The following is a 114,887-nucleotide window of genomic DNA, read 5'->3' as shown; positions in this document are numbered from 1 at the left end:
GTCGTCCAACGTCAGCGAGTCGTCGTCCCCGGGAAGATCGGGCGCCACCGACTCCCACCCGCGCGCCCGCAACTCCGCCTCGACCGCGTGCCAGTACCAGCCCCCGTCACCGGCGCCGTGGATGAGGACGAACATGCTCACCGGTTCAGTCCCACGACCGCAAGGGTACGGACAACGCGGTCGGAAAAGCCGCAACTGCCCCGGCCGGGACCCTGGATCGGCTTCCGCGTGAAGGCGAGCTGATCACTGCGAGGGTCGCCGAGGTGGATCTCCGGCGTCGGCGCGTGCTGCTGGGCCGGGTCCTCACGCGCGTGTGAGGACGTACGCGTAGGCGACCCCCTGGTACGGGAGGCTGCTGGGGCTGCTGGTCGGCGTGGTGACGCGGGAGGTGTCGCGATGGCCGGCCCCGCCCCTCCCGGGCCCCGCTCGTCAGCCCCGGTGCGGTGCGTCTGGGCTGCCGAGGAGTCTGTCCACGAGGAGGCGGGGGTAGCCCGTGGCCGGCAGGGGGATGCCGAAGATCGCCCGGATGTAGAAGGGGGCGACCAGCTGATCGAGGATGTCCTCCAGGGGCGGCGGGGTCTCACCCCGGGCCGCGGCCCGATCGCGGATCTGCTCGATGGAGCGGATGCGGTGCCGGAAGTGCTGGGCGCGTTCGGCCCGGGCCTGGGTGGTCCTCGGCATGGACAGGGCGGCGGCGCGTACGAGGGCGCGGCCCTCGGGCGTACCCATGCTGATCACGGTGGCTTCGGCCCAGGCGATGAGGTCACCGCGCAGGCTTCCGGTGTCGTGCAGGGGCCAGTCGCGCTCCAGGCGGGTGGCGACGGTGTCCCCGAGCAGCGCGTCGAGGCTTCCCCAACGCCGGTAGACGCTCGTGTGGTTGACGCCCGCGCGCTGCGCGATCGCGGGGATGGTGAGGTCCTCGCCCTCCGGGTCCGAGAGGAGGTCGACGACCGCTTGGTGGACGGCGGTGCGGACCTGCTCGGGACTCCTGCGGATCCGCGCGGCCGGCTGTTGCTTCCCAGTCACACCACCATCATAAGCACAGATATTTGCTTACGGCCGAGCGAGGCCCTACAGTCGTCGGCGTAAGCACAAATCTGTGCTTGTGGAGCCGGTGGGAGGAAACTGCCATGCATCAGCTGCTGTTCCCGAACAACACCCAGTTCTGGTACGAGACCCTGCGCTCGCTGAGTCACATCGCCTACGGCGGCGCCGACTTCGGCGAGGTCGTCTCCACCGCGTCCCGGATCACCGAGGGCGACTACGGCAGCTGGTACACGGAGTGGTTCGCCACCGCCTGCCGGGTGTCGGCGGAGGCCGAGAAGGCCCTGGCGGCCGGTCACCGGGTCAGCGCCCGCGACGGGTTCCTGCGCGCTTCGAACTACTACCGTTCGGCGGAGTTCTTCCTGCACGGCAAGGACTGCGACCCGCGCCACGACCACGCGTACGACCGCTCCGTGGAGTGCTTCCGGGCCGCCGCCGCGCTCTACCGCACCCCGCGCATCGAGCCGGTCGAGATCCCGTACGAGGACACCACCCTGCCCGGATACCTCTACCGGGCCGACGGCACCGGCACCGGCACCGGCACCGGCACCGGCACCGGCACCGGCGCCGCCGCCGGCGCCCCCCGCCCGACGCTGATCATGCACAACGGCTTCGACGGTACCGCGGAGGAGATGCACTTCTTCGGCGCGATGGCCGCCGTCGAACGGGGCTACACCGTCCTCGTCTTCGACGGCCCCGGCATGCCCGGCCCGCGCCACCACCAGGGCCTGGTCTTCCGGCCCGACTGGGAGAACGTCATCACCCCCGTCATCGACTTCGCAGAGACGCTCCCGGAGGTCGACAGCAGCCGCATCGCCCTGCTCGGCCTGAGCATGGGAGGAGTGCTGGCCCCGCGGGCCGCCGCGTACGAGCACCGGCTGGCCGCGCTGATCGCCGTCGACGGCCTCTACGACCTCGGGCAGGTGTCCGTCCGTGCCATCGGCGGCGACCGCGCGGAGGCCGAACGCCTCCTGCGGGCGAAGACCGCCCCGGAACTCGACGCCGCCCTCGAACGGATCATGGCCGAGGACCCGATCGCCCGCTGGGCACTCCACCACGGCATGTACGTCATGGGCGTCGACACCCCCCGCGCCTTCTGCGCCTCCTACCTCGACTACACGCTCGCCGACGGGATCGCCGAACAGATCCAGTGCCCCACCCTCGTCTGCGAGGCCGCGGAGGACGAGTTCTTCCAGGGTCAGCCCGAGCAGCTCTACGCACACCTCACCTGCCCCAGGACCCTCATGCTCTTCACCGCCGAGGAAGGCGCGGGCGCCCACTGCCACGCGGGCGCCATACGCCACGCCACAGCCCGCATCTACGACTGGCTCGACGACACCCTCACCGACCCCGCCGCCGGCACCCGCCCCTGAGTGCGGCAGCGGCCGGTGCGGGCGGCCCGGCCGCGACAGCCGCGTCGCGGCCCCGGCGGGCTCCCTGCGCCCACACCGGACCACCCTCGCGGACACCGCGGCACGGTGCCCTGCGCCGCGGACGCGGTCGGCTCGTGAGCGCCGCGGTCACCGTGTGTGGTGGGGGGTTCCAGCCACTCGGCGGGGGTGTCTCCGACGATCGTCGGATGGCCCGCGGAGGACATGGGCTTCCAGGCTGGTGGCATGACAGAGCGTGTGCAGGAGCCGGGGCGCTCTGGGGAGTTCCTCGGCACGGCGCTCGTGGCGAGCGGCCGCTGCCTCGCTGTCACGGCCCGGTTCGGACCGAAGCCCGCCGCTGCTGACGCGCTGCGCGGGAGACCACGTACGAAAGGAATCCTGTGAACCCCGCATCCGCCCCGGAGGCGACGGGTGGCGAGTCCCTGCGCGTCCGCGAGACGCTCAAGGCGCTGTACGGGTACGTCCGCCCGCACCGGTGGGCCGTCGTACTCGGTCTGCTGTTGGCGTTGGTGGGGGCGGCCGGGGGGCTGCTCCAGCCGCTGGCCACGAAGGCGCTGGTCGACCGGCTCTCGTCCGGTGGCACGCTCGCCGCCGTCCTGCTGGCCCTGACCGTGCTGGTGTTGCTGAGCACGGTGGCCGAGGCGTTCGGCGCCTATGTGCTGGAGCGGACGGCCGAGTCGGTCGTCCTGGCCGCCCGCCGCAGCCTGATCGGCCGGCTGCTGCGGCTGCGGCTCTCGGCGGTGGACCGGATGCAGCCGGGTGATCTGATGTCTCGGGTGACCTCGGACACCACGCTGCTGCGGGCGGTCAGCACCCAGGCGGTGGTCAACGCCGCGACCGGCGCGCTCACGTTGGTCGCGGCGGTCGTGGTGATGGCCTTCCTCGATGTCGTCCTGCTCGGCGTCACGCTCGGTGTTGTCGTGGTCGTCGGCGCGGGCGCCGCCTTGGTGCTGCCGAAGATCGGGCAGGCCGCCGACCGCTCCCAGGCGGCGGTCGCGGAGATGTCCACCGGCCTGGAGCGGGTCTTCGGCGCGTTCCGCACGGTGAAGGCGTCCGGCGCCGAGCAGCGGGAGACCGCCCGCGTCGAGGCGTCGGCCCGGCGGGCGTGGCGGCACGGCGTGCACGGCGCGAAGTGGGAGGCCCTGCTGGGAACGGCGGACAACCTCGCCGTCGAGCTGGCGTTCCTCGCGGTGCTCGCGGCCGGTGGGGCGCGGGTGGCGTCGGGGGACATCCCCGTCTCCACGCTCATCGCCTTTCTGCTGTACCTGTTCTACCTGACCGAGCCGGTGTACAAGCTGGTCGAGGCCGCCTCCGCGTACCAGGAGGGCGCGGCCGCGATCTCCCGCATCAAGGAGGCGGACGGCCTGGCGGTGGAGCCGCCGGCCGAACGGGAGCCGGTGCGGCCCGAGCTGACGGCAACCGTACGGCGCCCGGCGCCGGTCCGCTTCGAGGACGTGTCCTTCCGCTACGGGCCCGGGCTGCCGTACATCCACCAGAAGGTGGATTTCGAGGTGCCGGGCGCAGGGATGACGGCCTTCGTGGGCCCCTCGGGCGCGGGCAAGTCGACGGTCTTCTCGCTCATCGAGCGGTTCTACGAGACGACCGGCGGGCGCATCCTGGTCGACGGCCGGGACATTCGGCAGTGGCCGCTGTCCGAGCTGCGGTCCGCCATCGGGTACGTCGAGCAGGACGCTCCGGTGCTGGCCGGCACCCTGCGGGAGAACCTGGTCTTCAGTGCGCCCGGCGCGACGGACGACGACATCCGCGCCGTCCTCGCCCGGACCCGCCTCGACACCCTCGTCGAGCGTCTCCCGCACGGCCTGGACACCCCGGTCGGGCACCGCGGATCGAAGCTGTCCGGCGGCGAACGCCAGCGCGTTGCGATCGCCCGCGCGCTGCTGCGCAAGCCCAGGCTGCTTCTCCTGGACGAGGCGACCTCGCAGCTCGACGCCGTCAACGAGCTGGCGCTGCGGGAGGTCATCGCCGAGACGGCGCGCGAGACCACCGTCCTGGTGGTGGCCCACCGCCTGTCCACGGTGACGGACGCCGACCGCATCGTCCTCATGGACGCCGGCACGGTCCGCGCGATCGGCACCCACGAGGAGTTGGCGGCCAGGGACGAGCTGTACGCACAGCTCGCCACGACCCGGCTCCTGACCCCGGCGGGGCGCCCCGCCGGGTGAGAGGAGCGCCCCGGCGCTGCCCCCCCGCCGCACGGCGGGGGGCAGCGCTTCCGGGCCGCGGGCGGCACCGGACTGCGGTCGGATACGGCGGACTGCGCGCGGCGTGAGGCCCGGGCCGGCGTCGCATCACCAGGCGCTCTGCTCCTCGGCGCGCCGGCCGCCACCGGACACGCTCGGCGCGGCCGGGGTGCGACCTGGCCGGTCCGGCTGTTCAGCGGATCTTCTCCGGGCCGGCTGCGGAGGCGGAGCCGGGGGCGGTGAGCAGGTGGGCGAGGGGAGTGGAGGCGAGGCCGTGGAGCAGGACGCTGGCGAGCACCGTGATGGTCATGGCGTACAGGGCGGTGTCCGCGGCGGGGCCGTCGGGGAGGGCGTTGAAGGCGAGCAGGCCGAACACGATCGACGTGGTGCCGCGCGGGCCGAGGGCTCCGATCAAGAACCGTTCCCGCCGGGTGAAGTCCGAGCCGAGGAAGGCCAGCAGGACCGGTGCGATGCGTACGACGGTGAGCGCGGCGAGGCAGAGCAGCACGGTCGGTGCGTGGAGGCCGTCGCTCAGGGCGAGCACGGCGGCGTTTCCGAAGAAGAACCACATGCACATGGTCATGAGGGAGCTGGTGTCCTCGACGAGACGGAAGTCCGTGGGGTCGGGGACATGGCCTTCGTGTCGCCGGGCCGGGGTCTGGCGGACGTACCGGAAGGCGATGCCGCAGACGAACGCGGCGACGAAGCCGTTGCCGCCGGCCGCCACCGTCACGGTGTAGACGAGCAGCGGTGTGACCAGGACGAGGACGCGGCGGGACTGTCCGGTCATCCACTGCCGGCGATCGGCCGTGATCATCAGCCATGCGAGCAGGGAACCGAGGGCCAGACCCACGACCAGGGCCTTCGCGGCGAACGGAACGGCCGTGCCCAGTGCCTGCAGCGGGGTGTGCGCCTGTGAGGTGGAGCCCGCCAGGATGAGGGCGAAGAGGAAGACGGGCGAGATGATGCCGTCGTTGTAGCCGCTCTCCACGTTGAGGACGTCGCGGACGCGTGCCGCGATGCGGGTGTCCCGTACCAGGGTCTCGGCCGGGGCGAAGTCGGTGGGGACGATGATGCACGCGATGATCAGGAGGATCACCGCGGGCAGGTCGGGGAGCAGCAGCGTGCCGAGCAGGACGACGGCGGCCAGGCTCAGGGGCAGCGCCACCAGCAGGGTGCGGGCGGCTGCGCCGGGGTGGTTGCCGAAGAGCCGGCCGCCCGGCAGTTCGGTGGCGTCGACGAACAGCAGGACGGCCAGGATGACCTCGGCCACGTGCTGGGCGATCTCGGAGTTGAGCGTGACTGCGATCTGGCTGTGGGTGAACACCCCGGTGAAGACGCCCGCGAGGACCAGCACCACGGGGGCTCTGACGTGCCCTCGCTCAAGCCTTCGGGCGCAGAGCGCCCATCCGGCGGTCACGGCGGTGATCACGATGAGGACGAAGGTCATGTGGATTCCGGTTCCGGGGCGACAACACGTAGCGGAGGGGCCGGTCCCTGCCGCGCGAGGAGCCCGCACCCACGGGGTTCGTGGGCCCGCGCGGCGCCGCCGATTCCGACCCTGAAGATCCAGCGTCGGTGGCCGGTGGCGTCCGGGCCTCCTGGCCGAGCTGCCCGAGGCCTGTTTCAGCCGTTCGGCGGGGCGCCGGACCGGACGGTGGATGTGAGCGGCCCGCGAGGGCCGGCGGAGCCGGGGCGGGCGGCCGTGGAAGGCCACCCGCCCCGGCCCGGCCTCATCGGATGTACTTCGCCGGTCTGGTGGCGGCGTTGAGCAGGTGCTCCAGTGGTCCGCGGCGGAAGAAGCGGGACCAGATCGCGGCGAACACGATCGCCCCGAGGATGAACATGAGCACGGGGATCCAGGAGGTCTGGGTGCTTTCGCCGGCCGAGACGCCCAGTGCGGACTGTGCCAGGAAGTGGCCGACGTAGGCCGTCAGGGACATGGCGCCCACCGCGATGACGGGCTTGGCCAGCCGGCGCAGGCGCGGCAGGCGGTCCATGAGCACCGTCGCGCCGACGATCACGAGGATGGCGACGCCCACGCTGCCGACGATGTCGAAGGTGGTGCCGCTGTGCGGCCCGGCGGACAGCAGTTCCGAGGCAGCCCGCCGAGGAGCCTCGAAGGGTCCGCCGCCGAAGGACGCCGCCTTGTCGAACGAGGCGGACGACTTCCCGTCCTCCGCCATGCTGCGCAGCGCGTCCTTGCCCGCCAGCAGCAGGGACAGTCCGTACGCGGCGACCGTGAGGGCGGCACCGAGGGCCGCCAGGCGGCGCTGGACGGAGACGGACGACAGGTCGAGGCGGGCCAGCGCCATGCCGGCGACGACGAACGCCGTCCAGGTGATCGCCGGGTAGAAGCCGGTGAGCAGCAGGTCGAGCACGCCCACCTCGCTGAGCTTCTTGAGCGGGTCGTGGGCGTCGATGGTCTGCCGGACGGACTCGCCGAGCCGGGAGTTCAGGAAGAACGCCAGCTGGGGGGAGACGAGCGCGAGCCCGGCCGCGGTGATCGCCAGGGTCTTGGCGGACAGGCGCAGCAGGGGGAGGGCGAGGAGGAAGTAGACGCCGTAGAAGCCGAGGATGATCACTCCTCCGTACTCCATCGCCAGGACGGTGCCCAGTGCCAGCAGGACGACGGCGCGGATCGCGATCCGGGCCTTCGCCTGCCGGCCGGCCAGGCCGGTCTTCGGCTCGCGGCGGCCGGCGATCAGCATCAGCGAGAACCCGGCGAGGGTGGCGAACAGGACCGACGAGTGTCCGTCGGCCAGGTACCGGACCCAGGTCCCGGCGCCGTGCGTGGACGAGAGCACCGGGCCGATGTGGACGACGTACATGCCGAACACCGCCAGCGCGCGGGCCAGGTCCACTCCGATGAGGCGTCCCGTCGAGGGGCTGCCCGAAGGTTTTCCGGCGGAGCCGGGCGAAGCTGCGGGCGGGGGAGACGCGGTCTCCCGCAGAGCTGACGTCGCCTGCGGCGGCTGTGTCTGTGTCATGCGGACAATCTCCCGGTGCCGTGCCGGGGCGGACCATCCGGCAGGTTTCGGTGGCACCCCCGCCGACCGGCCGGTCCCACCCCGCCGACCGGCGGGCGGGGCGCGGACGGGTCGGATGTCGCGGCAGAGGGCCGGCAGCAGGGCGGCCTTCGGGTCAGAGGCGGACACCGAAGTCCTGGACGATGCCGGCGAGGCCGGAGGCATGGCCCCGGCCGACGGCGCGGAACTTCCACTCCGCGCCGCTGCGGTAGAGCTCCCCGAAGACCATCGCGGTCTCGGCGGTGGCGTCTTCGCCGAGGCTGTAGCGGACGATCTCGACGCCGTCGGCCGGGTTCAGCACCCGGATGTAGGCGTCGCGCACCTGACCGAGGTGGTGCGCACGGGCGTCGTCGTCATGGACGGAGACCGGAAAGACGATCTTCGCCACGCAGGCGGGTACAGCGGCGAGGTTCACCTCGATGACCTCGTCGTCGCCCGCACCTTCGCCGGTGAGGCTGCCACCGGCGTGCTCGACCGACCCGTCCGGGCTCGTGGGGTTGTTGTAGAAGACGAAGAACGCGTTGGAGGCGACCTTGCCGCGCTTGCCGCACAGCAGCGCGCTCGCGTCCAGGTCGTAGCCGGCGCCGGTGGCGGCCCCCACGTCCCAGCCCAGGCCGATCCGGACCGCCGTGAGGCCCGGAGCCTCCTTGCTCAGCGAGACGTCGCCGCCCTTCGACAGCGAAACACTCATGAGGATTTCCCCCGGCTCGGGTGCGCTGGTGGCCCCCTCGGGCTCCTTGCCGCTGCCCCTGGCCCACGCACGGCCACGGCCACGACCGGCGGGCAGCGGATCATCCGTCCGTCGGAAAGGCCGGCGCTCCGGGGATCCCGGCCCGCACCTCCCCAGCCTCGCCGGCGCTTCGGGCCCGGCGCCATCCGCCGAGCCGCGTCCGTACGCCCGCCGACCGGCCGGAGAGCACCCCCCGAACGGCCGGAGCGGACCCGCCGGGTGTCCACATCCCGGGGGTGAGCACGCCACCACGTACCCTGCCGGACGTACGGTCGAGGTCAGGCGAACCCGTACAAGCACGCGAAGCACCCCGGCGGGTCGCAGAGCAGCTGGACAGAGCAGATGAGAGCGTGAGGCGGAGCGCCGGTGATCCGGGTAGTGGTGGTGGACGACGAAGCCCTGGTGCGGTCCGGCTTCCAGATGATCCTGAACGCGTCCGACGGCATCGAGGTCGTGGCGACCGCCGAGGGCGCCCGGGCGGCAGACGTGATCCGACGCGACCGGCCGGACGTCGTGCTCCTGGACATCCGCATGCCGGACGTGGACGGCCTGACCGTCCTGCGGCAGATCCGGGAACTTCCCGAACCGCCGTACGTGGCCATGCTGACCACCTTCGACACCGACGAGTACATCCTCACCGCACTGCGCTCGGGGGCCTCCGGCTTCCTCCTCAAGGACACCGAGCCCGAACAACTCGCCCAACTGGTCCGCACCCTGGCCGCGGGTGGAGTGGTGATGTCACCGAAGGCCTCACGCGCGCTGCTCCGCAGCCACCCGGGGGCCGGAGCACCTCAGGACGCGGACGCAGCGCGCGTCGGCTTGCTCAGCGACCGGGAACGCGACGTCCTCACCCTGATCGCGGAAGGACTCTCCAACGCCGACATCGGCACCCGCATCCACCTGAGCCAGGGCACCGTCAAGGACCACGTCAGCTCGATCCTGACCAAGCTGCGGGTCACCAGCCGCGTCCAGGCCGCACTCCTCGCCGAGCGCGCCGGACTGCTCACGCGCACCGACGAGGGCCCGACCCGGGACAACGGACGATGAGTACGGGCCGGGCACCGTGGCGGCGCCTGCCGCCCTGGGCCGTCGACACAGGCCTCGTGGCACTGGCCGCGCTCGACGCATGGATCAACCTCCTGGACGAGGGCACCCCTGTGATGTGGGCCTGCGCCGCCATGGGCTCGACCGGACTGTTCCTGCGCAGACGCCTACCGCTGCCCGTCTTCCTGCTGACCCTGCCCATGACCCTGTTCATGGACGTCGCGGTCGCCCCCATCGCCGCCCTGTACACACTGGCCGCGTCCACCCGCGACCGCCGGCTGCTCGCCGGCTGCGCGCTGCTGAACGCCGCCGCGGGCACCCTCGCATGGCCGCTGTCCGACCCGTTCGACGGCGACCGGACCTGGACCCTCGTCCAGTTCGTCTACACGCTGGCCACGGCCGTCGCACCCGTCCTGTTCGGCCAGCTCGTCCAGGCCAGGCACGACGTGGCCCGGCAGCTCGTCGAAGTCGAAGAGGCCAGGGAACACGAACGCGCCCTGTACGCGCAGACCGTCCTCGCCCGCGAACGCGCCCAACTGGCCCGCGAGATGCACGACGTGGTCTCCCACCAGGTCAGCCTGATCGCCGTACAGGCCGGCGCCCTGCAGATGGCCGCCAAGGACCCCGACGCCCGCGAGGCCGCCCGCACCATCCGCACCCTCAGCGCGAACACCCTCGACGAACTCCGCCACATGGTCACCCTGCTCCGCGCCTCCGGCGGCAAGGCGACCGAGCTCACCCCCCAGCCCACCCTTGCCGACCTCCAGCAGCTCATCGCCAACAGCGGCATCGAGAGCACTCTGACCGGAGAGCTGCCGGCCGACATCAGCACCACCGCCCAGCGCACCGTCTACCGCACGGTCCAGGAAGCCCTCACCAACGTGCGCAAGCACGCCCCGGGTGCACGCGCCGACGTGCACCTGTGGCATGACGCCCACCACTTCGGCGTGACCGTCACCAACACCGCCCCCACTCGTCCGACCGTTGCCCTCCCCAGCGCCCGCCACGGACTCGTCGGCCTGAGGGAACGCGCCGAACTGCTCGACGGCACCCTCATCGCCGAACCCACCCCACAAGGCGGATACAAGATCGAACTACGGGCCCCCGCACGTCCCTCCTGACAGCGAGCCGGCCGGGCTCTCGCGGGATGTGACTCAGGTCACACGGGGTTCCTGTCAGGAATCGGGGCGCTGCTCCGCTCAAGTCAGCGGAAGCACGCCAACCGACGGGAGCACCTGATGAAGCACCGCATCGTCGTCCTCGGAGCCGGGTACGCAGGGGCCTACGTGGCCGGGACCCTGGCGCGCCGGCTGGCCCCGGCGGACACCGAGATCACCGTGGTCAACGCAGAACCGGACTTCGTCCAGCGGATGCGGCTGCACCAGCTCGCGGCCGGGCAGGAGGTCGAGGCACCGCGGCTCGCCGACGTCTTCGCCGGCACGGCGATACGGCTGCGTCTCGCCCGCGTCACCGCCGTCGACCCCGACCGCCGCGTCGTCACCGTGGCCGACTCCGACGGCGGGGGTGAGCTCGGCTACGACACCCTGATGTACGCGCTGGGCAGCCGCGGCGCCGACCGCGGCGTCCCCGGCGCAGCCGCGCACGCCTTCGACATCGCGGCCCGGCCTTCGGCGCTGCGCCTGCGGGAGCGCCTGGACGGCCTGGAGGGGCGCGGCGAGGGCGGCCGGGTGCTGGTCGTCGGCGATGGGCTGACCGGCATCGAGACCGCCACCGAGATCGCCGAATCCCGGCCCGGCCTGTCGGTGACGCTGATCGCCCGTGGTGAGCTGGGCGCCGCACTCTCGGCCGGGGCCCGCGCCCATCTGCGGGAGGCGTGCACCCGGCTGGGCGTCACGGTCCTGGAACACACCAGTGTCGAAGCCGTCGAAGCCACGCGGGTGCTCTGCGCCGACGGCTCCTTCCTGGCGTCCGACGCCACCGTGTGGGCGGCCGGGTTCGTGGTCGACGCCCTCGCCGCCGCGAGCGGCCTCCAGGTCACCGACGACGGCCGGATCACCGTCGACCGCACCATGCGGTCGGTCTCCCACCCCGACGTCTACGCCGTCGGTGACAGCGCCCACGCCCTCGGCGACAACGGCCGGCCGCTGCCGATGTCCTGCGCATCGGCCGGCTACACCGGACGGCAGGCCGTGGACGCGGTCGTGGGGCGTCTGACCGGCCGGGGGATCCGGCACAGCAAACTGGAGTACGTGGGCAACCACATCAGCCTCGGGCGCTGCGACGGCATCCTGCAGATGGTCGACGAGGAAGGGCGGGCGAAGCCGAGGTTCCTGGGCGGCCGGACGGCGGCGCGGATCAAGAACGGCATCGTCGGGACGGCGCTGTGGGCCACCTCGCACCCCACCTTCGGCCTGCCCAGGCGCAAGCACCGCCTGACGGCCACGCAGAACGCGCCTGCCGGGAAGGCCGCCGAACAGGCCGCCGAAAAGGCCGCTGCGAAGGCCGTCGGGTAGCCGCGCAGTCCACCGCCCGCCACCGCCCCGCACCGCCCGCCACCGCCGCGCCACCGCAGCACTCGCGTCCGCCGTCACCGGCGGGGCCGGGCGCGGGGCCGGGCACGGAGTCGGTTTCGACAGCGCCGAGTGCTGCCGTGTGGACCCCGACCGGGCCTCCGGCAGCCCGGCGATCCGTGCCCGCCTGCCGCAACGCCGCACTCAAGAGCGGGAGTTGGCCGGGGGAGAGTCCTTCCGTTGCACGGTTTAGGGTGGTCCGCATGGACAGCACCGCCACTGATCGATTCGACACCGACCGGTTCGAGGCCGGGCGGAGCCGACTTGCCTCCCTGGCGTACCGGCTGCTGGGCTCCGCCGCCGATGCCGAAGACGCCGTGCAGGATGCGTTCTTGCACTGGCAGGCCGCGGACCGCCGGGCGATCAGGGTGCCGGAGGCATGGCTGACCAAGGTCGTCACCAACCTGTGCCTGGACCGGCTCCGCTCGGCACAGGCCCGCCGCGAACGCACCGCCGGCGCCTGGCTGCCCGAGCCGCTGCTCGACGGCGACCCGATGCTCGGCCCGGCCGACACCTTCGAGCAGCGCGAATCGGTCTCCCTCGCCGTGCTGACGCTCATGGAGCGCCTGTCCCCCCACGAGCGGGCCGTGTACGTCCTGCGCGAAGCGTTCTCCTACAGCCACGCCGAGATCGCCGAGATCCTCGACATCAGCGAGTCCGCGAGCCAGCAGCACCTCCACCGGGCCCGGCGCCGCATCACCGCCGCCCGCCGCGGCGGCGGCGAAGCCGACCCGGCAGCCGCCCGCCGGATCATCGAGGAGTTCCTCGCCGCCGCCTCCTCCGGGCGTACCGAACGGCTGGTGGCGCTGCTCACCGAAGACGCGAGCGCGGTTTCCGACGGCGCCGGCGGCCTGGCCGAGAAGCTGCTGCGGTGGGACACGCCCCGGCGCGTCGCCGCAGTCGTACGGGCCGGCTTCAAGCCCACCCCCGCGAAGCGGCGCCTTGCCGGCGGCACGCCCACGCTCCACTACGCGGTCGTCAACGGCGCTCCGGCCGTCCTCTTCGCGCTGGGCGACCGGGTCATCGGGTCGGTGACCTTCGACCTCGCGGACGGCAGGATCGCGGCCGTACGCGGCATCGCCGCCCCCGCCCGCATCGCCCGCCTCGCCGAAGCCTGGCAGCAGAACGGACAGGACGCACCGCCGATCGCCCAGTGGTGAGCGCCTCGGGTGACGGCTCCTTGCGACCCGCCCCTTCACGTGGTCACGGGTGTCAGGGTGCCGTTGGGGCCGCAGCGGACGGTCCAGGGGGTCCGGGAAGGGATGCCGTTCTCGTGGATGCGGATGTCCACCTGGTGGGCGGGGCGGTTGCCGGGGACGTGGGCGTGGGCGGCGGTGCAGGCGAGTTGGGCGACGGCTGTGATGTCGAGGTCGCCGCTGCTGACGGTGCGGGGGACGTGGATGTCGACGGCGCCCTGGGCAGGGGTGGCGGCCAGGCCGCCCGCCATGGGAGGGACCTGGGTGGTCAGGCCCCGTTCGCGTTCGGCGGCGGTGGGACCTTCCAGGAGGAGGTCGAGTGCTTGCTGCGGGCTCAGCGGGCGGTCCGTGGGCCGGTTGACCGCCCGCAGGCCGTAGGGCCCGGCGAAGTAGAGCTGGACGCTGCGGGCTGCGGTGCCCGGCTGCTGGATGCCGGAGGCCGGAGCTCCGGCAGGGGTGGGGCCGATCGGGCTGATGCCGCAGCCGGTGGCGGCCAGGGCGGTGAGGCCCAGGGCGAGTGCGAGGGCGGCTCGGGCGCGGCCGGCGGCGCGGGGGCCGTGGTGCGGGGTCATCGGGGTTCCGGCGGGGTGGGATCGAGCGGGAGGGCGAGGGTGAAGACGGCTCCGGCGCCGGCGGCATTGGCGGCGGTCAGGGTGCCGTCGTGCAGGAGCGCGTTCTCCTGGGCGAGGGAGAGGCCGAGGCCGCTGCCTTCGGAACGGGTGCGGGCGGTGTCGGCCTTGTAGAAGCGGTCGAAGACGTGCGGCAGGGCGTCGGCGGGGATGCCCGGTCCGTGGTCGGTGACGGTGAGGACCGCTCGGTCGCCTTCGGCCCGGGCGCGGACGACGACCGGGGGCCGGCCGTGGCGCAGGGCGTTGCCGACGAGGTTGGCGAGGACGACGTCGATGCGGCGGGGGTCGGCGTTCACGGGCACGGGTCCGGCGAGGTCGGTGGTCACCCGGCCGTCGGCGTCCCAGCCGCGCAGGCGGAGGGTTTTGGCGACCAGGGTGCGCAGGTCGACGTGCTCGGCGAGCAGGGGCGCGGTCCTGGCGTCGAAGCGGGAGACCTCCATGAGGTCCTCGACCATGCGCGCGAGGGTGCGGGTCTCGTCGGCGATGAGGCGGACGGCGTCGGCCGTGTCCGGCGGCAGGGTCCCGGAGGCGGCGTCCTCGTCCAGGACCTCGGTGACCGCGGTCATCGCGGCGAGCGGGGTGCGCAGTTCGTGGGAGACGTCCGCGGCGAAGCGGCGCGCGCCGGCCTCCAGCCGGCGCAGCTGTGCGTCGTCCCGTTGCAGGGCCGCGGCCATGGTGTTGAAGGTACGGGTGAGGTCGGCGAGTTCGTCGTGGCCTTCGGCCGTGAGCCGGGTGCCGAGTTCACCGGCGGCGATGCGTTCGGCGCCGTCGTGGAGGCGGCGTACGGGACGCAGCACGCGCCGGGCGGCGAACAGGGCGGGTACGAGGGCGAGCGCGAGGGCGGGAACCGAGCCGATCCGGGCCGCGGTGAGCAGGGCGGAGATGTCCGCCTGGTCGCCGTCGAGCGGGAAGGAGGCGTAGACGGTGAGCCCGGAAGGCCCCGGCGCGCTGCCGGAGCGGTCGGGAGCGGGGGCGTAGGAGACGGGCATGGCGATCACGAGCCAGGGGCGGCCCGCGTACGCGATGCGCTGGTACGCGGCCCCGGCCTGGCCCCGCACCTCCTGGCGGAGCTCGCGCGGGACCGGCGGCGTACCGGCGGAGGCGGAGACCAGGGGGCTGTCCTGGTACGCGGCGGCGGTGTGCCAGTCGTGGGCGCCTCCGGCCCGGTCCAGCTGGAGGGAGAGGTCGCGCAGGTCTTCCGTACGGGGTGGGAAGGGCAGGCCGGGCGCGAGGGAGTCGAGCTGGGCGCGGAGGTCGGCGACGGCCGCCTCCCGGGTGCGGTCCAGGATCGCGGAGCGGGCCTGCAGGAAGGTGAGCCCGGCGGTGAGCAGGGAACCGAAGGCCACCGCGAGCAGGAAGGCGACCACGAGGCGCACCCTCAGTCCGCGGGGGATGCGGACGCGGGACGGAAGGGACGCCAGGGACCGGAGCGGCCGGAGCGGCCGGAGCCGCCGGAGCGGGCGCAGGGGGCTGAGCGGCCACGGCGGCCGGAGCGACCGGAGGCTCATGTGAGGGGCCCGAAGCGGTAGCCGAAGCCGCGCACGGTCTGGACGTACACGGGTGCCTGAGGCGCGTCCTCGATCTTGGCGCGCAGGCGCATCACGCAGGCGTCGACCAGGCGGGCGTCACCGTAGAACGAATGCTCCCAGACCTGCTCCAGGAGCTGGGGGCGGCTGTAGACCTGCCCGGGGGCGGCGGAGAGGAACAGCAGGAGCTTGAGTTCGGAAGGGGCGAGGGGGAGTTCGGTCCCGTTCTTGGACACGATCAGGGCCGTGCGGTCGATCGTCAGGGCGCCGTGGATTTCGGGGCCGGCGGGGGCGGACGGTCCGCTCTCGCCTTCCTGGTCCTGGGCCGGGGCCGTGCGGCGCAGGACGGCTTTGATGCGTGCTTCCAGGATCTCGCCGCTCGCCGGTTTGACGATGTAGTCGTCGGCGCCCGCCTCCAGTCCGACGACCGTGTCGATGTCGTCGCCGCGGGCGGACAGGATGATGATCGGGACCTGCTTGCTCTCGCGGATGCGCCGGCACACCTCCAGTCCGCTCATGCCGGGCAGCATGAGGTCGAGCAGGACGAGGTCGGGCCGGTGGCGCTCCAGGGCCAGCAGCCCGGTCTCGCCGCTGGCCGCGACCTCCACCTCGTGCCCGCGGCGCTTGAGCGCCAGGGTGACACCCCTCTGGACGGCGAGGTCGTCTTCGATCAGCAGGATTCGTGGCATGGCGGGGGTACTCGTCTCCGGTGCTGCCGGGTGGGGTGACCGCGGTGGGTTGGGTGGCCGCGGCGGGCATGGTGGGCGCGGTGCGCGTGGCGGGTGGTGTGGGTGCGACCAGGATGCTCGAAGCGTATGACGCCTGGTTCCGCTTTTCGTGATGAAACGATGACGGCCTGCCGTTCTCGCCGCTCGGACCGGTTCCGTGGAGGGCATGAACGATGCACAGCACCACAGGACCGGCCCCCCGGCGGCGCCCGGCAGGACGGCGCAGGGCCCGCCGGCCCGGAAGAACGGCTCCGTACGCCTGGCCGCCGTGGTCGCCGCCGGTCTGGCACTGACCGGGGCGGCTGCCTTCACGCTGCTCGGTGGCGGAGACCGGGCAGGACGCCCGGCGGGCGGAGCGGTCGGGGAACGAGCCGGGGCGGCGCCCGACGCAGTGCTGCCCCGGCCGCGCGTGGACACGGCCATCGTCCGTGAGTCCGAGGACCCGGGGAAGACCGTCAACCTCACCCTCGACGACGGACCGGACCCGCGCTGGACCCCGCAGGCTCTCGACCTCCTGCGCCGGCACCGGGCCAAGGCCGTGTTCTGCGTGACGGGTCCCCACGCCGCGGCCCACCCCGCTCTCGTACGGCGGATCGTCGACGAGGGGCACCGGTTGTGCGATCACTCCGTCAGCCACGACACCGCCATGGACCGGAAGCCGCTCTCCTACCAGGAGAAGGAAATCGTCGATGCCAAACGGATGATCGACACGGCGTCCGGGGGCGCACGCATCTGGTACTACCGGGCCCCCGGCGGAGCCTTCACCCCCGAGAGCCGCCGGATCGCCGCCGCCCACGGCATGCGCAGCCTGGGCTGGAACGTAGACCCGAGCGACTACGAGCAACCCGGCACCGACCGGATCGTCCGGGCCGTCCAGGCGCAGCTCGCCAAGGGGCCGACCGTCCTCCTGCACGACGGCGGAGGCAACCGCGCCCAGTCGATCCAGGCCCTGGAACGGCTCCTGCCCTGGTTCACCGAACAGGGCTACGCCTTCAGCTTCCCGAAGGCCGGCTGACCGTCCCCCTGGCATGTTTCGACCGCCGGCCCGCGCCCGGCGGCCTCCGTGAGGAGGACGTACGCCGCTCGTGCCGGTCGCTTCCCCGCTTCGTGACGAAGCGATGACGGACACCCCACCCCCCTCACCGAAAGGCTCCGCTGGAGACATGAAGAACAACCACGCCGCCGACCGATCCGACCGCCGCGGCCGCCGCACCCTCGCACTCGCCCTCGCGGCCACCGCGGCCGCCCTCGCCCTCACCGCCTGCCAGGGGACTTCCGACAGCTCACAGGGCACTTCCGGCACCGGCGCCCCCCAGCCCAAGGCCGCCGCCCAGGAAGCCAAGCCGCGCAAGCTGCTGTGGATGGGCGACTCCATAGGCGAGGCCCAAGCCCCCGCCCTCGGTGCCGCCGTCAAGGCCGGCGGGGCCGAGTTCGCCTCGATGGCAGCGGCCGGCGGCGGCACGGTCGTCGGCGAGATGGCCGCCCCCACCTGGGACGAACTGCCCAAGAAGCTCGCCGCGTTCAAGCCGGACGTCGTCGCCTACCAGATCACCACCTACGACTGGGGCCCCGCCGACGCACAGCGCGCAGCCTACGAGCGCCTGGCCAAGACCGTGAACGACGCCGGCGCGGACCTGCTCATCGTCTCCGCGCCGCCGTTCACGATCGACGACTTCTACAAGGAGCACGAGGCCGCGATCAAGGCGGCCCCGCAGTCGGCCCGCGAGGTCGCCGCCAAGCACCCGGGAAGCGTCCGCTTCCTCGACGCCTCCGCCCTCTGGGGCACGGACGCCACCGCCGCCAAGGCGCAGCGCAGCAAGGACGGCATCCACTCCTGCCAGCAGGGATCGGCGGCCTTCGCCGCCTGGTTCGGCAAGGAACTGAACCAGCAGTACGCCTTCACCCCCGCCGCACCGCAGCAGTGGGCCAACGGGTCATGGACCGGCGACAAGGTCTACACGCGGCTCGGCTGCGCGTAGCACCGGCCCACTTCCCGCCCCCCCTTTCCACCCGTCGGCGAGGCGGCTCGGCCCCGTGGTCCGAGCCGCCTCGCGGCCCAGGAGAACTCCGTTGTCCACCCACACGCACACCGTCACCTCCACCGCCACCCCGCCCCGCAAGCACCACATAGCCGCCCTGGACGGCCTCCGCGGACTGGCCGTCCTCGGTGTCCTGCTCTTCCACGCCGATCACTTCGGCGGCGGCTTCCTCGGTGTCGACCTCTTCTTCGTCCTCTCCGGCTTCCTCATCACGGGCCGGCTCCTCAAGGAAGCCCGCACCGGGAACGGCCGTATCGACCTCATCGCCTTCTGGGGACGGCGCGCCCGGCGCCTGCTGCCCGCCCTCGCCGTCGCAACCGCCGGCACCCTGCTGCTCGTATGGGCGTTCGGCACCCCGCCGGTCCTGCGCCACGCCCTGGACGACGCCCCCTGGGTCGTGGCCAACCTCGCCAACTGGCACTACATCGCCGACCAGGCCGGCTACTGGCAGTCGTCCGACACCCAGGTCTTCGCCCACCTGTGGAGCATCGCCGTCGAGGAGCAGTTCTACCTCCTCTGGCCGCTCCTGATCGCCCTGATCACCCTGCTCGCCCGCGGCGGGAAGCCCGGCTCAGGCGACCGCCGGGTCGCGATCGCCGCCGCGACCGGCGCCCTCCTCTCCCTCGCCCTCATGGTCGCGCTCGTCGATCCGGTCGAGACGACCCGCGTGTACGAAGGGACCGACACCCGCGCCTTCTCCCTGCTCCTCGGATCCCTGATGGCCACCGAACAGGCCTCCCGGCTCCTCGGCCGCCTGGGCGAGCGCGCCGCCACCCGGTGGACCCTCGCCCTGGCGGCAGCGGTGGCCGCGTACTGGATCACCGCCGACGGACAGTCCACACCCGGTCTCTTCCACGGCGGACTCTTCCTCCACGCGCTCGCCGCAGCCCTCCTCGTCGCCCTCGTGGCCCGCTGCCCCCGCACCCCCCTCGCCCGCGCCCTCGGCACGCCCCCGCTGCGGCGCCTGGGCACCCTCTCCTACAGCCTCTACCTCTGGCACTGGCCGATCTACGTCCTGCTGGACGAGGACCTGCTCGGCCTCACGGGATGGCCACGCACCGCCGTCCTCCTCGCCGTCTCCCTGACCGCCGCCCGGCTTTCCCAAGCCCTCGTCGAAGACCCCGTACGCTTCCGGGCACGCTGGGCGCACGGCCGGACCGGGGCAGCCGCCCTCGGCCTCACCCTCGCCGCCCTCGCCGGCCTCCTTGCCCTCATCCCGCCGCCCCAACCCGGCACCGGCTCCGTGGACATCACCCGCCTCGGCGCCGGTACGGACACACCCGTGCGCCCGTCGTCGGAGTGACGGCAGGGTGCTTCGCCCGGGTGTCGGACGTCGGACGCAGGACGTCGGAAGTCGGCGCGGGCGGCAGGCCGCGGGCGTGCGCGGCATGACTAGGGTGGCCCCATGTCTGACACGTTGAGTTCCACACGGGCTGCTGCCGCTCTGCGCACCTCGGCGCGGGTGTCGGCCCAGATGCTGGTGGTCCTGGTCACGGCGGCCGCGGCCCTGTGGGTGCTGGGCCTGATGTGGTCGGTCGTCTGGCCCCTCATAGTCGCACTCCTCCTCACCACTCTGACCTGGCCGCTGGCCGCGTTCCTGCGCCGGCAGGGATGGGCGCCCACGCTGGCCGCCTCCGTGGTGACCGTGCTGTTCCTGCTCGTGGCCGCGGGCATCGTCGCGCTCATCGCCGTGCCCGTGGCCTCGCAGTCGGGCGACCTCGTCGCGGGCGTGACCGAGGGCCTGCAGCGGTTGCGCGAGTGGGCGGCCGGCCCGCCCCTGAACATCGGCGACGAGCAGATCGCCGGCGCCTTCGACACGGCCACGGACCGCCTCCAGAACAGCGTCGGCAGCGCGGTGTCCACCGTGGCCACGGGCGTGGGGACCGTCTTCAACGGCCTGGTGACGGCCGTCCTGGCGCTCTTCCTGATGTTCTTCTTCCTCAAGGACGGCCCGCGCTTCCTGCCGTGGCTCACCCGCCAGCTCCCCGGCCGCCTCGCCACCGACGTCCCGGTCGTGGCCCGGCGCGGCTGGGAGACCCTCGGCTCGTTCGTCCGCTCCCAGGCCTTCGTCGGCCTCCTCGACGCCGTCTTCATCGGCCTGGGGCTGTGGATCGTGGGCGTGCCCCTGGTCCTGCCGCTGGCCGTGCTGACCTTCGTCTCCGCGTTCGTGCCGATCGTGGGAGCCCTGTTCGCCGGTCTGGTCGCGGTCCTCATCGCGCTGGTGTCGAACGGCCTGACGGACGCACTGATCGTGCTGGCCGTCATCGTGGTCGTGCAGCAGCTCGAAGGAAACGTCTTCCAGCCCATGATCCAGAGCCGCGGCCTGGGCCTCCACGCCGCCGTGATCCTGCTGGCCGTCACCCTGGGCGGCAGCCTGGCCGGCGTCGTCGGCAGCCTCCTGGCGGTCCCCGCGGCCGCCCTGATCGCCGTCCTCTGGAACTACCTGCGCGACCAACTCGGCGACCCGCCCCACGCCCCCGAGCCGGCGGTCGGGGCCGACGACGCGGTGCCCCCCGCCGCGCCCGCCGCACCGTAGGCGGCGGGCGGCGGGGGACGGGCGGCGGGCGGCGGCGGACGGGGCGGTGATCCTCGCCGCCCCGCGCCCGTCAGGCGTCGAGCACGAGGTCGGAGGTGGGGACGGACTGGCAGGTGAGGACCTCGGCGGGCGGCAGGCCCTCGGAAGGGGTGACCAGATGCGCGGCGGTGCCCTCGACGACGGTGCAGGCGCAGCTCTCGCACTGGCCGAGGCGGCAGCCGCCGGCCATCGTGATTCCGGAGGCTTCGGCGAGCTCCAGGAGGGTGCCGTCCTGCCGGCGCCAGGTGGCGGTGCGGCCCGAGCGGGCGAAGGTCACCGTGAAGGCGGCGTCCTCGGGCAGGTCGACCTCGGTGCGGGCGGGCCGGAACCTCTCGGTGAAGATCTCGAAGCGCGGCACCCCGCGGCGTACCAGCCCGTCGGTGAGCGTGTCCAGCATGGGTTCGGGCCCGCAGAGGTAGAAGCGGGCGCGGAGCCGGATCAGCCGGGGGTCGATGTCCTCGGCGGTGAGGTGCCCGGTGCGCGCACCGGCGCCGCGCAGGCCCGACTCCCTCGGCCCGGGGGCGGAGTAGTGGTCGACGATGCGCAACGACGGGACGAGGGCGGCCAGTTCGCGCAGGCGGTCCCTGAACGGATGGTCCGCGGGGCTGCGGTTGCCGTGGTGGAGGACCACCTCGGGGACGGATCCTCCGGTGGCCGCGAGGGTCTCCAGGTATCCGAGGAAGGGCGTCACCCCGATCCCGCCCGCGAGCAGCACGACCGGGCGGTCCCCGTGGGCGGGGATCCGGAAGGTGCCGGCGGGGGCGGTGAGGTGGAGGCGGTCGCCGGTGCGCAGCCGTTCGTGGACACGGGTGGAGAAGGCCCCGCCGGGCACCTGGCGCACGGCCAGCTCGTAGGCGGTCCGGTGCTGCTGGACGGCGGCTCCGGTGAGGGAGTAGCTGCGCCCCTGCGCCGCCGCCCGCGGTGCCGTGCCGGGGGGTTCGCCGTACACGGTCACGTGCTGGCCGGGCAGGTGGTCGGGCAGCGGGCCGCCGTCGCAGGGCTCCAGGCGCAGGGTGCGGACCCCGGGGCCGGCGGTGGCCAGGGAGGTCACGGTGAAGGGACGGGTGCCGGTCCAGGTCCCGTCGGCGGGCGCGGGCCGGATCTCGCACGGGGTGGACCGCAGGGGTACGGAGCCGCTGACCGGATCGCTGTCGCGGTGGTCGACGAGCCGGTTGATGTTGCTGCCGTCGGGGCTCGTGGGGTCGCTGCCGGGCAGTGCCAGGTCCTCCGCCCCCTCCCACCAGCCGTACTCGGCGACGAGGACCCCCGGGTGCAGGGAGTCGTCGAAGCGGGCGCGCAGGCGCACCGAGCCGAGCCGGGTGGACAGGACGGTCCACCGGCCCTCCTCGATCCCGCGGGCGGCCGCCGTACGGGGGTGCAGGTCCACGCAGGGGTCGGCGGCCCGGCGGCGCAGCGAGCCGATCGAGCGGTGCTGGCTGTGCACGAAGGACCCGTGCTTGGCGCAGGTCAGCACCAGCGGGTACGCGGCGCTGGTGGACGCCGGATCGCGGTGCTCGGGGACGGGCGGATAGCCGTGCTCCAGGAGCCTTTCCGAGTACAGCTCGACCCGCCGGGTGGGGGTGCGGAAGCCCTGCACCGTGCCCTCGGCGCCGGGGGAGGCGTACGCGCGGTGGGCGGGTGCGCGCGGGACGCGCACGGGGCCGGGACGCCCGCGGAGTTCGGCGACGGTCAGCCCCAGCGGTTCGAGCTGCCAGTTCCACGCGGCCTCGATGTCCCCGCCGAAGAACTCCCCGCCCAGGCCGAGGCGGCAGGCGAGGTCGAACACGACCTCCGTGTCGCTGCGCGAGGCGCCCCGCGGCTCGACCATCCGGGGGCGGAGCTGGACGTGCTCCTGGGCGCGGTGGTCGATCTCGAACCCGAAGCGCAGGGCCTCGTGCTCGTAGGCGCTGCTGACGGGCAGCACGATGTCCGCGCTGGCGCTGGTGGGGTTGGGGAACAGGTCGAGGTGGACCTGGAACTCGAGAGCGCGCAGGGCGCGTGCGGTGCGGTCGGAGTCGGGCTGGGCGAGCACCAGGTTCGAGCCGAAGCCGACGAGGGCGCGGACCGGGTAGGGCCGGCCGCTCTCGATGGCGGTGCACAGGTCGGCGGAATTGACGTAACCGGAGGCGGGCGGCCCCAGGGGGTGCTTGTCGAGCCCCAGGGCCTTGGCCCGCTGCCCCGGGCTCAGCAGCGCGGGCGCGGTGGCCGGGCGGTACGGCGGCGCAGGGACGACGTGGTTGCCGCCGGGCGAGTCGTAGGAGCCCGTGAGCGCGTAGAGGGTGGCCAGGGCGCGTTCGGTCTGGGTGGCGTTGGCGCTCTGACCGACCCCCGTCCACCCGTAGTACGTGACGGACCGCGCGGCGGCGATCCGGGCGGCGAGCGCGCGGATCTCCCGCTCGGCCACCCACGTGACCGCCGCCGCCCGGGCCGGCGGCCAGGCCGCGCACGCGGCGGCGTACTGCTCGAAGGCGGGTACGCACTCCACCCGCGCGCCGCCGCGCAGCGTGACGGTACGGCTGCCGCGCAGGGCGAACCGCTCGGGCCGGACGGCGGCCCGCCGGGTGTCGTGGGCCTCGGGGCGCCCGGTCTCGTCGTCGAAGACGACGAACCCGCCCGGGGGGTGCTCCCCGGCCAGCTCCCGGGAGCGGAGGAAGCGCCCGGTGTCGCCGCGCACCAGCAGGGGGCCGTTGGTCCAGGACCGGACGAACCCTTCGTCGTACCCGCCCTCCTCGATCAGCAGGTGGGCCAGGCACAGGGCGAGCGCGGCGTCGGTGCCGGGGCGCACCCGCAGCCAGTGGTCGGCGCGCAGGGCGCTGGTGGACCGGCGCGGGTCGACCACGGCCAGCTCCGTCCCGCCGGCCTGGGCCGCCGACAGTGCCGCCGACTGGGAGAGCCAGGTCTTGGCCGGGTTGAAGCCCCACAGCAGGGCCAGCTCGGCACGTGCGTAGTCGGGCGGCGGGAGCGGGGTGCCGAAGGTGAAGGTGTGCGCGACGTCCTTGTGCCAGTTGCAGATCTCGGCGCTGTAGACGGTGTTCGGGCTGCCGAAGAGCCGGACGAAGCGCTCGATCCACTCGGTGGCGTCGGAGACCATCGTCCCGGACGGGGTCGCCACGCCGAACGCCACGGCCTCCGGCCCGCTCTCCCGGGCGATCGCGGCGAGCCGTCCGGCGATCTCGTCCATCGCCTCGTCCCACGAGATCTCCACCCAGCCCGGATCGGGGTCCGACTTGGGGTTCGTACGCCGCAACGGGACGGTCAGCCGCCCGGCGCCGTGGGCGATCTCCGGGGCGGCACGCCCCTTGGGGCACATCGCCGCCCCGGTCGGGTGGTCGGGGTCGGGACGTACTGCGGTGAGGCGCCCGCCGTCCACGGTGTAGATCGCGCCGCACCGGGACTTGCAGAGCGTGCAGTACCCGCGCATTTCCTCGGCCATCGTCCCGACCTCCACTCGCTCGCGCCCCGGCCGCCGTCCTCCCTCCATTGCACATCCGCCCGCCCGGACCTCCGGGGGGCAGAAGTCCCCTGTTCCGAGCCGTAGGTCACTTTCCCGACGGCTGCGATCGGCGGGCCCGCCGCCGAGGTGCGCGGGCCGGGCCGGGGCCGGCGACATCCTGATCCCGGCGCTGTCCTTCGCCCAGGGCGCCGGGCCCAGGCAGCCGGGCGCCGTCCCCGCCGGACCCACGGGGTCCCCTCCCCCGGCGAAGTGGACGAACAGGGGGCGCGGCGGGCTCACTTGGCCGAGCGAGCCCCGAGATCCGCGGCCAGCGCCGCATAGATGTACTCGCTGCCCCAGCGGTCCCCGTCGAGGTCGTTCTCGACCAAGTGCGCCTCCCGGCGCATCCCTAGGCGCTCGCAGACCCGCACGGACCCGGTGTTCTCCACATCCAGCCGTGCGTAGATCCGGTGCACGCCCAGCGTGTCGAAGGCGAACCCGGCCAGCGCCGCGGCCGCCTCGGTCGCGTAGCCCTGCCCCTGATGACCCGGGGCGATGGTCCAGCCGATCTCGGCCTGGGCGGCGCGGGCACCGGCCAGGGCGAGGCTCACCTCGCCGAGGACGCCGGGCTCCTCGCGCCGGCAGACAGCGAGCGCCAGCTTGTCCCCGTCGGCCCGCCAGGCCGTCTGCGCCGCGCGCTCGGCGGCCACCTGCTCGCTGCGCTCCCGCGTGTGCACCGGCCGGTACAGGTAGCGCGCCACGCTCGGCAGGCTCTGGTACGCGTACAGCTCGTCGGCGTCGCCGGGAGTGAACAGACGCAGCGACAACCGCGCCGTGGTCAACGGCAGCAGCGGGGCGACATCCATGCGGACCTCCGGGATGCGGAAGTGGATCGAGTTGCGGACCGATGTTCGCATCACGACTGCCCGGCATCCACGCATTTTCAAGGGCGTTCCGCCACGGTGCCGGCGCAGCCGTCCGCGTGGCGCGGGCCCGTACCGGTCGGCGCGCCGCCGTCAGGGCCCTTCCGGTGGTCAGTACGCGTTGCGTCTGCGCAGCCGGATCGGGCGGCCGTCCGGGTCCACCAGGAGCCGGTAGACGGGCATGGCCAGCGCGCGTACCGGCGCCGACATCCGGGGCGGGTGGTACGCCCGCAGCCGACCGGGCGGCCGCGGCCCGCGGCCGCCGCCCTCGTGCCAGGCGTCCAGGGCGGCCGCGCACTGCGCGAACGCGTCGAACGCCGTCACCGGATCGCACAGGTCCTCCGGCGCGAACCGCGAACCCGGCAGCCCGGCGTCCAGGTGCTCGCCGCACAGCCCGAGCCGCAGTTCCCGGGCGAACCGGCGGGCCCCGTCGCCCAGTCCGCCCGGATCGCGCGGCGCCCGCCCGTCGGCACACTCGTCCAGGACGGCGCAGTTCAGCTCCGAATCGTGCGTCCAGGACCGGAGGTTGATGTTGTCGGAGCCCACGGTCGCCCACACGTCGTCGATCACGCACACCTTCGCGTGCACGTACACCGGCGTCCCGGCGTGGTTCTCCACCCCGTACACGGCCACCCGGTCCCCGCCCGCCCGGCGCAGCCGCTCCAGCGCCGTGACCCGCCCCACGTGGTTCATCGGCAGCATCAGCCGGCCGTCCTGGTCGGGATGGACGGGGATGACGGCGATCAGGCGCAGGCCCGGGTGCGCGTGCAGGGCCCGCGCGAAGGACTCCACCACGTTCGGCGACCACAGGTACTGGTCCTCCAGGTAGATCAGCGCCCGCGCCCGGCGCAGCGCCTTGAGGTAGCTGCGGGCGATGCTGCGCTCGCCGTCGGGCGCGAAGGGGTAGCCGCGCAGCAGCCGGTTGGGGTACGTGCGCAGCACCTGCACGGTGTGGGTGCCGCACGGCGGCGGGTCGGGCAGCTGCGGCGGGATGGGGTCCGCCTCGGTGTCCTCGTGGTGCAGCAGCTCGCGCAGCCGCACCAGCGGACTGCGGCTGAGCGGCGCCGGGTCCTCCCACCGCTCCCGGAAAACGGCCTCGACGTCTCCCACGGCGGGACCGCGCACGGCCAGCTGCACGTCGTGCCAGGGCGGCCGCGGCCCGTACGCGGACGCGAACGGCAGCGGCTGCGGGTCGCCGCGGTGGGCGGCGTCGTCCCTGCGGCTGTGGCACAGATCGATGCCGCCCACGTACGCGACGTCGCACTCGGGGCGCCCGGGGTGGCGCAGCACGACGAGTTTCTGGTGGTGCGAGCCGCCGGGGCGGACCCGCATGTCGAGGAGGCACTCGGCACCGGCTTGCGCCAGTTCCTCGCCCAGATGGCGGTTCTCGCGCTCGCTGAAGCGGAAGCCGTCGAGATGGGAGCGCCAGACGAGTCCCTTCACCACCACCCCCCGGGCGGCCGCCGCGCCGAAGACCCGGCCCACCTCGGTCCCGGGCCCGTCGAGCCGCTCGTCCGGATCCCCGCGCCAGTCGGTGAACAGCAGCAGGTCCCCGGCCCGCTGCGCGCGCACCGCCCGCAGCAGCTCGGCGAAGTAGACCGTGCCGTGCACCAGCGGCCGGACGTCGTTGCCTTCGGTCCAGGCCGTACCGCCGGGGTGGCGCCGCAGCAGTCGGGTCGCGTCGTTGCCCCGTTCACCGGCGGTGAGCATCCAGTCGCTGTTCTCCACCGTGTTCTCCATGGTCCGGCCCCCGTGCGGCCGCTACCCGCCCCGGCCGGACCCGACACGCGCCCTCCCCCGGTGCCGGCGGGGGCTCGGGTTCCGGCTCCGGCTCCGGCTACCGCCCCCGTCCCTGGCCCCGACCAGCCTGACCAGCCCGACCAGCCCGACCAGCCCGACCAGCCCGACCAGCCCGACCAGCCCGAACGGCTCGCGGCCCGGCCGGATCCCCGGTGCCGGGGCGGGCCGACTCGCCGGTCGCGCGCCACGCCTCCGCGAACAGTTCGCGGGCGGGCACCGTGGGCAGCAGCCGCAGGAGGGGGAGCTGCGGCTCGGTGCCTCCCGCCGCGGCCCCGTGGAGGTCGAGTTTGTGGGTTTCCAGCGGGAGGTGCGGTGCCTTGAGATCGGTCCACGGCCCGGGTATGAAGGCCGTCCGGCCCGCACGGGCCCGCCGTCCGGTATCCACCGCGCCCGCCCGTGCCAGTTCCTCCTGGGCCGCCTTGTGGCGGGCCGGGGACCAGCCGTTCCAGCGGCGCACGTTCCGGTCGGTGGGCCGGGCCAGGGCAAGCAGTTGCAGGTACAGGGCGGCCGCGTCGCCGCCCACCCCCAGCGCGGCCCCGGCTTCCGCCACGAGCTGCGGGGCGCCGAGGGCCGGGTTGAGCTCGTACCCGCCCGGCGGGACCGGGGTGTCGGCGGCGCGGGCGAGCATCCGCGTGAGGCCCGCGCCGCATGCCGTCTCGATCCGGCGGACCGCGGCCGCGAGCCCGGGCAGCCCCAGGGAGGCGGTCAGGTGTTCGACCCGCCCGGCGAGGGCGGGGTCGGCGAGGGCGGCCGGGCGCAGGAACACGTCACCCGCGGGCGCCGAGACCACGAACAGGCCGTCGTCGTGCGCGGTCGAGACCTCCGTGTCCTCCCGGTACAGGGGCCGCGGACAGGGCAGCACGACGCCCCCGTACGGGCCGAACGCACGATCCCCGGCGACGGCCCGGCCCAGCGCCGGGTGGCGGCCGAGCGGGACGAGGGTCCGCGGGTCCTCCATCCGCGCCCGCAGCGCGGCGTACACCGCCGGAGCGCCGGCCGCGGCCGGATCGCCGACCGGGAGCTCGGTCAGCGCCCACGCCACCACGGACGCCGGGACCGCGTGCACGGGATGGTGTACGAACACCGGCCGGCCGGGGCTGCCGTCGGCCTCGGCGTGGTGGAGGGCCAGCCCGCCGTTGGGCGAGCCGACCAGCACCCCCGCCGCGCCGGGTACGAACCGGCCGGCGCCCTCCGGGCCGCCGGTCAGGGCGAGCGCCCAGCCCGACGCCAGGCCGAGATCGGCCTCCAGCGCGGCCGCGAGGTCCTCGTCCACGTACTCGGTGGCACCCAGCAGCCCCGCCCACACCTCCGCCATCCGCTCGGCGGCCGCGGTCATGCCGTCCGGCTCCCACAGCTCCGCGGGGTCCTCCGGGACGCCCGCGGAGAGCACCGCCCGGCAGCCGGTGTCGCCGAGGCGGTGGCGCAGCCCGTCGTACTCCTGGACCACCGCCTTGTTCGCCTTGTACGGGGCCGCGCGCAGCGCCTTGAGGTGCTCGTCGTGGTTGCTGCGCTGCGGCAGCCCGCCGAGGACGAGCGCGGCGATCAGCCGCCGGACACCGGTACGCCGAGCGAAGGCCTCCACCGCCTCGGGCGGCGGCGCGAGGGGTCCGCGGCGCGAGACCAGGTCCAGCAGCCGCGGCAGCCGCGCCGCGTCGTCCCGCTCGATGCTCCGCACCGCCCCCTCGCCCCCGGCCTCCGCCGCCCGTGCAGCGCCGGCAGCGGCGCCGCCCCCGGTTCCGCCGCTCGCCGCGCTGCCGCTCGCCGCGCTGCCGCCCGTAGCCCCGCCGCCCAGCTCCTCCGCAGCCCGTACGGCCCACCCGCCCGCAGGTCCGCCGCCGCGCCGCTCCGTGCACCACCGGCTGCCGCGCGCGGCGAACGGCTGGCCCGCCCAGGTCTCCAGCAGGGCTCCGAGCGCGGTGCGGTCCTCCTCGGATGTCGTGGCCACGGCGGCCCGCCACGCCACCGCGTCGATGGAGCCGAGCAGAGCCGTCCACGGCGCCGGAGCCGCCGGCAGGGCCAGTTGCCTGGTCTCGTCGTCGATCTCGCCGTGCAGGTGCCGCCCCTCGGCCGCGACGGCGGTCAGGGTCGCCGGATGGCCTCCGGGCACGTACGCGCCGTACGGACGGATCTGCGGCAGCAGCCCGCCGAGGGCGGGGGCGAGCGCGGAGTCCGGGACGGGGGAGGGGAGTTCGACGGCGGGCCCCGCGCGCATGATGCCCACGCGGCGGGACAGCTCCCGGCGCCGCCGCAGGATGTCCGCGGCCAGCAGCGCCGCCCGTACGACCCCGTCCGCCACCCGCGGTTCGGACACCCCGGGCAGCAGCCGGGAGATGCGCTCCCGCAGCGCGCCGCGGTCGCCGGCCGCCTCGGTGGCGGCGTCGAGGAGGGCGCGCACGGCGTCCGCCCCGAGGGCACGCAGCGCCGCGGAGGAGGCGGGGTCCCGCGGGGCCAGGAAGTGCCAGAACGCGGGCGGCGGGAACGTGCCCACGGCGTGGCCCGAGCGCCGGCTGCGCCCACCGTCCCCGCCGGGGAAGCCGCTCGCCTCCCACAGCAGGGAGTTGTCCTCGGCGGCATGGCAGCGGATCGCCGTCTCGCCCGCCAGGACCGCGTCCTCGCCGCCCGCGGGCATCCGGATGACACCCCAGGGCCGGCGGCCCGGGCGGCGGCTGCGGTAGCCGGCGCGGCGGCCGTCGATGCCCTCCAGCAGGAACTCGGTCGGCGAGGGGCCCGCGTACGGGGTGCGGTGGAGCACCCGGCAGCCGGTGAGCACGCCGTCCTGGCCCAGCGGGGAGGCGGGGGCGTCCGGCGGGAGCGCGGCGAGCGTCAGCTGGTCCCCGAACAGGGCCGTCCCGGGCGGCGGTTCGCTCGCGTGGAACGCGGGAACGGAGGGCTCGGGGGCACGCTCCCCGGTCCTCGGATCCACGCGGGCCCAGCCCTTGAGCCCCGCGAAGACCCTGGAACTCCAGACGGCGGTGCCGTCGCTCATCTGGAGGTCGTGGTGGTCCACGCCCTCCCGGCCGCCGGGCCGCAGGACGCGCTCCCCGTCGTGGCGGCCGCCGCCGTCCCCGGTCTCGAACTGGTAGCCCAGACCGCCCTGGATGCTGCCGCCGTACGGGCGCAGGCCGAAGGTGCGGTCGGGTACGAACACCTCCTCGGGGCGGTCCGACCAGAACGAGGGTCCGGTGAAGGAGTCGCCGGGGTCGGTGGACCAGCTGACCAGGAACCGGCCGCCCGCGTAGTGCACGACGTGGTGGTCGGCGTCCTCGGGCAGGGCGAAACCCGCGGTGGCGCGGACCGAACCCGGTGCCACGGCCACCGCCTTCGTACGCCCGTAGACGGTCAGCACGGGCCAGGTGCACGTCACCCCGGCCACCTCCTCGGGCGCCAGCGCGGCGACCGCCTCCTCCAGGGCGGGCCAGCCCAGTTCCTCCGGAAGGCCCGCCCGCAGCGCCCGGGCGAGCGGCCCGGCCCCGTCGAGGGCGGCGAGCGCCTCGTCGATGCCGTCGAGGGCGGTGGCGGTGGGCCGGTCGAGCAGCCCGGCCAGCTCCTCCACCGCCTCGTCGGCGGCGCCCAGTCCACCGCCCGCCAGGGCCGCGAGCAGGCTCTCGATGCGGGACTGCACCTCGGCGGCGATGCCCGGGTTCTGCGGCAGCCGGGTGATCGCGGTGCCGCCGCCGCGCAGCCCGGCGTGCACGGTGCCCTCCAGCCGCGGCCCGAACACCGGGTCCGCGGCCAGGGCCTTCAGGTCGCGGCGGGAACTCTCGCCCCAGAAGGTCAGCCGGATGGTCTCGCCCGGGTCCGCGACCGCGATCCCCTCGGCGAGGCAGAGGTCGAGCAGGTCCGCGTCGAGGCCGGGCCAGCGGCGGCGGTCCTCGTGCAGCACGACCGGGGTGCCGGCGGCGCGCAGCCGGGGCGCGAACCGGCCGACCAGGTCGAACAGTTCCTCCGGCATGGGCTGCCGCACCACCCCGCCGTACGCGACCGGGCGGTGCGAGTAGGCCCAGGTGTACCGGCCGAGCCAGGCGGCGGTGCCGCCCTCCGGCGCGATGCGGCCGGCGGCGACCGCGTCGGCGGCCCCGGAGCGCAGCAGCACCCGCAGCCAGGCGGCCGCGTCGTTCCTCGACTCGGGGAAGACCTCGAGGAGCGCGGCCAGCACCCCGTCGTCCTGCCGGTGCTCGGCGAGCAGGACGGCCACCGCGTCGAGCAGGGAGTCCGGTACGGCCTTCCCGCGCGCCGCGCCGACCGCCCGGGCCAGCACCCCGGCGACGGCGCCGTCCCCCAGCCCGGCTGCGTGCGCCGCGGCACGCAGCCGGCGGGCCAGATCGGCCGGGAGCCCACCCGGCGAGGCCGCCCACGCGGCCAGGACCCGTACGTACTCCTCGTACGCGTCGGCCGGCTCCGAGACGGCGGCCAGCCACGCCTGATGCCCGCTCAGCTCCTTCACCGGCAGGGCCCCGGCACCGGCCATCAGGGCAACGTTCCCCCGCCGCCACTGCGGGTCCACGGGCAGGTCGTGCTCCCGCTCCGCCGCCCGGGCCAGCGTGTAGGCCCGGCCGGCGGCCCGCGCGTCCCAGGAGGCGAAACGGTGCGCCACCGTGTCCCAGTACCAGGGCAGATGGGCCGCCGGAAGCGGGCGGGCGAGGCGGGCCAGCTCGTCGAGAGCACGGCCCGCCTTCGGATACGCCCGCGAAATCCGGCCGCCCACGGCAGCGAGCAGGCTGCGCGCGGCGTCCTCCGCGTCCGGCCCGTGCGAACGGGCCCAGTCCGCGTACGCCTCGGAGCGGCTGGGGTCGGAGGGGAGCGGCACGGCGAGGTTCATGATCTGATCCTGGCACGCCCCGCTGACACCCCGGGTGCCGGCCGCCCCCCGCCGGTTAGAGAGCGCGGGTGAGGCGCTCCGTCAGCAGCCGCGTGAAGCGGGCCGGGTCGGGCAGGTCGCCCCCTTCGGCGAGCAGTGCGCTGCCGTAGACCAGTTCGGCGATGTCCGCCAGCGCGGGGTCCTCGGCGTTCGCGTCGTGGGCGGTGCGCAGGGCGGTGACGAGCGGGTGCGCGGGGTTGAGTTCCAGGATCCGCTTGACCGGGGGCACCTGCTGGCCCATCGCCCGGTACATCTTCTCCAGGGTGGGCGTGAGGTCGTGGGCCTCGCCGACGATGCACGCCGCCGAGGTCGTCAGACGCGAGGACAGGCGGACCTGCTTGACCTGCTCGGACAGGGTGGTGCCCAGCCACGCCAGCAGCGCGGCGAAGTCCTCCTCGCGCCGGGCCTTCTCCGAGTCGGCCTCCTGGTCGCCGTCGCCGGACTCGTCGAGGTCGACCTGCCCCTTGGCGATCGACTGCAGAGGGTGGCCGTCGAAGGCGGGGACCCGGTCCACCCACACCTCGTCGACGGGGTCGGTGAGGATCAGGACCTCGTAACCCTTGGCGGCGAAGGCCTCCATGTGCGGGGAGTTCTCCACCATCGCACGGGTCTCGCCGGTCAGGTAGTAGATGGTGTCCTGGCCGTCCTTCATGCGCTCGACGTACTCGCGCAGCGTGGTCGGCTTCTCCGGGTCGTGGGTGGAGGCGACCGACACCAGCTGGAGCAGGGCCTCGGTGTTGTCCGTGTCCTCCACCAGGCCTTCCTTGAGGACCCGGCCGAACTGGTCCCACACCTTCGCGTAGCGCTCGGCGTCCTTCGCCTGCATGGTCTTGAGGGCGCCGAGGACCTTCTTCACCAGGCGGCGGCGCACGCCCTGGATCTGGCGGTCGTGCTGGAGGATCTCGCGGGAGACGTTCAGCGACAGGTCGTGGGCGTCCACCACACCCTTCACGAAGCGCAGGTAGTTCGGCATGAGCGCTTCGCAGTCGTCCATGATGAACACGCGCTTGACGTACAGCTGCACACCGCGCTTGGTCTCGCGGGAGAACAGGTCGAAGGGTGCCTGCGCGGGGACGAACAGCAGCGCCTCGTACTCGAAGGTGCCCTCGGCGCGCATGTGGATCGTCTCGGCCGGGGCCGTCCAGTCGTGACTGATCTGCTGGTAGAACTCGTCGTACTCGTCCTGGGTCACCTCGGCGCGCGGCCGCGCCCACAGCGCCTTCATCGAGTTGAGCGTCTCGACCTCACGGGTGGTCCCGCCTTCGGCGTCGGTACGCTCGACGGCCATCCGGATGGGCCAGCGGATGAAGTCGGAGTACCGCTTGACGATCTGGCGGATCTTCCACTCGGAGAGGTAGTCGGCGAGCCCGTCCTCGCTGTCGGCGGGCTTGAGGTGCAGGGTGACCGAGGTGCCCACCGGCAGGTCCTCGGCTTCCTGGAGGGTGTACGCGCCCTCGCCGTCGGACTCCCACCGGGTGCCCGAGTCGGTACCGGCCCGCCGGGTGTGCAGGGTGACCTTGTCGGCGACCATGAAGGCCGAGTAGAAACCGACGCCGAACTGCCCGATCAGGCTTTCGGCGGAGGCGCCGTCCTTGGACTCCTTGGACTCCTTGATCTTCTCCAGCAGGCCGGCGGTGCCGGACTTGGCGATCGTGCCGATCAGGTCCACGAGATCGTCCCGGGTCATGCCGATCCCGTTGTCACGGACCGTCAGCGTGCGGGCCTCCTTGTCGACCTCCAGCGAAATGTGCAGGTCGGCGGTGTCGGTCGCCGAGAGGCCGGAGTCGGTCAGCGATTCCAGACGCAACTTGTCCAGTGCGTCGGAGGCGTTCGAGATCAGCTCGCGGAGGAAGATGTCCTTGTTCGAGTAGATCGAGTGGATCACCAGTTGGAGCAACTGGCGCGTCTCGGCCTGGAATTCGAGCGTCTCGACACTGGTGGTCATGTGTGTCTCCTGCGGTGGGAACGTCATGAACGAAGAACGAGGAACGAGGAACGAGGAATGAAGAACGAGTAATGAAGGGGGCTCGGGACGCCCGCGCGGAGGACCGCACCCGCGCGGAGGACCGCACCCGCGCGGTACGGCTCACTGCGGCGGCGGAGGCCGGCGGGAGCGGTCGGCGGAGGACGTCAGCGGCGGAGGTCGGCCGTCCAGGTCAGCCGTCGCCTGCGACTGCCCTCGCGTGCCGGGCTTCGAGGGCATCCAGGCACGCGACGAGATCGGTGTGCCGGGCATCGAGGTACGGGCGCATGGAGGCCAGGGGCGCGATGAGTCCGGCCGCGTCGGTGGCGCCGAGGGCGTCGTGCAGAGCGGCCTGGGTCGAACGCGCTTCGGGCGCGAGGTGGGGGAGCGCGGTGAGCCGTCCGGCGAGTCGGCGCAGGTCGGCCGCATTGGCGCGGGCCCAGGCGGCCGTGGCGCGTTCCGTGGCCCGGGCCTGGCGGGCGGCCGTGACGCGCTGCTCACCGGTGGTGCCCGCGTCGCCCGGGCGGCCGCGCAGGTACCGGCGTTCGGCGGCCTGGCGGCTGGCCACGCCGAGGGGGCGGGCGAGGTCCGCCCAGCTGGCGCCCGCGTCGCGGGCGGTTTCGATCAGTCCCGTCTCCCAGCCCGCCAGCTGCTCGCGCACCTCCCGCAGCAGCATCAAGGAGGCCAGCGCCTGCTCGGGACCCGGTCCGGCGGCGTCGGGGGCCTGGCGCCGGGCACTGCGCAGCGCGTCGTCCATCGCGGCAAGAGCCGCAGCGGCGGCGAGAAAGGACGCCGGGCCGCGGGCGTCGGCACCGGCCGGGGACGGCGGCTGCTCGGCTGCGGTCACGGGCACTCTCCCTCAGGCTGTCAACGGGTGGACGACACAGTCTCTGTCATCCATTGGATGACATCCTACAACGGCGCGTCAGAGCACCGCACCCATACCCGCCGAGCCCTACCGGACGCCTGGGCACCACCGATACGCCCCCTCGGTGAGCTCGTCCCGCCCCGCCCCGCCTCGCCCCGCCCCTCCCTGCGTCGGCGAGGGACGGGTACGGCCAGCTCGCCGAGCCGCCGTCGCCCCCGACGGACGCCTGGAGGAAGGCGACGCCTACGAGGGTGGGGTGGTGGTGGGGCTGGATTGCCTGCACGAGCGCAGACGCATCGCCACGGCACCGGGCGAAGGCACCAACCGGCCGCGCATCCAGCCGGACAGCGACGTACGGATGCGCGCACGGAGGCGCGCGGACGTGTACGTGGATGGACAGGCGGGGGGATCGGCGGAGCCGGATTCCGCGGCGCTCCGCCCCAGGACGCGCCCGCGCCCCGCGTCCGGCGACCGTCGTCCCGCGCCTGGCGGCGGGCCGCGCGGGCGGCAGGCTGAGGGTGGCCGGGGTTCCCGGGCGCCGGGCGCGGGGCGTCGGGCGAAGCGCTCCGACCGGCCGCGCGTCCAGCCGGACGGCGACGGACGGGGGCGCGCGGATGTGTACGTGGATGGACAGGCGGGGGGATCGGCGGAGCCGGATTCCGCGGCGCTCCGCCCCAGGACGCGCCCGCGTCCTACGTCCCGCGTCCTGCGCCCTGTTCGCCGTCCGGCGTCCCGCGCCCGCGCCCCACCGCCCCGCGACGCCCCGCGCGGGCGGCAGGCTGCGGGCGGCCGGGCCGGGCGCCGGGGCTCCCGGGCGCCGCGCCTCCCGGGCGCCGGGGCGCGTCCCCGGCATGGCGCAGGCCGCCGGGCGTACGGGTGTGCGGGGCCGGCTCGCGGCCGTCCGGCATGGCGGCGCACATGCAGCCGCCACCGTCCCCCTCGATCCGCGGCGAACAGCCTTCGCGGGGGAAACGAGCAGCAGCTCACGTCGGCCTTCTTCCCTGGGGCGGACGTGCTCTTCGCCGTGCTCCGTGACGGAACCGTCCACGAGAACGGCCGGTCACGGCCACCGGCGGAGCCTGGGAGGAAGTCGCGTCCCCGCCCGGAAGGTGGGCGCCGCGGCCGTGCTCCGTGACGGAACCGTCCACGAGACCGGCCGGTCACGGCCACCGGCGGAGCCTGGGAGGAAGCCGCGTCCCCGCCCGGAAGGTGGGCAGCCGCGTCACGGTCGGCGATCCGTCCTGCCAAGGCCCGCGGGCTCACACCATGGGCGTTGACCCGCTCGGGGACGGCACCGCCTTCCCGCAGCAGCCGGGTCGTCGCTCCAGCCACCTGCGAACAGAACCCGTCCCCGTCGGCAGCCGCATGGTGCAACCCCGTCCGCCCCAGCCGATCCCGATCCGTCATGCCGCCGTCCTGACCCCCGGCCTTGACCGGGGACGACGCAGGGCCCCCGCCCATCCCAGGGGCTTCCTTGCCCGCCGCCGAGTAATACGTATAACCTCGCCGCAGCGGCCCCGCCGGGCCGCGTGTCACCCGGCGGTCGCCTGCGCGGCCGTCGCCCGTACTGCCTGCCGGAGACCCTGCTCGTGACCACCAGCACGCCCCTGCGCACGTCGCCCTCGTCGCCCCTCACCGACGAAACGATCCGCCGCCTTCCGAAGGTGGTCCTGCACGACCACCTCGACGGCGCCCCGCGTCCCGCCACGCTGGTGGAACTCGCCGCCTCCGTCGGCCACCGCCTCCCCGCGGAGACCCCCGAGGAGCTCGCCGACTGGTACGTGGCCGCCGCCGGATCCGGCGACCTCGTGCGCTACATCGGCACCTTCGAGCACACGCTCGCCGTCATGCAGCACCGCGAAGGGCTGCTGCGCATCGCCGAGGAGTACGTGCTCGACCTCGCCGCGGACGGCGTCGTCTACGCCGAGGTCCGCTACGCGCCCGAGCTGATGCTGAACGGCGGCCTGACCCTCGACGAGGTCGTCGGGACCGTCCAGGAAGGCCTGGCGAACGGCATGGCCAAGGCCGCTGCCGCCGGCACCCCCGTCCGCGTCGGCACCCTCCTGTGCGGCATGCGCATGTTCAGCCGTACCCGCGAGATCGCCGACCTCACCGTGGCCCACCGCAACGCGGGCGTCGTCGGCTTCGACATCGCCGGCGCCGAGGACGGCTTCCCGCCCGCCGACCACCTGGCCGCCTTCGAGTTCCTGCGCGCGTCCGCCATGCCGTTCACGATCCACGCCGGCGAAGCACACGGCCTGCCCAGCATCCACCAGGCCCTCCAGGTCTGCGGAGCACAGCGCATCGGCCACGGCGTGCGCATCACCGAGGACATCGTGGACGGCCGCCCCGGCCCGCTCGCCGCATGGATCCGCGACCGCCGCATCGCGCTGGAGATGTGCCCCACCTCCAACCTCCAGACCGGCGCCGCCACCTCCATCGCCGACCACCCCATCACCCTGCTGCGCGACCTCGGCTTCCGCGTCACGCTCAACACGGACAACCGCCTCGTCTCGGGCACCACCATGACCCGCGAGATGTCCCTGCTGGTCAACGAGGCGGGCTGGCAGGCGGACGACCTCAAGACCGTCACCATCAACGCGGCCAAGAGCGCCTTCCTGCCCCACGACGAGCGCACCGCCCTGATCCGCGAGGTCATCCTCCCCGGCTACGCGTCCGCCGCCTGACCCCGCCCGCACGGGTCACCTCCGTAACGGTCACCTCCGTAACGGACGCGTAGGCGCCAGTCGCGTCCGTTACGGAGGTCCCTCGGTGCCCCCACCCAGCGGACCGGGTCGAAACCCGCAGGTCAGCGCCCTGTCCCCGGGCGAGCGGCAGGGCCGCTCGGGAGGCTGCGAGGGGTTCCGCGAGGCAGGCTGGTGCCATGAGGACACACGCTGACGCACCTGCGACGCGGCACGGCGGGCACGGCGGGCACGGCGGGCCTTCCCGGCCGGGGGCCGGCAGGCGCGGGGAGGTGCTGTTCACGCTCGCGCGGTGCGTGCCCTTCGCGATCGCGCTGGGAGTCCTGGGCATCGAGCTCTCACCCGCGCACCACCTGGTCACCGGCCCGGTCCTCACCACGACCCCGGCGCTGGCCGCGCTGACGATGGGCCCCGTGGGCACCCTGTCCGCGGCGGCCCTCGCCGCGTGCGTGAACGTGACCTCCGCGACCTACAACCAGTCGTGGGGCACCCAGACCCAGTTGATCATCGGCAACTTCCTGGGCCTGATCGTGGTCTCCGGGGCCGCCGTCGCCCTGAGCAACGCGGTGCGCACGCGCCGGCAGAGCGAGCTCGACCAGGTCCGCCGGATCGCGGTGGCGGCCCAGGAGGTCGTCCTGCGGCCCGTACCCGAGTTCCTGGGCCCGGTGCGCGCGGCCGCCGTGTGCCTCGCGGCCGGTACGGGGGCGCAGATCGGCGGCGATCTGTACGAGGCCGTGCAGACGCGTTACGGGGTCCGCCTGATCGTGGGGGACGTCCGGGGGAAGGGGTTGTCCGCCATACGTGCCGTCGCGGTGGCACTGGGGGCGTTCCGGGAGGCCGTCCACTACGAGGAGGCGGTGCAGGAGGTCATGAACCGCTGCGGGGCCGCACTGCGGCGCGAGGCCGCCGTACCGGGCACCTACTCCCAGACGGAGCTTCCGGAAGTCCTCATGGAGGGGTTCACGACCGCGCTGATCGCGCAGGTGCCCGACGAGCCGGTGGTGCAGCTGGTCAACCGCGGGCACCCGCCTCCGCTGCTGCTGCACCAGGGCAGGGCCGAGGCCCTGATGCCCGGCTCGCCGCTGCCGCCGCTCGGTCTCGAAGACCTCGTCGACGGCCCTCCCGTCCGGCCCGAGACCCACCCCTTCCTGGTCGGTGACCGGCTGCTGCTCTACACGGACGGGGTGATCGAAGCCCGGAACCGTGCCGACGAGTTCCTCCCCCTGCCGCAGACCGTGGAGCGCATACCGGCCGGCACCTCCCCGCAGGAGTTCCTGGACGCACTGCACGAGGCGCTGATGCGCCACAGCGAGGGGCACTTGGCGGACGACGTCGCCATGATCCTCATCGAGCGGGTCGCCTGACCGCGGGTGTTTTTCGCGGGTGTGGCCTACCGGTCGCCGAGGACGTTGCCGAGGTGGGCCACAGGTCCTCCTCCGGCCTTCGGCACCTCCGGCGAACGCACGGTCCATGTCGGCCGACATGGTGGCGCCCTCGTGGCGGATGCTGCGCCCGTGGGTGCGGAGGCGGCGAAGTTCTGCATGAACCAGGAGGGCCGCAGCACCGCCCCCTCCTCGAACAGCCCGGGCAGGGGGGCCCGATGGACCTGCCCAACCGCCGGATCCTCGGCCGGTATCGCCGACAAGCCGAGCAGTACCGCCCGGCGCACAGGCGCAGGCCGTGGCGGAACAGCGCCGGGGTGTCATCGGCCTTGTCAGACCGCCGGTCCGTTTTTTCAAGGTCCGACCTGTCCGTACGGATCCCGCAGGTCGGGGCCATCGGCGCCACATCTAGGATGTCGAGGGCGTGTTGACGTCACGCCGGGTAGCTGTTCTTACGGGGGAGAACTTCGGTGTTCGGAATCATCAGGCCGTGCCGCCATCGCCTGGGCGAGGGCCTGCGTACCGAGTGGATGGCGCACCTGTGCGGGCTGTGCCTCGCGTTGCGCGGCGAATACGGGCAGTTCGCGAGGGTGGCCACCAACTACGACGGCCTGATCGTCTCGGTGCTGACCGAGGCGCAGTCGGAGCGCACGGGCGACTGGCGGCGGGGCGCCGGCCCGTGCCCGCTGCGCGGGATGCGGTCGGCGGACGTGGCGCAGGGTGAGGGAGCGCGGCTGGCGGCGACGGTGTCGCTGGTGCTGGCCGCGGCGAAGATACGCGACCATGTGGCCGACGGGGACGGCCTGGTGGGGCGCCGTCCGGTGGCCCTGGCGGCCCGCCGGATCGCCCGCGGCTGGGACCGTGCGGGCGCCGCGGGCGGCGAACGGCTCGGCTTCGACACCGCGGTGCTGATCGGGGCGGTCGAGCGCCAGCCGGAGGTCGAGCGGGCAACCGGGCCCGGGGGGTCGCTGCTGACGGTCACCGAGCCCACCGAAACGGCGACCGCGGCCGCCTTCTCGTACACCGCGGTGCTCACGGACCGCCCGGGCAACGCCGCACCGCTCGCGGAAGCGGGCCGCCTGTTCGGCCGGCTGGCGCACCTGCTGGACGCGGTGGAGGACCTGGCCGCGGACGAGGCCTCGGGCGCGTGGAACCCGATCGCCGTGACCGGCGCGGACCTGGCGGAGGTGCGCCGACTCTGCGACGACGCCGTCCACGGGATCCGACTCGCCCTGTCCGACGCCGAGTTCGTGGACGGACGGCTGGTGCAGGCCCTGCTGGGCGGCGAGTTGGAGCGCGCCGTCGACCGCGCCTTCGACCCGCGGCACCGCCACCACCGGCACCGGCCCCAGAAACCAGTCCTGCGCATGCTGCCCTGGCTGGGACGCCGTACGGCGACGGAAGCACCCTCGGAGACCGCGTCCGTGTCCGGGACCGGTACGGCCTGCGGCGTGGGGGCGCTCGCAGGCACGGCTTCCGCGGGCGGCCGGCCCACGGCGTCGGGCAGCCCGTCGGAGGGGCAGTGCCGCCGGTGCCACGAGTGGCGCCCGTGGTGCGCCGGCTGTCGGCTGTGCTTCAGCTGCTGCCGGTGCAGCGTCGATGACGGGGGAGACCCCTGGCCGGTCGGCGAGGGCAACCGCAGCGGCGGTTCGAACCGTGACGGCTCCGGCGGCGACGGCTGGTTCGGCGGCCACGGCGGCGGCAACTCCGGCGGCCCCTACGGCGGTTCGGGCGGCCCCTACGGTGGTTCGGGCGGCGGCCACGGCTCCGGCGGCTACGGCGGGTCCGGGGCTTCAGGCGGCCGCGGCAGCTCCGGCGGCGGCTCGGGTGACGGCTGCGGCGACGGCGGCGGCTGCTGCAACCCGTGCAAGTGCTGCTGCGACTGCTGCGACTAGTTCTGTGACCGGGAACGTTCACGGTGTTCGGAGTTCGGGCGCATCTTGGGCTGCCCATGTGGACCGATCAGTCAGAAACAGCTGCTTGCCAACTCCATGAGGCGCGGCGGGGGCGGCCGTCCAGCTCGCCCCGGCCGGTGCACCAGAGAAGGACCTGGCTTGGGTCGCCGGGCGGGGCGTCGGGGAAGAGGCGGTGGAGCACCTTCGTGGACAACGGTGCTGGTGGCGTCCATGGCACACCCAGGCCTTGGGTGATGTCGTAAGTGTGCAGGAGGACTTCGGCGACGCCCATCGCCGCGAAACCCGCCCGGTCGCATGGCCCCCAGTGCCAGGCGCGCAGTCCCGGATCGGCCGTGGCCAGGGCACTGCTGAGCAGCCCTGCGCAGGCGGTGACTACCTGGAGCACCTCGGCCGGGGAGGTGCCGGGGCGGACGGCCAGGTCGAAGGGGAGGTACGCGTCCGTGGGGCGGGCCGCCACCTGCCCGGCGTAGGCCAGCAGGTCGTGCGCGATGTGGGCGGCCGTCGTCCAGCAGCTCCACTCCAGCGAACCCGCCGGCACCGACCAGTCCTGAGTGTCGTGCGCGCCGAGTACTCGTGTCATCTCGGCCACGGCCTTGTCGACGTCTTGGTTGTCCGGATTGCGCATTCCGAGATGCTACTGCTGCGGCCTGTGGCTCGTGGGACTCCTTGCACGTTTTCGTGCGCTGGAAGGTGCTCCCGCGGCGGCGAGGAGGAGGCGTAATGCCTCGCGGCCGATGCGGATCGTCCGGCCGTGGACGCGTCGCAGGTAGGCGGCGAGTTTGCGGATCGACCAGCGGGTGAAGGGCCGGCCGAGCTCGGTCGGGCGGGTGGCGGCCGTCGCCGCGGCGAAGTCCTCGTCATCCGGGCTGAGCTGGCGGGGACGGCCTCCCGCCCACCGAGGGTCCGGGCAAGCCGGGCCGATCTCGTTGAACCGGTGCATCACGTCGCGCACGGTGTCATCGCCCGCCTGGACCAAGCGCGCCGGGAAGGAGCCGCCGACGGCAGCAGGCCCGTCGCGAACTCCACGACGGTGCTCTGGCGAAGGCGGCCCGGGTGGAGCCGCCCTGGCCGACGGTCGTGCAGCACGGGGCGAGGAAGCCGGCGGCTGCCTTCTTGGCGCAGAGAGCGGGCCTCAGGCCTCGATGAAGACCGCCTTGAGGGTGTGGGCGGCGTCCATGGTCACGTTGACCTGGCTGTTCGGGGCGTACTGCCGACCGTCGTAGATCCAGGCCGCCAGGCGGTGCCCGGAGGCCGGGGTGGCGGTGATGGCGACGACCGTGCCCGGCTTGTAGGGGCCGTAGACGGAGGGCCGGACGCTGCCGCCGTCGGAGCTTTCGAGCGTGAGGGCGTAGCGGGTCCGGGGGATGGTCAGGGACCGGTAGCCGGCCACGATGGGAGTGGTGAGGCGGGCGAGCTTGGCGTTGTTGTTGCTCTCGTTGCCGAGCGGCTGGCCGTAGATGCTGAGGCCCGGGTCGGAGTACGCGTTCTCCGTGCGGCACGGCCGGCGGCAGGAGGTGGAGTACGCCATGAGGTCGGTGTGCTGCTCGTCGGAGGTGATCCAGCCCGTCCCGTACGGGGTGTTGAGCTCGTTGATCCAGCTGCCGTCGGGGACTTGCTGGGAGAGGGTCCGCCGGTCGTGGAAGAGGCCGAGGTTGTGGCCGATCTCGTGGCCCAGGTTGTACCAGCCGGTGAGCGAGTCGTAGTCGACGACGGAGAAGGCGAGGCTGTCGTTGAAGTTGCCGCGTACCGGCAGGCTGCCCTGTCCGGAGGACTGGCCCGGAACGCTGTTGACGACGGTGACCAGGTCCACGCCGTAGCGGCGGCGGGCATCGGCGGCGGCGGCGCCCAGAGCGGAGTCCTGCGGGTTGCTCAGCTTGCTCCACATCAGCGAGGAGGTGTTGTCGCCGGTGTAGTTGGTGTTGTACGTGCCGATGACGTCGATGCTGGCCGGGACGCCGCTGTCGGCGAGGGCCTCGTTCATCTTGCGCTCGGCCCAGTAGATGGTGTTGACGACCTGCTGCTCGCTGCCCGCACGCTGGACGGCGAGGGGGGTGTACCCGGCGATCACGTCGATGACGGCCGGGTCCTGCGGAGTGGCCGCGGCCCGTCCGGCGAGGGTGCTGCGGGGAGCGGTGCGCGCCGCCGGGGCCACCGCCAGGTCGTCGGGAGCGTGGTGCGGCTGCTTGGCCGGGTCCTCCTCGGTGATGCGGGCGCGCAGGGGGCGGCCGGGCAGGGTCTCCAGATGGTAGACGCGCGCCCCGAGGTCGGCGACGACCTCGACGAGGGTGGTGCCGGGCGGGGTGCGGTCGGTGGAGCAGACTCCGCGCAGGGAGACGATGACGCTGGTGTCCGGCCTCCCCTTGACGTGGCCGGACCAGGTGCGGGTGCCCGCGTCGTCGTCGATGCCGTCCTCGACGGCGGTGAGGCCGACGTTGTCGAAGAAGTCGAAGGCCCATTCGCGCGGAGCGCCGAACGGGGCCGCGGTGCACAGCATCCGGAAGGCGTCGAGAGCGAGCGGGACGGTGCGGTCGCGGAGGACTTCCGGCCCGTCCCCGTCTGAGAGCGACGGGGTCCGGGTGACGGCTGGGGCGGCGGCGACACCGGTGGCGGAGACGCTCGCCAGGGGCAGAGCGGCCATGGCGGCCACGCAGAGCGCGATCAGGCGGGTTCGGCGGGAACGGCTGGGAGAACTCATGCCGCACACAAAGCCACAGGTGTCCCCGCATATGCCGGAAACATGCCCGTTCGGAAGGGTGAGGTCACTCGACCGGCGCGTCTCCGTCACTCCGCCACTCCGTCACCGCCTCCGCTTCCCCCCGGGTGGCGGGGCTTTGACCGGGGTGGCGGCAGGGTCCGCCTGCCGCCTGCCGCCTGCCGCCTGCCGCTGGCCAAGGGTCGGCGCCGCTGCCCACCCCGGTCGGGATCCCGTGCGCAGTAGCATGGGCCCGGTGAGTCCGGTCGCCGATCAAGGGGGTTTCTCATGCCTGCAGGAGATGCCGACAGCCCTGCATCGCTCTACGGCCCGGTCTCACTCCTCCTCGGAATCGCAGGCCTCCTGGCAGCCGTATTCTCCGGGTACATCGGAATCGCCTTCGCCGTGCTCTTCGGTGCCCTCGCCAGCACCTTCGCCCTCCTGGGCCTGGCCAAGGGGATCGGCGTGGCGAAGAGCGCCCTGGGACTCGCGTTCGGCGCCGTCGCGCTCATCGGCCCGGTCGTCCTGGTCACGATGTTCGCGAGCTGATGCGGTCCGGGCCGCAACTGTGCCGTGAGCGCCGGGATCTTGCGAGGACGGGAAGCCCCGTGGACGAAGCGGGAGTTGCACGCACACCGGCAAGGCGCGACCTCGACCTGTAGCGCACTCGGGGAATCGGCGGAGGGCCGCGCACGACGGCTCGGCGGGCCTATATTCGCTGTACATGGCACGACCCCTGATCAGAAGACGTGCGGCCGCAGCCGTCTCCCCCTCCCCGGCCGGTCGTGGAACCGCGCAGGACACCGGGCACGACACCGGGCGGGACACAGGGCGGGACACCGGGCGGGGAGGCCGCGGAGGCCCCCGGCTGCCGCCGCAGAGGAGCGCGGTGGGGCGGGCCGAGGCCGCCGTACCGGCGCCGCGGCTGACGGGTCGGGGCCACGTCCTGCGGCTCTGGCTGGTGACGCTCGCCCTGGTCGGGGTCCCGTTCCTGTCCGCCTGGTCGTTCCTCGCCACCGGATGGACGGCTCCGCAGTGGGCCACGGGCGCGGCCGCGGTGTGCCTCACAGCGTTCCTGGGCCGGGTGCTGTGGACCCGTCGCGGCATCTTCTCCCCCCGCCACCGGAGGACCGTCGGCGCATCGCCCCCTTTGGCACGGCTGCTCCTGGGGGTGTCGGCGATCCTCCATGCGGTGTTCACGGGGTGGGCGGTCGCGGATCCCTGGCAGTCCCCCGTCCCCGCCCCCGTCGTGGCCCTTCAGGCGCCGGTGGCGAGCGGGGTGCTCAACCTCGCGGTGCTCGTCATCCGCCACCTCGGCAGCACCCCCCGGGCCGGGCAGAACGCCTGACGCCGAAGCCGGTCCCGGGGCCGAAGCCTGCGGCCGGACTTCAGGACCTCTTGCCGGCACCTGCGGCCACTGCCACCCGAGCCGGACCGCACAGGGCGACGACCCGCACCGCCCCTTGTCATCCGAGCCGCTCGTGCATCGTTCCGAGCCCGCGCCTGCGCCTGCGCCCGCGCTCGAGCCCGAGCCCGCGCCCGGGTCCGGGGCCGAGCCCGAGCCCGGGTCCCCGCCCAGGTCCGGCGACGACCGCGCGCTGCTGGCGCGCAAGGCCGCCGCCGTCCCCCGCATCTCTCTCCGGGCCACCGCCACCACCCCACCGACACCCCGTCCGGCCCGGTCTCCTGACGGTCAGTCGTTTTGGGACGGCCGTCCGGACGGCCGTCCGGACGGCCGTCCGGACGACGACCCGGCTTCCGTACGGTCAGCCGGTGGTGATGCTCACCCCGTACCGGTTCAGGGAGTTGACCACGTCCACGTACCAGAAGCGCCAGGCGCAGCGGCGTCCGTTGCCCGCCGGAACGCCCTGGCAGGCCGTCTCGGTGTTCAGGTCGATGGCGGTGTTGGTGCCCTTGGCGATGACCTGGTCCGGGTGGTCCGGCCAGTTGAGCTCGAAGACCGGGCCGCCGCTGTCCCCGTTGCCGATCGCCCCCGTGTGATCGGTCTGCTCGGCCATCACCGTCGGGTACACCCAGTAGCCGATGTTGAGGAGCTGGTTGACGGCCTTGACCTGGATGCCGCACTGCGCACCGGAGTACGCGCCCGAGTCGCAGAGCCAGTCACCCGTGTAGCTGTGCCGCGCGCCGACGACCGGCTTGGAGAACTCGCCGGTGCCCACGCCCCCGTCGTAGATCCGGCCCCCCGACCAGGCGCCGATCAGCAGCGTGTCGCGCCCCTTGTCGGTGCCGTACACGTCGCCCATGTACTGCCCGCCGCCGCTGTACGCCTGGTTGCCGTCGTCGGCGCAGTGGCCCGCCGACAGCATGGCGCGGCCGCCGCCGGCGGTGTTCACGGCGAAGCCGTTGGAGCAGCCGTTCCAGCGGGCCCCGCCCCAATACGGCGAGGTGTCCGCCCCGCGCGAGGCCGCGCTCGGCCGCGCGGTGGTGCGCGTGAGCGGGACCGTGCTCGGCAGGGCCTTCCACGCCGCCGCGTCCTTGGTGGCGACGGTCAGGCCGCTGCCGTCGGTGTTGGGCGCGACCGAGACCACCCCGGGCGTACGGGCCACCCGCCGGGCCTGTGCGAGCAGGTCGCGCTCGGTGTACGCGGCGGGCAGTACGCGCACCGGGACGGTGCGCCGGATGTCCTTGAGCAGCCGCCCCACCGGCGCAGGGACCGTCCCGTGCCAGTAGAGCCGCAGTTCGCGGTTCTCCGGGGCGGTGACCACACCGGCGTAGCCGCTGCCGTGCGCGGCGACGACCCGGTCGGCGGCCGCATCGAGCTTCTTCTGCACGGCCATCAGCTCGGACCAGGACCGGAACCCGCCCGGCACGTCGGCCGGCAGCTGCGCGGCCGCCGACGCCGCCGTGCCGCCCGCGGGCTTCGACCCGGCCAGGCCCTGCCCGGCGCCCTGCGCCGTGGCGGCCGTACCCGCCGCCAGTGAGACGGCCAGGGCCGTTGCGCCCAGCACGGCCGCGAGCCGGACCCGCCGCCCACCGGGTGCCGATAATGCGGATGTCGTCCTCATGAAAACCCCCCTTGGCTGGTCGCGCGGTGAGCGTGCGTACGGCGGCCGCCGTCCCCCTCACTCCCGCGCTGTGGCATGCCCATGCTCGACCTTCGGCCGTCCCGGCCGGATGGGGCGGATGTCCCGTCCGTCCGGGACCTTGGCGCCCGCGGAGCGGGGGGCCGTCAGGCTCGGGTGGTGGCCGCCGTGAGGCCGAGGCCGATCAGTGCGATGCCGCCCGCGCCGCCGATCGCCGACAGGCGCCGGTCGGAGCCGGCGAACCAGGTGCGCGCGGCCGATGCCCCCAAGCCCCAGGCGGTGTCGCAGATCAGACCGATCCCGGCCGCAACCAGGCCGAGGACCATCATCTGCAGGGGCACGTTCCCGGCGCCGTGGTCGACGAACTGCGGGAGGACCGCGGCGAAGAAGACCAGGCCCTTGGGGTTGGTGGCGCCCACCAGCAGGCCGTCCAGAACCGTCCGCAGATCGCCGGGGCGCTCGCCCGCCCCGGTCTCGAACTCGGCGTGCAGGCGGCCGCGGTGGCGGAATGCCCGGACACCGAGGTGGACGAGATAGGCGGCGCCGGCCAGCTTCACGGCGGTGAACACGATCGCGGAACTCTGGACGAGGGCCCCGACGCCGAGGGAGACCGCGAGGACGAGGGCGTACGAGCCGAGGAGGTTGCCCAGGACGGTGGCGAGCGCGGTGCGGCGGCCATGGGCCAGGGCGCGGCCGACGACGAACAGGACGCTGGGCCCGGGAATCGCGATCACGACGAGGGACATCGCGGCGAACGCGAGGAGGTTTTCGGTACTCACCATCGGCGGGTGCTTCCTGATCTGACGTGCTGTCGAGCTGTCGAGCTGTCGAGCTGTCGAGCGGCGGGGGCGGCGGGCGCGGGGGCCGGTCCGGGGTGTGGGCCTGTGGGCGCTACCGGCAGACCGAGGCCACTCGGGCGCGCGGGAGCCGGACCAGGACGGCGGAGTCGATCTGGAGGGTGCGGTCGGCCGTCCCCGCGCCGCAGTAGACGGGCCCGTCCGCTTCGGCGACCGCGGTGTCGATCAGGCACGGCACCCCCGGCCGGTGGCTGACCGGCGGGACGCCCCCCGGCACCAGGCCCTCCGCCGCGAGCAGCTCGGGGTCCGCCGGGCGCAGCCGGGAGCGGCTGGTGCCGAGTACGGCCGCCAGGCGGGCGAAGTCCACCCGGTCCTGCGCCCGCAGCACCACGAGCAGCAACGCGACATCGGGGGTGGTGAAGGCGAGCGTCTTGACCGCCTGCGACCACGGAAAGGGAAGGGCCTGCCGTTCGGCGACGCTGTGCGCGGGGGAGTGCGCGTGGACGGCATACGCGCAACCGTCCGTGTCCAGCACGGCTCGCCACAGCGCCTCGGGCGTGTTCATGGGGGGAGACCTGAGCCCTTTCGCTCGGGGCAGGGGAGGGGAGGGGAGGGAAGGGAGGGGTGACCTGCGGCCGGACGGCCCTCTCGGTCTGTTCCCGAGCCTGATCGACGCGGCGGGCTGCGATCAACTGATTGTGGAATCCTGCAATCGTGATCACCCTGCGCTTCGCCGAGACGGCAGACGAGGACATCGCCTTCTCCGTCTCACCCCTGCTCGAAGCCGTCCACTCCTGGCACGTCCTCACCGACCCCGGACACCACGCCCTGCACGTCCCCTGGGTCCGGCGCTGCCGCCGCCTGCCCGCCGTCCTGCGCCGCAGGATGCGCGAGCAGGGCTACGTCGTGGCCGACTACATCCCCGCGTTCTTCGAGAGCCGCGCCGGTGATCACGAGGCCGACTTCGCGGGGCAGCTCGCCGCCGTACGGGCAGTGCCGCCCGCCCTGCTGGCCGCCGAACTCGCCCGGACCCTCGTCCACGCCACCCGCCACGCAGCGGACGACCTCGTCGCCGACCCCGTCGCCCGCGACGCGGCCCTCACCGCACTCCGGCAGACCGACCCGGGTCGGGCAGCACGCCTGGACGGCATCCTCACCGACCCCCTCCCGGCCCTCGACGACGTGCTCACCGTCCTGGAGGACTACTGGAGCGCGGCCTTCGCCGACGAGTGGGACCGCATCGAACCCTCCCTGTACGAGTCGATCGCCCGCTCCGGCGCCAGGATTGCCCACCAAGGGCTGTTCCCGATGCTGCGCACCCTCGCCCCGCAGATCCGCGTCGACCCCGGCCGCCGGACCCTGCGCCTCGACCGCCCGCACGACCACGATCTCACCGTCACCCGCGAACACCCGGTGACGTTCACCGCCAGCCACTACGTCTGGCCGCACGTCCGCGTCACCTGCGACCCACCGTGGCCCCTGCGGATCACCTACCCCGCGCTGCCCCTCGCGCCCGCCTCGGCCGCCCGCCCCGCCAGCCAGGAGGACATCCTCACCGCGCTGCGGGCGCTGGCAGCGGCCCCGCGGCTGCAGATCATCACCCACCTCGCCGTCCAGAGCCGCACCACCCAGGAGCTCGCCACCCTCCTCGGCCTGTCCCCCTCCGTGACCTCGCGCCACCTCCACCAGCTCACCCAGGCGGGACTCACCACCACCCACCGCGAGGGTTACTACGTGCTCTACGCCCTCGACCCGGCCCGCCTCGACCGGATCGCCGCCGCCCTCAGCACCCTGGCCCCCGGGCCCGAGACCTGAGCGGAGGCCGCAAGACCCGTCCCCGCCGGGCCCGGCCCGGGCTCGGCGGGGACGGCGAGGCCGGTCAGAGGGTGATCGTCGCGACACCCATCCTCACCTGGTGACACTGCGGCGGGCCCGCACGCGCCTCCGCCGCGGTCAGGTCGCCCTCACGCAGCACCAGCGGTCGGGACCGGCACGGGTTGAGGTGGACGCCGTAGCGCGGGGGACGGTCGTCGTGTCCGGCGAGTCGGCAGCCGATGGCGGTCTCCCCGCGGCTGCGTGCGGCTTCGACGACGGTGGCGAAGTTCGCCTCGGCACCGGGAACCAGGTAGTCGCCGGCGGGCTCAAGGTGGATCTCCGAGCCCGCCGGGTCGAACAGGTCCGCCAGGACGGCGTACAGCTCGGCGTTCTCCGCGAACTGCGTCAGCAGGAGGCGGATCAGCTTGGTGCTGACGATGAAGTCCTCGGCCTTGGTGACCCGTCGCCGGACCGTGGTTCGAAGCCTGCTGCGAGGAACCCGCCCGGCGCGTGCACACGACCCGGTCCGCTGCGCCCGGAACGGCAACCCGGGACTCCGAGGGGTCCTCGGAGTCCCGGGTGGGAAGTCGGGTCAGGCGCGGGAGAGGTAGAAGCCGCCCTGGCCGTTGCAGCCGTTCGGCCAGCGGGGACCCGAGACCCAGCCGGCCGGGATGGGGGAGTAGGGGCAGGTGAGGAGGCCGACCTTCGGGAGCTCGTGGTACCAGGCGCCGACCCCGCTGCACCAGAGGCTCATGTAGCCGGTCACGACGTAGCCCGAGACGATGGGTGAGCCGCCGCAGGTCCAGATGCCGTCCTTGGCGAGGTTGTGCCGCCAGGCGCCGATGCCGCTGCAGCCGTACTTGCTGTAGTCGGTGGTGACGTACCCCGTGACGATCGGGGAGCCGCTGCAGGTCCAGAGCCCGTCCGCGGCCGGCTGCTGGTACCAGGAGCCCCAGCCGCTGCAGCTGTCCTTGTTGTAGGCGGTGAGCACGTAGCCGTTCGGGATGGCCGCGCCGGCGCAGGCCCACTGGCCCACGGCGGTGGTACCGGCCGGCTGGGCGGCCGCGTTCGACGTGCCGGCGGCGGTGCCCGCGAGGACGAAGGCGGCGATGAGCGCGAGGGCGCTCACGGTCGCGCCGACACCGCGGCGGACGACCGCGGCGGCGAGGCGCTGTAACAGGTGTCGAGGGTGCATGGTCGGTTCACTCCAGTCCTGGCGCCGGGCATGCGCGATGCCGGCTGGTCAGTGGGACGGCCGAGCGGCGGATCGGGCTTCACCCTAAGACGGGGATGACGTGGACATGCTGTGCTCGGATCGTGAAGGCGCGACTTAGCCAGAAGGTTGCCACGACCGGTGGCGCGCGGGCCCGAGGCCGACACCGGCTCCCGGGCCACCGCCCCGGTACCGGCCGGGGCCGGGGCCGGGGCCCGGGGTCCCGTACCGGTCCCGCGTGGGGGCCAGGGTCCGGCACCGGTTCGACGGGCTCCCCGGCCCGGGATCGTGAGCGGCGGATGCCGACCGGCATCCCCTGCCGTGCGCACGTGCCCATGTGCCCATGTGCCGGGCCGGGGTCGGGGCCCCGGACCGCGACCCTGCCCGGCCCGCTCGCCACAGCGGCTTCGCGGCCCAGCGGCCCCGCGGTCGCACAGGCACAGGCACAGGCACAAGCACGGCGCGGGCCCAGCCACGGGCCCAGGCACGGGCACAGGCCCGGCCCCCGCCACAGGCGCGGGCCGCACGCCGGTGAGCCGAAACGGAAAGGGACAGGACGGGCATGGAACCGATCACCACGGCGATGGTGGGCCGCGCACACGAACAAGCGGAGCTCGCGGTCTTCGTGAGGTCCTCCGAAGGCCGGGCCCTCGTCCTCCGCGGGGAGGCGGGCGTCGGCAAGAGCTCGCTCCTGGGCCGCGCAGCCGCCCTGGCCGAGCATGAGGGCCACCTCGTCCTGCGGGCCGCCGGAGTCGAGGCGGAGTCCGCGCTGCCCTACGCCGGGCTGCACCAGTTCCTCCATCCGCTGCTCGCCGAAGCCGCGTGCCTGGACGACGGGAACCGGTCGGCGTTCGACGCCGTGTTCGGCGGAAGGCGAGGGGAGCCGCCGTCGGTCATGACGCTCGGCATCGCCGTGCTCAACCTGCTGGCGCTCGCCTCCGCCCGGCGCCCGCTGCTGCTGGTCCTCGACGACGGGCAGTGGCTGGACGACTCCAGCGCCGACGTGTGCGGATTCGTGGGCCGCCGCCTGGCCGGCAGCCGGGTGAAGCTGCTGGTTGCCGTCCGCACCGACCTCACCTCGCGCTTCGACACCGCCGCACTTCCCGAACTGCCGGTCGCCGCCCTCGCCGACGAGGACGCGGCCCACCTCCTGGACCACCGGCACCCGGGGCTCGACCGCCGACTCCGGAGCATCGTCCTCGAACAGGCCCAGGGCAACCCGCTGGCCCTGCTGGAACTCCCCGCCCACGTGGCCGGCCGGTCCGGCGGCCTCCCGGCCGAAGACCTCGCCGGTCCGCACGGCGTGCCGCTGTCCCGGCGGCTGCAGCGGCTGTTCGCCGACCGGATCGCCGCCCTCGACGAGCCCGTACGGTACGAACTGCTGAGGGGCGCGCTCGACGGCGCAGGCACCCCGAGCCGTACCGACGCCGCCCCGGGTACGCGCTACCGCATGCGGGGGGCCGAGGCCGCGGTGGCCGCCGGGCTGCTGGACGTCGGGGCGGCCACCGGCGACTTCGTCTTCCGCCACCCCCTGGTGCGCTCCGCCGTCGTCCAGACGGCCACCCCGCACGAGCGGCGCACCGCGCACCTGGCGCTGGCGCAGGTCCACCGCGGGAACCTCGAACGCCGGGCCACGCACCTGGCGGCGGCGACCGTCGATCCCGACGAGGAGGTCGCCGGCATCCTGGAGGCTGCCGCCGAGTCCGCGACCCGGCGCGGCGGCGCGCTGGCCGCGGTGGCCTGGCTGAGCCGGGCGGCAGAGCTCAGCGAGGACCAGGGCGCGCGGTCCCGGCGGCTGGCCGACGCGGCCTTCGTCGCCGGCCACGCCGCCCGCCTCGGCCAGGCGCACCGGCTGGTCCGGGCGGACCTCGTCCGCGGTGCGGCGCAGTCGTCGGCCTCGGTGCTGGCGGCCGCGTACCAGGCGCTCTACCAGGACGGGGACGTCCGTTCCACCCACCTGGAGGTAGCGGCGGCGATCGAGAGGCTGCGCGACGGCGGGCCGACCGCGTCCGGGGAGGTCCTCGACCGGCTGGTGACCCTCCTCCTGGCGATCAGCCAGTACCGGGGCGACCGGGCCGTCTGGGAGAGCACGCACGCGCTCCTCGCCTCCCTCGGCGGCCTCGTCGGCGAACGGCCGCGGCTCTACAGCGCCACCTGGAGCGACGTGACCCGGTACGGGGCCGGCTGCGCGGAGCCGGTGCGGCGGGCCGCCGCGAACCTGCCGGACCTGGAGCCCTGGGACGTCGCACGGCTGGGCGTGGCCGCGTACCACCTCGACCTGCTGCACCACTACCGCCCGCACCTGGAGCGCGTCGTGGACCGCGAGCTGGAGACGGGGGCCGTGGCCACCGGCATGGTGATGCTGCACGAGATCATGCTCGACCAGACGGCGGCCGGGGAATGGGCCGCGGCCGAGGAGACCGGGCAGCGGGGACTGGCGCTGGCGGCCGAGCACGGCCACCACCTGTTCGCGATGCAGAGCCGCGCCTACCTGGCCCAACTGGCCGCGCTGCGCGGGCAGGCCGGGCGGGCGCGGGACCTCCAGGCCGAGGTGGACGCCTGGGCCCGCCCGCGCGGGCTCGGGTTCCTGACCCAGCTCGCCGACTCCGCCGGTGCGACCGCCGCGCTGGGCTCCGGCGACCACGAGGCCGCCTACCTCTACGCCATCGGCATCACGCAGCCCGGTGCCTTCCGGCCGTACGCGTACCAGGCGCCGCGTACGCTCCTCGACCTCGTCGAGGCCGCCCGGCACAGCGGACGCGCCGAGCAGGCGCGGGCGCACGCGGTGGCGGCCCGCGACTGCGGGCTGGCGGCGGTGTCGCCCCGCCAGGGCCTGATCACCTACGGCGCGCTCGCGATGACCGCCGAGGACGAGCAGGAAGCCTCCGAGATGTTCGCGCGGGCGGCCTCCCACCCCGGCGCCGACCGCTTCCCGTTCGAGCTGGCCAGGATCCGGCTCGCGCACGGTCTCCGGGTGCGCCGGGCCCAAGGGCCGGAGCCGGCACGGGAGTACCTGGTCCCGGCGGCCGAGGCGTTCGAGCGGCTGGGGGCCGCCGGCTGGTACGAGCGGGCCCGGGCGGCACTGCGCGAGACCGGGACCCCGTCCCGCACCGCGGCGCCGCACCCGGCCGCACTGACCTGGCAGGAGCGCCGCATCGCCGACCTGGCCGCGAGCGGTCTGACGAACAAGGAGATCGGCCGGCGGATGCACGTGTCGCCGCGCACCGTCAGCTCGCACCTGTACCGCACCTTCCCCAAGCTCGGCATCACGACCCGCGCGGCCCTGCGCGACGCCCTGAGCCGCACCGAGGAATCCGTACCGGTCCGATGATCGCCCCGGCGGCGGCCCTGCGGGAACGGTCGTTTGACTGCATTCCCGCCTCTGGCCGATCCACGGTGGCACCCCGGGGGACATGACGACATGTGACGGATGCGCCCGGTCCGGCGGCCGGTGGACAGTGGGGGCGCCAGCGAGCCTCCGGAAAGGGAGCACACGTGATCGACAGGCGCACCTTCACCACGGCGGCCGGTCTCGGCGCGGCCGCCACCGCCGTGTCCTGCGGCGCGGCCCCGCACGCGTCCGCCGCGTCGGCGGCCGGTCCCCGCCGGCGCACCGGCCGCACGGCCCCCGCCGTCCCGTACATCGCCCCGGGCACCCACACGGCACTCGGCGAGCCGAAGCACGTACGGGCCGGGGTGCTCGACATCGGCTACGCCGAGGCCGGGCCCCGGCACGGGCCCGTCGTGGTGTGCCTGCACGGCTGGCCGTACGACATCCACGCCTTCGCCGACGTGGCACCCCTGCTGGCGGACGCCGGCTACCGCGTGATCGTGCCGTACCTGCGGGGACACGGAGCCACCACCTTCCTGTCGCCCGAGACGGTCCGCAACGCGCAGCAGTCCGCCGTCGCCCTCGACGTCATCGCCCTGATGGACGCCCTGGAGATCCACAAGGCCGTGCTCGCCGGCTTCGACTGGGGCTCGCGGACCGCGGGCATCGTCGCGGCCCTGTGGCCGCAGCGGGTCAGGGCCCTGGTGGCGGTCAGCGGATACCTCGTCACCCACCTGCCCTCGCAGCGCAACCCGCTGCCACCGAAGGCCGAGCGCACCTGGTGGTACCAGTACTACTTCGCCACCGACCGCGGGCGCACCGCCCTGCAGACCCGGCAGAACCGCCACGACCTGTGCCGGCTGGTGTGGGAAGAGGCCTCGCCGACGTGGAACTTCGACGACGCCGCCTTCGAGCGCACCGCCGCGGCGTTCGAGAACCCCGACTACGCGGCCATCGTCGTCCACAACTACCGCTGGCGCCTGGGACTGGCCGACGGCGAGCGCCGCTACGACTGCTACGAGCGGCTGCTCGCCGCCCGGCCGCCGGTCACCGTGCCGGCCATCGCCCTGGACCCGGCCCTCGACCCCTTCCTGCCCTCGACCGACGGCGCGGCCTACCGGAAGTACTTCACCGGTCCCTACGAGCACCGCGTGCTCGCCGGGATCGGCCACGCCGCACCGCAGGAGGCGCCGACGGCCTTCGCCCAGGCGGTGGTGGACGCCGACCACCTGTGACGGCGTCCGCTTGTGACGGCGACTGCCTGTGGCGCCGACCGACCGGCTGCGGCGACCGCTTGTGACGGCGACCGCCTGCGGCGGCGGCGCTCACCGGCCGGCCAAGGCGCTGTCGATCTCGCGGCGGGAGGAGATGCCCAGCTTCGCGAACACCTTGCGCAGGTGCCACTCCACCGTGCGGGGGCTGAGGAACAGCTGCGCACCGATCTCCGCGTTCGGGTGCCCGCCCGCCGCGAGCCGGGCTATCCGGGCCTCCTGCGGGGTCAGGACCGGCAGGCCGACGGCCCGCGCCCGCACCGTCTCACCGGTGGCCAGCAGCTCCTGCCGGGCCCGTTCGGCGTACGCCTCCATGCCCATGGCCGAGGCCGCACCGTGCGCGGCGCGCAGCTCGGTACGGGCCTGGGCCCGCCGGTTGCGGCGCCGCAGCCACTCCCCGAACAGCAGCCGGGTCCGCGCCTCGAACACGCCGAGCCCGCCCCGGCCGAAATGGTCGAGGGCCTCGCGGTAGCGGTCCTCGGCCTGCTCGGGTGCGCCCGTGAGGGCGTCGGCGACCGCCAGCGCACCGAGGGCCCAAGGGGTGCCGGACCGGCCCCAGTCGGACAGCCGTTCACGGGCCCCGGCGGCCACCGCCGGACGGCCGGCCCGGGTCGCGGCTTCGACCAGCTCGCTGCACGTCCAGTGGTGCACGACGAGGTCCCGGTACTCCGCGCCCCGCAGCGCCGCCTCCATGGCGAGCTGGTAGTTCCCCAGACCGTTGTGGAGCACGGCCCGCGAGCACGCCGCCATGCTGGTGAGCCGGCCCAGCCCGCGCCGCTCGCCCTCCCGCTCCATCGCCCTGATCAGCTCCGAAGCGGACCGCTCCCGCCCCTGGTAGGCACTGAGCAGGGCCGTGGTGACCGTACTCGTCGCCACGCCCGCCGCATCCGTGAGGGGCGCGGCCTCGGCCAGCAGGTCCCACGCCTCGGAGAAGCGCCCCGCAAAACCCAGGGAGGCCGCCCGGTAGGGCAGCGCCGTCGAGAGGACCGACAGGGTGCCCGTGGTACGGGCGAAACGCACGGCCCGCTCGGTGATGTCCAGCCAGGCCCGGAGATCGCCCAGCTCCACGGCTGCGCTCGCGGCCGGCCACAGCACCGTCAGGTCCTCCCCGTCGGTGAGGCGGCCCAGCGCCCGGCCCAGCAGCGGAAAAGCGGCGGCCGGCCCGTCCGTGGACCACGTCACCAGGGCCCGCAGGAACACCCCCGCCGTCTCCTGCCCGGGCGGCAGCCCGCGCGCCGCCTCGGCGGACCGCCGCAGGGCGTCCGCATCGTGGCGCCCGGCCCATATGGCCGCCCCGAACGCCGCGAGGTAGGTCTCCCGCGCAGCGGCCGGGTCGAGGGTCCTGAGCCGGCCGGCCGCGTCGAGCAGCGGCTGCATGGAGCCGAGGCCGCCGCTGGTCATGGACGAAGCCTTGGCGCGCAGCCGGCTGGCATCGGCCCGTTGCAGCGCGTCCAGCGGCCCCAGCTCCGCGGCCGCCAGCAGGTCGGGCACCCGGGCCGTCACGCCCGCCGCGAGGTGCGCCGCGGCAGCCGCCAGCGCGCGCCGCGCCCGCTCCTGCGGGCCGGGGGTGAGCGCGGCGGCACGCTCCAGGAAGGCGGCCGCGGCCGCCCGGCCGCCGCGGGCCAGGGCCCGGTCGGCGGAGCGCTCCAGGGCGGCGGCGACCTCCTCGTCCGGCCCGACCGCGGCGTGGGCCTGGTGCCAGGCCCGCCGGTCGGGGTCGCGCGCGGCGTCGGTGGCCTCGGCCAGGGCCCGGTGCGCCGCGCGCAGCGCGGCGGCGTCCGCACCGCGCCACACGGCCGAGCGCACCAGCGGGTGCCGGAACCGTACGGGGGCTCCCAGCCTGATCAGGTCGGCGGCCTCGGCCGGTGCAGCGGCCTCGATCCCGATGCCGAGCAGCCGCAGCGCACGCCACAACAGGGGTGCGTCGCCGACCGGTTCGACCGCCGCGACGAGCAGCAGGGCGCGAGTGTCGGCCGGCAGCGTGTCGACGCGCCGCCGGAAGCCCTCTTCGAGCCGGGTCGCCAGCGGGCCGGCGCCCGGTCCTCCGAAGCCGAACGCCAGCTCCGCCGGCGACAGGCCCCGGGGCAGCTCCAGCAGGGCGAGCGGGTTCCCGCCGGTCTCGGCGACGATCCGGTCCCGCACGCGGGCGTCCACCGGCCCCGGCAGCACGCTGTCGAGGAGGGCGCGGGCGTCGGCATCGGCCAGCCCGTGCAGGGTCAGCTCCGGCAGGCCGGAAAAGCCCTCCTGCTCCTCCCCGTCGGCGGTCCGCTCGGCGAACACCAGCGCCACCGACTCGGCGTCGAGCCGGCGCCCGACGAACGCCAGGATGCGCATCGACATCAGGTCCAGGCACTGCGCGTCGTCGACCAGGCACACCAGCGGGGACTCGGCCGCAGCCTCCGCGAAGAGACCGAGGACGGCGATCCCGAGCAGCAGCATCTCGGGCGGGTTCCCCGCGCTCAGGCCGAACGCGACGCGCAGCGCGCCCTGTTGGACCGGCGGGAGCCGGTCGAGGTGCGGCATCAGCGGGGCGCACAGCCGCTGGAGCGCCGAGTAGGCGAACTCGGACTCGGCCTCGACCCCGGCCGCGTACACCGTCTGCATCCCAGCGGCCTGCTCGGCGAGGCGGCCGAGCAGCGCGGACTTGCCCACGCCGGCCTCACCCCGGATCACCAGCACCCGGCTGCGCCCGTCGCGCACCTCCCGCAGCAGGAGGTCCAGCGCCGCCAGCTCGCGGCTCCGCCCCAGGAGCTGGCGTTCGGCGTGGTGCGGCATGTGTCCTCCGGCATGGGTCCCTCCCGGAGGAGCTGCACCCATCCTACGAACATCCGACCGCTCTGACCTGCATGGATTCGGTCATCGCGGCAGGCCGGGACCCACTGGTCCCGGCCTGCCTCGCACGCCCTCGCACGCCCTCGCGCGCTCGGCCGCGGCTCAGCAGTACTTGAAGGAGCTGATCCTGTCATTGATCCACGAGGGGACGGAGGGCCAGTGCTCCCACGGCCCGATCCTGAACTCCAGGCCGCCGTACCCGTTGTGCTCGTAGAAGCAGATGCTGCTGCCGGTGTTGTTCACCACGGACGAGGTGATGTCCTGCATGCCCGTCCACAGGGCTCCGTCCCGCTTCAGCTTTCCCATGTCGCCGATGTTCTGGTCCGACGCGATGGCGCCGAACTTGCCACCGCTGGTGGCACCCACGAAATCACGCTCGGACCACAGGCAGACGTGGTGGGCGGGGCACGCCCCGGCGCCCTGCCCGATGCCGAGGAGCGTGGACGCGCTCGCGGCCGGGGCCGCGGCGATGAGCAATGCGGTGAGCCCTGCGGCACACAGGCCGAGTTTCGCCGTCTTGTAGGGGAATTCCATGGTCAGTGCCGTCCGTTCAGGCAGGAGGGGGCGTCAGCAGTACTTGAAGGAGCTGATCTTGTCGTTGATCCACGAGGGGACGGAGGGCCAGTGCTCCCACGGCCCGATCTTGAATTCCAGGCCGCCGTACCCGTTGTGCTCGTAGAAGCAGATGCTGCTGCCGGTGTTGTTCAGCACCGAGGACGTGACGTCCTGCATCCCCTTGTCCCCGGTGGAACTCCGGGCCAGCTTTCCCATGTCGCCGACGTTCTGGTTCGAACCGAACGAGCCGAATTTGTGGTCGTAGACGAACTTCCCCTGGATGAAATTGCCCTCCGACCACAGGCAGACGTAGCCGTTCGGGCAGGACCCCGCCCCGTGGCCGATGTCGAAGGCGGAGGCGGCGCTCGCGGAGGTCGCACTGGCCACGACCAGCGCGGCCGCGGCGGCCGCGCCCAGACCGAGCCTCGTCAGCTTGCTCTTCGAAAACATTGATGTCCTTCTGTTCGAAATTCTTCCGGACGGGTGTGCAGGGCTGGATCAGCAGAACTTGTAGGAGCTGATCCTGTCGTTGATCCAGGTGGGCACGGAGGCCCACTTCTCATAAGGGCCGATCTTGAATTCCAGGCCGCCGTACCCGTTGTGCTCGTAGAAGCAGATGTGGCTGCCGGTGTTGTTCACGACCGAGGAGGCGGAATCCTGCATGCCCTTCCAGCGGAAGAGCTTGCTCTCGAAGACGAACTTCCCCATGTCGGAAATGTTCTCGTTCGAGCCCACGGCCCCGAAGTCGTACCCGCCCGCGGGATTCCCGCGGATGTAGTTGTTCTCGCTCCACAGGCACACCCAGTTGGCAGGGCACTTGCCGGACCCGGTCTGGATGTCGGTCAGGACGGAGGCGCTCGCACTCGTCGCCGTCACCGCAACGACACCGGTCACGGCCGCGGCGCCCACCGCCACCCTCGCCACTGCTCTCCGCAGGTTCATCACGCACTCCTCTGCTCCGTGCACCGGCCGCACCGGCGCAACTGCTCCCAGCTGCCTGGGGTTTCAGCACCGGCATCTCCGCTCGCCGGGCAACTCCACAGTGCCCTCGCAGTCCCGGCGGGGACATCGGTCATCTGACTGCCTGTGCCCGCCCCCGCCGCCCACCGGCCGCCTTACGTCACGTGCCGCTACGCCGTGACGCCGGACCCGGGTACCCCGCACACGGGGAGTCTTCGCCGTGGAACGGGGTATGCGCGCGTGAGGAGACACCCTGCGGCGGCGGGCGGTGGGAGGCGACTGCGTGAGTCCAGACCGCCCCGGCCCGGGTGGCCGCCGGCATCGCAGCGCCCAGGGCGACGCGGCCGAGGTCCGAGGTCCGAGGTCCGAGTTCCGAGTTCCGAGTTCAGGGAGACGATCCAGACATGAGCCGTCAGCCTTCGGGCGAGGCATCCCAGCAGCATTCCGACCGGCTGCGCGAGCAGGTCCGGGGGCGGGCATGAAAGCGTCGAAGATCGCGTACAAACCGGTCGGGCTCACGCTCGGTGCCCTCAGCGGCCTGATCGCGAGCGCGGTGTTCAAGCAGGCGTGGAAGCTGATCGGCCACGAGGACGATGCGCCGGACGCCACCGACGAGGACCGCACCTGGCGGGAGGTCCTGACCGCCGCGGCCCTGCAAGGCGCGGTATTCGCCGTGGTCAAGGCCGCCGTCGACCGCGCCGGCGCCGTGACGACACACCGCCTGACCGGCACCTGGCCCGGCTGAAGCGCCCCGCCCGCGACCGCCGGCCCCGCACGCGCGTAGAGCTCGTACGGAAACCGCCGGGGCCGTCCTGGTCCGCGGCGCGCCCGTCCGTCCGCGTGCGCATGGCGCCGTACGGAGTGGGAACACGCTGAACGGTCCGGGCGTAGGTCGAACCGGCGGCCGGGGCCGCGGCGTGGTGGAGCGGGTGCCGGACCGGCTCGGGTCGGGCCCGGGCCGGCACCCGGCCCGACCATCGGCCGCTCCGGCACCGAAACGGGCAGGAGGAGCACGTGGCGAGGGCGAGCAGGACGGGGACGAGTGCCGCGGCGACGACGAGTGCCGCGGCGACCAGGAGAGCCGCCGCGGCCGAGGCCCCGGAGGCGGGGGCAGCGCTGGCGGAGTACCACCGGCGCCGGGACTTCTCGAAGACCGCAGAGCCGCGGGGCGGCACCGCCGCGGACAGCGGTGACCGGCCCTCCTTCGTGGTGCAGATCCACGACGCCACCGCCCTGCACTTCGACTTCCGGCTGGAAGTGGACGGCGTGCTGAAGTCGTGGGCCGTCCCGAAGGGCCCCTCCAGCGACCCGCACGACAAGCGGCTCGCCATGCCCACCGAGGACCACCCCCTGGAATACCGCGACTTCGAGGGCCGGATCGCCGCGGGGGAGTACGGGGCGGGCCCGGTGATCGTCTGGGACGAGGGCACCTACCGCAACCTTTCCACCGACCGCCGCGGTACAGAGATCCCCTTCGCCGAGGCACTCGCCGCCGGACACGCCTCGTTCTGGCTCGACGGCCGCAAGGTGCAGGGCGGCTGGTCGCTCACTCGCTTCCGCCCCGGCGAGGGCGGGCAGCGGGAAGCCTGGCTGCTGGTCAAACGCGCAGACGGCCACGCCCGTTCCGACGGCGGCCACGACCCCCGGCGGGCCCGCTCGGTCCGCACGGGCCACACCTTGAAGCAGGTCGCCGAACAGGCGGCCGAGGGGAGGACGCGATGACCACGACGAGCGGGGCGAGGACGACGAGCGGGGCGAGCGGGGCGAGGACGACGAGCGGGACGAGCGGGACGGGCAGGGCAGGTGCCGTGGACGGCACGAGGGCGATCAGGACCGGACGCCGCACGGTCGAGCTCCACCGGCCCGACAAGGTGCTCTTCCCCCACGACGGCATCACCAAGGCCGATCTCGCCGCCTACTACCGCACCGTCGCCCCGCGCATGCTGCCCCACCTGCGCGGCCGCCCCCTGATGCTGGAGCGGCACCCCGACGGCATCCGACGCTGGCACTCCGGATTCATGCAGAAGGACATCCCCGACCACTTCCCGGACTGGATCCAACGCGTCGAACTGCCCAAGGAGGACGGGACCGTCACCCACGTGCTCTGCGAGGACACCGCGACCCTGGTCTACCTCGCCGACCAGGGGTGCATCACCCCCCACCGGTGGCTGTCCCGGGCCGACCGGCCCGACCACCCCGACCGGCTCGTCTTCGACCTCGACCCCTCCGGAGACGATTTCCAGCCCGTACGGGAAGCCGCCGGACAGCTCCACGAACTCCTCGACGGGATCGGGCTCCCCGCACAGCTGATGACCAGCGGCTCACGTGGTCTGCACGTGCTCGTCCCCCTGGACCGGCGCGCCCCCTTCGACGAGGTCCGCGCCTTCGCCGCCGCTGTCGCCGCCGTCCTCGTCGACCGCCACCCCGACCGGCTCACCACCGCCGCCCGCAAGAAGGACCGCGGGGACCGGCTGTACGTCGACATCCAGCGCAACGGCTACGCCCAGACCGCCGTCACGCCGTACGCCGTACGCGCCCGCCCGGGCGCACCAGTGGCGGCCCCGCTCTCCTGGGACGACCTGGAAGACCCGGACCTCCACGCCGGCAGCCGGACCCTCGCCGACGCCGACCGGCTCGTCAAGGACAACCCCTGGAGCCCGGCCCCGCGCCCCCGCTCCCTCGGCCCGGCCGCACAACGCCTCCGCACCCTCACCGCCCCCACCCGCAGCGGCCCTCGGCCTCCGGCCCCCCGAGTGGACAGGGGCCAGGGATGAGCGCGGCGGGCGGGGGCAGGTGAGGGAACAGGGAGCCGTACGGTCCAGCACCCCCGCGGGGCCGCGGCACCGGCCGCACGTCGCAGAAGGCAGGAGGAGCCATGGGAACCCCACCCGACGATCCTGTTCCGCCGAGTCCGACCCCGGCGCCGGGACCCGGCCCCGGGCCGCAGCCGGGCCCGGTCCCCGGTCCGGTGCCCGCCCCCGGCGGCCCCGACCCGGTTCCCCCGGCGCCACCCCAGCCCGAACCGGACCCCCAGCCCGAGGATCCGCGCCCGGAACCGCAGCCGCATCCGGGTCCTCTGCCCGGCCCCGTACCCGCACCGGAACCGGTCACCTGACCTGCCGACCGACGAGCCGCACGTACGCCCGGAAGCCGTGCTCCGGCGGCCGGCGGCAGCCGAACCCGCGCCGCAGCCGCACCCGCGCCGCAGCCGTCCGCGTGCCCGCTACCGCCAGGGGCGGCTTCCCGGCCCGGTCGGGTGGGTGCCGGTGACGCCCATGACCACCGAGTACAGGCTGGTCTCGGCGGTGATGAAGAGGCGGTTGCGCTTCGGGCCGCCCCAGGCGATGTTGGCGACGGCCTCGGGGACGTTCAGACGGCCGATCAGGGTGCCGTCCGGGTCGTAGCAGTGCACGCCGTCGTCCATTGCGGCGGCCCAGAGCCGACCGCCGTCGTCGAAACGGAGGTTGTCGAAGCGTGCCCTGTCACGCGCCCCGGCCTCGGCGAAGACCTTGCCCTCGGACAGGGTGTTGCCGTCGCGTACGTCGAAGACCCGGATGAAGCCCGACCGGGTGTCGGAGACGAAGAGCTGCCGCTCGTCGGGGGAGAAGACGAGGCCGTTCGGCGCGCCGAAGCCGTCCGCGACGAGCCGTACGTCCCCGCCGGCCGGGTCGATCCGGTAGACGTTGTTGGCGCCGATCTCGCTCTCCGCGCGGTAGCCCTCGTAGTCGCTGGTGATGCCGAAATCGGGGTCGGAGAACCAGATCGAGCCGTCGGACTTCACGGCCGCGTCGTTCGGGCTGTTCAGGCGCTTGCCCTGCCACCGGTCGGCCAGGACGGTCAGCGTGCCGTCGTGTTCGGTCCGGGTCACCCGGCGGTTGCCCTGCTCGCAGGTGATCAGACGGCCCTCACGGTCGAGGGTGTTGCCGTTGGTGTGTCCGGCGGAACGGCGGAAGACCCCGACCGAGCCCGTCTCCTCGTCCCACCGCAGCATCCGGTCGTTGGGGATGTCGCTCCAGACCACCTGGCGCCAGGCCGGCACGTACACCGGCCCCTCGGCCCAACGGCAGCCCGTGAACAGCACCTCCAGCGCGGCGTCCCCGTTCATGCACCTGCCCGTACGGAACCGGTCGTCCAGCATCTCGTACAGCCCCGGGCGCTCGCCGCTCATGGAAGTCCACTCCTCACGAAATCTGCCGCATACCGAATGTGGATCGGCTTGTCTCGCATCTTGCAGGATCAGATACTGTCTCTGCGAGCGATTCCGAATGGAGAGTTGTGGATCACATCGACCGTGCGCTGCTGGCTCAGCTCCAGCAGGACGCCACCACGTCCTACGCCGCCCTCGGACAAGCCGTCGGCCTGTCCGCCGGAGCCGCCCACGAGCGGGTGCGCAAGCTGAGGGACCGCGGCGTCATCCGGCGCACCACCGTCGACGTGGACCCGGCCGCGGTGGGCAGTGCCGTCCTGGCCTACGTGATGGTCGACTCGACGTCCTGGATGGGTGATTCGGCCGCCGACTTCGCCGCCCTCCCCGAGATCGTGGAGGCGCACGTCATCGCCGGCAGCGCCTCGGTGCTGGTGAAGGTGCGGACCGCGACCACCGAGCAGCTGCAGGACGTGCTGCGCCGGATCTACGCCATCGAGGGGGTCAGCGGAACACAGGCAACGGTGGTCCTGGAAACCTTCTTCGAGCGGCCCCTGTCACCCCTCTGACCTCATCCGGACCACCCCTGCAGCTCTCCGCTCCGCAGGCCTTCGCCGCGCCGTCCGGCGAGCCCGTGGAGCCTCGCCGCGGTGGCGGGCCCTGAACCCGCGGCCGCAGGGTCGGCCGCGCCGAGCTCCTGCCGTGAACCACTCCCGCGGACCCGACCCACGCCCTAGACTGCGACCGCTTCAGGACCTGGCGATCATCGGGAGGGCGTACGGGATGAAACGAGCACTGATCAGCGCATTTGCGGCCGCGGGGTTAGTCGTGTCCGGGGGGAGTGTCGCCGCCGCCTCCGACGGGGCTCCGCCGCGCACCACGCACGGCCCCTGCCAGTACACGCAGACCCCGGACGAGCCGCCGGCGCGCTCTGTTCCGCTGCCGCCCGACCCGCGGCGCACCCCCAGCCGCGGCACCGTGGACATGGCCGTCCCGACCAGCCGGGGCCCGCTCCCGCTGCGTGTGGACCGGGCCAAGGCGCCGTGCACGGTCCAGAGTTTCCTGCACCTGGCACGGCACGGGTTCTACGACCGCACGGTGTGCCACCGGCTGACGGCGTATCCGACGCTGAAGGTCCTGCAGTGCGGCGACCCGACCGGTACCGGTGAGGGCGGGCCCGGGTACAAGTACAAGGACGAACTGCCGGTGGACCTGCCGCCGGCACCCACCGACCCGACCGGCACGCGCCGGCTCTACGGGCGCGGCCTGCTGGCGATGGCCAACGCCGGTCCGAACACCAACGGTTCGCAGTTCTTCGTCGTGTACGGCGACTCCGCCCTGCGGCCGAACTACACGGTGTTCGGCACGGTCGGCCCCGACGGCCTGAAGACGCTCGACAAGGTCGCCGCCGGGGGCATCGAGCCGACCGCGGACAACCCGGCACCGATCGACGGCACCCCCGTGCTGCGGACCGAGCTGCTCCGCGTCCGGCCGTCCTGCCGGCACTGACGTACGCCGACGCGACCGCGTCTCCAGTGAACAAACGTTTCGGCGCTGAGCGTGAGCGCTGAGCGCTGGACACAGAGCGCTGGGCACAGAGCACCGAGTACAGAGCACAGAGCACCGAGCACGGAACACCGAGCACAGAGCGCCCAGGACTCGCCCGGCGGATCAGAGTGGGTGTGCCTCTGATCCGCCGGGCCCGGACTACGGCTGGATCGAGCGCCAGATGCGCTCGGACAGGACACGGGCGGCCTCGTTGAGGTCGATGTCCTGCGGAGTGGCCAGCCAGCGGTGGGAGGCCACCGCCACCGGCCCGACGACCAGGACCTCCAGCAGCGCATCGGGCAGCGCCGCGATCTGGCCCGCCTCGACCCACGGCCGCAAGTGGTCGGCGACGCGCGGGAAGTGGTCCGGTTCGACCCCCCGGGCCCGGTCCGCATGGACGGCCAGGTAGCTGGAGTACGCCGAGCCGTGCAGGAACCGGGCCATCTCCGGGTTCTCCCGGGTGAAGCGCAGGTACGTGGTCACCAGGGCGCGGATCGCGGTACGGGCGCTCCTGGCCCGGCCGAAGGCGGCGAGGACCTCGCCGTACTGCCGCTCCAGACAGCGCGAGTAGAGCGCGGCGGCCAGACCGTCGACGCTGCCGAAGTGGTGGTACAGGCTGCCCAGGCTGACCCCGCTGGCCGAGGTGATCGCGTGGACCGTGAACCCGGCCTGGCCTTCCGCGGCGTACACCTGGAGTGCCGCGGTCAGCAAGCGTTCGACGGTGATCTCGCCACGTGACTGCTTCGTTGCCATGGGCGGAGAGTCTAATGCGGCACCGGAGTGCTTCGCGGTGGCGGGATTCCGGCCCCTCCGCGACCGCGGGGCAGAGCCGACAGTTCGGTGAACTTCCCTGTCCCGTACCCGATTCGGAGGCTCCGGCGCGACCCTCCGAGGGCAGCGCCATCCCGCCAAACTGAAATAATTTTCTAGAAACGCATTCCACTTCCAGACTCCGCGGAACCATACTGGCGCCGTTCCGCGGCCCAGAGACGTACGGCCGTCAGCCCCCTCTCACCCCGAGGAGACGCATGAGAATCACACGGGTCGGCCTCCTGGCAGCGGCGGCGGCAGCACTGCTGCTCGCGCCGACCGCGCCCGCGCCGGCATCGGCCTCCGTCCAGGCCCCCCATGCGAACGCCGCGGCCGACCGGCCGGACTTCTTACTTCCGTTCCCCTGCAACAGCGTGATCGAGCTGAAGACCTACGCAGGTCACAACCCGGACGACAAGAAGATCGACATGTACCGGCAGGGCATGCGGGAGGGCAGCCCCATCCTGGCCTCGGCCGACGGCTACGTGCACGAGAACTTCTCGCCGGGCGGGCTGGAGATCCGGCACGGCGGCGGCTGGTTCACCACGTACATGCACATGACCGGGGTGGTGGCGGCCGGCACCTGGGTCAAGCGCGGCGACGTGGTCGGCTACATGGGGGACGTCGGCTCGGAAGGCAGGCCCCACCTGCACTACGAGCAGCTCTACAACCCCAGCAGCGACCAGGACGCCGACAACCAGCACATCGTCAACCCCGTGCTTCAGGGGCAGGGACCGCTGGTCATGAACCCCGACATCCCGATCACCATGACCAGCACGAACTGCGGTGTGTCTGCGGGCAGCAGCCTGTTCGCGCAGTCCCCGGACCGCTCCGGTGTGTTCCAGTGGTCGGGGAACGGCACGGCGTGGAGCAAGGTGGGCGGGGCGGCCGGGACCCTGTACGCGGGTGGTGCGGGGGTGTTCGCGACGAACCCGTCCACGGGTGATCTGTACAAGATGAACGGTCCGAACAACTGGGCCAAGGTGGGTGGCCCTGCCAAGGTCTTCGCCGTGACGGGCAATGGCCTGTTCGGTCTTTCGCCCGATGGCTCCGGTGTCTTCCAGTGGTCGGGCAACGGCACGACCTGGAACAAGGTGGGCGGAGCGGCCGGGACCCTGTACGCGGGTGGCGCGGGCCTGTTCGCGACGAACCCGTCCACGGGTGATCTGTACAAAATGAACGGTCCGAACAACTGGGCCAAGGTGGGCGGCCCCGGCAAGACCTTCGCCGTGACGGGCAACGGCCTGTTCGGTCTCTCGCCCGACGGCTCCGGTGTCTTCCAGTGGTCGGGCAACGGCACCACGTGGAACAAGGTGGGCGGCGCCGCGGGCACCCTGTACGGCGGCGGGGCTGGCCTGTTCGCCACGAACCCGTCCACGGGTGACGTGTACAAGATGAACGGCCCGAACAACTGGGTCAAGATCGGCGGTGCCGGCCACCAATTCGCCGTCGCGAGCGATGCGATCTACGGCCTGTCGCCCAACAGCGATGCCGTCTTCAAGTGGTCCGGCAACGGGACCACCTGGCTCAAGGTCGGCGGTCCCGCCTCCTTCATCGCGGGCCGGTAGCCGACGATCGGCGAAGCCGTCAACGGACGGGCCCGGGTCCCCTGGCCGGGCCCGTCCGCTTCCCCCCTGGAGCGACGTGTTGTCACGCATCACCCTGGCTGCCGCGGCTTTGGCCGCGCTCTCCCTCGGGGCACTCCCGTCCACCGCCGCCCCGGCGCCTGCCCGCCCCTCCGCGGATGCCTTCGCGGACACCTCCTCCGCGGACCCCGGCCCGCTGAGGACCGACTCGCCGAGGACCAGCCCTCCGAGGACCAGCTCGCCGAAGACCAGCCCGCCGAGGACCAGCTCGCCGAGGACCGGCTCGACCGACGCCGGCTCCGTGGCCACCGGAGACTTCGTCCGCGTCTACACCCCCGGCACCGGGGAATCGCAGCCCTGGTACATCAACGACCACACCTTCATCCGTGACGAGGCCACCGGGACCTGGCACCTCTTCGGCATCACCCACGCCGAACCGGCCGACCCGGAGGACGAGGACGCGTTCGCGCACGCCACGGCACCCAGTCTGCGCGGACCGTGGACCAAGCAGCCCATGGCCCTGACGGTCGACCCCTCGTACGGGGAGTCGCACCTGTGGGCACCGCACGTCATCCGCTCCGGCACCACGTACTACATGTTCTACGCGGGCGGGCAGACCGTAGGCGACCCGTCCAGGAGCCAGATCAACCTGGCCACCTCCACCGACCTGGTCCACTGGAAGCGGCGGCCCGCAGGACCCCTCTTCCGCGACGGACAAGAAGCACGCGACCCGATGGTCACCCGGGTCGGCTCCCAGTGGGTCATGTACTACACCGCCACGGAGACAGCTGCCGGAGGACGCAGCGTCGTCGCGTACCGGACGAGTACGGACCTGATCACGTGGAGCCCCCGCAAGACCGCGTTCACCGCCCTCGGCGAGGGCTGGTCCGAATCCCCCTACGTGGTACAGCGCAACGGCCTCTGGTACCTGTTCATCGGCGGCTCCGCGACCGACGACTACGTCGGTGCCGAGGTGTACGCCAGCTCGGACCCGCTGCACTTCACGGCCGACGGTCAGGTCGGCCGCCTGCCGTCCCACGCCGCCGAGGTCGTCACCGACCACGACGGAAGCCCATGGCTGAGCAGCGCGGGCTGGGGCACGGGCGGAGTCGACCTGGCACCCCTCAGGTGGCGGGCGCGGCCCTACACCCCGCACCACCTGTACGCACTGAGCCCGGACAGGAGCACCGTCCTCCAGCGGACGGACGGCAACTCCTGGACGAGGATCGGCGGCCCGGCCGCCACCCTGATCGGCGGCGAAGGCGGCCTGTTCGCCACCAGCCCGACCACCGGCGACATCTTCCAGTACAACGGCACCCCGGACAGCTGGAGCAGGATCGGCGGACCCGGGGCCCAGTTCGCAGTGGCCGACGGCACGCTGTACGGGCTCGGCCCGGACAAGAACGCCGTCTTCCGGTGGACCGGATCCGGCACCGCCTGGACGAGGATCGGCGGCCCGGCGGGCGCACTGCACGCAGGCCGCGCGGGCCTGTTCGCCACCAACCCCGTCACCGGCGACATCTTCCAGTACAACGGCACCCCGGACAGCTGGACCAAGGTCGGCGGACCGGGAAAGACCTTCGCGGTCACCAACGAGGCGCTGTACGGCCTGTCGCCGAACGGCGGTGCAGTCATGAAGTGGACCGGGTCGGGCACGACCTGGACCAAGGTCGGCGGAGCGGCCGGAGCCCTCTTCGGAGGCGGCGCGGGCCTGTTCGCCACCAACCCCGCCAACGGCGACCTCTACCGGTACAGCGGCGTACCGGACAACTGGTCCAAGGCCGGCGGTCCCGGGAACGCCTTCGCGGTCGCCGGTGACCGCCTCTACGGGCTGAGCCCCGACAAGAGCGGCGTCTTCCAGTGGTCCGGGTCGGCGACCTTCCAGTGGACCAAGGTCGGCGGGCCCGCCGCGAGCATCGCCACCGAGTAGCAATCGCCCCTTCCAAGGAGACACATGAACATCAGATGGACCGGCTTGCTGACGGCGGCGGCACTGCTGCTCGCACCCGTCACGGCCCTGGTTCCCGCCGCTCCGGCCGCGGCCACGGCAACCGCCCCGGAGGCGGACACCGCCGTCGCCGACATGCCGCCGTTCCAGCTCCCGATTCCCTGCGGGCAGCGGTGGACGACGTCCACGCACGACGGGCACGCCAGCCAGTACATGGTCGACATGGTCTCGGCCGGGGGAACCACACAGGGCACCCCCGCCCTGGCCTCGGCGGCCGGGCGGGTCGTCACCTCGCAGTTCGACAGCCAGGCCGGAAACTTCATCGTGATCGACCACGGCGGCGGCTGGCAGACCCGCTACCTGCACCTGGACCGGCTCGACGTCGCCGTCGGCAACGACGTCGAGCAGGGCAGGCAGATCGGCCTCGTCGGCAACACCGGCAGCTGGACCACCGGCGCGCACCTGCACTACGAGCAGAAACTGAACGGCTCCGTCGTGCAGGCCACGCTCGACGGGCGCTCCGTCCCCGTCACGTGGGAGTACAACCAGCACTTCGAGACGAGCGCGAACTGCGGCGTGTCTGCGGGCAGCAGCCTGTTCGCGCAGTCCCCGGACCGCTCCGGTGTGTTCCAGTGGTCGGGGAACGGCACGGCGTGGAGCAAGGTGGGCGGGGCGGCCGGGACCCTGTACGCGGGCGGTGCGGGGGTGTTCGCGACGAACCCGTCCACGGGTGATCTGTACAAGATGAACGGTCCGAACAACTGGGCCAAGGTGGGTGGCCCTGCCAAGGTCTTCGCCGTGACGGGCAATGGCCTGTTCGGTCTCTCGCCCGACGGCTCCGGTGTCTTCCAGTGGTCGGGCAACGGGACGACCTGGAACAAGGTGGGCGGAGCGGCCGGAACTCTGTACGCGGGCGGTGCGGGCCTGTTCGCCACGAACCCCACCACCGGTGACCTGTACAAGATGAACGGTCCGAACAACTGGGCCAAGGTGGGCGGCCCCGGCAAGACCTTCGCCGTGACGGGCAATGGGCTGTTCGGTCTTTCGCCCGACGGCAGCGGTGTCTTCCAGTGGTCGGGCAACGGCACGACCTGGAACAAGGTCGGCGGCGCCGCCGGAACCCTGTACGGCGGCGGGGCTGGCCTGTTCGCCACCAACCCCACCACCGGCGACCTCTACAAGATGAACGGCCCCAACAACTGGGCCAAGATCGGCGGAGCGGGCAGCCAGTTCGCGGTCGCCGGCGATGCGATCTACGGCCTGTCGCCCAACAGCGATGCCGTCTTCAAGTGGTCCGGCAACGGCACCACCTGGCTCAAGGTCGGCGGCCCCGCCTCCTTCATCGCGGGCCGGTAACCCCGACCCCTCCACGCGGCCCACCGGACCCGCCCTCCCTCACGAGGCTCCCGGTGGGCCGCTTTCCGAGGAGCTCTGGGCCGGGGCATCTGCAACTGGAGCCCTACGAGGGGAAGCCGACTCCCCGTTCGGCGAACACCCTCATCGCCTCGCCCAGGAACTCCACCATCCTTGGATGGTAGGAGTTGTGAAAGTCCCTCATGGCATCGTCTTCCGCGTAGAAGAGCGCCATCCCCACGTACGCTCGCCTGCTGGGTGTGTAAAAGCGGCAGGCTATGGCGAAGTGCCGGCCGATGAGCTCCTGGATCCGGGGATCCCCCGGCAGGGAGCCGTCCAGGCAAGCCGCGATCTCCCGGTACAGCACGTCCCAGTCCTGGTGGACCTGAGGCCTGTCGACGTGCTCCCAGTTGTTGGTCTCGGCGAGGCTTTTTGCCTGCTCTTCGGCCAGCGACCGACGGCACTCGTCCTCGTACTGCTTCCCCATGGCACCCACTATTTCGTTCTGCTGATCGTCCAGGCGGAACAGTGACACCGGCCCACCGGATCGGCAAGCCATTTGTTCGATCGGCGCAGGCAGCGTGCTCCCCGCCTCGGCACGCGCTGCCAAAGTGTGGGCCAGTGCGACGGCCTCATCGCTGAGGTGTCCTACTGTTCCGGCGCGGCCGGGGCCGCAGTTCGCCGTCGATCACGTAACAGCCCGGTCGCATGCGCGGAACGCGAGGTAGGAGTGCGCTGAGCCGAGCGAGGGGGGGAGTGGGCGTGTTTCACCGTGTGGGTGCAGGTGCCGTGTGGGTCGCTCTTGCCGTGGTGCCGGTGGTGGCTCCGGTGCCGGGGGCGGCTGCCGAAGCAGGGGCGGTCCAGCGGAATGCGGTGGCGGCTCCGAAGCCCGAGCCGAGTCCGGCGTCCGGTCCGCGGCTGCGGCTGGTGTTCCGTGCGGACGAGCAGCAGCCGGCGGAGCAGGGCGACGAGTTCGGGATCGGCATCGCGGGCATGCCCGCCGGCTGGGACGCCGTGTCCGTCACCTCCCCGGCCCTGGTGGATCCGGTGCACCTGATTCCGAGGTCCGACGGTGCCACGGACTCCGACCCGGACCGGTACCTGGCGCGCGCCATGGTCCGGATGGACGCGAGGCCGGGCACGTACGCGCTGGTCGCCACCAGCCACGGCCGCGTGGTCGCCTCTGCGGAACTGAAGGTGTCGCTGTACGGGCCGGCCCGGATCCGGCGGTTCGGCATCTGGCGGGAGGATGCGCTCCTGGGGGCTCCGGTCCGCCCCGGCAGCCGGGTGAACATCCTCCTCGGCGACGAGCACGACCTGCCGGGAGAAGACGTACTGGTGGCCAGGTCACCGGCGTTCAAGGGCGAGGTGAAGATCCGCAGGAACGGCCCGGAGGATCCGGGATGCAAGTGCGACGACGGGGCGACCCTGTACACCGGCCACACGACCCTGCGCGACGACCTGCCCGCGGGGACGTACCCCCTCACCGTCACCAGCCACAACGGCCGTGACACGCACACCGCGCACATCGTCCTGGCCGGTGAGCCCGTCGAGCCCGCCCGGACCTGGGCAGCCTGGGGCGTCCCGGCCCTGCTGGCCCTGCTGTGCGGGACCGCCATCGCGCTGCGCCGGCGCCGGCGCCGGAAGCACACTGCTCCCGCATAGAGCCGGGCGGCAGCCGGGCGGCTCCGCGGCTGCCCGCGCCCTTCGATTCAATGCAGAAACATTGCGAGTTTCCGCGCAGGCGGTCCGCGGACATGCTGGTCCCCTCGGGGCAGGACATCCGACTCCTTGGAGGGACCCATGCGCCTTCGAGAAGAACTGCCCGTCGACCACCGGCTCAGCCAGGTCTACCGAGCGGGTGCCGCGGTGTGCGGGCTGCTGCTCCTCGTCTTCGGTTGCCTCGGTTTCCTCGGCAGCCTGACTGCCTTCGGCACGGACGGGCAGCGCATTGCGGGCCTGTCCACCAACGGCTTCCTCAGCACCGTCTCGGTGGCCTTCGGGCTGCTTCTGGTCGTCGCCGCCGCAGTGGGAGGCAACCTCGCCTCGACGGTCAACATCATCGTGGGCGTCCTCTTCGTGGCCAGCGGCTTCGTCCACCTCTTCCTCATCGGGCGTGCGGGCAACATCCTGGACTTCGGGATGTCGAACGTCGTCTTCAGCTTCCTGATGGGCCTGCTGGTCATGACGTTCGGGATGTACGGCCGTGTCAGCGGCGGACTGGACCACGACAACCCCTACTGGCGGCGCCGGCACCCGGAGCACCGGGACGACCGCCTCTGACCGCGCAGCACGCGTCCCGGTCGCCGCCCTGTTCCCCGTCCGCATCGGCGGCCGGTGGAAAGAGCAGGGCGGCAGCCGGATTCAGGGCGCGGTCGCACGGGGCACGGCGGCAGCGACGTCATCGGCGAGCCGGTCGACTTCCTTGCGCAGGAACGGAGCCGCGAGGCGGGCGATGCCCTTGAAGGCGAAGGTCGCGTCGTAGGTCAGCCGTGTCGAGTCGGCCGACGCCGGCGTGAACCGGAGCTCGTCCGTGACGAGGACCGTGCCGTTCCGGCCGGTGAACACGAGGTGGTCGGCCTGTTGGACATCGAGGCGGTACTCCAGTGCGCTGGTGCGCCCGCGGAAGCGGGAGACGTTGCGCCACCGCGCGCCCGGCTTCACGGGCCCCTCGTCCAGGCGGACACAGGAAACGGTCGCGGGATCCCACTCCTGCGTGTGTGCGAAGTCCGCGAAATAGGTCACCGCCTCCCCGAGCGGACGGGGAACGAGCATCGTGCGCACCACGTGGATCATCGTCGCCTCCTCGGCATACGCGAGCACTCCTGCCGGGTTCTTCTGCCGTCGGCGGTTCCCCGGATGCACCCACCCCGGTTCTCGCCATGGGCGCGCCCATGGCGGCGTTCTGACTCGCATCGATTGCGCGTCGTAATATGGGTGGCATGACCGAAACGGCCCTCGGGGTCACGACGGGCGCGGTGGCACGGCGCCTGGGGGTTTCACCCACGACGGTGCGCTCCTGGGAGCAGCGGTACGGCATCGGGCCGGAAGTCCGGGAGGGCGGCAGGCACCGGCGCTGGATGCCCGGCGACGTCGCGATGCTCGAAGAGATGTGCCGGCTCACCTCGTCCGGTATTCCTCCGGCCGAGGCTGCCCGCGCTGCGGTGGCCGTGCGCGCTCGGCTCGCTTCGCAGGCCCGCGCGGAGTCCCCGCCGCCTTCGCAGCAGGAAGGCGTCGTGCCACCGGGCGTCCTCGGGCGGAGCGGTCCGGGCGGTCCGGGGCGTCCGGGCGGTCCGGGCAGTGGGCTGCCGCTGGGTGAGGTGCGTCAGGAGTGCCGCGGGCTGGCACGTGCCGCGGTCCGGCTCGACGGCCCGGCCATGGAAGCCCTGCTGCGGCAGGCGGTGGAGACCCACGGCCTGGTGATCGCCTGGGAGGAGGTGATGGTGCCGACGCTGCATGCGGTGGGCCGCAAGTGGGAGTCCACGGACGACCGGTACGTCGAGGTGGAACACCTGCTGTCGTGGCATGTGTCCACCGTGCTGCGCCGCGCGGCCGTCACGGTTTCCGGGACGCCGGCTCACGCGGCACCGGTGGTGCTGGCCTGTGTTCCCGGCGAGCAGCACACGCTGCCCCTGGAGGCGCTGGCCGCAGGTCTGGCCGAACGGGGCGTGCCGACCCGGATGTTCGGTGCGGCCGTGCCGGCCGAAGCCCTGCGGGCGGCGGTCACCCGGTCGGGTCCGAGGGCGGTGGTGTTGTGGTCGCAGTCCCGGTCCACGGCGGACGGCGTGCTGGCCCGCCAGGTGGCTTCGACGGCGTTCGGCCTCAAGGGGGCGAGGACCGCCCCGCTGGTCCTCCTCGCGGGCCCCGGATGGTCCGTACGCGCCGCAGTCGGCGGCATGAGGCGTCCTCGCGGGTTGCGGGAGGCCCTGGACGCGATTTCCGCCCTTTACCCGGACCACGCCCCGGACCCGGACGCGGTCACGGCCCCGGCCGCGGTCGCGGTCGCGACCGGCGGAGCAGCGCCCTGAGGCGCGTTCCTCAGCGCGGTGGGATCAGGCGCTTCACGATCTCGGAGGTGCGCCGGTGCCAGAGCCGGCTGCCGCGCAGCATGGTGTGGCCGCCCGCCCCCATGCGGACGGCCACCGCCGACGCCCCGGCCGCGCGGGCCCGGCGTACGAAGTCCCAGGACTGCCGGGCGGAGGTGACCCGGTCCTGCTCGTCGTGCAGCACGTACACCTCGCGGCCCGCGAGGTGCCCGACGGGTTCCCCCGGCGGGCACCAGGGAGCCAGGGCGATCACCCCTCGAACGCTGGGGTGGCCTGCGGCACGCAGGGCTGCGCGGCCGCCCATGGAGTGGCCGATGAGGACGACGGGGATGTCGCCGTGGCACGCGCGGAGCCGGTCGAGCGCGGCGGCGGCGTCCCGGGCGGCATCGGCGCGCGGGCCGTTCCAGCCCCGGTGGCGGTAGCGGGGGGCGGTGATGAGGACCGTACGCCCCCTCAGGGCCCGCGCGAGAGCGGCGGAGAGGAGGCGCATGCGCCAGGCGGGCAGGTTCAGCAGCGGGGGCGGCCGCAGGTCCTCGGCGCGCCCGCCGTGCAGCAGGACCACCGCGGCGGACGGGGCCCGGGGCGAGGAGCGGTGGGCAAGCCCCGGAGACCGGGCGGCCCGGGTGGCCCGGGCGGCCCGGATGGCCCGGATGGCCCGGCGGAGCGTCGCGATCCTCACCGCGGTCGGTCCCCTGAGCGTGGCGGCCGGGGGAAGAAGCCGCTGGTGCGGGCGAGGTATGCGGCGTAGCCGGGCCGGCCGGCCATGTGGGCCTCCAGTAGGCGCTTGCCGCTGCCTTTGATCAGCAGGGCGCTCATCACGAGCGGGGAGATGACGGTGGCGAGGGCGGTCTGCCAGGTGGCGCAGGCCGTCAGGTACAGGCCCCACCAGACGAGGAAGTCGCCGAAGTAGTTGGGGTGCCGGGTCCAGGACCACAGACCGCGGTCCATGATGCGGCCCTTGTTCGCCGGGTCGGCCTTGAACCGGGCGAGCTGGTGGTCCCCGACCGCCTCGAAGAACAGTCCGACGGCCCACAGGGCGAGCCCCGATGCGGCCGCGGCGTCCAGGGATCGGGGCAGCAGCAGGGCCACCTGGACGGGGAGTGAGACGAGCCAGACCAGGGATCCCTGGAGGAGGTAGATGATGCGCAGGGCGTGCAGGGCGGTGCTGCCGGGTGCCCGGGCGAGCATGCGCGCGTACCGGGGGTCCTCTGCCTGACCGCGTCCGCGCCGGGCGATGTGGACCGCGAGGCGCAGCCCCCACACGACGGTGGCGAGGGCCACCACGGTCCTGCGCGCGGGGTCGCCGTGACCGGCCGAGAGGAACCAGGCGACCACGGCGACGGCGGCGAAGGCCAGCCCCCAGGCGCTGTCGACGATCCGGTGCACCCCCTTGACCAGGGCCACGGCGAAGGTGAGCAGCATGACGGTGAGCGCCGTGCCCGCCGATGCGGCGAGAACGGCGCCGAGGGCTCCGGCGTCGACGGCGCTCACGCGCCCGGCCCGTCCGCGAGGCGTGCCCAGTCCGCCTGGTGCGTCGCGTCCGCGTGGTGTGTCGCGTCCGCCTGGTGTGGCCCGTCCGCGTGGTGTCCCGCGTCCGCGAGGCGTGCCGGGTCCGCGTGCGGTGCCGCTTCCCGGCCGGTGAGGACGAGTTGGCGTACGTCGAGGTAGCCGGAGCGGAAGCCGGCCTCGGAGTAGGCGAGGTAGAGCTCCCACATCCTCAGGAAGGCGCGGTCGAAGCCGAGGGCGGTCACTGCGGGGGACTCGTGGAGGAACCGGTCGCGCCACAGCCGGAGCGTTTCTGCGTAGTGCTCCCCGTAGCCGGTGTCGTGGACGACGGACAGCCCGGCGGCCGCGCTCTGCCGGGCGATGGCCTCCCCGGAGGGGATGAGGCCCCCGGGGAAGACGTACTTGCTGATCCAGGTGTGGGTGCGTGCGGTGTGCAGCATCCGCTCGTGGGGCATGGTGATCGCCTGGAGCACGGCACGGCCGCCGGGGGCCAGCAGGCGGTGCAGGGCGTCGAAGTAGGCGGGCCAGTAGGCGGCTCCCACCGCTTCGATCATCTCGACGCTGACGACGGCGTCGTACGTGCCCTCGACGCGGCGGTAGTCGCACAGCTCGACGGTCACCCGGTCGGCGACTCCGGCCGCCGCGATCCGGCCGAGGGCGAGCTCGCGCTGCTCCCGGGACAGGGTGATCGTGTGCACGCGGGCGCCGCGCTCGGCGGCCCGGATGGCCAGTTCGCCCCAGCCCGTACCGATCTCCAGGAGGCTGGTGCCCGGTCCGGTGCCGGCGAGGTCGAGGAGCCGGTCGATCTTGCGGTGCTGTGCTGCGGGCAGGTCCTCGGGGGCGGCCGGGAGGGACGTGAAGACGGCCGAGGAGTAGGTGAGGGTGGGGTCGAGGAAGAGGGCGAAGAGGTCGTTGGAGAGGTCGTAGTGCCGGTGGATGTTGCGGCGGGCCCCGTCGACGGTGTTGAGGTCCGAGGCGGGCCTGCGGCGGACCCAGATGCTGCGCAGACGGCGCAGCGCCCCTGGTACGAGGTCGTCCACGTGCCGGGCCAGGACGGTCAGGACCCCGACCAGGTCGTCGCTGTCCCATTCGCCCGCCATGTAGGACTCGCCGAAGCCGATCAGGCCGTCGGCTCCGATCCGCCGGTGGAACGCTCCGGGATCGCGCAGGGTCAGCGTCGGCAGGCCGTCCAGTGGCCCGTCCTGTGGCCCGTCCTGTGGCCCGTCCTGTGGCCCGTCCTGTGGCCCGTCGGGCTGCCGGGGGACCCTCGTCCCGGCTCCGGCGGTTGTCCCGGCTCCGGCGGTCTCGGTCCGTACCCGCAGCGGCAACCGGTCGAGGGCGCGCTCCACGATCGCACGGGCGATCGCGGTGCGCAGGGGCGAGGCGTTCGGCAGGCGGGCGACGTCGGGCCAGCGCGCGGCGTCGACCAGGTGCCGGCCGGCGCCGGTACCGCTCTCGGGGGCGGGAGGCAGGGTGAGGGTCACGGCGTCTTTTCCTGGAGGTGAGGGGCCGGGCGGGTGGGCCGCGGCTGGACGGGCAGGCCTTTGAGGTAGAGGCGGATTCCGTGCCGGCGGATGCCGAGCGACACTCCGGCGGTCGGCCACGGGTTGCGCAGCAGGGCCGCGAGCAGGGCGCGGGTCCCGGTGGGGCGGCGCGTTCCGACGACGGTGGCGGTCAGGGGGCGGGAGCCGTCCGGACGGCGGAGCTGGACGGTCAGGTCGAGGTGCTCGCCGGGCAGGGGCAGCCGCATCCGGTAGCTGCCCTCGACCGCGAAGAACGGGGAGACGTAGAAGTCCTTGGCCACCTCGGCGCGGCCCCGGTCGTCGGGGTGCAGGAGGTAGCAGTGCCGCTGGCCGTAGGTGTTGTGGACCTCCGCGACGACGCAGACGAGGCCGCCCGACCTGTCGTGGCACCAGTACAGGGTCAGGGGGTTGAAGACGTGTCCCAGGGCGCGCGGGTGCGCCAGCATGAGGGCCCGGCCGTCGGCGTCGTGGACGCCTTGGGCGGCGAGGTAGGCGTCGAGGCCCGCGCGCACGGTGGGGGAGTCGCCGGTGAAGTGGTCGCGGGCGTCGAAGCGGACCCAGGGGCGCAGCACGCGGGGCAGGACGCGGGGCAGGACCGGAAGGTCGTCCACGTCGACCAGCCACAGGGAGGTCCGGTGCCGGAGCGCATGGCCGACGGGCGCGGTGCGGGTGTGCCGCACCTCGGTCGCGTACAGGGCCGGGACTCGGACGGCGGGCCGGGCAGCGTGGCGGGCGGCGGCGCCGGTCACCAGGTCACCCCCAGCGATCGGGCCGCCTCGGCGCCCGCGCGGCAGCCGTCCTCGTGGAAGCCCCACCCGTGGTAGGCGCCCGCGTAGGCGGTGACGCCGTCGTTGAGGGTGGGCAGCAGCCGCTGCGCCGCCACCGACTCGGCCGTGTAGACGGGGTGTTCGTACGTCATGCGGGCCAGGACGCTGCGCTCGTCGATCCGGTGGCCCGGGTTGAGCGTGACGATGTGGGGCTCGGGGCCGGGCAGGCGCTGGAGCCGGTTCATGTCGTAGCTGACCTGCACCGAACCGGGCCGGGCCGTGCAGGAAGGGAGCCGGTAGTTCCACGAAGCGCGGGCATGCCCGCCGCGCGGCAGCAGCGAGGTGTCGCGGTGCAGCACGGTCGGATTGCGGGAGTAGGTGAAGGCGCCCAGGACCCGTCGTTCCTGCTCGGTGGGATCGGCGAGGAGCTTCAGGGCCTGATCGGGGTGGACGGCGATGACGACGGCGTCGTGCGCGGCCCGCTGCCCGTCCTCGGTGACCAGGTCGACGCGGCCGGCTCCCCGGACGACAGTACGGACCGGCGTGGAAGTCAGCACGCGGGCCGGGGACTTGGCGGCCCGCTCGACGTAGGACCTGGACCCGCCGGTGACGGTCTTCCACTGCGGGGACCCGGTGACGGAGAGCAGGCCGTGGTGGTCGAGGAAGCGGAACAGGTAGGCGGCCGGGTACTCCAGCGCGGTGTCCGGTGCGCAGGACCACACGGCCGCGACCAGGGGGACGGCGAAGTGGCTGACGAAATAGGGCGAGAAGCGCTTCTCGCGCAGGAAGCCCCCGAGGGTGGAGGCCGTGTCCCCGTCGGCGAGCAGCCGGCGGGCGGCACGGTGGAAGCGGGGGACGTCGGAGAGCATCAGCAGGTGGCGCCCGCGCAGTACGTTCCCGCCGCCCAGCAGGCCGAGCGGGCCGCGGGCGCCGGCGTACTCCAGACCGCAGCCGTCGCACCGGACCGACATGCTCATCTCCGAGTCCCGGGTGGTCACGCCCAGTTCGCGGAAGAGCCGCAGGAGGTGCGGGTAGGTGCGGTCGTTGTGGACGATGAACCCGGTGTCCACGCTCAGGGTGCCCCCGCTGCGGGTCGGCACCTCGTGGGTGTGCGCGTGGCCGCCGAGCCGTTCGTCCGCCTCGTAGAGGACCACGTCGTGCGTGCGGGAGAGGATGTGCGCGGCCGTGAGCCCGGCCACTCCCGACCCAACCACGGCGATGCTCTTCCGGTCCAAGCGGTCCATGCGGTCCATCCGGTCCACCCCTGGTTTCGGAGGGTTCGGGGAACGCCGTCCCCGAGCCCCTGCTTTCATCTGGTGATTCGGTGCGGCGTTCCCGCCGGACGGGTGCCCTTTTCAGCCCCGGCGCCCACGGCGCCCACGGCGCCCGAGGCCACGCGCGAGCGGAGGCTCTGCAGGCCCCGCCGGGCGTGGCTCTTGACGGTGCCGAGCGGCAGCCCGGTGCGGTCGGCGATCTGCACCTGGGTCAGATCGGCGAAGTAGGTGAGGGCCAGCACCTCGCGCTGCCCCCGCGGGAGCAGGGCGAGCGCACGGGTGACCACGCTCTGGTCGAGCACCTTCTCGACCTCGTCCGAGGTCTCGTCGCGGCGGCGCCTGCCGGCGGCGGCCACCAGCTCCAGTCGCCGGGTCCGCGCGCTGAGGGCATCCGCCGTCTTGCGCCGGGTGATGCCCATCAGCCATCCCGGCAGCGTGCCGCACTCCGGCCGGAACCCCGACCGGCCGCGCCACGCCGCGAGGAACACCTGCTGTACGACGTCCTCCGCCTCGCGTGCATCGCCCAGGGTGCGCGCGGCATGGGCGTGCACGAGGGGGCTCCAGCGCCGGTGCGCCAGCGGGAGCCATCGCTCGTCGCCCCGGATCAGAAGGGACGTGATCTCCGCATCCGCGACCGGGTCGTCGAGCCGGGCACCCCGCCCCGCAGCCGGTGGGCCGGCGTACGAGGCACCCGTCCGTGATGAAGTCATGACCGCGCCTCCTCCAGCTCGCCCTGCACCGCGTCCGCCGGAGCGGGGCTGCCTCCGTGGGGGGACAGGGAGCTCCGGAATCCGGCGGACGCGATGCCACCAGGGTCGGCGGGCCGCACCGTCTGAACAACTTGCATCGTTTTCGCATTGAATCTGTGGCGCAAGCGGCAGGCGGCAGGCGGCAGGCGGCGCGCGGCGGTCAGGCGAGGCGGCGGGCGTGCCGGAACCGTGCGAGGCCGTCCGGCAGGGCGATCAGCGGATCCGGATAGTCGAGCGCCGCCCGGTCGAAGCCGGCCAGGCGCCACGGCTCGTGGACCGCAGCGCCGTCCAGCCCCGCGAGCTCCGGCACCCAGCGCCGGACGTACACCCCGTCCGGGTCGTGGCGACGGCCCTGGAGCACCGGGTTGAGGACCCGGTTGGGCCGGGTGTCCGTTCCGGTCCCCGCCACCCACTGCCAGTTCAGCTGGTTGTTGGCCACGTCCCCGTCCACCAGCAGGCTCAGGAAGTGGCGGGCGCCCTCACGCCAGTCGACGTAGAGCGTCTTGACCAGGAACGAGGCGGCGATGAGCCGGCCCCGGTTGTGCATCCACCCCTCGTGGAGGAGCTGCCGCATGGCCGCGTCGACCACCGGATACCCCGTCCTGCCCTCCTTCCAGGCCGACAGGTCCGCGCTCGCCTCCCGCCCCTGCCGCCAGTGGTCGTCGCGGGAGCGGTAGTCCCGCCTGGCCGTGTCCGGCCGGGCCGCGAGGACCTGCTGGTGGAAGTCCCGCCAGCACACCTGGCGGATGAACGCCGCCGCCCCCGGCCCCCCGGCCTTGCTCGCCCTGGCCACCACCTCGCATGCCGACAGCGTCCCGAAGTGCAGGTGCGCGGAGAGCCGGGAGGTGCCGTCCCCCGCCAGGTCGTCGTGCCGCTCCTCGTAGGCGTCCACCGGGCCGGACAGCCAGGACTGCAGCTGCCTGCGCCCCTCCCGCTCGCCTCCGGCGGCCAGCCCCGGGGACACACCGGACACCTCCGACCGCCGGGGCAGCTCCTCGGATCCCAGCCCTGCCGGAACGCGCAGCGCCCGCGGCGCGGACAGCAGACTGCGCAGCGGTTCGGCCTTCCAGCGCCTGAAGTAGGGGGTGAACACGGCGAAGTGGTCCGACCCCTGGGGGGTCACGTCACCGGGCGGTACGACGGTGCTCACGGTCTCGTGCGTGTAGAGGCGACACCCCTCCGCCTCCAGCGCCTGCCGCAGCCGTGCCTCCCGGGCCAGCGCGAAGGCCGAATGGCCGGCCGCCATGTGCACCTCGTCCGCGTCCGACTCGCGCACCACCCCGACCACCTCCTGCACGCTCTCGCCCGAGCGGAGAACGAGCCGGCCGCCGCGGTCCCGCAGCGCCCGGTCCAGGTCGGCGAGGCAGTCGGCGAGGAAGGCCAGGCGGTTGGGAGCCGCAAAGCCGACCCGGTCCACGGCGGGGTCACGCACGAACAGCGGCACGACTTCGCCTCCGCCCTCCAAGGCGGCCCGCATCGGCGGGTGGTCGTGCACGCGCAGGTCGGACGTGAACAGGACGACGGAGACGGTCATGGCCCACTTCCAGCAGTCGGCCACCGGACCCCGGGGGAGCCGGCGGATCAGCACACTTCGTACCGACCCTTCCGCCCACGCCCCTCCGCCGGATGCATTCGGCGCAGGATGCATCCAGTGTCGGATGCTTCCTGCGCCGAATGCCCGGGCCGTGGACTCCGTCCGGCCTCAGGCCGGAAGGCGCATCAGGAGCAGCGGGGCCGTGGTGGGCTGCGGGGATCCTCCGGCCGGTTCGAGGGTCAGGCCCACGGCGGCCGCGTCGGCGGTGTCTCCGGCGAGCAGGACGGTGCCGTCCTGCCGGATGAAACCGGCCGGGCGCATGGTTCCGTCGTGGTCCAGCCACAGCTGGTAGGTCTTTCCCGCAGCCGGGGCGGGCAGGCCGGTGGCGGTGAAGACGGCCTTGTTCTGCCGACCGGAAGCGACCACCGTGGCCAAGGCCCCGTTGCTGGTGCGGCCGTGGACGGTACGGGCGTCCGGCGCGGCCAGCACGCTGCCGACGGCATCGAGGCGCCGCTCGCTCTGCCGGGCCCGCTCCTCCAGCTGCCGGTTCTGCTCGCTCTGCCAGGCGGCCAGACCGGCGAACGACGCGGCCGCGGCCAGGCTGGCCGCCAGCGCCAGCGGGAGGGCCCGGCGGCGCAGCACTGCGCGCGAGGACGCGGGTCCGGCCGTGGGGGTGCGCGGAGGGAGCTGGCGTACGCGGTCCAGAGCCGCCAGGGTCCGGGGCTTCATCGCGGCGGGAGGGGCCTGGGAGGCAGCGGCCGCCAGGCGGGCGGCGGTGGCCTGGAAATCGGCGGTGTCCTGCCGGCACGCCTCGCATCCGGCGCGGTGCGCGGCGAACTCCTCGCGCTCTTCGGGGGACAGGGCGTCCAGCGCGTACGCGGCAGCCAGGAGGTGGATGTCGGTGGCGTGGTGTTTCACGTGGACACCCCCATGCAGTCGCGAAGCCGGATCAGCCCGTCGCGCATGCGTGTCTTGATGGTCGGAAGCGGTGTGCGGAGGGTCTGGGCGACTTCACGGTACGTCAGGCCCCCGTAGTAGGCGAGGGTGACGGCCTGGCGCTGGAGCTCGGTCAGGCCGCGCAGGCAGCGCCGTACCTGCTCGCTCTCCAGGCGGGTCTCCGCCTGCTCGGCGACCTCGTCGAAGGCCGTCTGGTGCTCGCGGGCGGCCTGGGCCAGTTCGCGGTCGGCGGCAGCCTGGGCGGAACGCACGCGGTCCACGGCCCGCCGGTGGGCGATGGTCGCCGCCCACGTGGGGACGCTTCCGGAGTCGGGGCGGTAGCGGGCGGCCTGCCGCCACAGGTCGATCATGACTTCCTGGGCGACCTCCTCGGACTGGGCGCGGTCGCGTACGACTTTGATCACGATCCCGAAGACCATCGGCGCCAGCGCGTCGTAGAGCGCCGAGAAGGCGTGTTTGTCACCGTGGGCGACCTGCTGCATGAGCTCGGCGAGCTCGGGGCGGCCCGCGGGGCCGGCGGGGCCGGCGGGGCCGAACGGCAGGGGCTGGTTCACCGGCCGCGCTCCGGCTGCGGCGACCAGACGAAGGGGCGGCCGGCCGCGGCCGCCCGGGGGCGGGGTGAACATCGCATGGCTGTCCTTGTCCGTAGGGCGGGGGCGGGCCGCCGCCATGGGCGGGTCCGCGACAGAGCGTCCGTGGGCTCTGTCGGTTCTTCGTAGCGGACGGGCGTGCGGATGGGTGCGCATTCGGTCAACGGGGCAGCGGCTGGGTCCCCCGGTCGAGGGGATCGCCGCGCTGCGGCCCATCCGACGGGACCGGGGCGGCGAAGAGCAGGCGGACGGGAGGCTCCGGTCCGCGCCGACAACGGACGGGGCGGCGTGGACCGGTCACCCGTCCGGGCCTGCGGGCGGGAGCGCTTCCGTTGCACCCGTGCACACCGAGGGGGCCCGGACGGGTCGGCTGCGGGTGGCTGTCGGCGGCCACCCGCAGCACCCCGGTCCGGCGCTCGCGCGCCCGCCGCGGGCAGCAGGCCCTCCCCGGCACGAAGGAACTCCTCCCACTCTGCCGACCTCCTGCTCCGACCGGCCTGGGAGGTCCGCCCGCACTCGATCGGGTGACAGGCCAATCCGCCGGGCGGGTGGAGCCGAATCCCGGGTGTGAGCAGCTTCCGCAGCACCCTCTCCCGCAGCGTCCGCGCTGCGCCGGTCGGCCTCCTGGCCGGGTTCAGCGCACTGGCGGTGGCCGAGCTCGTCGCGGGCCTGGTCCGGCCGGCCGCCGGACCGGTGACGGCGGTGGGCGGGGCTCTCATCGACCGGACTCCCGCCGCGTTGAAGGACTTCGCGATCCGCACGTTCGGCGAGAACGACAAGGCCGTCCTCCAGCTCGGCATCCTGCTCGCGCTGGCCCTGTTCGCCGCCCTCCTGGGCGTTCTCGCCCTCGGGCACCGGCGCACGGCGACGGCGGGGGTCCTGCTCTTCGGGATCGCAGGCGCGGCCGCGGCACTGAGCAGGCCCGACACGCAGGGCACCGCCGACGCCCTGCCCTCCCTGGCAGGCGCAGTCGCCGGCGCTGCGGCCCTGTACCTGCTGGCGGGCAAAGCCACCCCTGCCGGCTCCCCGCCTGGTCATGAGGGCGACGGGGGCGGATGGAGCCGGCGGGGGTTCCTCACCGCGGCCGCCGTGACCGCGGCGGCCGCAAGCGGAGCCGGTGCGCTGGGCCGCACCCTGTCACGGCGGCGCGGCCGGGGGGCCGTCGCCTCCCGCACCACCCTGGTGCTGCCCGCACCGGCCTCACCGGCGCCCCCGACTCCCGCAGCAGCAGCCCTGGGCATTCCCCGCATCAGCCCGTACATCACGTCCAACCGGGACTTCTACCGCGTGGACACCGCCCTGACCGTCCCCATGATCGACGCCTCCACCTGGCGGCTCCACATCCGCGGCAAAGGCGTCACCCGCCCGCGCACCTACACCCTCGAACAGCTCCTCGCCCGCCCCCTCATCGAACGTCACATCACCCTCACCTGCGTGTCCAACGAGGTCGGCGGCCCCTACCTCGGCAACGCCCGCTGGCTGGGCGTACCCCTGGCCGGACTGCTCGCCGAATGCGGAGTCAGGCCGCCGTCGAAGGGCGGCCGCGCCGACCAGCTCGTGGCCCGCTCCGCGGACGGCATGACCCTCGGCTCCCCGGTCGAGGAGGTCATGGACGGCCGCGACGCCCTGCTCGCCGTCGGCATGAACGGCGAACCGCTGCCGTTCGCCCACGGCTTCCCCGTCCGCATGCTCGTTCCCGGCCTGTACGGCTACGTGTCCGCCTGCAAGTGGATCACCGGCATCGAACTCACCACCTTCGACGCCTACGACGCGTACTGGGTCAGACGCAAGTGGGCCCGCCGCGCCCCGGTCAAGACCCAGGCCCGCATCGACACCCCCAAGCCCTTCGCCCGGCCGCCCGCCGGCACCGTCACCGTCGCCGGCGTGGCCTGGGCCCAGCGCCGCGGCATCAGCCGCGTCGAGGTGCGCATCGACGACGGGCCCTGGCAGGACGCCGACCTCGCCGCCGAGGACACCAGGGACACCTGGCGCCAGTGGTCCTACCCCTGGCGGGCGGCTCCCGGCGGCCACACGATCACCGTCCGCGCCACCGACGGCACCGGAGCGGTACAGACCGCGCAGCGCGCCAGAACCCTCCCCGACGGGGCGAGCGGCCGGCACAGCGTCTTCGTCACCGTCCCCTGAGGCCGGCGTCCCCTGAGACCGGCGTCCCCTGAGACCACCGGACCCGCCCCCTCACCGGCGGTCCGGCAAGAACCACCAGAGATCCACTCGATCCCTTCAAGGAGAAACCGATCATGAACACCGTGCGCATCCGCCGTACCGCGATCGCCGTCGCCGCCGCCGTCCTGCTGCCCTTCTCGCTGGCCGCCTGCTCCGACGCCGCCGACACCACCCAGGCCGGCCCCACCGCCGCCGGCGACCCGGCCAAGACCGGCGGGAGCACCCCGGCCGACGCCGTGAACGCCGACCAGCCCTTCGGCCCGGCATGCGCCGGCGTTCCCAAGGAGGGCGCGGGCTCCTTCGACGGCATGGCCAAGGACCCGGTCGCCACGGCCGCCTCCCACAACCCGGCCCTGTCCACCCTGGTCGCGGCGGTCAAGCAGGCCGGCCTGGTGGACACCCTGAACAATGCGAAGGACATCACCGTCTTCGCACCCACCAACGAGGCCTTCGCGAAGATCCCCAAGGCCGACCTCGACAAGGTCCTCGCCGACAAGGCCACCCTCACCAAGATCCTCACCTACCACGTCGTGGGCGAGAAGCTCACGCCGAAGCAGCTGGAGAACGGCTCCTTCGAGACCCTCCAGAAGGGGATGGTCACCACCAGCGGCTCCGGAGAGTCCTACAAGGTCAACGGCACCGCCTCGGTCGTGTGCGGCAACGTGAAGACCGCCAACGCCCACGTGTACATCATCGACTCGGTCCTCATGCCGCAGGGCTGACCCCCTCCGCCCGGGCGTTGACCGCCCGGTGCCCGGTGCCCGGTGCCCGGTGCCCGGTGCCCGGTGCCCGGTGCCCGGTGCCCGGTGCCCGGTGCCCGCGGCTTCGCTTCTGGCGACTCGCCTCAGAGGCGCGCAGCCGGGACGCGGGCGCCGGGCCCTTCCGCGGATTCAGCCGAGATCCGGGTGCAGCTCGGGGCGGGCCGCCCACCACGAGCGGTAGAAGGTGTTGCGGGGCACGCTGTCGAGATACGCGCGCCCCGCCGCCCGGTACAGCAGCCGGGCCCGGTCCTCGGAGAGCGCGGCCCGGTTCCAGGCGAGGCGGATGCGGCCCGTGATCGGGTCGCCCTCCAGCGGCCTCAGTACCGTGCCCTCGGCGTGCGGAGAGGTGGGCTGGCACAGGGAGACGGCCCGTCCGGCGGCGATCAGGCCCCAGCGCATCTTGCGGTCGGCGATCCGGTAGCGCAGCTTCGGCGTGAAGCCGGCCCTGCGGCAGGCGTCGACCATGGCCTCCCTGCTGCCGTCGTCCTCTTCCACGATCATGGTCCAGGTTTCGTCCGCGAGGTCGGCCAGGCGGAGCCGGTCCCGTCCGGCGAGCGGGTGGGCGGCCGACAGGCGTACGCAGGCGGGCTCCTTGGGGATGACGGTGCGGACCGCCGCACCGTCGGGGAGCGGCACTTCGTGGTCGGCGACCTCGCCGTAGACGATGGCGTCGTACTGTTCGGCGCCGAGCATGCGGGTGAGCGTGGTCACCGAGTGCTCGATGTCCATCTCGAAGTCGTGGCCGGGCAGTTCCCGCTCCAGGTGCCCGATCAGCTGGTCCGTCAGGACGAGCATGACGGCGCCGAGCCGCAGGGTCGGGTGCGGTGCGGCCGCCCGGGCGCCGGCGGTGAGGGCGTCCATCTCGCCGAGGACCCGGCGTGCCTTGGAGAGGACGAATTCGCCCAACGGAGTCGGTTTCACCCCGTGTTGGCCGCGGACGAACAGCTCGCCGCCCGTGACCCGTTCGATCCGTCGGAGCTGGGCGGACAGCCCCGGCTGGGACACTCCGAGCAGGGCCGCGGCACGGCTCAGGCTGCCTGCTTCCGCTATCCGGCAGACAGCTTCGAGATGTCGCAATTCCAACTGCACGTCGGCAGCATATGCAGGGAGGGGAGGCCGGCGAAGGGGCGGGCCTGAGGAAGGCTCGGCGGGGCCAGGGCTCCCGCCGGTTGCGGGCCGGACGCCGTGTCCGGGGCCCGTACCCGACCCCTCTAGGATGGGAGGGTGACCGCAAGCGACATCGACAAGGCAGCCGCCGTGCTGCGCGCCGGCGGGCTGGTGGCCCTTCCGACCGAGACCGTCTACGGCCTGGGCGCCAACGCCGAGGACCCCACCGCCGTCTCGCGGATCTTCCAGGTCAAGGGGCGTCCGCCCAACCACCCGCTGATCGTGCACATCGCCGGCGCGGAGCACCTGGACGGCTGGGTGGAGGACGTGCCGGCGGCGGCCCGCCTGCTGGCCGAGCACTTCTGGCCGGGACCCCTCACGCTGGTCCTGCGCCGCGCCGCCCGCGTGCCGCTGGAAGCGACCGGCGGCCTGGAGACGGTCGCGGTGCGCGTGCCGGACCACCCGGTCGCGCTCGCGCTGCTGGAGGCCTTCGGCGGCGGCGTCACGGCCCCGTCCGCCAACCGCTTCGGCTCGGTCAGCCCCACCACGGCCGACGACGTCCGGGCCGAGCTCGGCGACGGCGTCGACTTCGTGCTCGACGGCGGGCCGTGCGAGGTCGGCGTCGAGTCCACCATCGTCGACGTCACCGGCGAGACCCCGACCATCCTCCGGCCCGGAGGGGTGACCCGCGAGGACCTCGAAGCGGTCCTCGGATACCCCCTCGAGGTCCCGTCGACCAGTCAGGTACGGGTTCCGGGCCAGCACCCGTCGCACTACGCACCGCGTGCGCGGGTCGTCCTCGCCGAGCCTGAGCAGGTCCTCGCCGAAGCGGAACGCGCCTCCGGCCTGGGTCACCGCGTGGGCGTCTTCCTCCCCGCCTCCCTCAGCGGGACGCCGGTGAAGGCGCACGCCGTCGTGGCGGTCCCCGCCTCGCCGGCGGCCTACGCGCGCAGTCTGTACGGGTTCCTTCGCGAGCTCGACCAGCAGGGGTGCGATCTGATCGTCGCGTCCCTGCCGCCGGAGGAGGGGCTGGGCCTGGCGATCGCCAACCGCCTCCGCCGCGCCGCCGGGCCCCGTACCACCGTCTGACCACTACCGGCCTTCCGCGGCGGGGCACGCACACGCGCCGACCTGCCGGAGGCCGCCGTTCCCGCGGGCGGTGGGGGCGAGCGAGCCGGTCAGGTCGAGCGTGCCCGGCGCGGTGAGCGGGCCGGTCAGGACGCGGCGGGGGCCGCGGCGCCGAGGCCGCGGGCGGCGACGAGCCGGGCGCTGCCGTCGGCCAGGCGGTAGGACAGGCCCACCACGGCGAGGCGGCCGTCGGCCACCCGCCCGGCCAGCACCTGGGAGCGTTCCAGCAGCAGGTCCACGGTGTGCTCGATGTGCTCGGCCAGGATCTCGTCGGCGCTCTCGCGTCCTGCGGCGCGGGCTGCCAGCACGCTCGGGGTCACCCGCTCGACGACGTCCCGGACGAAGCCGCCCGGCGTCTGCCCGTTCTCCAGGGCCGAGCAGGCCGCGGCGACCGCGCCGCACGAGTCGTGACCGAGGACGACGACCAGCGGTGCGTCGAGGACCGCCGCGCCGAACTCGATGGAGCCGAGCACCTCCGTACCGGCGACGTGGCCTGCGGTGCGCACGACGAACAGGTCGCCCAGCCCGCGGTCGAAGATGATCTCGGCGGCAAGCCGGGAGTCGGAGCAGCCGAACAGCACGGCGAACGGCTGCTGCGCCGGTGCGGTCTCGGTGCGGCGGGTGGCGTCTTGGTTCGGGTGCTCGGGAGCACCGGCGACGAAGCGCCGGTTGCCGGCCATGAGCAGCTCGAAGGCGTCGTGGGGCGCCGGCGCGGGCGTCGGCGTCGGGATCCTCTCGGTCATGGCCGCAGACTACGAGGGCGGCAGCGGTGGCCGCACCCCGGCCGGTGGATGGCCGGTGGATGGCCGGTGCATGCAGGCGGAGGCATTCCGGTCTGGCGAAACCGGAATCGCAAATCGTATGATTTGGGGCATGGAGCCGGTTGAACCTCGGACCAGCTGGACGTTCGTCACGAACCACGCCCGGATCCTCGCCATGATCCTCCGCGACCCGGAGAGCCGGCTGCGCGATCTGGCCGCCGGCTGCGGGCTCACGGAACGAGCGACCGGCTCCATCGTCCGGGACCTGGAGACCGCCGGGTACCTCACCCGGGTACGCCGCGGCCGCCGCAACCACTACGAGGTCACGCCCGGGACCCCCTTCCGGCATCCGGCCGAGGGGCACCGCGAAGTCGCGAACCTCCTGCACCTGCTGGTCGACCTCGACCCCCGGGCCGGGGCGACCGGCCCCCTTCCGAGGACGGCGGCTGCCACCGCCACCGCGCAGGCGGGCCACACGCCCGCCGACCCGCGCACCGGTGCGGGCCCCGGGCCCGCGATGCCGCCGCCCCCTGCCGGGCCTTCTCCCCGAGATTTCGGGGTGTGAAGGGAGCAGGCCATGACCCCTCTTCCCGAACGCCGACCGGTCGAGGCGGCAGAGCCCGTGAACGCCACCATGCCCCCGCTCGTCCCGGAGGTGGTCCTCGTGCCGGGGCCGCACCGGGCGCTGGCCCGCGTGTACGGCGAGATCGACATGGACGGCGGCGGTGCACTGCGCGCCGACCTGATCGCCGCCCTGAACTCCAGCCGCGACGGCCTCGACCTCGACCTCGCCGCCGTCGGCTTCTGCGACACCACCGGGCTGCACATCCTGCTCGACCTGGACCGGCTGGCCCTGGAGACCGGGAAATCGCTCGTGCTGACCGCCCTCAGCCGCCCCGTCGCCCGCCTGCTGCGCCTGAGCGGAGTGGAGCAGGTGTTGACCGTCCGCGCCTGGCCCACCCCCGCCCGGCAGGCGGCAGAGTCCGTACGGTCCGTGCCGGGGGCCGGCGAGGCCGACGCGGCACCCCAGCGGTTCGGGCTGGGCCAGGTGCTGGGAGCGGCCGAGAGCACCGCGCCCGTGCGCTCCCTCGACGTGGTCGCCCGCAACCTCCGCGACCGGTTCGACGCCAGGTACGTGTCGTTCCTGTTCGTCGACATCGTCGGCCGACGCCTGCTGCGGGTCCACGACACCGCCGCCGAACCCGGGCAGCAGCCCGCCGAACAGGTGCCTCTCGCCCGCAGCAGCATCTACGACGACGTGCTGCGCAGCCAGGAACTGGTGGTGGCCCCGGCCGGCCGGGACGGGCAGCGGGTCCTCGCCCCGGTCACCAACCGCGGCGATGCCATCGGCGTCCTGGAGCTCTTCCTCACCCACGCCCCGCCAGAGGTCTGCGCGCAGGTCCAGCAGGCCGCGCACGCGCTGGCGTACATCATCGTCACCGACCGCCGCTTCACCGACCTCTACCACTGGGGCAACCGCACCGGCCCGGTCAGCCTCAGCGCAGAGATCCAACGCCAGCTCCTGCCCTCCGCCTCCTGCTGCGAAGCCCCCGAGTTCACCCTGGCCGGCGCCCTGGTCCCGGCCTCCGACATCGCCGGCGACACCTACGACTACAGCCTCGACACCCACACCCTGCACCTGTCCATCACCGACGCCATGGGCCACGACGTCAGCGCCTCCCTCATGGCCACCCTCCTGGTCAACGCCTCCCGCGGCGCCCGCCGCGCCGGCTGCGACCTCGCCGAACAGGCCCGCCAGACCCACCAGGCCCTCCTCGACCACGGCCGCCACAGCATCGCCACCGGACAACTGCTGCGCATCGCCCTGGACGGCAGCCACGCCCGGCTCGTCAACGCCGGCCACCCCTGGCCCTACCTCCTGCGCCGCGGCGCCGTCACCGAAACCCAGCTGACCGTGAACCTGCCCTTCGGCGCCCCCCAGCAGGGCGCCTACGAGGTCCAGGACCTCGACCTGCGCCCCGGCGACCGCCTCCTGCTCCACACCGACGGCATGCAGGAACGCGAGGCCGAAGTCGTGGACCTGCCCGCCCTCTTGCGCCAGACCGCGGCCGAGCACCCGCGCGAGGTGGTCCGCACCCTGGTAGCCGCCGTCACCGACGCCTACGGCGGCCGCCCCCCGAAGGACGACGCCACCGTCCTCTGCCTCGACTGGCACGGCCCCCCCAACCCCGAAAGCTGAACGCCCAGCTCGGCCTTGGCCCGGCCACCCGGTCGGGGGCGCGAGGCCCCCCTGCCCGCCGTGTGCGTGCTCGGTCCAGGGCGTGGAACCCTCGTCCGCGCTCAGACGGCCGAGGAGGTCGTCGATCAAGCGTCAGTGGGTAGGGTGACTTCGCATGACCGGCACTGAGATCGAGATCACCCCAGACCTGGTCCGCGACCTGCTGCAGGAGCAGCATCCAGACCTCGCAGGGCTGGCCATCCGCGAGGTGGTGGGCGGCTGGGGCAACCAAATGTGGCGCCTCGGGGACGAGTTGGCCGTGCGCATGCAGCGCATGGACCCCTCCCCGGAGCTCCAGCTCAAGGAACGGCGGTGGCTCCCCGTGCTGGCCCCGCGCCTGCCGCTCCCGGTGCCGGTACCGGTGCGGTGCGGCGAACCGTCCGAGCGCTTCCCCAAGCACTGGACCGTGATGACGTGGGTTCCCGGCGAGCCGCTGGACCACGGCTCGATCAGCCGCGGGGACCACGCGGCCGACACGCTTGCGGGCTTCCTGCGGGCGCTCCACGTGGAGGCGCCCGCCGAGGCGCCGACCGCTACGGACCGCGGCGGCCATCCCAGGGACTGCACGGAGGGCTTCGAGAACCTTCTCCAGGCCGTTGCCCTCGACGAGATCGCTGCCGACGCCCGGGCCGTCTGGAAGGACGCCGTTGCGGCCCCCGCGTGGGAGGGGCCGAGGGTGTGGGTGCACGGCGACCTGCATCCCGCGAACGTCGTCGTCTCGGACGGGACGCTCTCGGGCATCGTTGACTTCGGCGACATGTTCGCAGGTGATCCGGCGTGGGACCTCGCCGCCGCATGGGTCCTCCTGCCCGCAGGCACGGCCTCACGGTTCTTCGACACGTACGCGCACGCAGACGAGGCGGCGATCCGGCGCGCCCGCGGGCTGGCCGCGATGAAGAGCCTCTTCCTGGTGCTCATGGGACAGAGCGGAGACCGAGGCCTTCCCGGCGGCAAGCCGAACTGGGGACCCGTAGGCCGCGCGGCACTTGATCGTGTTCTGAAGGGCGTCTGACGCTCGCCTGCTGCGAACCGTTGAGCGGACGCTCGTGCCCCGGCCCGCTACGCGCCCCCGGCGGAGCCGCCCCCGTCGCCGAGGGCGGCCAGGACCCGGTCGGGGGTCAGGGGCAGCTCGCGCAGGCGTCGGCCGGTCGCCCGGCTCACGGCGTTGCCGATGGCCGCCGCGGCGCCGACGATGCCGATCTCACCGATGCCCTTGCTTCCCATCGGGTTGAGGTGCTTGTCGTGCTCGTCGATCCAGTGGGCCTCGATGGCGATGGGGACGTCGGCGTTGACCGGTACGTGGTAGGCGGCCAGGTCGCGTTCCGCGAAGTCGCCGAAGGCCGGGTCCGGACCGCTGTGTTCGGTCAGGGCCATGCCCAGCCCCATCACCATGCCCCCGATGAACTGCGAGCGGGCCGTGCGCGGGTTGAGGACGCGGCCGGCGGCGAAGACCCCCAGCATCCGGCGCACCCGTACCTCCCCGGTGACCGTGTCGGCCTGCACCTCGGCGAAGTGGGCCCCGAACGCGTGGCGCGCGTACGGGGACCGCTGCTTCGCCGACTGGGTGGTGTCCGCGGACGCGGAGAGCCCCGCGTCGGGCAGCGGCCCGTGGTGCCGGGCCAGCCGGTCGGTCAGGGCGGTGCACGCGTCGTGCACCGCCCAGCCCCAGGACGCCGTCCCGGTGGACCCGCCGGCCACGGGGCCGGCCGGCAGCGCGCTGTCGCCGAGGGACAGCGAGACGGCGTCGAGCGGAACCCCCAGCGCGTCGGCGGCGATCTGGGAGAGCACCGTACGGGCGCCGGTGCCGATGTCGGTGGCGTTGACCTCGACGAGGTAGCTCCCGTCCGGTCGGGCGTGGGCCCGGGCGCCGGCCGGAGCGATGTACACGGGGTAGGTGGCCGCCGCCATGCCGCTGCCGATGAGGAGCGGCCCCTCCCGCCGGGGCGGCCGGCTGCCGGCCCAGCCGAACCGGTCGGCGCCCTCGCGCAGGCACTCCACCAGGTGGCGGCTGCTGAAGGGGCGGCCGCTGTCGGGCTCGGTGGCCGGGTCGTTGCGTACGCGCAGCTCGACGGGGTCCATCCCGAGGGCATCGGCCAGCTCGTCCATGGCCGACTCCAGCGCGTACATGCCCGGCGTCTCGCCGGGGGCGCGCATCCAGGAGGGAGTGGGCACGTCGAGCGCAGTGACGCGGTGCGTGGTGCGGCTGTCCCGGACCGCGTACATCACCCGCGCGGGTACGGCGGCCTGCTCGACGAACTCGCGCACCCGCGAGGTGTACGTCGTGACCTCGTGGCCGAGGGAGGTGAGCGTGCCGTCGGCGCGGGCCCCGAGCCGGACGCGGTGCAGGGTGGGAGCGCGGTGGCCGACGGTGGCGGCCATGTGCTGCCGGGGCAGGGCCACGGTGACGGGGCGTCCGCAGTGCCGGCTGGCCATGACGGCGAAGACGACGTGGGGACGCGGCGTGCCCTTCGAGCCGAAGCCGCCGCCCACGTGCTCGGCCAGCACCGTGACCCGGTCCTCGGGCAGCCGGAACAGCCCGGCCAGGACCGCGCGCACCACCGTGGTGCCCTGGCAGGAGTCGTGGACGGTGAGGTGGCCGCGCCCGGCGTCCCAGTCCGCGGTGGCGGCGTGCGGCTCCATGGCGTGGTTGTGCAGCGGCGGCACTGCGTAGCGGACGTCGATCCGCACGGGCGCGGCGGCGAACGCCGCGTCCGGATCGCCCTGTTCGCGGTGCGCGGGGTAGCCGCCGTTGACCTGCTCCGGGGTGTACAGGCCGGGGTGACCCTCGTGCAGTACGACGTCGTGCGGCTCCGCCTCGTAGGTGACGCGCACCGCGTCGGCGGCGGCGCGGGCCCCCTCCAGGGTGTCGGCGACGGCCAGCGCCACGTACCAGCCGCGGTGCGGTACCCGCAGGTCCTGGAGGAGCTGGAGGCCGGGGTCGTCCGAGGGGCCCAGTCGCGGTGCGTCGTACGGGGTGAGGACGGCCAGGACGCCGGGCAGGGCCAGGGCGGCGGAGGTGTCGACGGCGGTGATCCGGCCGCGGGCGATCGTCGCAGGCACCGGCCAGCCGTAGGCCCGCCGCGGCAGGTGCCGTTCGGCGGCGTACAGCGCGGTGCCGGTCACCTTCTCCCGGCCTTCGCGCCGTGGGACGGGGGAGCCGAGCAGGGCCTCGGCGGCGGTGTCGAGGGTGGCGGAGGCGGAACTCATCGTGGGTCCTGTGGTCCTGTCCTGGGGTCTGTGGAACCGGGATGCGCGGAACCGGGATGCGTGCCGGCCAGCGTGGCGATGGTGTCGCAGGCGAGGTTGCGGGCGAGGGGGATCTTGTACGCGTTGTCGCGCAGCGGTTCCGCCCGGGCGAGCTCGGCGTCGACCGCCGCGCGCACGGCGTCGGGGTGCGGCTCGGCGCCGGTCAGCCGCGCCTCGGCCGTGGTGGCCCGCCAGGGCCGGTGGGCGAGGCCGCCGAAGGCGAGCGCGATCCGGCGCACGAGGCCCGCATCGGGGTCGAGGTCCAGTACGACCGCGACCGAGGCGAGGGCGAAGGCGTACGAGGCGCGTTCACGGGCCTTGCGGTAGGAGGAGACGGCGCCGGGCGCCGGGGCCGGCAGCAGCACCGCCGTGACGATCTCTCCCGGCCGGATGACGGTGTCCTGCTCGGGGCGGTCGCCCGGCAGCCGGTGGAACTCGGCGGCCGCGACCGTGCGGGTGGTGTCCGGTCCTCCGTACAGCTCGACCCCGGCGTCCAGCGCGGCGAGGGCCACGGCCATGTCGGAGGGGTGGGTGGCGATGCAGTACGCGGACTGGCCGAGGACCGCGTGGTCGCGGTGGACGCCCTCCCGGGCCCCGCACCCGCTGCCCGGCTCCCGCTTGTTGCACGGCTTGGAGAGGTCCTGGAAGTAGGCGCAGCGGGTGCGCTGGAGCAGGTTCCCGCCGGTGGTGGCGACGTTGCGCAGCTGTCCGGAGGCGCCGGCGAGCACGGCCTGCCCGAGCAGCGGGAAGCGGGCGCGCACCCGCGGGTCGGCGGCCAGGTCGCTGTTGCGGACCGTGGCACCGACGCGCAGGCCCCCGTCGGGGAGGTCGGTGATCTCGTCCAGGGGGAGCCGGGAGATGTCGATCAGGGCGGTGGGGGTCTCGACGCCCAGTTTCATCAGGTCCACCAGATTGGTGCCGCCGCCCAGGTAGCGGGAACCGGGGTGCGCGGCGTGGGCGTCGGCGGCCTCGCGGAGACTGGTCGCGCGTACGTAGGCGAAGGGCTTCACACGATCACGTCCCTGTCTGCACCGGTGCTGGTGGCCGCGGCGTCGGCGGCGGCTTCGGCGACGGCCCGGACGATCGCCGGGTAGGCGCCGCAGCGGCACAGGTTGCCGCTGAGCCGCTCCCGGATCTCCTCCGCGGTCAGCGCGGCGGCCCCTGCCCGGGCACCGGCGGCGGTGACGAGCGACGGGTCGCCGGCGGCGGCTTCGCGCAGGGCGCCGACGGCGGAGCAGAGCTGGCCGGGGGTGCAGTAGCCGCACTGGAAGGCGTCCTGCTCGATGAAGGCGCGCTGGAGCGGGTGCAGGGCGCCGTCGGGCCCCGCGAGGCCCTCCACGGTCGTGACCGCGCACCCGTCGAGGGCGACGGCGAACAGCAGGCAGCTGTTGGCGCGCCGGCCGTCCACGAGCACGGTGCACGCACCGCACTGCCCGTGGTCGCACCCCTTCTTGGCGCCGGTCAGGTCCAGGTGCTCGCGCAGGGCGTCGAGGAGCGTGACGCGGTGGTCGAGGTCGAGGTCGTGACCGGTCCCGTTGACGCGCACGCGCACGCGGGAGCGGGTCTCGCCGGCGGACCCGCCCTCCGGCGTGCCGTGCGCCGGCCGGGGCGGCGGGTCGGATGCGTGGGCCACGACGAGCTCCCTGTCGTCCGCTGGGGGAGGGACGTCCGCCCCCGCCCAGCCTGTCCCCTCCCACCCCCACCGCCGCCGCACACCTCCGCAACCCCGCCCGCGCCTCCCCCGTACGGCCGACACACCGGCGAGCCGACGAACGACTCCGCCGTACCGGACGCATCCCCGATGAGGAGTCGTCCCTTCCGGCACGCCGTCCGATCCGGACCCGACCGTGAGCCACGTCGATGGTGAGGGCATCCTCTGACGCACCCGACGGCTGAGCCTGGAGCCCGGTCCACGAGCCTGGCTCCAGGCGGTCGACAGACCGTCCGAACGGCTCGGGGGATGCGCGAGCGAAGGCCCACGCATCCCGCTTGGGCCCGCCCGCGGACGAGGCGTAGCCTCTTGGCCATGTGCTACCACGCGTTCAACGGCGCCTTCCGGCACTACGTGTGCGTCGCATGCCGGCTCTCCTTCAAGGGCAGCACCTGGCCGGTCCGGAAGCGCATCTGTCCTGGCTGTCGCCGGCAACTCGTCTTCGCCGGGTACGACTTCGCCGCGCCCCGGCGGCGCGACGCGAAGGCGTGGTCCGTCGTCGCCGCCGTGCTGGCGGAGGGACTGACCTACGACCACCGGCCCGGCTGCGGCTGCGCGCGGCTCCCGTCGTTCCGTCCCCGGACCCGAGCACAGGTGCGGGTCCGCCGGCGCGCGGCCGAGCGGTTGGGGCTGCCCCTGTCGGTGACCCTCGCCCGCCGCGACGCCTTCACCCCGGAGAGCCGCGACGAGCATCCCCTCGCAACCGCCGAGCCCGAGACGACCTGAGCGGCGACCCGCTCGAACGCCTCACCCGCGCCTACCGCACTGTCACCTGAGGAGCTGCGCCCTCGATCCCCCATCCGCCCGTCCCCGCCCCGCTGCGGCGAGGGCCGCGCACCTCGCGTACCGGCGCCGCCCGGTCCCGCGAACGCATGTTCACATCCCTCGAACCGATGGAGAATGCCATGTCCGGCGAGACCGACCTGCGTGCCCTGCTGGCCGGGATGCAGCCCGAACTGCACAGCGGCGCGTACGTGTTCAGCACCGTCGCCGACCACGTCGTGCCCGAGGGAGTCGTCCCGGTGGTGACGGTCGTGGAGGACGAAGGGCTGACGATCGTCGCCCGCAAGGAGGAGGCGGACCGCAGCGGTCTGTCCTATGACTACGTCGCCGGCTGGATTACCCTGCGCATCCACTCCTCCCTCGCCGCGGTGGGGCTCACGGCAGCCGTCTCGCGGGCGCTGGCCGACGCGGACATCAGCTGCAACGTGGTAGCGGCCTTCCACCACGACCACCTGTTCGTTCCGCACGACAGCGCCGAGCGGGCGGTCGACGTCCTCTTGCAACTCACGCGGCCCGCCTAGACTCCCGCCGGGCGCCGAGGCCGGCGCCTCAAGGGGCAGGCCTGGACCGGTACATCCCCGTTGCGGGACCGGGCGGGTCGTGTCCGGAATGCTTCACCCCTTCGCGACGTTGACCGGTGAGGCACTCGCCGACAGCAGGGGGATCAGAAGGTGGCGCAGGTCAGGGAGCTCTACCTGAGCGTGGCGGAATCAGCGGGGAGGCTGCTGGCAGAGCCGGCGGTCGCAGACGGCTGGCACCAGCCCTCCGCGCTGGCGAAGCTCAGCGTCCGTGGACTGGCGGGCCACCTGGCCGGGCAGGTCTTCTTCATTCCCGCAGTGCTGGCTGAGCCGGAGCCTTCCGAGCCCACCCTCTCGATCCACGAGTACTACAGGCGGGTGAGTTGGATCGGCTCGGACCTCGACACGCCGTTCAATCAGGGCATCCGATCCGGCGGAGAGGACGAGGCGGCCGATGGCCCCGAGGCACTGGCCGCGCGGGTCGCCACGTGCGTCGAGGAGCTGCGCGGCACCTTGCCGGGCGTGCCGGACCGCCGCGTCCGCCGCCCGACCTGGGGCCCCTGGTCGATCACTCTCGACGACTTCATCACCAGCCGGATGCTGGAACTCGTCATCCACTCCGACGACCTCGCATACAGCGTCGGGCTGCCCTCACCCGAGTTCCCGGCCCCGGCCGTTGAGACCGTCGTGGACCTGCTGTCGCGGATCGCACTGCGGCGCCACGGAGCGACCGCTGTGCTCCGCGCACTGAGCCGCGCCGAACGCGCACCGGCCTCCATCTCCGCCCTCTGACGGGCCCCGGTCGCCGACTGTCCTGGACCGGCGGGTGGTGGCGAGGGTGCAGCTGTAACCCCGGGCCGGGCCGGCGGTGGTCAGGACGTCCTCGACGGACCGGCGCGACGAAGGCCCCGCGTGGTTCCCTTCCACACGGCGCAGCGGCACTGGTCGCCGCCGGCGAAAACGGCATCCCGCGCCTGCGCGCCGCAGCAGCCACCGACGTGCGGACGATGCGGTCCACGCCCCATCTGGAGTCGGAGCAGACGATACAAGTCGGCAGACGTCACGCCTGGGCGTAACGCGAGGATCGGATTTTCCCAACCCGTGGCCGAGTAAAAATCCGCGCGTACCCGGGTGAATCCCCGCCGGCCCCCCTCGGAGTCGCCAAGTCATCGAGAGGTAACGTGCGATACATCTAGCCATCGATGCCGCATGTCTGTAACTTCCGCTGTGGCTCGCCAACGGCAGCCGTCCCGATGTCTTCACTCCCCTTGCGAAGAGGTCCCACAGCCATGCACGCACGTACACGATCCGCCCGCTCCCTGTCGGCCTCGGCCGTGGCGCTCGCCGCGTCCGCCGCCCTGTCCGCGTGCGGGAACAGCACCCCCGAACCCCGGGCGGCCGCCCCTGCCTCCGTCGAGATCGCGGGTGTGCAGGTCCTGAAGGACGCGCGCCTGCACGACTCGCTGCCGGAGGCGGTGCGCAGGTCCGGCGCCGTCCGGGTGGCGACCGATGTGCCGTACGCGCCGTTCGAGATGTACGTCAAGGAGGGCGAGAGCCGGCTCACCGGCCTGGACTACGACCTCGGCCAAGCCCTGGGCGCCAAGCTGGGAGTGACGTTCGCCTTCACCCCGCAGAAGTTCGACGGCATCATCCCCGCGATCCAGGCGGGCAAGTACGACGTGGCGATCTCCGCCATCACCGACACCGAGGAACGCCGAAAGGTCGTCGACTTCGTCGACTACTCCCAGTCCGGCTCCGGGCTGCTGGTCGCCAAGGGCAACCCGGCCGAGATCGTCACGCTGGACGACCTGTGCGGGCACCCCGTCGGCGTGCAGGCCGCCACCAACCAGGCCGATCTGCTCAAGGCCCACCAGGCGCGTTGCACCGCGCTGGGCAAGAAGCCCATCGACATCCAGACCTTCCCCAAGGACTCCGACGCCCAGCTCGCCCTGCGCGCGGGCAAGGTCGTCGCGGACGTCCTGACGAAGCCGGCCGCCGGCTGGACGGCCAAGACCGCCGAGAACGGCGCCGCCTTCGACTCCGTGGAAGACCCTGCGGCACGGGGCGGCTACCAGGCCTCTCCCAACGGCATCGCGGTGTCCAAGAAGCTGCCGCAGCTGACCGAGGCGATCCGGAAGGCTCTGCAGCAACTCATCGACGACGGCACCCTGACCAAGATCTGCGACAAGTACGGGGTCGCCTCCATCGCGGTGAAGGAAGCCACGAAGAACGCGGGCGCCAAGTGAGCAGCACCGGCACACGCACCGGCACACGGACCGGCATCCCTCCCGCAGCCCCCGCCGACGGCGAGGCGCTCGACGTCGTGCCGGTACGCCGCTACGGGCGCTGGGCCGCGGCGGTTGCGGCTGCGGCCGCACTGGTCGGCCTGGCCGGGTCACTCGCCAAGAACGACAACCTCCACTGGGACGTCGTCGGCGACTACCTCTTCGCCGGCCTGATCTTCGACGGAATGGCCACCACCTTGTGGCTGACCGCGGCCGCCATGGCGCTGGGGCTGCTCCTGGGAACCGTCATCGCCGTCATGCGGCTGTCGGACAGCCCCGTGCTGTACGGGTTGTCCTCCCTGTTCGTGTGGGCCTTCCGAGGGACCCCGCTGCTGGTGCAGATCATCTTCTGGGGCTACGCCGCGGCGTTGTACTCCGAGATCAAGATCGGTATCCCGTTCACGGGCGTCACGTTCGTCTCGTGGGACACCAATGCCGTCCTGACCCCCGCGGTGGCAGCTCTGCTCGCCCTGGGCCTGAACGAAGCCGCGTACGCATCGGAGATCGTCCGCGCCGGCATCCAGTCCGTCGATCCCGGACAGGCCGAAGCAGCGCACTCGCTGGGCATGCGCCCCGCCCTGACCATGCGGCGGATCGTCCTGCCGCAGGCCATGCGGGTCATCATCCCGCCCATGGGCAACGAGACCATCAACATGCTGAAGATGACCGCGCTCGTATCCGTGATCGCCGCCCACGACCTGATGTCCAACATCCAAGCGGTCTACGCACAGAACTACCAGGTCATCCCCCTGCTGGTCGTGGCCAGCTGCTGGTACCTGGCGCTGGTGTCGCTGCTGACCGTCCCGCAGGCCTGGCTCGAGCGCCGGTACGGCCGGGGCGCCACCCGCGGCCAGGGCACCCCGGCCCTGCGGCGGCTGCTCGGCAGCGCAGCAGGCACCGCCCGGCTGCGCCGTACGAAGAAGGAGGCCGGGCGATGACCCAGCCCATGGTCCAGGCCATCGGAGTGCACAAGGACTACGGCAGCCTCAAGGTGCTGCGCGGCATCGACCTCACGGTCGAACGCGGCCAGGTCTGCTGCCTGCTGGGGCCCTCGGGGTCGGGCAAATCGACCTTCCTGCGGTGCATCAACCACCTCGAACGGATCGACGGCGGCAGCCTGGCCGTCGACGGCGAGCTCGTCGGCTACCGCCGCCAGGCCGGCAGGCTCCACGAGCTGCGCGAGCGTGAGGTGGCCGCTCGCCGACGCGACATCGGCATGGTCTTCCAGCGCTTCAACCTCTTCCCGCACATGACCGTGCTCGAAAACATCTGCGAGGCTCCGGTGAAGGTCGCCGGGATCCCGAAGGCCGAAGCCGAATCCGAGGCACACCGGCTTCTGCAGCAGGTGGGGCTCGCCGACCGGGCCGGCCACCATCCCGCGCAGCTCTCCGGCGGCCAGCAGCAGCGCGTCGCCATCGCCCGCGCGCTGGCGATGAAACCGAAGCTGATGCTCTTCGACGAACCCACCTCCGCTCTCGACCCGGAGCTGGTGGGCGACGTGCTCGACGTGATGCGGCGCCTGGCCGCAGACGGCATGACCATGGTCGTCGTCACCCACGAGATCGGATTCGCCCGCGAAGTGGCCGACACGGCCGTCTTCATGGACGAAGGCGTGGTCGTCGAAGCCGGAGACCCCCGCCAGGTCCTGACCGAGCCGACCCGGGAGCGCACCCGCGCGTTCCTCTCCAAAGTCCTGTGAGCGCCCCCACCCGGCCCCAGCCCTCCACGCGGACCCTGCGGGCCCGGGCCGCCGCACGCCACAGCGAGTACCTCGCCGACCTCGCCGCGCTCGTGGCCATCGACTCCGGCTCCTACAGCCCTGACGGCGTCAACCGCGTCGCGGCCTGGCTCGCAGCCCGCCTCGAACGCTGCGGCGCCCACCCGCGCACCGTCTCCGTCGGACGCCACCGGGGACGGGGCCTGGGCAACGCACTCGTCGCACGCAAGCAGGGCTCCCGCAGCGCGGCCGACGGCGGGCGACGGATCCTCCTCGCGGGACACATGGACACGGTCTTCGACGACGGGACCGCCGCACAGCGCCCCTTCAGCCTCGACGGCGCCCTGGCACGCGGCCCCGGTGTCAGCGACGACAAGGGCGGCCTGCTGGCCGGTCTGAGCGCACTGGAGATCCTGACGGAAGACGGCTTCGACGACTACGCCGAGATCACCTTCCTGGCCACGCCGGACGAGGAGATCGGCTCACCCGGCAGCGCCGCACTGACACGCGCCCTGGCCGCCGAGGCGGACTTCGCCCTGGTTCTGGAATGCGCGCGGGAGAACGGCGATGTGGTCATCGCCCGCAAGGGCGTCGCCGACTACCTGATCACCGTCGAAGGCAGGGCAGCACACGCCGGCATCGAGCCCGAACGCGGCGCGCACGCCGCCCTGGCCGCCGCCCACCTCACCATCGCCCTGCAGGCCCTCAACAGCCGGGAAGCGGATGCCACGATCAACGTCGGCATCCTGCAGGCCGGGACCCGCACGAACATCGTGCCCGACCGAGCCGAGCTCCACATCGAAGTACGCGCAGCCTCTGCCGCCTGCCTCGACCGCATCGGCCGCGCACTCGTGGACGCAGCCGCACGCCCGGCCGTCCCCGGCACCACGGCCACCGTACGGCGACTGGACCTGTGCCCGCCGATGGAGCCCACCGACGCCGGCCGCCGCATCCTGGCGCTCGCCCACAGCGCCGCCGCAGGGCTCGGCCTCACCTTCGGAGCCGCCCGCACCGGAGGAGTCGGCGACGCCAACACCATCGCCGCCGCCGGCACGCCGGTCCTCGACGGGCTCGGGCCGGTCGGCGGAGCCGACCACTCCCCCCAGGAGTGGCTCGACACCCGCACGATCACCGACCGCGTGACCCTGCTGGCCCTGCTGATCGCCCGTCTCTGCCACACCACCGCCCCCTGAACGGAGCTTCCATGCCCGGCACCCGCTCGCGGCGCAGCCTCATGGCCGCCACCGCCACCGCCGCCCTGCTCGCGGCCCTGGCCGTCCCCGCCGCTGCCGCCCCCCTGCACCGCCCCGCCGCCGCCCCGCCCCGCCCCGCCGTCTCCGGCTCCCTGGTCCTCGTCGGCGGCGGACTCAAAGCCGACAACAAGGCCGTCTACGGGGAGATCATCCACCGCGCCGGCGGGAGCAGCGCCCGCATCGGAGTGCTGACCGCCGCCTCCGTCCCCGCCAGCCGGGACCCCCATGCCGAAGACCCGGACCGGTGCAGCAACTCCGCCTGCAACGGAGCCCATTACGTCAACCTCTTCCGGCAGCACGGTGCAGCCGACGCCCAGTGGATACCCATCGACCTCGACCACATCGCCAACGCCGACTCCGACACAGTCGTCGCCCAGGTCAACTCCATGACCGGCTTCTTCTTCGGTGGCGGCGACCAGTACCGGTACATCACCACCCTCCTGCACGGCGAGGCGCACACCGACACCAGGGTCCTGGCCGCCATCCGCGCCAAGCTCGCGGCCGGAGCGGTCGTCGCCGGCTCCTCCGCCGGAGCCCAGATCATGGCCGGCCGTGACATGGTCACCGGAGGCGAGTCCCACCCAGCGCTCCGCGACGGCAGCGCCCCCGGCTACTTCGACGACCCCACCCGCCTGGGCTACCTGCCGGCCGGCGGCTTCGGATTCCTCACCTCCGGCCTCCTCGACACCCACACCGGTGCGTACGGCCGCGAAGGGCGGGCCCTGCGCCTCGCCTCCGACACCGGCCACGACCGGGTCTACGGCCTCGATGAGGACACCGCCCTGATCATCGACCGCCCCGGCACGCCCGCCGAGACCGCCACCGTCAGGGGCACCCGCGGCCTGACCGTCCTGGACCTGCGCCACGCCCGCACGCGCGCCACGACCACCGGCTGGTCGCTGCGCGGCGCCCGCTACTCCTACCTCACCGACGGCGACCGCTACCTCCCGCAGGCCTGGCGCATGCTGCCCGCACCCGGCAAACGCCCCGCCACCCCGGCGAACGACACCCCGGTGCCCGCCAACGAAGACATCTTCAACTCCCCCCACCACACCGACGCACGGCCCTACTCCCTCCTGGGAACCGCCCGGGCCCTGGCCGCCACCCGCGCCCAGCGCACCGCGACGGCCACCACCTTCGAGACGGCCCCGCGCTTCACCGTGACGCTGTCCAAGACCACCGGCACCGGCGCCTGGGCTGCCGGCCCGTCAGAGCCCGCCACGCTCGACGGACTCACCCTCGGCATCGCCCCCCACTGACCGGGCAGCCGCCACACCACCCCGGACAGCACCGTCCGCCGAGCCTGGCACTAGGCTCGGCGGACGCGGCACGACCCACCCGAAAGGAAGCCACCCGACGATGAGCGGCAGCACCCTGGCCGACCGCATCCGCGCCAACCTCGGCGCACTCAGCCCAGCCGAACGCAAGGTCGCCCGCACCCTGCTGGCCGGGTACCCCGCAGCGGTCTTCGAAACCGTCGCCGTCATCGCCGAACGCGCCGCCGTCTCCACCCCCACCGTCCTGCGCTTCGCCGCACGCATGGGCTACCGCGGCTTCCCCGACCTCCAAGCAGCCGTTCGCACCGAACTCGACGCCCGCAACGCCTCTCCCATCGCACTCTACGAAGCCGCCGGCCTGGGCACTCTTGCCGAAGGCGAGGCCGACACGGCCGGCCTCCTCGAACAGGCGGACGCCGCCTTCAATCCCGCACTGACCCAGACCTTCGCCGAGATCCCCCCGCACGACTTCCACCGCGCCGTGGAACTGCTCGCCGACCGCAAACGCCGCATCACCCTCGCCGGCGGCCGCTTCACCCACCTCCTGGCCCAGTACCTCGGCCTCCACCTGATGCAACTGCGCGAAGACGTCCGCTTCCTGCCCGACCGGCCGGTGGAGCGCACCGCAGCCCTGGCTCAGCTGAGCCGACGCGACGTCGTCGTCGTGTTCGACCACCGCCGCTACGAAGCCGACAAGACCGCGATCGCCCAACTCACTCGGGAGGTCGGAGGCAAGACCATCGTTGTCACCGACCCCTGGCTCTCTCCCGCCGCCACCCACGCAGACGTCGTCCTGCCCAGCCAGGTCGGCACCATGGCCCCCTACGACAGCCTCGTCCCCACCCTCGCCGTCATCGAAGTCCTCATCGCCGGCGTCATCAACACCCTCGGCCCCCAGGCACACCGGCAACTGCACCACAACGAAGAGATCGCCCGCCGCACGGGCCTGCTCTGACAGCGAGGGACCCCGCCGACCCGAGGCGACGCCCCGGCCTGCCCCCGCCGCACGGCGATCGACTGATCATCCCCCGCCCTCGCGGCGCAGTACGGCGGGTGTCGTGCCGTGCCAGCGCTGGACGGCGCGGCGCAGGGCACGGGCGTCGGCGTAGCCCGTTCGCAGGGCGACGGCCTCGATGCTGAGCGCGGTGTCCTGCAGCAGCCGGGTGGCGTGCTCCCGCCGCCCGGCTTCGAGCTCCCTGCTCCAGCTGGTGCCGTGATCGCCGAGGCGGCGCTGCAGGGTGCGCGTGCTGAGGCCCAGGTGCTGCGCCACGGACGCCAGCGTCGGGACTGCCTCGTCCTGAAGGGAGGCCAACGCGCCGCGGAAGAGGTCCAGCCACGTGTGCAGCGGGACCGCAGCCGTCAGGGCGTACGCGGCATGGCTCCGCAGCACCGCCGACAGGCCCGGCTGGGCGTGCGGCGCGGGAGCCTTGAGATCGGAGACGAGGAAGGTGAGCGCGCTGGCCGGAGCTTCGAAATCGATGTTCCTCGTGCCGTAGAGCTCGATCAGGCTGTCGTGCCGGCGGGGTGCCTTGGTCGCGAGTGTGACTCTGAGCGGAGCGAGGTCCCGACCGGCTGCTTCGCAAAGGCGCTGCCGGTACAGGCCCAGCCCGAACGCGCGGATCGCGCAGGCCGCCTCGTGGGCCATGTCGGCCTCGTTGGTGTGGCTCACGGTGACCTGGTCCCCGTCCACCGCAACGCGAAGCCTGTCCGTACCGGTGTCGGCGACAGTGGCGAAGAGCTCTGAGGCGTCCAGGATTCCCTCCAGGGGAGTGGCCGCGGACGTGATCAGGTAATCCCACACACCGAGACTGCCGAGGTGCGACCGGCGGGCCAGAAGGACCGCCAGCTCGTTCCAGGGGACACGTGCGATGGTCAGTTCCGCCATGCGGATGCTCGTGGCGGAAGGTATGCGGCAGCGGTCGTCGTTCAATTGCTCGGGAGCCAGCCCCAGCAGGTGGACGTATTCGTGGGGTGCCACCCCCACCAGCCGTGCCGTTTCCACGCTGAGTCGGGTGAGGGCAGAGGACATCGTCCCCTGGTGAACGAGCGAAACCATGAAGGCTGATCGTAGTTCAGAAGAATCGGCCGGTCGCCCTCAAGCCGACCACTGCGAGACGCGTGCCACCGGCGGTGCACGGCCCCCCGTCCGCGTGCGGACGAGGGGCCACGGCCGGGAGCGGATCGGCTACTTGGCGCTGCCGATCCAGGCCTGGCTCTGCGCGCCGGAGCTGCAGGTCCACTGAACCGCGGGCGCGTCCTGGGCGATGCTGGCGTTGTACAGGGTCGCGCACAGGTCGCTGCCGAGGTTCCTGAGGAGCACGCCTCCTGCCGTGCTGCCCGTGTCCCTGATCCACCGCTGGGTCGGGTACGTGTGGCAGTCGAACTGCACCAGTACGGCATTGCCCGCACTGCTCCCGTCCTTCACGGACAGGCACCTCTTGCTCTGGAAGTTGCGGATGCGGTACGGGTCCTCAGGGTCCGTGTACCAGTCCTGCGCGTCCACCCCGTTGCACGACCCCTGCACGACGGTGAGATTGTTGTTGAGGCCGGTGGACCACGGGAACAGGCAGATCTGGCTGCGCACGTTCTTCAGGCGGAAGGTCTGGACGGCGTCGGCCGTGCGGTCGAACTCGAACACGAGGCGTGCGGGGAGTTCCTTGGCAGAGGGCTGGATCACCTCGTTGACCCCGCGCAGCCGCCCGCGGTTGGCGTCCCAGTCCAGGTTCTGCGTCATGTCCGGGGCGTTCGTGACGATGGAGCCGGCCGTTCCCGACGCTCCCCTGTAGATGCAGGAGGCCTGCACGTACCCGTTGGTGTTGGCGTTCCAGCCGGGCGGGCAGATGCCGCTGATGTAGAACTGGCCGCCCGTGTAGACGGCGCCCTGCATGGCGAGGACCCGTGAGTACCAGGCACCGGTTGCGTGTGCGTCGGCGAACTCGGTCGTGCCGTCGTCGGCCCGGGGCAGCCAGGTGTCCTGGTTGAACGGCCACCGGACGAGACGGCCGCCGGCGGCGGGTCGCGATCCGTCGTTGTTCAGCCGCTGGTGCTCGGCCGATACCAGGGCACTGTTCGCCCGGTCGAAGCTGAGGGAGTTCATGCACGGCTCGGAGCCCTTGAGGGGCGTGCAGCCTTTGCCGCTCGCCGCCGTTGCGGCCGACACGGTCCGGTACTGCAGGGTGAGCGGAATGACGTACTGGTAGTTGAACGTCGTCGATCCGGTGTTCTCGACCTTCTGCAGGTTGCTGAGGCTGTAGACGTTGAGCGCACCACCCGAGGCCATGATCAGGTTGTCGCGGTACCAGACCACGCTGTCGCCGTGACCGCCGACGGGTTTCACGCCACCGTTCCGGTTCACGGAGACGAGCAGGACGTCGAGGTAACGCGGGGTGGCGTCGGTGCGGTCGACGAACCGGAACTTCAGCAGCTGTTGGGGCGTGCCGTCCACCTTCTCGTCGTTGTGCATGGAGATGACGTCCCAGCGCCGGGCGGAGACCCCGGTCTGGTCCACGGGCCACATGCCGTCGTTCGATGCGAGCCTGCTGTGGGGGATCGAGAACCCTTGGGGCGTCCACGTCGTGGGGGCACCCGGCGCCAGCTTCCCCGTGTCGTCGGAGTTGCCCCAGCAGTATCCGGTCGCGTGCACGCCCGGGTGGAACGGCTCGGGATAGCACAGTCCGGCCTTGCCGGACTGAGGCATCGTCACACGGGCCAGGTTGACCGTGCTGAGGTTGCCGTTCGCCCTCAGGCCGGCGGCGACGTCGCTGCGGTGGTCGTACTCGGCGGTCATGGTGAACGGTTGCCATTCGGCAGCGGCCACGGGCTCGTCAACGGGTTCGTCGGCCTGGGCCGCGCCCGCGCCCACGCCCGCACCCATGCCCAGGCTCGCCATCAGGAGGAGGGCGGTCGTAACGAGGCGCGCTGCACGCCCTGTTCCGCGTATTCCGGCCGGAGAGTCCTGCGCTCTACGGGCACTTCGCGTCACACGCGGGTGAAGAGCGAGTTTCAAGAGAGCTCCTTCTTGCACAATTCAGGTACGGGTCTGGCTGGAGGATGTGAAAGATGCATTTGCCATAGCGAATGCAGGTGTGTGGTGTGTGAAATCCGGGTCGGGGTCAGGCCGATGCGAAGCCGACGCCCTTGTCCGGCTCGGGTGCGGCAGTCGGAGTGCCCAGGAAGAGAGAAGCCAGCGCGGCGGCAATCGCCAAGCTGCCCACCCCGCATGCCGAAAAGACGGGAGCGGAGGCCAGCGGCACCCCGCCCAGGAGCGGCGCGGCCAGCCACAGGCTCAGTACGCCACCCAGCGTCAGAGCGCTGACGAGCGACGGCAGGGCGATCCACAGGACCGCGGTCCCCAGCGACCGCGGCGCGGGAGGCTCTTCGCCGTCGACCAGAGCCCCGTGCCACACCGACGTGGCGAACGACCGCACGAGGGCGATCCCGGCGGAAGCGGCCAGCAGGAGCGTCCCGAGGATCCCGGCCGGGTACAGCCAGCGCGACTGCTGGCGGGACATGGCGATGCCATCGGTCCAGTCACCGCCGAGCGGCCGGGCGGACACCCCGCCCGGCAGCCACCGGTACCCGGTCCGGCTGACGGCCGCGAGGTCCAGCGGCCCGCCCGACTTCGACAACAGGACCAGCGTCGCGCGGCGGCCGGGGTCCACCGCGGCAGAGGCGGCGGGTGCGCGCCGTACGCCGAACCGGCCGTCACCCGTCCCGTGCCACCGCAGGAGCTCCTGGAGCCGCGCATCTCGCGGACGGGGCATCCCGGGCTGTTCCGCCCCGCCCTCGGGGCAGGGGAGTCGAAGCAGGGCGAGGTCCTGGCAGTCCCCCTCGATGACGGGGCCGTGGCTGCCCGCAGCGCTCCCCGGTCCCACGGCCACGACCCCCGCGGCGCCACCTCTCCACTCCGACAGGAACCGCGCCACCTGCGTTTCGGAGGCGGCGGCACCCACGCCCACTACCACGACAGAGCTGCCCACGCGGGACTCGGTGGCCCGGGCGGCCATGACGACGTCCCCGCGCGGAGTGAACCAGACCAGTGCCTGGATCGTCACCACGAGGCCGGCCACCACGGCGGAGAACAGGCCGACGGCGTGCAGCGGATGCCGCGCAAGGAAGCGTCCGGCGACGGCTGCCCCCCGCAGGTCGTGCGACGCGGCCCGGCGCAGCAGCCAGGAGCCCCAGACACCCGCGGCCGGGACCGCCAGGAACATCAGGGCCACGGCGGCGCCCGCGCCCCCCGCCCAGTTGGCGAGCACGCGCGGCCATGAGTCGGGAGCGAACAGCCCTGCTCCCCGGGCGCCGACGAGCAGGGCCGCCGCGCCGCCGAGCAGCACCCACCCGGCCGCCCGCTCGCTGACGGTGAAGCGCCCGGTCCCCCCGGGGCGCCGGCGGAGCAGCTCCGTCACGGCGAGGCCCGCGAGCACCAGGCAGACGGCGGCCGGTCCGGCCGCCGCCACGGACAGCGCATGAGCCCGCATGTCCGCAGCGGACAACACGAACGAGACAAGAGGGATGCGGACGTTCGTGTACGAGCAGCACACGGCGGGGAGGAGGCCGATCAGCGCGCCGGCCGCCACGGGTGCCGCACTCGCCTTCAGCAGAACGGCGATCCGCCGGCCCCGCCCCACCGGCTCGATCCCGTCCCGTATGCCCGAGGGTCGAACGCTTCGCGCCGTGGCAGCGCGCAAGGCGCAGATCACCAGCACCAGGGCCGGCAGCCCCGCAAGCAACGCGACCATCGGCCGGAGCCCGCCCGGAGGGCGCGCCCACAGCGTGGGGCCGATGGCAGCCCCCTCGGGACGCCCGTACCCGGAGATGCCGGTCATGCCCGAAGGGAACAGGTCCCGGTCGGCCGGGCGTACGTAGGCGAGGAGCTCTCCCGGTGTGTCGAGCCCCGCCTCGCGGATGGTCCCTGCGTCCCGGCCGTATCGGCGCTCGATGTCCGCACCCTCCCCGGCCCGCCTGAGCGCCGGGGACAGAACCGCCTCCCCGGGCCCCGGCCATGTTTCGACCCCGGGCGGCAGGGGTGCGTGCGCGGTGACCGGAGAGATGGCGACCACGGCGATCTGACGCCCCGCGACCGTGTCGAAGTGCTGCGACCACCACGCCCGGGCGGCGCCGCCGGCGGACGGCGCGACGAAGACCGGCGAGCGCCGGGCCTCGCGTTCGGCGCGGCCTTCTTCGGCCGCCCCCACGGCGGCGAAAGCCGAAAGGGCGAGCGCGGCCACCGCCGCAGCACAGAGCAGGGCCATGAAACGGACACGTCCGGAAACGGCCTCGGAGGGGGTCTTGTTTTCACTCATCGAACACCGTTTCCGAATGTGCCGAGGGAGGTGCGGGGATGCTGCGGCGAGCAGCATCCCCGTACCGATTGCAAATTGCTGATCAGCGCTCCGAAATCACCGGGCCGCAGGTGTCGGGGGTGGAGTTGTGGTACACGCAGCCCTTCATCCAGGTGATGCGGTGCGCCTCATCGAAGCTGCTGTACTCGGTCTTTCCCGAGCCGGCGAAGTTCCACAGCTTCTGCTCGCCGGAACCCTCGTGGCGGTAGTACACCGCGTACACCGGGTTGCCGTCCGCGGCCGTGTCCGACACGGCGATCTGGCCGCGGGTTCCGCCCGAGAAGGCCCTCACCCCGGTGGTGCTCGAGTACCAGTCGGCCGATGCGGGCGCGGCGCCGATGACCGCAGCTCCGACGAGGGCAGCGGTGGCAATGCGGCGGGCGATCTTCATGTTCATTGCTTCTCCGTTTCAGGCCGCGGTGGGCGGCCGAATCAAGGGAACTCCCCCTGCGCCAGGCATCGATGGGCTGCAGAAGCGCAGCCGCGGGTGTGCCCACGGGGCATGGCAGGGGTGGTGGAGCGATTCGAAACGCTGCGTGTCGTATCGCTGGAGGAGCATGCACACTGACGGACGGTCATGTCAACGCGAGAAGGCCCGCCTTCGTCCGCCGACCTTCAGTCAGAAGCGGATATTTCGGGCGTGAATGGTGCCGCTCAGGGCAGCGGGCAGGCGTGCCCCCACCTCAGGCAGGTTCGCCGGCACCTGTCAGGGCCGGCATGAGCGCGGTCACGATGTCGCGCATGAACGTGGGCGGAACGGGACGGGTCCGCAGGAGCCAGGTGTGGTAGATCGGCCCGTAGATGAGTTCCACGGCCACTTCGAGGTCGAGATCCGCCCGGATCTGCCCCTCGTCACGCGCCTTGGCGAGCCGGGCAACGCACTCGTCGATGGAGACCCGCAGGATGCGGCTGACACCTTCAGCGGCCGCTTCATCGCTCTGGGCAGCGGCAATGAGACCCCGCCAGATGAAGCCGAACTGCGTTCCGAAGAGCTGCATCACGTTCTCGGTCTGCGTGAGCAGGTCCGCCTGGATGTCGCCCGTGTCGGGATAGCCGGCGGTGGCATCCCGGGCGATCTCGACCCCCTCGATGAGGATCGCCGCTTTGGACGACCACCAGCGGTAGATCGTGGTCTTCCCGACACCTGCCCTCGCGGCGATGGCCTCGATCGTCGTGGCGGCGAATCCGCGCTCTGCGCAGAGCTCGAAGGCGGCCGAAAGGATGGCCTGACGGGCCTGCTCACTGCGACGGGCGGACATGCGGCGATTCTATCGCAACGCTACGTTACGTCTCCTTTTGGCCTGACCGCCGTCCGGCTGTCGGCCTACGGGCCCTGACCCCGGAGCGTGGCTCCTCCCCGCCGGAGAAGGCCGAGTTCACAGAGGTCTGAAACCCCGTGCGTCGAGTGTGAGGCGTAAGACCGGTGGCGCGCAAGGTCCCATGGTTGGCGCGCGCTGTCCCTGCCCCGGCGACCTGCGCGCCCGTAGGGTGGGTTGAGCGGTGGGGATGAGACGGGGGCTCCACCGCGTGGACCCAGGAGTTGCGCAGGTCGTGTCTGCCGGACGGGGTGGCCGGTCGCGGGTGGCGCACTGCCGCGGTCACACCGAGGACTCCGACGGGCCTGAGCACGACTGACACCTCCCTGCGCGCACGGTGGCACGGCGGCCTCATTCAGGGCGAGTTGGCCGCTCCGGCTTCCTTGAGCGGGGGCCGGGACGGCGGGCCGCAGCCGCACCGGAACCTGGTCAGGCAGGATCGGCTCACGGACGGAGGATGCCTGGTCGTTGTGGTCGCCGGCGTGTTCCTTCTGGCCGGGGCACCGTCCGCGAGCAGAACCGCGGTGCAGCGCAGCCCTTCAAGGGGGATCAAGCCGGCGTCGGCTTCCCCGAGCCGTGCCCGGGCGCCCCGGTCGCGGTGGACGTGCCGCTGTCCGCGTTCGCGTCCCATGCCCGTGAGCCTGCACAGCCGCGCGGCGCGCCGGGTTCGCGGCCGACAGACAGCCCGCCCGCACTCGAAGGCAGAATGCGGGTCGGTACGGTCAACGATGCTTTCCCGAGCAGGAAGTGACACCTGATGACAGGCTGCCGCAGGTCCGCAGCGCACCGAGGGGCGGGCCCTTGAGCCCGCACGAGAGCTACGCCCCGGGCTCGTCCGCGGGGGGCAGGGCCGGTCGCCGGCGGTCCGAGGGCATGGGGCCCAGCAGCGGGCGTCTTTCGGCGGGGCCTCCGGCAGGCGGGTAGACCCGGGCATGCCTGAGATGCTGTGCATACACACCGGCCAGCGCCGTCGGCAGCACCCGGCCGAACTCCTCCATGGTCCTGACGGTCCCGTCGGCACCGATGCCGGGAGCGCTGCGCCCCCCACGGGCAGCAGGTTCGGCAGCGCACGCGACAGCGCGGGCTCCAACTCGTTCGCCGCCCGCACGCTCTGGGTGTCGTCCCGGTTCGTGGCCACGACCACAGCCATCCACGGCCTGGGCTCAGCATCCAGCACCTCCAACTGCTCGCGCAGCGCCGGCACCTTCATCGCCCACCGGTCCACGAGGAGGATCAGCGGACTCGACGAGTGCGCCTCCGTACCCGCCCGGTGCACCTCCGCGTCCAGGGTGGAGACGTCCACCTGGCTGTTGAGCTGGTACGCCAGCTCGGTGGCCACGTGTGCCAGGGGCCGTACGGACGCGGGGTAGTACGGGTTCCAGTCGTCGGGGGTGTCGCCGTAGTAGCGGGGGTCCCGCCCGTCGGGGAGCGTGTGCCGGGTCGGGGCCGCCACCGCGATCCGCAGGCCCGCTTCGTCCGAACGGGGACTCCCGAAGGCGCTCGGAGTGCTCCGGTAGTCGACCGGAGGCCCGGCAGGCATGTCCACGGTCTTGGCCACCCGGACAATGTGCTTGGCCAGTTGGTACACGGTCCGCTCGTACTCTTCCGCGAAGAGGCGCAGTTTGATCAGGCCGTACAGGCCGTCGGTGACGTACCGGTCGCCGAAGGAGGTGTGCTGGAACTGCAGCCTCCGTGCGGCCGGAGGGATCTGGGCGTCCGGTAGGGGCACCCACAGCGCGGGCACGATGGGTTCCACGGAGCTGGTGCCGGTCGCCGCGTGCCGGATGGAACGCTGGGCGAAGGCGAACCACTCCTTTCCGCACATCTCACTGGCGAAGTAGCGGGGGGAATACAGCGGAACGAACACCCGCGACGTCGCCAGCACTTCCGCCAGCCGCTCCGACCAGCCCTCACCCGAGCGGATTTCCCGGTCCATGAACCCCGCCTGGGCACTCCGTGCCGGCGACTTCCGCACCGTCTTTCATGCTCTGGCCGGCCTGAAGCGGGCCTTCCCTGCCGCGCTGCTGCGCCGACTGTCCGACCACGACACCAGATGGTCCGCAACCCGCCCCACGAGCCGACCGCGCTCGCCGTCGCCGACATCAACAGTGCCGACGCCGCCGGGCTGCGAGTCGTCTTCGGCGTCGGCCGATTCCAGGACAGCGACATCGCGGGCCTGGGCTACCGCAGCCTGACCCGCACCGACCTCGTCCACGACGTTCTCGGCCTCGGACCCAGGCCGCTGGACGCCGCGTCCGTCCTGGCCTCCACACTGCCGCAGATGCTGCGCACCACCCGCTACGGGCCGGTGTGGAAGTACCTGCGCCACGCCGGCCGGGTGAGCGGTGAGGGCAGTGTCGACACCGCCGGCCTGGATGACCGGCTCGCCGAGGCGGGCAAGCGCGGCGCTGCCGACCTGCACCCCGGCGCCTACTACGTACGCCGCTTCCGCCAGCTCACCCCGTCCCCGCGCACCCCGCGCGAACTCGAGGCCCTCGGTCTGGTGGAGCTGGTCAACTTGTCCCCGCTCCTGGATCCGGCCGGCTACGAGCTGGACGAGCTGCGGCAGGTGCTCATCGAGCGGATGGAGGAGTGCGGGCCGGGCACCTCGCACGCCACCGCCTTCCACAAGTGCGTCTGCCTCTACGACCTGCTGGCCTACGGGCCCACCGCGCGGGGGGGGTGTCTCTATGTCCTTCGTCAAGGGCGTGGTGCCTGGTATGCGGGTGTTTGGGGTGGTCATGCGGCGAGAGTGACGGCGGGGGTCCGGGATTCGTAGAAGGTGCCGTCGCGGAGCATGGCGAACAGGACGCTGATGCGTTGGCGGGCGAGTCGGAGGAGGGCCTGGGTGTGGGTTTTGCCGCGGGCTCGTTGTCGGTCGTAGTAGGTGCGGGAGGCCGG

Annotated in this window: 94 protein-coding genes and 4 pseudogenes (1 of these 98 running past the window's edge); 46 read left to right on the top strand and 52 right to left on the bottom strand. The window is 73.2% G+C overall.

Annotated elements, in window-relative coordinates:
* Positions 1-135, bottom strand: partial view of an alpha/beta fold hydrolase gene (locus ACZ407_RS25985; protein ID WP_468132344.1) — the start only. 555 nt of this gene lie to the left of the window's left edge; the window shows 135 of its 690 coding nt (coding positions 1-135); its start codon is at positions 133-135; its stop codon lies beyond the left edge, outside the window.
* A gap of 294 nt (positions 136-429) precedes the next feature.
* Positions 430-1,026: a TetR/AcrR family transcriptional regulator gene (locus ACZ407_RS25980; protein WP_468132243.1), complete on the bottom strand. Its 597-nt coding sequence runs from the start codon at positions 1,024-1,026 to the stop codon at positions 430-432.
* Between the two features lie 104 nt (positions 1,027-1,130).
* Here ACZ407_RS25980 and ACZ407_RS25975 point away from each other — a divergent pair, with 104 nt between their 5' ends.
* Both ACZ407_RS25975 and ACZ407_RS25970 read left to right on the top strand, forming a co-directional pair.
* Entirely contained in the window at positions 1,131-2,417 is a 1,287-nt protein-coding gene (locus ACZ407_RS25975; protein WP_468132241.1) for an alpha/beta hydrolase family protein, read from the top strand.
* Between the two features lie 398 nt (positions 2,418-2,815).
* On the top strand, positions 2,816-4,618 hold the full coding sequence (locus tag ACZ407_RS25970) for an ABC transporter ATP-binding protein (protein ID WP_468132239.1): 1,803 nt from the start codon (positions 2,816-2,818) through the stop codon (positions 4,616-4,618).
* A gap of 211 nt (positions 4,619-4,829) precedes the next feature.
* On the opposite strand, the gene ACZ407_RS25965 is transcribed toward ACZ407_RS25970, so the two are convergent.
* The 3 genes from ACZ407_RS25965 to ACZ407_RS25955 form a co-directional block, all read right to left on the bottom strand.
* Positions 4,830-6,086 (bottom strand): cation:proton antiporter domain-containing protein, encoded by a 1,257-nt coding sequence (locus tag ACZ407_RS25965; protein ID WP_468132237.1) that lies wholly within the window; start codon positions 6,084-6,086, stop codon positions 4,830-4,832.
* Between the two features lie 283 nt (positions 6,087-6,369).
* Positions 6,370-7,626 (bottom strand): DUF418 domain-containing protein, encoded by a 1,257-nt coding sequence (locus ACZ407_RS25960; RefSeq protein WP_468132235.1) that lies wholly within the window; start codon positions 7,624-7,626, stop codon positions 6,370-6,372.
* Between the two features lie 154 nt (positions 7,627-7,780).
* On the bottom strand, positions 7,781-8,356 hold the full coding sequence (locus ACZ407_RS25955) for a TerD family protein (protein WP_468132233.1): 576 nt from the start codon (positions 8,354-8,356) through the stop codon (positions 7,781-7,783).
* Positions 8,357-8,761: 405 nt separating this feature from the next.
* On the opposite strand from ACZ407_RS25955, the gene ACZ407_RS25950 reads away from it, so the two are divergent.
* The 4 genes from ACZ407_RS25950 to ACZ407_RS25935 all read left to right on the top strand — a co-directional run bounded on the left by ACZ407_RS25950 (position 8,762) and on the right by ACZ407_RS25935 (position 13,130).
* Positions 8,762-9,442 (top strand): response regulator, encoded by a 681-nt coding sequence (locus ACZ407_RS25950; protein WP_468132231.1) that lies wholly within the window; start codon positions 8,762-8,764, stop codon positions 9,440-9,442.
* The gene (locus ACZ407_RS25945; protein WP_468132229.1) at positions 9,439-10,560 is read left to right on the top strand and encodes a sensor histidine kinase; all 1,122 of its coding nucleotides are present in this window, start codon (positions 9,439-9,441) and stop codon (positions 10,558-10,560) included. Before ACZ407_RS25950 ends, ACZ407_RS25945 begins: the two co-directional genes overlap by 4 nt.
* Before the next feature lie 117 nt (positions 10,561-10,677).
* Positions 10,678-11,913 carry an NAD(P)/FAD-dependent oxidoreductase gene (locus ACZ407_RS25940; protein WP_468132227.1) on the top strand — a complete coding sequence of 412 codons (1,236 nt, stop codon included), beginning with the start codon at positions 10,678-10,680 and terminating at the stop codon, positions 11,911-11,913.
* Between the two features lie 260 nt (positions 11,914-12,173).
* A complete protein-coding gene (locus tag ACZ407_RS25935) occupies positions 12,174-13,130 on the top strand; it encodes a sigma-70 family RNA polymerase sigma factor (protein WP_468132225.1) in 957 nt (318 codons plus the stop codon).
* 35 nt (positions 13,131-13,165) lie between these two features.
* Here the strand turns inward: ACZ407_RS25935 and ACZ407_RS25930 are convergent, their stop codons facing one another.
* The 3 genes from ACZ407_RS25930 to ACZ407_RS25920 all read right to left on the bottom strand — a co-directional run bounded on the left by ACZ407_RS25930 (position 13,166) and on the right by ACZ407_RS25920 (position 16,010).
* Positions 13,166-13,738: a hypothetical protein gene (locus ACZ407_RS25930; RefSeq protein WP_468132223.1), complete on the bottom strand. Its 573-nt coding sequence runs from the start codon at positions 13,736-13,738 to the stop codon at positions 13,166-13,168.
* Complete coding sequence (locus ACZ407_RS25925; RefSeq protein ID WP_468132221.1) at positions 13,735-15,162, bottom strand: sensor histidine kinase; 1,428 nt, start codon at positions 15,160-15,162, stop codon at positions 13,735-13,737. The genes ACZ407_RS25930 and ACZ407_RS25925 overlap by 4 nt, the downstream gene beginning before the upstream one ends.
* A gap of 137 nt (positions 15,163-15,299) precedes the next feature.
* The gene (locus ACZ407_RS25920; RefSeq protein WP_468132219.1) at positions 15,300-16,010 is read right to left on the bottom strand and encodes a response regulator; all 711 of its coding nucleotides are present in this window, start codon (positions 16,008-16,010) and stop codon (positions 15,300-15,302) included.
* 205 nt (positions 16,011-16,215) lie between these two features.
* Between ACZ407_RS25920 and ACZ407_RS25915 the strand changes: the two genes are divergently transcribed.
* The 4 genes from ACZ407_RS25915 (at position 16,216) to ACZ407_RS25900 (ending at position 20,624) form a co-directional block, all read left to right on the top strand.
* Positions 16,216-17,064 carry a polysaccharide deacetylase family protein gene (locus ACZ407_RS25915; RefSeq protein WP_468132217.1) on the top strand — a complete coding sequence of 283 codons (849 nt, stop codon included), beginning with the start codon at positions 16,216-16,218 and terminating at the stop codon, positions 17,062-17,064.
* Between the two features lie 148 nt (positions 17,065-17,212).
* The gene (locus tag ACZ407_RS25910; protein WP_468132215.1) at positions 17,213-18,028 is read left to right on the top strand and encodes an SGNH/GDSL hydrolase family protein; all 816 of its coding nucleotides are present in this window, start codon (positions 17,213-17,215) and stop codon (positions 18,026-18,028) included.
* 91 nt (positions 18,029-18,119) lie between these two features.
* Entirely contained in the window at positions 18,120-19,391 is a 1,272-nt protein-coding gene (locus ACZ407_RS25905; RefSeq protein ID WP_468132213.1) for an acyltransferase family protein, read from the top strand.
* A 102-nt stretch (positions 19,392-19,493) separates the two neighbouring features.
* On the top strand, positions 19,494-20,624 hold the full coding sequence (locus tag ACZ407_RS25900) for an AI-2E family transporter (protein WP_468132211.1): 1,131 nt from the start codon (positions 19,494-19,496) through the stop codon (positions 20,622-20,624).
* Between the two features lie 70 nt (positions 20,625-20,694).
* On the opposite strand, the gene ACZ407_RS25895 is transcribed toward ACZ407_RS25900, so the two are convergent.
* From ACZ407_RS25895 to ACZ407_RS25870, 6 genes are all read right to left on the bottom strand, one after another.
* A complete protein-coding gene (locus ACZ407_RS25895) occupies positions 20,695-24,096 on the bottom strand; it encodes a molybdopterin-dependent oxidoreductase (RefSeq protein ID WP_468132209.1) in 3,402 nt (1,133 codons plus the stop codon).
* A gap of 296 nt (positions 24,097-24,392) precedes the next feature.
* A complete protein-coding gene (locus tag ACZ407_RS25890) occupies positions 24,393-24,962 on the bottom strand; it encodes a GNAT family N-acetyltransferase (RefSeq protein WP_468132342.1) in 570 nt (189 codons plus the stop codon).
* A gap of 168 nt (positions 24,963-25,130) precedes the next feature.
* Entirely contained in the window at positions 25,131-26,759 is a 1,629-nt protein-coding gene (locus tag ACZ407_RS25885; protein WP_468132207.1) for a phospholipase D family protein, read from the bottom strand.
* A 97-nt stretch (positions 26,760-26,856) separates the two neighbouring features.
* Entirely contained in the window at positions 26,857-31,638 is a 4,782-nt protein-coding gene (locus ACZ407_RS25880; RefSeq protein WP_468132205.1) for a hypothetical protein, read from the bottom strand.
* Between the two features lie 55 nt (positions 31,639-31,693).
* Positions 31,694-33,622: a molecular chaperone HtpG gene (htpG, locus tag ACZ407_RS25875; protein WP_468132203.1), complete on the bottom strand. Its 1,929-nt coding sequence runs from the start codon at positions 33,620-33,622 to the stop codon at positions 31,694-31,696.
* Between the two features lie 211 nt (positions 33,623-33,833).
* Positions 33,834-34,487: a type III effector protein gene (locus tag ACZ407_RS25870; RefSeq protein ID WP_468132201.1), complete on the bottom strand. Its 654-nt coding sequence runs from the start codon at positions 34,485-34,487 to the stop codon at positions 33,834-33,836.
* Positions 34,488-36,097: 1,610 nt separating this feature from the next.
* On the opposite strand from ACZ407_RS25870, the gene ACZ407_RS25865 reads away from it, so the two are divergent.
* Together ACZ407_RS25865 and ACZ407_RS25860 are read left to right on the top strand one after the other, a co-directional pair.
* Entirely contained in the window at positions 36,098-37,195 is a 1,098-nt protein-coding gene (locus tag ACZ407_RS25865) for an adenosine deaminase (RefSeq protein WP_468132199.1), read from the top strand.
* Positions 37,196-37,392: 197 nt separating this feature from the next.
* Positions 37,393-38,577: a PP2C family protein-serine/threonine phosphatase gene (locus tag ACZ407_RS25860; RefSeq protein WP_468132197.1), complete on the top strand. Its 1,185-nt coding sequence runs from the start codon at positions 37,393-37,395 to the stop codon at positions 38,575-38,577.
* A 111-nt stretch (positions 38,578-38,688) separates the two neighbouring features.
* On the opposite strand, the pseudogene ACZ407_RS25855 reads toward ACZ407_RS25860, so the two are convergent.
* Positions 38,689-38,894, bottom strand: a pseudogene (locus tag ACZ407_RS25855) (ergot alkaloid biosynthesis protein); the annotation flags it as partial.
* 171 nt (positions 38,895-39,065) lie between these two features.
* Between ACZ407_RS25855 and ACZ407_RS25850 the strand changes: the two are divergent.
* Complete coding sequence (locus ACZ407_RS25850; RefSeq protein WP_468132195.1) at positions 39,066-40,490, top strand: DUF5685 family protein; 1,425 nt, start codon at positions 39,066-39,068, stop codon at positions 40,488-40,490.
* A gap of 67 nt (positions 40,491-40,557) precedes the next feature.
* Here ACZ407_RS25850 and ACZ407_RS25845 read toward each other — a convergent pair whose 3' ends face one another.
* From ACZ407_RS25845 to ACZ407_RS25835, 3 genes and pseudogenes are all read right to left on the bottom strand, one after another.
* A complete protein-coding gene (locus ACZ407_RS25845; protein ID WP_468132193.1) occupies positions 40,558-41,136 on the bottom strand; it encodes a maleylpyruvate isomerase N-terminal domain-containing protein in 579 nt (192 codons plus the stop codon).
* A gap of 22 nt (positions 41,137-41,158) precedes the next feature.
* Positions 41,159-41,493, bottom strand: a pseudogene (locus ACZ407_RS25840) (helix-turn-helix domain-containing protein); the annotation flags it as partial.
* 150 nt (positions 41,494-41,643) lie between these two features.
* Positions 41,644-43,206 carry an InlB B-repeat-containing protein gene (locus ACZ407_RS25835; protein WP_468132191.1) on the bottom strand — a complete coding sequence of 521 codons (1,563 nt, stop codon included), beginning with the start codon at positions 43,204-43,206 and terminating at the stop codon, positions 41,644-41,646.
* Positions 43,207-43,491: 285 nt separating this feature from the next.
* Between ACZ407_RS25835 and ACZ407_RS25830 the strand changes: the two genes are divergently transcribed.
* Entirely contained in the window at positions 43,492-43,752 is a 261-nt protein-coding gene (locus ACZ407_RS25830) for a hypothetical protein (RefSeq protein WP_468132189.1), read from the top strand.
* A 340-nt stretch (positions 43,753-44,092) separates the two neighbouring features.
* On the top strand, positions 44,093-44,551 hold the full coding sequence (locus tag ACZ407_RS25825) for a hypothetical protein (protein WP_468132187.1): 459 nt from the start codon (positions 44,093-44,095) through the stop codon (positions 44,549-44,551).
* Between the two features lie 418 nt (positions 44,552-44,969).
* On the opposite strand, the gene ACZ407_RS25820 is transcribed toward ACZ407_RS25825, so the two are convergent.
* The 3 genes from ACZ407_RS25820 to ACZ407_RS25810 form a co-directional block, all read right to left on the bottom strand.
* On the bottom strand, positions 44,970-46,229 hold the full coding sequence (locus tag ACZ407_RS25820) for a chymotrypsin family serine protease (RefSeq protein WP_468132185.1): 1,260 nt from the start codon (positions 46,227-46,229) through the stop codon (positions 44,970-44,972).
* A gap of 164 nt (positions 46,230-46,393) precedes the next feature.
* Complete coding sequence (locus ACZ407_RS25815) at positions 46,394-47,029, bottom strand: LysE family translocator (RefSeq protein WP_468132183.1); 636 nt, start codon at positions 47,027-47,029, stop codon at positions 46,394-46,396.
* Between the two features lie 109 nt (positions 47,030-47,138).
* Entirely contained in the window at positions 47,139-47,609 is a 471-nt protein-coding gene (locus tag ACZ407_RS25810; protein ID WP_468132181.1) for an aminoacyl-tRNA deacylase, read from the bottom strand.
* Between the two features lie 149 nt (positions 47,610-47,758).
* On the opposite strand from ACZ407_RS25810, the gene ACZ407_RS25805 reads away from it, so the two are divergent.
* Entirely contained in the window at positions 47,759-48,859 is a 1,101-nt protein-coding gene (locus ACZ407_RS25805; protein WP_468132179.1) for an ArsR/SmtB family transcription factor, read from the top strand.
* Positions 48,860-48,923: 64 nt separating this feature from the next.
* On the opposite strand, the gene ACZ407_RS25800 is transcribed toward ACZ407_RS25805, so the two are convergent.
* Both ACZ407_RS25800 and ACZ407_RS25795 read right to left on the bottom strand, forming a co-directional pair.
* Entirely contained in the window at positions 48,924-49,406 is a 483-nt protein-coding gene (locus ACZ407_RS25800; RefSeq protein ID WP_468132177.1) for a hypothetical protein, read from the bottom strand.
* Positions 49,407-49,451: 45 nt separating this feature from the next.
* Positions 49,452-50,054 (bottom strand): hypothetical protein, encoded by a 603-nt coding sequence (locus tag ACZ407_RS25795; RefSeq protein WP_468132175.1) that lies wholly within the window; start codon positions 50,052-50,054, stop codon positions 49,452-49,454.
* A 580-nt stretch (positions 50,055-50,634) separates the two neighbouring features.
* Here ACZ407_RS25795 and ACZ407_RS25790 point away from each other — a divergent pair.
* Positions 50,635-53,403: a helix-turn-helix transcriptional regulator gene (locus ACZ407_RS25790; protein ID WP_468132173.1), complete on the top strand. Its 2,769-nt coding sequence runs from the start codon at positions 50,635-50,637 to the stop codon at positions 53,401-53,403.
* A gap of 164 nt (positions 53,404-53,567) precedes the next feature.
* Positions 53,568-54,638 (top strand): alpha/beta fold hydrolase, encoded by a 1,071-nt coding sequence (locus tag ACZ407_RS25785; RefSeq protein WP_468132171.1) that lies wholly within the window; start codon positions 53,568-53,570, stop codon positions 54,636-54,638.
* Between the two features lie 90 nt (positions 54,639-54,728).
* Here the strand turns inward: ACZ407_RS25785 and ACZ407_RS25780 are convergent, their stop codons facing one another.
* From ACZ407_RS25780 to ACZ407_RS25765, 4 genes are all read right to left on the bottom strand, one after another.
* Positions 54,729-57,449, bottom strand: a complete 2,721-nt coding sequence (locus tag ACZ407_RS25780; protein WP_468132169.1) for an AAA family ATPase — start codon at positions 57,447-57,449, stop codon at positions 54,729-54,731.
* Between the two features lie 159 nt (positions 57,450-57,608).
* Positions 57,609-58,040, bottom strand: a complete 432-nt coding sequence (locus ACZ407_RS25775) for a peptidase inhibitor family I36 protein (RefSeq protein WP_468132167.1) — start codon at positions 58,038-58,040, stop codon at positions 57,609-57,611.
* A 33-nt stretch (positions 58,041-58,073) separates the two neighbouring features.
* On the bottom strand, positions 58,074-58,511 hold the full coding sequence (locus ACZ407_RS25770; RefSeq protein ID WP_468132165.1) for a peptidase inhibitor family I36 protein: 438 nt from the start codon (positions 58,509-58,511) through the stop codon (positions 58,074-58,076).
* Positions 58,512-58,559: 48 nt separating this feature from the next.
* Entirely contained in the window at positions 58,560-59,003 is a 444-nt protein-coding gene (locus ACZ407_RS25765) for a peptidase inhibitor family I36 protein (RefSeq protein ID WP_468132163.1), read from the bottom strand.
* A 496-nt stretch (positions 59,004-59,499) separates the two neighbouring features.
* Between ACZ407_RS25765 and ACZ407_RS25760 the strand changes: the two genes are divergently transcribed.
* The 3 genes from ACZ407_RS25760 to ligD all read left to right on the top strand — a co-directional run bounded on the left by ACZ407_RS25760 (position 59,500) and on the right by ligD (position 61,795).
* Positions 59,500-59,766 (top strand): DUF4235 domain-containing protein, encoded by a 267-nt coding sequence (locus ACZ407_RS25760; protein ID WP_468132161.1) that lies wholly within the window; start codon positions 59,500-59,502, stop codon positions 59,764-59,766.
* A gap of 371 nt (positions 59,767-60,137) precedes the next feature.
* A complete protein-coding gene (locus tag ACZ407_RS25755) occupies positions 60,138-60,743 on the top strand; it encodes a DNA polymerase ligase N-terminal domain-containing protein (RefSeq protein ID WP_468132340.1) in 606 nt (201 codons plus the stop codon).
* The gene (gene ligD, locus ACZ407_RS25750) at positions 60,740-61,795 is read left to right on the top strand and encodes a non-homologous end-joining DNA ligase (protein WP_468132159.1); all 1,056 of its coding nucleotides are present in this window, start codon (positions 60,740-60,742) and stop codon (positions 61,793-61,795) included. Before ACZ407_RS25755 ends, ligD begins: the two co-directional genes overlap by 4 nt.
* A gap of 449 nt (positions 61,796-62,244) precedes the next feature.
* On the opposite strand, the gene ACZ407_RS25745 is transcribed toward ligD, so the two are convergent.
* Positions 62,245-63,189, bottom strand: coding sequence for an SMP-30/gluconolactonase/LRE family protein (locus tag ACZ407_RS25745; RefSeq protein ID WP_468132157.1), 945 nt, complete (start codon positions 63,187-63,189; stop codon positions 62,245-62,247).
* 107 nt (positions 63,190-63,296) lie between these two features.
* On the opposite strand from ACZ407_RS25745, the gene ACZ407_RS25740 reads away from it, so the two are divergent.
* Both ACZ407_RS25740 and ACZ407_RS25735 read left to right on the top strand, forming a co-directional pair.
* Entirely contained in the window at positions 63,297-63,734 is a 438-nt protein-coding gene (locus tag ACZ407_RS25740; protein WP_468132155.1) for an Lrp/AsnC family transcriptional regulator, read from the top strand.
* A 259-nt stretch (positions 63,735-63,993) separates the two neighbouring features.
* A complete protein-coding gene (locus ACZ407_RS25735) occupies positions 63,994-64,674 on the top strand; it encodes a peptidylprolyl isomerase (RefSeq protein WP_468132153.1) in 681 nt (226 codons plus the stop codon).
* A 198-nt stretch (positions 64,675-64,872) separates the two neighbouring features.
* On the opposite strand, the gene ACZ407_RS25730 is transcribed toward ACZ407_RS25735, so the two are convergent.
* The gene (locus ACZ407_RS25730) at positions 64,873-65,466 is read right to left on the bottom strand and encodes a TetR/AcrR family transcriptional regulator (protein ID WP_468132151.1); all 594 of its coding nucleotides are present in this window, start codon (positions 65,464-65,466) and stop codon (positions 64,873-64,875) included.
* 275 nt (positions 65,467-65,741) lie between these two features.
* Between ACZ407_RS25730 and ACZ407_RS25725 the strand changes: the two genes are divergently transcribed.
* From ACZ407_RS25725 to ACZ407_RS25715, 3 genes are all read left to right on the top strand, one after another.
* Positions 65,742-67,091, top strand: coding sequence for a peptidoglycan DD-metalloendopeptidase family protein (locus ACZ407_RS25725; RefSeq protein ID WP_468132149.1), 1,350 nt, complete (start codon positions 65,742-65,744; stop codon positions 67,089-67,091).
* Positions 67,092-67,170: 79 nt separating this feature from the next.
* On the top strand, positions 67,171-69,039 hold the full coding sequence (locus ACZ407_RS25720; protein WP_468132147.1) for a hypothetical protein: 1,869 nt from the start codon (positions 67,171-67,173) through the stop codon (positions 69,037-69,039).
* A gap of 24 nt (positions 69,040-69,063) precedes the next feature.
* A complete protein-coding gene (locus ACZ407_RS25715; protein ID WP_468132145.1) occupies positions 69,064-70,413 on the top strand; it encodes a peptidoglycan DD-metalloendopeptidase family protein in 1,350 nt (449 codons plus the stop codon).
* A 103-nt stretch (positions 70,414-70,516) separates the two neighbouring features.
* On the opposite strand, the gene ACZ407_RS25710 is transcribed toward ACZ407_RS25715, so the two are convergent.
* Positions 70,517-70,897 (bottom strand): TipAS antibiotic-recognition domain-containing protein, encoded by a 381-nt coding sequence (locus ACZ407_RS25710; RefSeq protein ID WP_468132143.1) that lies wholly within the window; start codon positions 70,895-70,897, stop codon positions 70,517-70,519.
* Between the two features lie 302 nt (positions 70,898-71,199).
* On the opposite strand from ACZ407_RS25710, the gene ACZ407_RS25705 reads away from it, so the two are divergent.
* A complete protein-coding gene (locus ACZ407_RS25705; protein WP_468132141.1) occupies positions 71,200-72,075 on the top strand; it encodes a hypothetical protein in 876 nt (291 codons plus the stop codon).
* A gap of 138 nt (positions 72,076-72,213) precedes the next feature.
* The gene (locus tag ACZ407_RS25700) at positions 72,214-72,693 is read left to right on the top strand and encodes a DUF4383 domain-containing protein (RefSeq protein WP_468132139.1); all 480 of its coding nucleotides are present in this window, start codon (positions 72,214-72,216) and stop codon (positions 72,691-72,693) included.
* A gap of 81 nt (positions 72,694-72,774) precedes the next feature.
* Here ACZ407_RS25700 and ACZ407_RS25695 read toward each other — a convergent pair whose 3' ends face one another.
* On the bottom strand, positions 72,775-73,233 hold the full coding sequence (locus ACZ407_RS25695) for an SRPBCC family protein (RefSeq protein WP_468132137.1): 459 nt from the start codon (positions 73,231-73,233) through the stop codon (positions 72,775-72,777).
* 110 nt (positions 73,234-73,343) lie between these two features.
* Here ACZ407_RS25695 and ACZ407_RS25690 point away from each other — a divergent pair, with 110 nt between their 5' ends.
* A complete protein-coding gene (locus ACZ407_RS25690) occupies positions 73,344-74,438 on the top strand; it encodes a MerR family transcriptional regulator (RefSeq protein WP_468132135.1) in 1,095 nt (364 codons plus the stop codon).
* 10 nt (positions 74,439-74,448) lie between these two features.
* On the opposite strand, the gene ACZ407_RS25685 is transcribed toward ACZ407_RS25690, so the two are convergent.
* From ACZ407_RS25685 to sigK, 9 genes are all read right to left on the bottom strand, one after another.
* A complete protein-coding gene (locus ACZ407_RS25685) occupies positions 74,449-75,135 on the bottom strand; it encodes an alpha/beta fold hydrolase (protein WP_468132133.1) in 687 nt (228 codons plus the stop codon).
* On the bottom strand, positions 75,132-75,947 hold the full coding sequence (locus ACZ407_RS25680) for a DUF1295 domain-containing protein (RefSeq protein ID WP_468132131.1): 816 nt from the start codon (positions 75,945-75,947) through the stop codon (positions 75,132-75,134). The genes ACZ407_RS25685 and ACZ407_RS25680 overlap by 4 nt, the downstream gene beginning before the upstream one ends.
* Positions 75,944-77,446 carry a class I SAM-dependent methyltransferase gene (locus ACZ407_RS25675; RefSeq protein WP_468132129.1) on the bottom strand — a complete coding sequence of 501 codons (1,503 nt, stop codon included), beginning with the start codon at positions 77,444-77,446 and terminating at the stop codon, positions 75,944-75,946. Before ACZ407_RS25675 ends, ACZ407_RS25680 begins: the two co-directional genes overlap by 4 nt.
* Complete coding sequence (locus ACZ407_RS25670) at positions 77,443-78,234, bottom strand: DUF1365 domain-containing protein (RefSeq protein ID WP_468132127.1); 792 nt, start codon at positions 78,232-78,234, stop codon at positions 77,443-77,445. The genes ACZ407_RS25675 and ACZ407_RS25670 overlap by 4 nt, the downstream gene beginning before the upstream one ends.
* Entirely contained in the window at positions 78,231-79,496 is a 1,266-nt protein-coding gene (locus ACZ407_RS25665; RefSeq protein ID WP_468132125.1) for an NAD(P)/FAD-dependent oxidoreductase, read from the bottom strand. Before ACZ407_RS25665 ends, ACZ407_RS25670 begins: the two co-directional genes overlap by 4 nt.
* Positions 79,497-79,561: 65 nt before the next feature.
* Positions 79,562-80,236, bottom strand: a complete 675-nt coding sequence (locus ACZ407_RS25660; protein ID WP_468132123.1) for an RNA polymerase sigma factor — start codon at positions 80,234-80,236, stop codon at positions 79,562-79,564.
* Positions 80,237-80,435: 199 nt separating this feature from the next.
* On the bottom strand, positions 80,436-81,809 hold the full coding sequence (locus ACZ407_RS25655; protein WP_468132121.1) for a cryptochrome/photolyase family protein: 1,374 nt from the start codon (positions 81,807-81,809) through the stop codon (positions 80,436-80,438).
* Between the two features lie 168 nt (positions 81,810-81,977).
* Positions 81,978-82,727 carry an anti-sigma factor gene (locus ACZ407_RS25650; protein WP_468132119.1) on the bottom strand — a complete coding sequence of 250 codons (750 nt, stop codon included), beginning with the start codon at positions 82,725-82,727 and terminating at the stop codon, positions 81,978-81,980.
* The gene (sigK, locus tag ACZ407_RS25645) at positions 82,724-83,320 is read right to left on the bottom strand and encodes an ECF RNA polymerase sigma factor SigK (RefSeq protein ID WP_468132117.1); all 597 of its coding nucleotides are present in this window, start codon (positions 83,318-83,320) and stop codon (positions 82,724-82,726) included. The genes ACZ407_RS25650 and sigK overlap by 4 nt, the downstream gene beginning before the upstream one ends.
* 603 nt (positions 83,321-83,923) lie before the next feature.
* Here sigK and ACZ407_RS25640 point away from each other — a divergent pair.
* Both ACZ407_RS25640 and ACZ407_RS25635 read left to right on the top strand, forming a co-directional pair.
* On the top strand, positions 83,924-85,501 hold the full coding sequence (locus tag ACZ407_RS25640) for a molybdopterin-dependent oxidoreductase (RefSeq protein ID WP_468132115.1): 1,578 nt from the start codon (positions 83,924-83,926) through the stop codon (positions 85,499-85,501).
* Between the two features lie 113 nt (positions 85,502-85,614).
* Positions 85,615-86,262 (top strand): fasciclin domain-containing protein, encoded by a 648-nt coding sequence (locus ACZ407_RS25635; RefSeq protein ID WP_468132113.1) that lies wholly within the window; start codon positions 85,615-85,617, stop codon positions 86,260-86,262.
* Between the two features lie 168 nt (positions 86,263-86,430).
* Here ACZ407_RS25635 and ACZ407_RS25630 read toward each other — a convergent pair whose 3' ends face one another.
* Positions 86,431-87,390, bottom strand: coding sequence for a LysR family transcriptional regulator (locus ACZ407_RS25630; protein WP_468132111.1), 960 nt, complete (start codon positions 87,388-87,390; stop codon positions 86,431-86,433).
* A gap of 135 nt (positions 87,391-87,525) precedes the next feature.
* On the opposite strand from ACZ407_RS25630, the gene ACZ407_RS25625 reads away from it, so the two are divergent.
* A complete protein-coding gene (locus tag ACZ407_RS25625) occupies positions 87,526-88,497 on the top strand; it encodes an L-threonylcarbamoyladenylate synthase (protein ID WP_468132109.1) in 972 nt (323 codons plus the stop codon).
* A 125-nt stretch (positions 88,498-88,622) separates the two neighbouring features.
* On the opposite strand, the gene ACZ407_RS25620 is transcribed toward ACZ407_RS25625, so the two are convergent.
* Positions 88,623-89,279, bottom strand: coding sequence for a carbonic anhydrase (locus ACZ407_RS25620; protein WP_468132107.1), 657 nt, complete (start codon positions 89,277-89,279; stop codon positions 88,623-88,625).
* Between the two features lie 130 nt (positions 89,280-89,409).
* Here ACZ407_RS25620 and ACZ407_RS25615 point away from each other — a divergent pair, with 130 nt between their 5' ends.
* The 4 genes and pseudogenes from ACZ407_RS25615 to ACZ407_RS25600 all read left to right on the top strand — a co-directional run bounded on the left by ACZ407_RS25615 (position 89,410) and on the right by ACZ407_RS25600 (position 92,548).
* Entirely contained in the window at positions 89,410-89,862 is a 453-nt protein-coding gene (locus ACZ407_RS25615) for a helix-turn-helix transcriptional regulator (RefSeq protein WP_468132105.1), read from the top strand.
* Positions 89,863-89,874: 12 nt separating this feature from the next.
* Positions 89,875-90,231, top strand: a pseudogene (locus ACZ407_RS25610) (STAS domain-containing protein); the annotation flags it as partial.
* Positions 90,232-90,345: 114 nt separating this feature from the next.
* Entirely contained in the window at positions 90,346-91,497 is a 1,152-nt protein-coding gene (locus ACZ407_RS25605; protein WP_468132339.1) for a PP2C family protein-serine/threonine phosphatase, read from the top strand.
* 154 nt (positions 91,498-91,651) lie between these two features.
* Positions 91,652-92,548 carry an aminoglycoside phosphotransferase family protein gene (locus ACZ407_RS25600; RefSeq protein ID WP_468132103.1) on the top strand — a complete coding sequence of 299 codons (897 nt, stop codon included), beginning with the start codon at positions 91,652-91,654 and terminating at the stop codon, positions 92,546-92,548.
* A gap of 47 nt (positions 92,549-92,595) precedes the next feature.
* On the opposite strand, the gene ACZ407_RS25595 is transcribed toward ACZ407_RS25600, so the two are convergent.
* From ACZ407_RS25595 to ACZ407_RS25585, 3 genes are read right to left on the bottom strand one after another with little or no spacing between them, the layout of a single operon-like run.
* Positions 92,596-94,743: a xanthine dehydrogenase family protein molybdopterin-binding subunit gene (locus tag ACZ407_RS25595; protein ID WP_468132101.1), complete on the bottom strand. Its 2,148-nt coding sequence runs from the start codon at positions 94,741-94,743 to the stop codon at positions 92,596-92,598.
* Positions 94,740-95,792, bottom strand: coding sequence for an FAD binding domain-containing protein (locus ACZ407_RS25590; protein ID WP_468132099.1), 1,053 nt, complete (start codon positions 95,790-95,792; stop codon positions 94,740-94,742). Before ACZ407_RS25590 ends, ACZ407_RS25595 begins: the two co-directional genes overlap by 4 nt.
* Entirely contained in the window at positions 95,789-96,415 is a 627-nt protein-coding gene (locus tag ACZ407_RS25585) for a (2Fe-2S)-binding protein (protein WP_468132097.1), read from the bottom strand. The genes ACZ407_RS25590 and ACZ407_RS25585 overlap by 4 nt, the downstream gene beginning before the upstream one ends.
* 393 nt (positions 96,416-96,808) lie before the next feature.
* Between ACZ407_RS25585 and ACZ407_RS25580 the strand changes: the two genes are divergently transcribed.
* From ACZ407_RS25580 to ACZ407_RS25540, 9 genes are all read left to right on the top strand, one after another.
* Positions 96,809-97,219 (top strand): hypothetical protein, encoded by a 411-nt coding sequence (locus ACZ407_RS25580; protein WP_468132095.1) that lies wholly within the window; start codon positions 96,809-96,811, stop codon positions 97,217-97,219.
* Positions 97,220-97,398: 179 nt separating this feature from the next.
* On the top strand, positions 97,399-97,797 hold the full coding sequence (locus ACZ407_RS25575) for an ACT domain-containing protein (RefSeq protein WP_468132093.1): 399 nt from the start codon (positions 97,399-97,401) through the stop codon (positions 97,795-97,797).
* Positions 97,798-97,947: 150 nt separating this feature from the next.
* Positions 97,948-98,586: a maleylpyruvate isomerase N-terminal domain-containing protein gene (locus tag ACZ407_RS25570; RefSeq protein ID WP_468132091.1), complete on the top strand. Its 639-nt coding sequence runs from the start codon at positions 97,948-97,950 to the stop codon at positions 98,584-98,586.
* A 497-nt stretch (positions 98,587-99,083) separates the two neighbouring features.
* Positions 99,084-100,040 carry an ABC transporter substrate-binding protein gene (locus tag ACZ407_RS25565; protein ID WP_468132089.1) on the top strand — a complete coding sequence of 319 codons (957 nt, stop codon included), beginning with the start codon at positions 99,084-99,086 and terminating at the stop codon, positions 100,038-100,040.
* A 35-nt stretch (positions 100,041-100,075) separates the two neighbouring features.
* Positions 100,076-101,017 carry an amino acid ABC transporter permease gene (locus ACZ407_RS25560; protein ID WP_468132337.1) on the top strand — a complete coding sequence of 314 codons (942 nt, stop codon included), beginning with the start codon at positions 100,076-100,078 and terminating at the stop codon, positions 101,015-101,017.
* Positions 101,014-101,778, top strand: coding sequence for an amino acid ABC transporter ATP-binding protein (locus ACZ407_RS25555; protein ID WP_468132087.1), 765 nt, complete (start codon positions 101,014-101,016; stop codon positions 101,776-101,778). Before ACZ407_RS25560 ends, ACZ407_RS25555 begins: the two co-directional genes overlap by 4 nt.
* Positions 101,775-102,989, top strand: a complete 1,215-nt coding sequence (locus ACZ407_RS25550; protein ID WP_468132085.1) for a M20 family metallopeptidase — start codon at positions 101,775-101,777, stop codon at positions 102,987-102,989. The genes ACZ407_RS25555 and ACZ407_RS25550 overlap by 4 nt, the downstream gene beginning before the upstream one ends.
* An 11-nt stretch (positions 102,990-103,000) precedes the next feature.
* Complete coding sequence (locus ACZ407_RS25545) at positions 103,001-104,308, top strand: cyanophycinase (RefSeq protein ID WP_468132083.1); 1,308 nt, start codon at positions 103,001-103,003, stop codon at positions 104,306-104,308.
* Positions 104,309-104,408: 100 nt separating this feature from the next.
* Positions 104,409-105,281 (top strand): MurR/RpiR family transcriptional regulator, encoded by an 873-nt coding sequence (locus tag ACZ407_RS25540; RefSeq protein WP_468132081.1) that lies wholly within the window; start codon positions 104,409-104,411, stop codon positions 105,279-105,281.
* Between the two features lie 66 nt (positions 105,282-105,347).
* Here the strand turns inward: ACZ407_RS25540 and ACZ407_RS25535 are convergent, their stop codons facing one another.
* The 6 genes from ACZ407_RS25535 to ACZ407_RS25510 form a co-directional block, all read right to left on the bottom strand.
* Positions 105,348-106,382, bottom strand: coding sequence for an AraC family transcriptional regulator ligand-binding domain-containing protein (locus tag ACZ407_RS25535; RefSeq protein WP_468132079.1), 1,035 nt, complete (start codon positions 106,380-106,382; stop codon positions 105,348-105,350).
* Positions 106,383-106,511: 129 nt separating this feature from the next.
* Positions 106,512-108,215 (bottom strand): RICIN domain-containing protein, encoded by a 1,704-nt coding sequence (locus ACZ407_RS25530; RefSeq protein ID WP_468132077.1) that lies wholly within the window; start codon positions 108,213-108,215, stop codon positions 106,512-106,514.
* A 223-nt stretch (positions 108,216-108,438) separates the two neighbouring features.
* Positions 108,439-110,631 (bottom strand): hypothetical protein, encoded by a 2,193-nt coding sequence (locus ACZ407_RS25525; RefSeq protein ID WP_468132075.1) that lies wholly within the window; start codon positions 110,629-110,631, stop codon positions 108,439-108,441.
* 82 nt (positions 110,632-110,713) lie between these two features.
* Positions 110,714-111,067 carry a hypothetical protein gene (locus ACZ407_RS25520; RefSeq protein ID WP_468132073.1) on the bottom strand — a complete coding sequence of 118 codons (354 nt, stop codon included), beginning with the start codon at positions 111,065-111,067 and terminating at the stop codon, positions 110,714-110,716.
* Between the two features lie 286 nt (positions 111,068-111,353).
* Positions 111,354-111,929 (bottom strand): TetR/AcrR family transcriptional regulator, encoded by a 576-nt coding sequence (locus ACZ407_RS25515; RefSeq protein ID WP_468132071.1) that lies wholly within the window; start codon positions 111,927-111,929, stop codon positions 111,354-111,356.
* Positions 111,930-112,341: 412 nt separating this feature from the next.
* Positions 112,342-113,961, bottom strand: coding sequence for a TIR-like protein FxsC (locus ACZ407_RS25510; protein ID WP_468132069.1), 1,620 nt, complete (start codon positions 113,959-113,961; stop codon positions 112,342-112,344).
* 78 nt (positions 113,962-114,039) lie between these two features.
* Here ACZ407_RS25510 and ACZ407_RS25505 point away from each other — a divergent pair, with 78 nt between their 5' ends.
* Positions 114,040-114,765: a hypothetical protein gene (locus tag ACZ407_RS25505; protein ID WP_468132067.1), complete on the top strand. Its 726-nt coding sequence runs from the start codon at positions 114,040-114,042 to the stop codon at positions 114,763-114,765.
* Here the strand turns inward: ACZ407_RS25505 and ACZ407_RS25500 are convergent.
* Positions 114,726-114,887: pseudogene (locus ACZ407_RS25500) on the bottom strand (IS110 family transposase); the annotation flags it as partial. The gene ACZ407_RS25505 and the pseudogene ACZ407_RS25500 sit on opposite strands and share 40 nt — an antisense overlap.

It is taken from the genome of Streptomyces sp. NPDC030809 (assembly GCF_055572195.1).
This window is presented reverse-complemented; position numbering and strand designations above follow the sequence as displayed.

What these genes read in the sequence shown, in the direction of transcription:
- ACZ407_RS25900 (WP_468132211.1), top strand. Translation starts at nt 19,494, where the DNA reads ATGTCTGACACGTTGAGTTCCACACGGGCTGCTGCCGCTCTGCGCACC.
- ACZ407_RS25725 (WP_468132149.1), top strand. Translation starts at nt 65,742, where the DNA reads ATGAGAATCACACGGGTCGGCCTCCTGGCAGCGGCGGCGGCAGCACTG.
- ACZ407_RS25790 (WP_468132173.1), top strand. Translation starts at nt 50,635, where the DNA reads ATGGAACCGATCACCACGGCGATGGTGGGCCGCGCACACGAACAAGCG.
- ACZ407_RS25885 (WP_468132207.1), bottom strand. Translation starts at nt 26,759, where the DNA reads ATGGAGAACACGGTGGAGAACAGCGACTGGATGCTCACCGCCGGTGAA.
- ACZ407_RS25515 (WP_468132071.1), bottom strand. Translation starts at nt 111,929, where the DNA reads ATGTCCGCCCGTCGCAGTGAGCAGGCCCGTCAGGCCATCCTTTCGGCC.
- ACZ407_RS25620 (WP_468132107.1), bottom strand. Translation starts at nt 89,279, where the DNA reads ATGACCGAGAGGATCCCGACGCCGACGCCCGCGCCGGCGCCCCACGAC.
- htpG (WP_468132203.1), bottom strand. Translation starts at nt 33,622, where the DNA reads ATGACCACCAGTGTCGAGACGCTCGAATTCCAGGCCGAGACGCGCCAG.
- ACZ407_RS25830 (WP_468132189.1), top strand. Translation starts at nt 43,492, where the DNA reads ATGCCTGCAGGAGATGCCGACAGCCCTGCATCGCTCTACGGCCCGGTC.
- ACZ407_RS25700 (WP_468132139.1), top strand. Translation starts at nt 72,214, where the DNA reads ATGCGCCTTCGAGAAGAACTGCCCGTCGACCACCGGCTCAGCCAGGTC.
- ACZ407_RS25880 (WP_468132205.1), bottom strand. Translation starts at nt 31,638, where the DNA reads ATGAACCTCGCCGTGCCGCTCCCCTCCGACCCCAGCCGCTCCGAGGCG.
- ACZ407_RS25525 (WP_468132075.1), bottom strand. Translation starts at nt 110,631, where the DNA reads ATGAGTGAAAACAAGACCCCCTCCGAGGCCGTTTCCGGACGTGTCCGT.
- ACZ407_RS25765 (WP_468132163.1), bottom strand. Translation starts at nt 59,003, where the DNA reads ATGAACCTGCGGAGAGCAGTGGCGAGGGTGGCGGTGGGCGCCGCGGCC.
- ACZ407_RS25565 (WP_468132089.1), top strand. Translation starts at nt 99,084, where the DNA reads ATGCACGCACGTACACGATCCGCCCGCTCCCTGTCGGCCTCGGCCGTG.
- ACZ407_RS25520 (WP_468132073.1), bottom strand. Translation starts at nt 111,067, where the DNA reads ATGAACATGAAGATCGCCCGCCGCATTGCCACCGCTGCCCTCGTCGGA.
- ACZ407_RS25545 (WP_468132083.1), top strand. Translation starts at nt 103,001, where the DNA reads ATGCCCGGCACCCGCTCGCGGCGCAGCCTCATGGCCGCCACCGCCACC.
- ACZ407_RS25760 (WP_468132161.1), top strand. Translation starts at nt 59,500, where the DNA reads ATGAAAGCGTCGAAGATCGCGTACAAACCGGTCGGGCTCACGCTCGGT.
- ACZ407_RS25540 (WP_468132081.1), top strand. Translation starts at nt 104,409, where the DNA reads ATGAGCGGCAGCACCCTGGCCGACCGCATCCGCGCCAACCTCGGCGCA.
- ACZ407_RS25530 (WP_468132077.1), bottom strand. Translation starts at nt 108,215, where the DNA reads ATGGCGAGCCTGGGCATGGGTGCGGGCGTGGGCGCGGGCGCGGCCCAG.
- ACZ407_RS25860 (WP_468132197.1), top strand. Translation starts at nt 37,393, where the DNA reads ATGAGGACACACGCTGACGCACCTGCGACGCGGCACGGCGGGCACGGC.
- ACZ407_RS25555 (WP_468132087.1), top strand. Translation starts at nt 101,014, where the DNA reads ATGACCCAGCCCATGGTCCAGGCCATCGGAGTGCACAAGGACTACGGC.
- ACZ407_RS25820 (WP_468132185.1), bottom strand. Translation starts at nt 46,229, where the DNA reads ATGAGGACGACATCCGCATTATCGGCACCCGGTGGGCGGCGGGTCCGG.
- ACZ407_RS25715 (WP_468132145.1), top strand. Translation starts at nt 69,064, where the DNA reads ATGAACATCAGATGGACCGGCTTGCTGACGGCGGCGGCACTGCTGCTC.
- ACZ407_RS25780 (WP_468132169.1), bottom strand. Translation starts at nt 57,449, where the DNA reads ATGCCGCACCACGCCGAACGCCAGCTCCTGGGGCGGAGCCGCGAGCTG.
- ACZ407_RS25710 (WP_468132143.1), bottom strand. Translation starts at nt 70,897, where the DNA reads ATGGGGAAGCAGTACGAGGACGAGTGCCGTCGGTCGCTGGCCGAAGAG.
- ACZ407_RS25960 (WP_468132235.1), bottom strand. Translation starts at nt 7,626, where the DNA reads ATGACACAGACACAGCCGCCGCAGGCGACGTCAGCTCTGCGGGAGACC.
- ACZ407_RS25835 (WP_468132191.1), bottom strand. Translation starts at nt 43,206, where the DNA reads ATGAGTTCTCCCAGCCGTTCCCGCCGAACCCGCCTGATCGCGCTCTGC.
- ACZ407_RS25655 (WP_468132121.1), bottom strand. Translation starts at nt 81,809, where the DNA reads ATGACCGTCTCCGTCGTCCTGTTCACGTCCGACCTGCGCGTGCACGAC.
- ACZ407_RS25940 (WP_468132227.1), top strand. Translation starts at nt 10,678, where the DNA reads ATGAAGCACCGCATCGTCGTCCTCGGAGCCGGGTACGCAGGGGCCTAC.
- ACZ407_RS25665 (WP_468132125.1), bottom strand. Translation starts at nt 79,496, where the DNA reads ATGGACCGCTTGGACCGGAAGAGCATCGCCGTGGTTGGGTCGGGAGTG.
- ACZ407_RS25575 (WP_468132093.1), top strand. Translation starts at nt 97,399, where the DNA reads ATGTCCGGCGAGACCGACCTGCGTGCCCTGCTGGCCGGGATGCAGCCC.
- ACZ407_RS25615 (WP_468132105.1), top strand. Translation starts at nt 89,410, where the DNA reads ATGGAGCCGGTTGAACCTCGGACCAGCTGGACGTTCGTCACGAACCAC.
- ACZ407_RS25910 (WP_468132215.1), top strand. Translation starts at nt 17,213, where the DNA reads ATGAAGAACAACCACGCCGCCGACCGATCCGACCGCCGCGGCCGCCGC.
- ligD (WP_468132159.1), top strand. Translation starts at nt 60,740, where the DNA reads ATGACCACGACGAGCGGGGCGAGGACGACGAGCGGGGCGAGCGGGGCG.
- ACZ407_RS25600 (WP_468132103.1), top strand. Translation starts at nt 91,652, where the DNA reads ATGACCGGCACTGAGATCGAGATCACCCCAGACCTGGTCCGCGACCTG.
- ACZ407_RS25535 (WP_468132079.1), bottom strand. Translation starts at nt 106,382, where the DNA reads ATGGTTTCGCTCGTTCACCAGGGGACGATGTCCTCTGCCCTCACCCGA.
- ACZ407_RS25945 (WP_468132229.1), top strand. Translation starts at nt 9,439, where the DNA reads ATGAGTACGGGCCGGGCACCGTGGCGGCGCCTGCCGCCCTGGGCCGTC.
- ACZ407_RS25930 (WP_468132223.1), bottom strand. Translation starts at nt 13,738, where the DNA reads ATGACCCCGCACCACGGCCCCCGCGCCGCCGGCCGCGCCCGAGCCGCC.
- ACZ407_RS25895 (WP_468132209.1), bottom strand. Translation starts at nt 24,096, where the DNA reads ATGGCCGAGGAAATGCGCGGGTACTGCACGCTCTGCAAGTCCCGGTGC.
- ACZ407_RS25975 (WP_468132241.1), top strand. Translation starts at nt 1,131, where the DNA reads ATGCATCAGCTGCTGTTCCCGAACAACACCCAGTTCTGGTACGAGACC.
- ACZ407_RS25795 (WP_468132175.1), bottom strand. Translation starts at nt 50,054, where the DNA reads ATGCACCCTCGACACCTGTTACAGCGCCTCGCCGCCGCGGTCGTCCGC.
- ACZ407_RS25730 (WP_468132151.1), bottom strand. Translation starts at nt 65,466, where the DNA reads ATGGCAACGAAGCAGTCACGTGGCGAGATCACCGTCGAACGCTTGCTG.
- ACZ407_RS25810 (WP_468132181.1), bottom strand. Translation starts at nt 47,609, where the DNA reads ATGAACACGCCCGAGGCGCTGTGGCGAGCCGTGCTGGACACGGACGGT.
- ACZ407_RS25690 (WP_468132135.1), top strand. Translation starts at nt 73,344, where the DNA reads ATGGGTGGCATGACCGAAACGGCCCTCGGGGTCACGACGGGCGCGGTG.
- ACZ407_RS25580 (WP_468132095.1), top strand. Translation starts at nt 96,809, where the DNA reads ATGTGCTACCACGCGTTCAACGGCGCCTTCCGGCACTACGTGTGCGTC.
- ACZ407_RS25935 (WP_468132225.1), top strand. Translation starts at nt 12,174, where the DNA reads ATGGACAGCACCGCCACTGATCGATTCGACACCGACCGGTTCGAGGCC.
- ACZ407_RS25915 (WP_468132217.1), top strand. Translation starts at nt 16,216, where the DNA reads ATGAACGATGCACAGCACCACAGGACCGGCCCCCCGGCGGCGCCCGGC.
- ACZ407_RS25815 (WP_468132183.1), bottom strand. Translation starts at nt 47,029, where the DNA reads ATGGTGAGTACCGAAAACCTCCTCGCGTTCGCCGCGATGTCCCTCGTC.
- ACZ407_RS25775 (WP_468132167.1), bottom strand. Translation starts at nt 58,040, where the DNA reads ATGGAATTCCCCTACAAGACGGCGAAACTCGGCCTGTGTGCCGCAGGG.
- ACZ407_RS25660 (WP_468132123.1), bottom strand. Translation starts at nt 80,236, where the DNA reads ATGACTTCATCACGGACGGGTGCCTCGTACGCCGGCCCACCGGCTGCG.
- ACZ407_RS25770 (WP_468132165.1), bottom strand. Translation starts at nt 58,511, where the DNA reads ATGTTTTCGAAGAGCAAGCTGACGAGGCTCGGTCTGGGCGCGGCCGCC.
- ACZ407_RS25955 (WP_468132233.1), bottom strand. Translation starts at nt 8,356, where the DNA reads ATGAGTGTTTCGCTGTCGAAGGGCGGCGACGTCTCGCTGAGCAAGGAG.
- ACZ407_RS25845 (WP_468132193.1), bottom strand. Translation starts at nt 41,136, where the DNA reads ATGCGCAATCCGGACAACCAAGACGTCGACAAGGCCGTGGCCGAGATG.
- ACZ407_RS25745 (WP_468132157.1), bottom strand. Translation starts at nt 63,189, where the DNA reads ATGAGCGGCGAGCGCCCGGGGCTGTACGAGATGCTGGACGACCGGTTC.
- ACZ407_RS25920 (WP_468132219.1), bottom strand. Translation starts at nt 16,010, where the DNA reads ATGCCACGAATCCTGCTGATCGAAGACGACCTCGCCGTCCAGAGGGGT.
- ACZ407_RS25890 (WP_468132342.1), bottom strand. Translation starts at nt 24,962, where the DNA reads ATGGATGTCGCCCCGCTGCTGCCGTTGACCACGGCGCGGTTGTCGCTG.
- ACZ407_RS25595 (WP_468132101.1), bottom strand. Translation starts at nt 94,743, where the DNA reads ATGAGTTCCGCCTCCGCCACCCTCGACACCGCCGCCGAGGCCCTGCTC.
- ACZ407_RS25635 (WP_468132113.1), top strand. Translation starts at nt 85,615, where the DNA reads ATGAACACCGTGCGCATCCGCCGTACCGCGATCGCCGTCGCCGCCGCC.
- ACZ407_RS25965 (WP_468132237.1), bottom strand. Translation starts at nt 6,086, where the DNA reads ATGACCTTCGTCCTCATCGTGATCACCGCCGTGACCGCCGGATGGGCG.
- ACZ407_RS25505 (WP_468132067.1), top strand. Translation starts at nt 114,040, where the DNA reads ATGGTCCGCAACCCGCCCCACGAGCCGACCGCGCTCGCCGTCGCCGAC.